General features: G+C 57.7%; 115 protein-coding genes and 4 tRNA genes. 38 read left to right on the plus strand and 81 right to left on the minus strand.

Annotation, left to right across the window (positions count from 1 at the left end; genetic code table 11):
• Window positions 1-353: 353 nt before the first annotated feature.
• The 6 genes from AC0IYH_RS23265 (at window position 354) to AC0IYH_RS23290 (ending at window position 5,042) form a co-directional block, all read left to right on the plus strand.
• Complete coding sequence (locus tag AC0IYH_RS23265) at window positions 354-1,010, plus strand: DedA family protein (protein ID WP_116629416.1); 657 nt, start codon at window positions 354-356, stop codon at window positions 1,008-1,010.
• A gap of 7 nt (window positions 1,011-1,017) precedes the next feature.
• Window positions 1,018-1,833: a M90 family metallopeptidase gene (locus tag AC0IYH_RS23270; protein ID WP_471836432.1), complete on the plus strand. Its 816-nt coding sequence runs from the start codon at window positions 1,018-1,020 to the stop codon at window positions 1,831-1,833.
• A gap of 109 nt (window positions 1,834-1,942) precedes the next feature.
• A complete protein-coding gene (gene ppa / locus AC0IYH_RS23275) occupies window positions 1,943-2,470 on the plus strand; it encodes an inorganic diphosphatase (RefSeq protein ID WP_003176323.1) in 528 nt (175 codons plus the stop codon).
• Between the two features lie 214 nt (window positions 2,471-2,684).
• Window positions 2,685-3,458 (plus strand): LexA family transcriptional regulator, encoded by a 774-nt coding sequence (locus tag AC0IYH_RS23280; RefSeq protein ID WP_471836435.1) that lies wholly within the window; start codon window positions 2,685-2,687, stop codon window positions 3,456-3,458.
• 1 nt (window position 3,459) lies between these two features.
• Window positions 3,460-3,618 (plus strand): hypothetical protein, encoded by a 159-nt coding sequence (locus AC0IYH_RS23285; RefSeq protein ID WP_163821422.1) that lies wholly within the window; start codon window positions 3,460-3,462, stop codon window positions 3,616-3,618.
• 209 nt (window positions 3,619-3,827) lie between these two features.
• Window positions 3,828-5,042 (plus strand): tyrosine-type recombinase/integrase, encoded by a 1,215-nt coding sequence (locus AC0IYH_RS23290; protein ID WP_083334450.1) that lies wholly within the window; start codon window positions 3,828-3,830, stop codon window positions 5,040-5,042.
• 52 nt (window positions 5,043-5,094) lie between these two features.
• Here AC0IYH_RS23290 and AC0IYH_RS23295 read toward each other — a convergent pair whose 3' ends face one another.
• From AC0IYH_RS23295 to AC0IYH_RS23305, 3 genes are all read right to left on the minus strand, one after another.
• Entirely contained in the window at window positions 5,095-5,769 is a 675-nt protein-coding gene (locus tag AC0IYH_RS23295) for a hypothetical protein (RefSeq protein WP_471836437.1), read from the minus strand.
• Between the two features lie 111 nt (window positions 5,770-5,880).
• Complete coding sequence (locus tag AC0IYH_RS23300; protein WP_471836439.1) at window positions 5,881-7,329, minus strand: YfjI family protein; 1,449 nt, start codon at window positions 7,327-7,329, stop codon at window positions 5,881-5,883.
• Window positions 7,329-7,712 (minus strand): helix-turn-helix transcriptional regulator, encoded by a 384-nt coding sequence (locus AC0IYH_RS23305; protein ID WP_471836441.1) that lies wholly within the window; start codon window positions 7,710-7,712, stop codon window positions 7,329-7,331. The genes AC0IYH_RS23300 and AC0IYH_RS23305 overlap by 1 nt, the downstream gene beginning before the upstream one ends.
• Window positions 7,713-7,961: 249 nt before the next feature.
• On the opposite strand from AC0IYH_RS23305, the gene AC0IYH_RS23310 reads away from it, so the two are divergent.
• The 3 genes from AC0IYH_RS23310 to radC all read left to right on the plus strand — a co-directional run bounded on the left by AC0IYH_RS23310 (window position 7,962) and on the right by radC (window position 10,094).
• Window positions 7,962-8,291 (plus strand): hypothetical protein, encoded by a 330-nt coding sequence (locus AC0IYH_RS23310; protein ID WP_471836442.1) that lies wholly within the window; start codon window positions 7,962-7,964, stop codon window positions 8,289-8,291.
• A 78-nt stretch (window positions 8,292-8,369) separates the two neighbouring features.
• Window positions 8,370-9,362 (plus strand): DUF932 domain-containing protein, encoded by a 993-nt coding sequence (locus AC0IYH_RS23315; protein WP_471836444.1) that lies wholly within the window; start codon window positions 8,370-8,372, stop codon window positions 9,360-9,362.
• A gap of 234 nt (window positions 9,363-9,596) precedes the next feature.
• Window positions 9,597-10,094 (plus strand): RadC family protein, encoded by a 498-nt coding sequence (radC, locus tag AC0IYH_RS23320; RefSeq protein ID WP_471836445.1) that lies wholly within the window; start codon window positions 9,597-9,599, stop codon window positions 10,092-10,094.
• Between the two features lie 147 nt (window positions 10,095-10,241).
• On the opposite strand, the gene AC0IYH_RS23325 is transcribed toward radC, so the two are convergent.
• Window positions 10,242-10,898 (minus strand): inovirus Gp2 family protein, encoded by a 657-nt coding sequence (locus AC0IYH_RS23325; RefSeq protein ID WP_471836446.1) that lies wholly within the window; start codon window positions 10,896-10,898, stop codon window positions 10,242-10,244.
• A 615-nt stretch (window positions 10,899-11,513) separates the two neighbouring features.
• On the opposite strand from AC0IYH_RS23325, the gene AC0IYH_RS23330 reads away from it, so the two are divergent.
• Entirely contained in the window at window positions 11,514-12,314 is an 801-nt protein-coding gene (locus tag AC0IYH_RS23330) for a hypothetical protein (RefSeq protein WP_471836448.1), read from the plus strand.
• Between the two features lie 446 nt (window positions 12,315-12,760).
• Here AC0IYH_RS23330 and AC0IYH_RS23335 read toward each other — a convergent pair whose 3' ends face one another.
• Complete coding sequence (locus AC0IYH_RS23335) at window positions 12,761-13,228, minus strand: very short patch repair endonuclease (RefSeq protein WP_471836450.1); 468 nt, start codon at window positions 13,226-13,228, stop codon at window positions 12,761-12,763.
• Between the two features lie 301 nt (window positions 13,229-13,529).
• Between AC0IYH_RS23335 and dcm the strand changes: the two genes are divergently transcribed.
• The 5 genes from dcm to AC0IYH_RS23360 all read left to right on the plus strand — a co-directional run bounded on the left by dcm (window position 13,530) and on the right by AC0IYH_RS23360 (window position 19,386).
• Window positions 13,530-14,960 carry a DNA (cytosine-5-)-methyltransferase gene (dcm, locus tag AC0IYH_RS23340; RefSeq protein ID WP_471836451.1) on the plus strand — a complete coding sequence of 477 codons (1,431 nt, stop codon included), beginning with the start codon at window positions 13,530-13,532 and terminating at the stop codon, window positions 14,958-14,960.
• Between the two features lie 682 nt (window positions 14,961-15,642).
• The gene (locus tag AC0IYH_RS23345) at window positions 15,643-15,864 is read left to right on the plus strand and encodes a hypothetical protein (protein WP_083334269.1); all 222 of its coding nucleotides are present in this window, start codon (window positions 15,643-15,645) and stop codon (window positions 15,862-15,864) included.
• A gap of 39 nt (window positions 15,865-15,903) precedes the next feature.
• Window positions 15,904-17,805 (plus strand): hypothetical protein, encoded by a 1,902-nt coding sequence (locus AC0IYH_RS23350; RefSeq protein ID WP_471836453.1) that lies wholly within the window; start codon window positions 15,904-15,906, stop codon window positions 17,803-17,805.
• A complete protein-coding gene (locus tag AC0IYH_RS23355) occupies window positions 17,802-18,629 on the plus strand; it encodes a hypothetical protein (protein ID WP_339502989.1) in 828 nt (275 codons plus the stop codon). The genes AC0IYH_RS23350 and AC0IYH_RS23355 overlap by 4 nt, the downstream gene beginning before the upstream one ends.
• Before the next feature lie 4 nt (window positions 18,630-18,633).
• Entirely contained in the window at window positions 18,634-19,386 is a 753-nt protein-coding gene (locus AC0IYH_RS23360) for a DUF6339 family protein (protein ID WP_471836455.1), read from the plus strand.
• 770 nt (window positions 19,387-20,156) lie between these two features.
• Here AC0IYH_RS23360 and AC0IYH_RS23365 read toward each other — a convergent pair.
• The 4 genes from AC0IYH_RS23365 to AC0IYH_RS23380 form a co-directional block, all read right to left on the minus strand.
• Window positions 20,157-21,239 carry a hypothetical protein gene (locus AC0IYH_RS23365; RefSeq protein WP_471836457.1) on the minus strand — a complete coding sequence of 361 codons (1,083 nt, stop codon included), beginning with the start codon at window positions 21,237-21,239 and terminating at the stop codon, window positions 20,157-20,159.
• A 3-nt stretch (window positions 21,240-21,242) separates the two neighbouring features.
• Window positions 21,243-22,445, minus strand: a complete 1,203-nt coding sequence (locus AC0IYH_RS23370; protein WP_471836459.1) for a type II restriction endonuclease — start codon at window positions 22,443-22,445, stop codon at window positions 21,243-21,245.
• 10 nt (window positions 22,446-22,455) lie between these two features.
• Window positions 22,456-23,595 (minus strand): HNH endonuclease, encoded by a 1,140-nt coding sequence (locus tag AC0IYH_RS23375; protein WP_471836461.1) that lies wholly within the window; start codon window positions 23,593-23,595, stop codon window positions 22,456-22,458.
• A gap of 190 nt (window positions 23,596-23,785) precedes the next feature.
• Entirely contained in the window at window positions 23,786-24,013 is a 228-nt protein-coding gene (locus AC0IYH_RS23380; RefSeq protein ID WP_471836462.1) for a DUF6124 family protein, read from the minus strand.
• Window positions 24,014-24,461: 448 nt separating this feature from the next.
• Between AC0IYH_RS23380 and ycaC the strand changes: the two genes are divergently transcribed.
• Window positions 24,462-25,094, plus strand: coding sequence for an isochorismate family cysteine hydrolase YcaC (gene ycaC / locus AC0IYH_RS23385; protein ID WP_116629420.1), 633 nt, complete (start codon window positions 24,462-24,464; stop codon window positions 25,092-25,094).
• 121 nt (window positions 25,095-25,215) lie between these two features.
• On the opposite strand, the gene AC0IYH_RS23390 is transcribed toward ycaC, so the two are convergent.
• Window positions 25,216-26,535 (minus strand): GAF domain-containing hybrid sensor histidine kinase/response regulator, encoded by a 1,320-nt coding sequence (locus AC0IYH_RS23390; RefSeq protein ID WP_116629421.1) that lies wholly within the window; start codon window positions 26,533-26,535, stop codon window positions 25,216-25,218.
• Window positions 26,536-26,714: 179 nt separating this feature from the next.
• The gene (locus AC0IYH_RS23395) at window positions 26,715-27,797 is read right to left on the minus strand and encodes a PDDEXK nuclease domain-containing protein (RefSeq protein ID WP_471836464.1); all 1,083 of its coding nucleotides are present in this window, start codon (window positions 27,795-27,797) and stop codon (window positions 26,715-26,717) included.
• Between the two features lie 188 nt (window positions 27,798-27,985).
• On the opposite strand from AC0IYH_RS23395, the gene AC0IYH_RS23400 reads away from it, so the two are divergent.
• The 7 genes from AC0IYH_RS23400 (at window position 27,986) to AC0IYH_RS23430 (ending at window position 35,428) form a co-directional block, all read left to right on the plus strand.
• A complete protein-coding gene (locus tag AC0IYH_RS23400) occupies window positions 27,986-28,630 on the plus strand; it encodes an NAD(P)H-dependent oxidoreductase (protein WP_471836465.1) in 645 nt (214 codons plus the stop codon).
• Window positions 28,569-28,949: a MerR family transcriptional regulator gene (locus AC0IYH_RS23405; protein WP_471836466.1), complete on the plus strand. Its 381-nt coding sequence runs from the start codon at window positions 28,569-28,571 to the stop codon at window positions 28,947-28,949. Before AC0IYH_RS23400 ends, AC0IYH_RS23405 begins: the two co-directional genes overlap by 62 nt.
• Window positions 28,950-29,039: 90 nt before the next feature.
• Window positions 29,040-30,179, plus strand: a complete 1,140-nt coding sequence (locus AC0IYH_RS23410; RefSeq protein ID WP_471836467.1) for a Fic family protein — start codon at window positions 29,040-29,042, stop codon at window positions 30,177-30,179.
• A gap of 75 nt (window positions 30,180-30,254) precedes the next feature.
• Complete coding sequence (locus AC0IYH_RS23415) at window positions 30,255-30,497, plus strand: exodeoxyribonuclease VII small subunit (protein WP_003176346.1); 243 nt, start codon at window positions 30,255-30,257, stop codon at window positions 30,495-30,497.
• Window positions 30,494-31,381 (plus strand): (2E,6E)-farnesyl diphosphate synthase, encoded by an 888-nt coding sequence (ispA, locus tag AC0IYH_RS23420; protein WP_116629426.1) that lies wholly within the window; start codon window positions 30,494-30,496, stop codon window positions 31,379-31,381. The genes AC0IYH_RS23415 and ispA overlap by 4 nt, the downstream gene beginning before the upstream one ends.
• A 110-nt stretch (window positions 31,382-31,491) precedes the next feature.
• Window positions 31,492-33,390: a 1-deoxy-D-xylulose-5-phosphate synthase gene (dxs, locus tag AC0IYH_RS23425; protein WP_471836469.1), complete on the plus strand. Its 1,899-nt coding sequence runs from the start codon at window positions 31,492-31,494 to the stop codon at window positions 33,388-33,390.
• A gap of 142 nt (window positions 33,391-33,532) precedes the next feature.
• A complete protein-coding gene (locus tag AC0IYH_RS23430; RefSeq protein WP_471836470.1) occupies window positions 33,533-35,428 on the plus strand; it encodes a TonB-dependent receptor domain-containing protein in 1,896 nt (631 codons plus the stop codon).
• 7 nt (window positions 35,429-35,435) lie between these two features.
• Here AC0IYH_RS23430 and AC0IYH_RS23435 read toward each other — a convergent pair whose 3' ends face one another.
• From AC0IYH_RS23435 to nrdR, 12 genes are all read right to left on the minus strand, one after another.
• Window positions 35,436-35,789, minus strand: a complete 354-nt coding sequence (locus AC0IYH_RS23435; protein ID WP_116629470.1) for a transcriptional regulator — start codon at window positions 35,787-35,789, stop codon at window positions 35,436-35,438.
• Window positions 35,790-35,915: 126 nt separating this feature from the next.
• A complete protein-coding gene (locus tag AC0IYH_RS23440; protein WP_471836471.1) occupies window positions 35,916-36,716 on the minus strand; it encodes a cobalamin-binding protein in 801 nt (266 codons plus the stop codon).
• Complete coding sequence (locus tag AC0IYH_RS23445; protein ID WP_471836472.1) at window positions 36,713-37,132, minus strand: MFS transporter; 420 nt, start codon at window positions 37,130-37,132, stop codon at window positions 36,713-36,715. The genes AC0IYH_RS23440 and AC0IYH_RS23445 overlap by 4 nt, the downstream gene beginning before the upstream one ends.
• Entirely contained in the window at window positions 37,129-37,746 is a 618-nt protein-coding gene (gene ribA, locus AC0IYH_RS23450; protein WP_016978544.1) for a GTP cyclohydrolase II, read from the minus strand. Before ribA ends, AC0IYH_RS23445 begins: the two co-directional genes overlap by 4 nt.
• Window positions 37,747-37,875: 129 nt before the next feature.
• A complete protein-coding gene (locus AC0IYH_RS23455) occupies window positions 37,876-38,592 on the minus strand; it encodes a substrate-binding periplasmic protein (RefSeq protein ID WP_471836473.1) in 717 nt (238 codons plus the stop codon).
• A 64-nt stretch (window positions 38,593-38,656) separates the two neighbouring features.
• The gene (gene thiL, locus AC0IYH_RS23460) at window positions 38,657-39,622 is read right to left on the minus strand and encodes a thiamine-phosphate kinase (protein ID WP_471836474.1); all 966 of its coding nucleotides are present in this window, start codon (window positions 39,620-39,622) and stop codon (window positions 38,657-38,659) included.
• Window positions 39,623-39,640: 18 nt separating this feature from the next.
• Entirely contained in the window at window positions 39,641-40,141 is a 501-nt protein-coding gene (gene nusB, locus AC0IYH_RS23465) for a transcription antitermination factor NusB (protein WP_101273191.1), read from the minus strand.
• The gene (gene ribH / locus AC0IYH_RS23470; protein WP_003176356.1) at window positions 40,138-40,614 is read right to left on the minus strand and encodes a 6,7-dimethyl-8-ribityllumazine synthase; all 477 of its coding nucleotides are present in this window, start codon (window positions 40,612-40,614) and stop codon (window positions 40,138-40,140) included. Before ribH ends, nusB begins: the two co-directional genes overlap by 4 nt.
• Before the next feature lie 88 nt (window positions 40,615-40,702).
• Window positions 40,703-41,794: a bifunctional 3,4-dihydroxy-2-butanone-4-phosphate synthase/GTP cyclohydrolase II gene (gene ribBA / locus AC0IYH_RS23475; RefSeq protein ID WP_471836476.1), complete on the minus strand. Its 1,092-nt coding sequence runs from the start codon at window positions 41,792-41,794 to the stop codon at window positions 40,703-40,705.
• Window positions 41,795-41,809: 15 nt separating this feature from the next.
• Window positions 41,810-42,472, minus strand: a complete 663-nt coding sequence (locus AC0IYH_RS23480; RefSeq protein ID WP_116629434.1) for a riboflavin synthase — start codon at window positions 42,470-42,472, stop codon at window positions 41,810-41,812.
• Between the two features lie 46 nt (window positions 42,473-42,518).
• Complete coding sequence (ribD, locus tag AC0IYH_RS23485; RefSeq protein ID WP_471836477.1) at window positions 42,519-43,646, minus strand: bifunctional diaminohydroxyphosphoribosylaminopyrimidine deaminase/5-amino-6-(5-phosphoribosylamino)uracil reductase RibD; 1,128 nt, start codon at window positions 43,644-43,646, stop codon at window positions 42,519-42,521.
• On the minus strand, window positions 43,643-44,113 hold the full coding sequence (nrdR, locus tag AC0IYH_RS23490) for a transcriptional regulator NrdR (protein WP_015886108.1): 471 nt from the start codon (window positions 44,111-44,113) through the stop codon (window positions 43,643-43,645). Before nrdR ends, ribD begins: the two co-directional genes overlap by 4 nt.
• 140 nt (window positions 44,114-44,253) lie before the next feature.
• Between nrdR and AC0IYH_RS23495 the strand changes: the two genes are divergently transcribed.
• From AC0IYH_RS23495 to trxA, 3 genes are all read left to right on the plus strand, one after another.
• Window positions 44,254-44,709, plus strand: coding sequence for a YbaY family lipoprotein (locus tag AC0IYH_RS23495; RefSeq protein WP_116629436.1), 456 nt, complete (start codon window positions 44,254-44,256; stop codon window positions 44,707-44,709).
• The gene (locus tag AC0IYH_RS23500) at window positions 44,706-45,362 is read left to right on the plus strand and encodes a class I SAM-dependent methyltransferase (RefSeq protein WP_471836479.1); all 657 of its coding nucleotides are present in this window, start codon (window positions 44,706-44,708) and stop codon (window positions 45,360-45,362) included. Before AC0IYH_RS23495 ends, AC0IYH_RS23500 begins: the two co-directional genes overlap by 4 nt.
• Window positions 45,363-45,497: 135 nt before the next feature.
• Entirely contained in the window at window positions 45,498-46,370 is an 873-nt protein-coding gene (gene trxA, locus AC0IYH_RS23505; RefSeq protein WP_116629438.1) for a thioredoxin, read from the plus strand.
• Here the strand turns inward: trxA and AC0IYH_RS23510 are convergent.
• Window positions 46,367-46,714 carry a hypothetical protein gene (locus tag AC0IYH_RS23510; protein WP_116629439.1) on the minus strand — a complete coding sequence of 116 codons (348 nt, stop codon included), beginning with the start codon at window positions 46,712-46,714 and terminating at the stop codon, window positions 46,367-46,369. The genes trxA and AC0IYH_RS23510 overlap by 4 nt on opposite strands.
• A 134-nt stretch (window positions 46,715-46,848) precedes the next feature.
• Here AC0IYH_RS23510 and AC0IYH_RS23515 point away from each other — a divergent pair, with 134 nt between their 5' ends.
• The 5 genes from AC0IYH_RS23515 (at window position 46,849) to AC0IYH_RS23535 (ending at window position 50,888) form a co-directional block, all read left to right on the plus strand.
• Window positions 46,849-47,451 (plus strand): DUF2796 domain-containing protein, encoded by a 603-nt coding sequence (locus AC0IYH_RS23515; protein ID WP_122773492.1) that lies wholly within the window; start codon window positions 46,849-46,851, stop codon window positions 47,449-47,451.
• Between the two features lie 6 nt (window positions 47,452-47,457).
• The gene (locus AC0IYH_RS23520; RefSeq protein ID WP_116629441.1) at window positions 47,458-48,168 is read left to right on the plus strand and encodes an ABC transporter ATP-binding protein; all 711 of its coding nucleotides are present in this window, start codon (window positions 47,458-47,460) and stop codon (window positions 48,166-48,168) included.
• A 1-nt stretch (window position 48,169) separates the two neighbouring features.
• On the plus strand, window positions 48,170-49,435 hold the full coding sequence (locus AC0IYH_RS23525) for an ABC transporter permease (protein ID WP_122538752.1): 1,266 nt from the start codon (window positions 48,170-48,172) through the stop codon (window positions 49,433-49,435).
• An 11-nt stretch (window positions 49,436-49,446) separates the two neighbouring features.
• Complete coding sequence (locus AC0IYH_RS23530) at window positions 49,447-49,968, plus strand: DUF3299 domain-containing protein (protein WP_471836481.1); 522 nt, start codon at window positions 49,447-49,449, stop codon at window positions 49,966-49,968.
• Window positions 49,969-50,189: 221 nt separating this feature from the next.
• A complete protein-coding gene (locus AC0IYH_RS23535; RefSeq protein ID WP_116629444.1) occupies window positions 50,190-50,888 on the plus strand; it encodes an OmpW family outer membrane protein in 699 nt (232 codons plus the stop codon).
• A 155-nt stretch (window positions 50,889-51,043) separates the two neighbouring features.
• Here the strand turns inward: AC0IYH_RS23535 and AC0IYH_RS23540 are convergent, their stop codons facing one another.
• Window positions 51,044-51,928 (minus strand): sugar nucleotide-binding protein, encoded by an 885-nt coding sequence (locus AC0IYH_RS23540; protein WP_116629445.1) that lies wholly within the window; start codon window positions 51,926-51,928, stop codon window positions 51,044-51,046.
• Between the two features lie 167 nt (window positions 51,929-52,095).
• On the opposite strand from AC0IYH_RS23540, the gene AC0IYH_RS23545 reads away from it, so the two are divergent.
• A complete protein-coding gene (locus tag AC0IYH_RS23545) occupies window positions 52,096-56,343 on the plus strand; it encodes an Lhr family helicase (RefSeq protein ID WP_471836483.1) in 4,248 nt (1,415 codons plus the stop codon).
• 47 nt (window positions 56,344-56,390) lie between these two features.
• Here AC0IYH_RS23545 and AC0IYH_RS23550 read toward each other — a convergent pair whose 3' ends face one another.
• Complete coding sequence (locus tag AC0IYH_RS23550; protein WP_116629447.1) at window positions 56,391-58,466, minus strand: mechanosensitive ion channel domain-containing protein; 2,076 nt, start codon at window positions 58,464-58,466, stop codon at window positions 56,391-56,393.
• Window positions 58,467-58,643: 177 nt separating this feature from the next.
• Between AC0IYH_RS23550 and AC0IYH_RS23555 the strand changes: the two genes are divergently transcribed.
• From AC0IYH_RS23555 to AC0IYH_RS23570, 4 genes are all read left to right on the plus strand, one after another.
• Window positions 58,644-59,846, plus strand: coding sequence for an MFS transporter (locus AC0IYH_RS23555; RefSeq protein ID WP_471836485.1), 1,203 nt, complete (start codon window positions 58,644-58,646; stop codon window positions 59,844-59,846).
• A 212-nt stretch (window positions 59,847-60,058) separates the two neighbouring features.
• Window positions 60,059-60,838: an endonuclease/exonuclease/phosphatase family protein gene (locus AC0IYH_RS23560; RefSeq protein ID WP_122773496.1), complete on the plus strand. Its 780-nt coding sequence runs from the start codon at window positions 60,059-60,061 to the stop codon at window positions 60,836-60,838.
• A complete protein-coding gene (gene clsB / locus AC0IYH_RS23565; protein WP_471836486.1) occupies window positions 60,835-62,097 on the plus strand; it encodes a cardiolipin synthase ClsB in 1,263 nt (420 codons plus the stop codon). The genes AC0IYH_RS23560 and clsB overlap by 4 nt, the downstream gene beginning before the upstream one ends.
• Complete coding sequence (locus AC0IYH_RS23570) at window positions 62,087-63,031, plus strand: lysylphosphatidylglycerol synthase domain-containing protein (protein WP_471836488.1); 945 nt, start codon at window positions 62,087-62,089, stop codon at window positions 63,029-63,031. Before clsB ends, AC0IYH_RS23570 begins: the two co-directional genes overlap by 11 nt.
• Before the next feature lie 3 nt (window positions 63,032-63,034).
• Here AC0IYH_RS23570 and AC0IYH_RS23575 read toward each other — a convergent pair whose 3' ends face one another.
• The 3 genes from AC0IYH_RS23575 to AC0IYH_RS23585 all read right to left on the minus strand — a co-directional run bounded on the left by AC0IYH_RS23575 (window position 63,035) and on the right by AC0IYH_RS23585 (window position 66,020).
• Window positions 63,035-63,790 (minus strand): alpha/beta hydrolase family protein, encoded by a 756-nt coding sequence (locus AC0IYH_RS23575; RefSeq protein WP_471836489.1) that lies wholly within the window; start codon window positions 63,788-63,790, stop codon window positions 63,035-63,037.
• Window positions 63,780-64,889: a DUF3182 family protein gene (locus AC0IYH_RS23580; protein WP_471836491.1), complete on the minus strand. Its 1,110-nt coding sequence runs from the start codon at window positions 64,887-64,889 to the stop codon at window positions 63,780-63,782. The genes AC0IYH_RS23575 and AC0IYH_RS23580 overlap by 11 nt, the downstream gene beginning before the upstream one ends.
• Before the next feature lie 171 nt (window positions 64,890-65,060).
• Complete coding sequence (locus tag AC0IYH_RS23585) at window positions 65,061-66,020, minus strand: GlxA family transcriptional regulator (protein ID WP_116629454.1); 960 nt, start codon at window positions 66,018-66,020, stop codon at window positions 65,061-65,063.
• Window positions 66,021-66,116: 96 nt separating this feature from the next.
• On the opposite strand from AC0IYH_RS23585, the gene AC0IYH_RS23590 reads away from it, so the two are divergent.
• Window positions 66,117-66,680, plus strand: a complete 564-nt coding sequence (locus AC0IYH_RS23590; protein WP_471836492.1) for a cysteine hydrolase family protein — start codon at window positions 66,117-66,119, stop codon at window positions 66,678-66,680.
• Window positions 66,681-66,696: 16 nt separating this feature from the next.
• Here AC0IYH_RS23590 and tam read toward each other — a convergent pair whose 3' ends face one another.
• The 3 genes from tam to AC0IYH_RS23605 all read right to left on the minus strand — a co-directional run bounded on the left by tam (window position 66,697) and on the right by AC0IYH_RS23605 (window position 69,559).
• Entirely contained in the window at window positions 66,697-67,458 is a 762-nt protein-coding gene (gene tam / locus AC0IYH_RS23595; RefSeq protein WP_471836494.1) for a trans-aconitate 2-methyltransferase, read from the minus strand.
• Between the two features lie 169 nt (window positions 67,459-67,627).
• Entirely contained in the window at window positions 67,628-68,155 is a 528-nt protein-coding gene (locus AC0IYH_RS23600) for a single-stranded DNA-binding protein (RefSeq protein ID WP_016969466.1), read from the minus strand.
• Window positions 68,156-68,164: 9 nt separating this feature from the next.
• Complete coding sequence (locus AC0IYH_RS23605) at window positions 68,165-69,559, minus strand: MFS transporter (RefSeq protein WP_101273223.1); 1,395 nt, start codon at window positions 69,557-69,559, stop codon at window positions 68,165-68,167.
• A 178-nt stretch (window positions 69,560-69,737) separates the two neighbouring features.
• On the opposite strand from AC0IYH_RS23605, the gene uvrA reads away from it, so the two are divergent.
• The gene (gene uvrA / locus AC0IYH_RS23610; RefSeq protein ID WP_471836496.1) at window positions 69,738-72,572 is read left to right on the plus strand and encodes an excinuclease ABC subunit UvrA; all 2,835 of its coding nucleotides are present in this window, start codon (window positions 69,738-69,740) and stop codon (window positions 72,570-72,572) included.
• Between the two features lie 67 nt (window positions 72,573-72,639).
• Here uvrA and bfr read toward each other — a convergent pair whose 3' ends face one another.
• From bfr to birA, 49 genes are all read right to left on the minus strand, one after another.
• Window positions 72,640-73,104 carry a bacterioferritin gene (gene bfr, locus AC0IYH_RS23615; protein ID WP_033900044.1) on the minus strand — a complete coding sequence of 155 codons (465 nt, stop codon included), beginning with the start codon at window positions 73,102-73,104 and terminating at the stop codon, window positions 72,640-72,642.
• Window positions 73,105-73,253: 149 nt separating this feature from the next.
• The gene (locus tag AC0IYH_RS23620) at window positions 73,254-74,708 is read right to left on the minus strand and encodes a catalase (protein ID WP_471836498.1); all 1,455 of its coding nucleotides are present in this window, start codon (window positions 74,706-74,708) and stop codon (window positions 73,254-73,256) included.
• A 237-nt stretch (window positions 74,709-74,945) separates the two neighbouring features.
• Window positions 74,946-75,332 (minus strand): 50S ribosomal protein L17, encoded by a 387-nt coding sequence (gene rplQ, locus AC0IYH_RS23625; RefSeq protein WP_017135967.1) that lies wholly within the window; start codon window positions 75,330-75,332, stop codon window positions 74,946-74,948.
• A gap of 41 nt (window positions 75,333-75,373) precedes the next feature.
• Window positions 75,374-76,375: a DNA-directed RNA polymerase subunit alpha gene (locus tag AC0IYH_RS23630; RefSeq protein ID WP_003176403.1), complete on the minus strand. Its 1,002-nt coding sequence runs from the start codon at window positions 76,373-76,375 to the stop codon at window positions 75,374-75,376.
• Between the two features lie 22 nt (window positions 76,376-76,397).
• Window positions 76,398-77,018 carry a 30S ribosomal protein S4 gene (gene rpsD / locus AC0IYH_RS23635; RefSeq protein ID WP_003176404.1) on the minus strand — a complete coding sequence of 207 codons (621 nt, stop codon included), beginning with the start codon at window positions 77,016-77,018 and terminating at the stop codon, window positions 76,398-76,400.
• An 18-nt stretch (window positions 77,019-77,036) separates the two neighbouring features.
• Entirely contained in the window at window positions 77,037-77,426 is a 390-nt protein-coding gene (gene rpsK, locus AC0IYH_RS23640; RefSeq protein ID WP_002555466.1) for a 30S ribosomal protein S11, read from the minus strand.
• A 30-nt stretch (window positions 77,427-77,456) separates the two neighbouring features.
• Window positions 77,457-77,813 carry a 30S ribosomal protein S13 gene (gene rpsM, locus AC0IYH_RS23645; RefSeq protein ID WP_003194635.1) on the minus strand — a complete coding sequence of 119 codons (357 nt, stop codon included), beginning with the start codon at window positions 77,811-77,813 and terminating at the stop codon, window positions 77,457-77,459.
• 129 nt (window positions 77,814-77,942) lie between these two features.
• Window positions 77,943-78,059: a 50S ribosomal protein L36 gene (gene rpmJ / locus AC0IYH_RS23650; protein ID WP_002555468.1), complete on the minus strand. Its 117-nt coding sequence runs from the start codon at window positions 78,057-78,059 to the stop codon at window positions 77,943-77,945.
• Window positions 78,060-78,087: 28 nt separating this feature from the next.
• Window positions 78,088-79,416, minus strand: a complete 1,329-nt coding sequence (secY, locus tag AC0IYH_RS23655) for a preprotein translocase subunit SecY (protein WP_003194637.1) — start codon at window positions 79,414-79,416, stop codon at window positions 78,088-78,090.
• Window positions 79,417-79,854 carry a 50S ribosomal protein L15 gene (gene rplO / locus AC0IYH_RS23660; RefSeq protein WP_003176407.1) on the minus strand — a complete coding sequence of 146 codons (438 nt, stop codon included), beginning with the start codon at window positions 79,852-79,854 and terminating at the stop codon, window positions 79,417-79,419.
• Window positions 79,855-79,857: 3 nt separating this feature from the next.
• Window positions 79,858-80,034: a 50S ribosomal protein L30 gene (gene rpmD, locus AC0IYH_RS23665; RefSeq protein ID WP_003176408.1), complete on the minus strand. Its 177-nt coding sequence runs from the start codon at window positions 80,032-80,034 to the stop codon at window positions 79,858-79,860.
• A 2-nt stretch (window positions 80,035-80,036) separates the two neighbouring features.
• Window positions 80,037-80,537 (minus strand): 30S ribosomal protein S5, encoded by a 501-nt coding sequence (rpsE, locus tag AC0IYH_RS23670; RefSeq protein ID WP_003176409.1) that lies wholly within the window; start codon window positions 80,535-80,537, stop codon window positions 80,037-80,039.
• 3 nt (window positions 80,538-80,540) lie between these two features.
• Window positions 80,541-80,891: a 50S ribosomal protein L18 gene (rplR, locus tag AC0IYH_RS23675; protein WP_003186037.1), complete on the minus strand. Its 351-nt coding sequence runs from the start codon at window positions 80,889-80,891 to the stop codon at window positions 80,541-80,543.
• A 10-nt stretch (window positions 80,892-80,901) separates the two neighbouring features.
• Window positions 80,902-81,435 carry a 50S ribosomal protein L6 gene (rplF, locus tag AC0IYH_RS23680; protein ID WP_003176412.1) on the minus strand — a complete coding sequence of 178 codons (534 nt, stop codon included), beginning with the start codon at window positions 81,433-81,435 and terminating at the stop codon, window positions 80,902-80,904.
• 12 nt (window positions 81,436-81,447) lie between these two features.
• Window positions 81,448-81,840: a 30S ribosomal protein S8 gene (rpsH, locus tag AC0IYH_RS23685; protein ID WP_010566853.1), complete on the minus strand. Its 393-nt coding sequence runs from the start codon at window positions 81,838-81,840 to the stop codon at window positions 81,448-81,450.
• A 208-nt stretch (window positions 81,841-82,048) separates the two neighbouring features.
• Window positions 82,049-82,354, minus strand: a complete 306-nt coding sequence (rpsN, locus tag AC0IYH_RS23690) for a 30S ribosomal protein S14 (protein ID WP_003176414.1) — start codon at window positions 82,352-82,354, stop codon at window positions 82,049-82,051.
• 13 nt (window positions 82,355-82,367) lie between these two features.
• The gene (gene rplE / locus AC0IYH_RS23695) at window positions 82,368-82,907 is read right to left on the minus strand and encodes a 50S ribosomal protein L5 (protein WP_003194642.1); all 540 of its coding nucleotides are present in this window, start codon (window positions 82,905-82,907) and stop codon (window positions 82,368-82,370) included.
• A 22-nt stretch (window positions 82,908-82,929) separates the two neighbouring features.
• On the minus strand, window positions 82,930-83,244 hold the full coding sequence (rplX, locus tag AC0IYH_RS23700) for a 50S ribosomal protein L24 (RefSeq protein ID WP_003176416.1): 315 nt from the start codon (window positions 83,242-83,244) through the stop codon (window positions 82,930-82,932).
• An 11-nt stretch (window positions 83,245-83,255) separates the two neighbouring features.
• On the minus strand, window positions 83,256-83,624 hold the full coding sequence (gene rplN, locus AC0IYH_RS23705; RefSeq protein ID WP_002555479.1) for a 50S ribosomal protein L14: 369 nt from the start codon (window positions 83,622-83,624) through the stop codon (window positions 83,256-83,258).
• Between the two features lie 23 nt (window positions 83,625-83,647).
• The gene (rpsQ, locus tag AC0IYH_RS23710) at window positions 83,648-83,914 is read right to left on the minus strand and encodes a 30S ribosomal protein S17 (RefSeq protein WP_003176419.1); all 267 of its coding nucleotides are present in this window, start codon (window positions 83,912-83,914) and stop codon (window positions 83,648-83,650) included.
• Between the two features lie 2 nt (window positions 83,915-83,916).
• On the minus strand, window positions 83,917-84,108 hold the full coding sequence (gene rpmC, locus AC0IYH_RS23715; RefSeq protein ID WP_002555481.1) for a 50S ribosomal protein L29: 192 nt from the start codon (window positions 84,106-84,108) through the stop codon (window positions 83,917-83,919).
• Window positions 84,108-84,521, minus strand: coding sequence for a 50S ribosomal protein L16 (gene rplP / locus AC0IYH_RS23720; protein WP_003232424.1), 414 nt, complete (start codon window positions 84,519-84,521; stop codon window positions 84,108-84,110). Before rplP ends, rpmC begins: the two co-directional genes overlap by 1 nt.
• Before the next feature lie 12 nt (window positions 84,522-84,533).
• The gene (gene rpsC, locus AC0IYH_RS23725) at window positions 84,534-85,220 is read right to left on the minus strand and encodes a 30S ribosomal protein S3 (protein WP_003176422.1); all 687 of its coding nucleotides are present in this window, start codon (window positions 85,218-85,220) and stop codon (window positions 84,534-84,536) included.
• 13 nt (window positions 85,221-85,233) lie between these two features.
• Complete coding sequence (gene rplV / locus AC0IYH_RS23730) at window positions 85,234-85,566, minus strand: 50S ribosomal protein L22 (RefSeq protein ID WP_003103908.1); 333 nt, start codon at window positions 85,564-85,566, stop codon at window positions 85,234-85,236.
• An 11-nt stretch (window positions 85,567-85,577) separates the two neighbouring features.
• Entirely contained in the window at window positions 85,578-85,853 is a 276-nt protein-coding gene (gene rpsS / locus AC0IYH_RS23735) for a 30S ribosomal protein S19 (RefSeq protein ID WP_003232420.1), read from the minus strand.
• A 16-nt stretch (window positions 85,854-85,869) separates the two neighbouring features.
• Entirely contained in the window at window positions 85,870-86,694 is an 825-nt protein-coding gene (gene rplB / locus AC0IYH_RS23740) for a 50S ribosomal protein L2 (protein WP_003176423.1), read from the minus strand.
• Window positions 86,695-86,708: 14 nt separating this feature from the next.
• Window positions 86,709-87,008, minus strand: a complete 300-nt coding sequence (rplW, locus tag AC0IYH_RS23745; protein WP_002555488.1) for a 50S ribosomal protein L23 — start codon at window positions 87,006-87,008, stop codon at window positions 86,709-86,711.
• The gene (rplD, locus tag AC0IYH_RS23750; protein WP_003176424.1) at window positions 87,005-87,607 is read right to left on the minus strand and encodes a 50S ribosomal protein L4; all 603 of its coding nucleotides are present in this window, start codon (window positions 87,605-87,607) and stop codon (window positions 87,005-87,007) included. Before rplD ends, rplW begins: the two co-directional genes overlap by 4 nt.
• A 12-nt stretch (window positions 87,608-87,619) precedes the next feature.
• On the minus strand, window positions 87,620-88,255 hold the full coding sequence (gene rplC / locus AC0IYH_RS23755; RefSeq protein ID WP_003194649.1) for a 50S ribosomal protein L3: 636 nt from the start codon (window positions 88,253-88,255) through the stop codon (window positions 87,620-87,622).
• An 81-nt stretch (window positions 88,256-88,336) separates the two neighbouring features.
• Entirely contained in the window at window positions 88,337-88,648 is a 312-nt protein-coding gene (gene rpsJ / locus AC0IYH_RS23760; protein ID WP_003186070.1) for a 30S ribosomal protein S10, read from the minus strand.
• A gap of 159 nt (window positions 88,649-88,807) precedes the next feature.
• The gene (gene tuf / locus AC0IYH_RS23765; protein WP_003176426.1) at window positions 88,808-90,001 is read right to left on the minus strand and encodes an elongation factor Tu; all 1,194 of its coding nucleotides are present in this window, start codon (window positions 89,999-90,001) and stop codon (window positions 88,808-88,810) included.
• A 30-nt stretch (window positions 90,002-90,031) separates the two neighbouring features.
• Entirely contained in the window at window positions 90,032-92,137 is a 2,106-nt protein-coding gene (gene fusA / locus AC0IYH_RS23770) for an elongation factor G (protein ID WP_116629460.1), read from the minus strand.
• Window positions 92,138-92,167: 30 nt separating this feature from the next.
• Entirely contained in the window at window positions 92,168-92,638 is a 471-nt protein-coding gene (gene rpsG / locus AC0IYH_RS23775) for a 30S ribosomal protein S7 (protein WP_002555493.1), read from the minus strand.
• Between the two features lie 118 nt (window positions 92,639-92,756).
• Complete coding sequence (rpsL, locus tag AC0IYH_RS23780) at window positions 92,757-93,128, minus strand: 30S ribosomal protein S12 (RefSeq protein ID WP_002555494.1); 372 nt, start codon at window positions 93,126-93,128, stop codon at window positions 92,757-92,759.
• 216 nt (window positions 93,129-93,344) lie between these two features.
• Window positions 93,345-97,544, minus strand: coding sequence for a DNA-directed RNA polymerase subunit beta' (gene rpoC / locus AC0IYH_RS23785; protein ID WP_116629461.1), 4,200 nt, complete (start codon window positions 97,542-97,544; stop codon window positions 93,345-93,347).
• Window positions 97,545-97,608: 64 nt separating this feature from the next.
• Window positions 97,609-101,682: a DNA-directed RNA polymerase subunit beta gene (gene rpoB / locus AC0IYH_RS23790; RefSeq protein WP_116629462.1), complete on the minus strand. Its 4,074-nt coding sequence runs from the start codon at window positions 101,680-101,682 to the stop codon at window positions 97,609-97,611.
• A 219-nt stretch (window positions 101,683-101,901) separates the two neighbouring features.
• On the minus strand, window positions 101,902-102,267 hold the full coding sequence (gene rplL, locus AC0IYH_RS23795) for a 50S ribosomal protein L7/L12 (RefSeq protein WP_116629463.1): 366 nt from the start codon (window positions 102,265-102,267) through the stop codon (window positions 101,902-101,904).
• A gap of 78 nt (window positions 102,268-102,345) precedes the next feature.
• Complete coding sequence (rplJ, locus tag AC0IYH_RS23800) at window positions 102,346-102,846, minus strand: 50S ribosomal protein L10 (protein ID WP_116629464.1); 501 nt, start codon at window positions 102,844-102,846, stop codon at window positions 102,346-102,348.
• Between the two features lie 200 nt (window positions 102,847-103,046).
• Window positions 103,047-103,742, minus strand: coding sequence for a 50S ribosomal protein L1 (rplA, locus tag AC0IYH_RS23805; protein ID WP_033900028.1), 696 nt, complete (start codon window positions 103,740-103,742; stop codon window positions 103,047-103,049).
• Entirely contained in the window at window positions 103,742-104,173 is a 432-nt protein-coding gene (gene rplK, locus AC0IYH_RS23810; RefSeq protein WP_003176435.1) for a 50S ribosomal protein L11, read from the minus strand. The genes rplA and rplK overlap by 1 nt, the downstream gene beginning before the upstream one ends.
• Before the next feature lie 117 nt (window positions 104,174-104,290).
• Window positions 104,291-104,824 (minus strand): transcription termination/antitermination protein NusG, encoded by a 534-nt coding sequence (gene nusG, locus AC0IYH_RS23815; RefSeq protein ID WP_003176436.1) that lies wholly within the window; start codon window positions 104,822-104,824, stop codon window positions 104,291-104,293.
• A 9-nt stretch (window positions 104,825-104,833) separates the two neighbouring features.
• Entirely contained in the window at window positions 104,834-105,202 is a 369-nt protein-coding gene (secE, locus tag AC0IYH_RS23820; protein WP_003194658.1) for a preprotein translocase subunit SecE, read from the minus strand.
• Window positions 105,203-105,247: 45 nt separating this feature from the next.
• Window positions 105,248-105,323 (minus strand) — tRNA-Trp (locus AC0IYH_RS23825).
• Between the two features lie 161 nt (window positions 105,324-105,484).
• Window positions 105,485-105,560 (minus strand) — tRNA-Thr (locus AC0IYH_RS23830).
• A 26-nt stretch (window positions 105,561-105,586) separates the two neighbouring features.
• Window positions 105,587-105,660: transfer RNA gene (locus AC0IYH_RS23835), tRNA-Gly, on the minus strand.
• 24 nt (window positions 105,661-105,684) lie between these two features.
• A tRNA-Tyr gene (locus tag AC0IYH_RS23840) sits at window positions 105,685-105,769 on the minus strand.
• Window positions 105,770-105,912: 143 nt separating this feature from the next.
• The gene (locus AC0IYH_RS23845; protein WP_116629465.1) at window positions 105,913-106,359 is read right to left on the minus strand and encodes a hypothetical protein; all 447 of its coding nucleotides are present in this window, start codon (window positions 106,357-106,359) and stop codon (window positions 105,913-105,915) included.
• A 7-nt stretch (window positions 106,360-106,366) separates the two neighbouring features.
• Window positions 106,367-107,116 carry a pantothenate kinase gene (locus AC0IYH_RS23850; protein WP_116629466.1) on the minus strand — a complete coding sequence of 250 codons (750 nt, stop codon included), beginning with the start codon at window positions 107,114-107,116 and terminating at the stop codon, window positions 106,367-106,369.
• Window positions 107,106-108,065 (minus strand): bifunctional biotin--[acetyl-CoA-carboxylase] ligase/biotin operon repressor BirA, encoded by a 960-nt coding sequence (gene birA, locus AC0IYH_RS23855; protein ID WP_122773502.1) that lies wholly within the window; start codon window positions 108,063-108,065, stop codon window positions 107,106-107,108. The genes AC0IYH_RS23850 and birA overlap by 11 nt, the downstream gene beginning before the upstream one ends.
• Between the last annotated feature and the right edge of the window lie 213 nt (window positions 108,066-108,278).

Here is a 108,278-nt window from a genome sequence, read left to right on the forward strand (position 1 = left end):
TGTACCTGTGTGATTATCCCCTGGGAAGGCTTGGACGAGGTATGACCCGCGTCCAGGCCTCAAATGTGTAAACGATGCCCCCGGTTTCAGATGTAAACGATGTCTACGGTTCTACACCCCGATGGCGGTGTGTCAGTCAGACAATTTCTAACTGACACGCCGCTATCAGGGGCAAGCCCTCCCACATTTGGCTTTGCGACATCCTTCGCTACAAAACCCACAGGCTTTTCACCTCTCAATCCGTATAATGCGGACCTTTCAGGGTTGTAAGAAAAGCGGCATACACTTGTAGCCTTATTACCCGAGCTTCCGCACAGGCCTGCTGAGTCGGGCCATTCACACAGGTGCCATCCATGGATTTCAACCCGCTCGACCTTATCCTGCATCTCGACGTTTACCTCGACATGCTGGTAACCAATTACGGTCCGTGGATCTACGCCATTCTGTTTCTGGTCATCTTTTGCGAAACCGGCCTGGTGGTCATGCCTTTCCTGCCGGGTGATTCGTTGCTGTTCATTGCCGGCGCGGTAGCGGCAGGCGGCGGCATGGACCCGGTGTTGCTGGGCGGCCTGTTGATGCTCGCGGCAATACTCGGCGACAGCACCAATTACGTGATCGGGCGAACGGTGGGCGAACGCTTGTTCAACAACCCCAACTCGAAAATCTTCCGCCGCGACTACCTGCAAAAAACCCACGATTTCTACGACAAGCACGGCGGCAAAACCGTGACCCTGGCGCGCTTCCTGCCGATCCTGCGCACCTTCGCACCGTTCGTCGCCGGTATCGCGAAGATGCCCTACCCGCGGTTCTTCGGGTTCAGCGTGCTGGGCACCATCTTGTGGGTCGGCGGCCTGGTAACCCTGGGCTACTTCTTCGGCAATGTGCCCTTTATCAAGAAAAACCTGTCGCTGCTGGTGGTGTTCATCATCCTGCTGTCGCTGGTGCCGATGATCATTGGTGTGTTCCGCAGCCGCTTTGGCCGCAGCGCCTCCGAAGCCAAGTCGCAGTAACCTCAGGATGTGGTCCCTCAGCGCCTGGCGTCGCCGGCGCCTGCTGGCCAGGCACCCGATTGCCGACGACACCTGGCAACGGGTGCGCCACCACCTGACCTTCCTCGACGGCATCAGCGCCGAGCAAGACCAGTGGCTGCGCGAAGCCTGCGTGGTATTCCTCGCCGAAAAACACCTCACCGCCCTTTCCGGCGTCGAACTGCATCAGGAACAACGCCTGTTGCTCGCCGCCCAGGCGCAGCTGCCGTTGATGAACCTCGGCGACCTCGACTGGTACCAGGGTTTCCACGAAATCGTGCTGTACCCCGACGACTTCGTCAGCCCCCAGCGGCATCGCGACAGCAGCGGCATCGAACACGAATGGGACGGCGAACACAGCGGCGAAGCCTGGCAACAGGGCCCGGTGATCCTCGCCTGGCCCGGCGTGCTGGGCAGCGGGCAATGGGAGGGCTACAACCTGGTCATCCACGAACTGGCGCACAAACTCGACATGCTCAACGGCGACGCCAATGGCCTGCCCCCCTTGCACAACGACATGCGCGTGCAAGAGTGGGCCAGCGTGATGCAAGCCGCCTACGACGACCTGAATCGCCAGTTGGACGCCAACCCGGAACTCGACACCGAAATCGACCCCTATGCGGCGGAAAACCCGGCAGAGTTTTTTGCCGTCACCAGCGAATATTTTTTCAGCGCCCCGGATTTACTGGTCAGCAGTTATCCACAGGTGTACGCCCAACTCAGTCGCTTCTACCGCCAGGATCCCCTGGCCCGCTTGCATCAACTGCAAGCGCACGACCCGCGTTATCAGCCACAAGGCGAATGACCGTACGACGTCTGGCGCATGGCATCGGCGGCGGAATATGCCTATAATCGCCGCCACTTTTAGGCCAATCCGGCCAAGTTTCTTGGCCAATTAACGGGGGCAACGCCCAATGAGCTACAGCAAGATTCCGGCTGGCAAAGACCTGCCGAACGACATCTACGTCGCCATCGAGATTCCGGCCAACCACGCGCCGATCAAATACGAAATCGACAAAGACAGCGACTGCCTGTTCGTTGACCGTTTCATGGCCACCCCGATGTTCTACCCGGCCAACTACGGTTTTATCCCTAATACCCTGGCTGACGACGGTGACCCCCTCGACGTGCTGGTTGTTACCCCTTACCCGGTGACTCCAGGCTCGGTAATCCGCGCGCGCCCAGTCGGCATCCTGAACATGACCGACGACGGCGGCGGCGATGCCAAAGTTATCGCGGTACCCCACGACAAACTGTCCCAACTGTACGTGGACGTGAAGGAATACACCGACCTGCCGCCACTGCTGCTGGAACAGATCAAGCACTTCTTCGAGAACTACAAAGACCTCGAAAAAGGCAAGTGGGTGAAGATCGACGGTTGGGGCAACGCAGACGCCGCCCGCGCCGAGATCATGAAGTCGGTTGCCGCCTACAAGGGCTGATAACCGCTACTCATTGCCCCGGCAATAAAAAAAGCCCCGATCATTCGGGGCTTTTTTTGTGGGAAAAATTAAACGACAAGTTCATCAATTTATAAACTCTGTTTATTTGGTTTTAAAATACGAAGTATCGGGCTACAACTAAGCAAATACCTACACACCCAACTCAACGCATGGTTTATTTGATCTGTTTTTCCGGCCAGTAAACTCCTCGTTTATGAATACATCAGGTGATCGCTTAAAAGCACTCTTACGGGAAGTTCATCTTTCCGCCTCCGACTTCGCCAAGAACCGTGGTGTCACGCCTCAACACGTGAACAACTGGTTCAAGCGCGGTGTACCCATGGGCCGACTCAACGAGATCGCAGAACTGCTGTGCATCTCCAGCCGTTGGCTGCGCACCGGCGAAGGCCCAAAACACCCACCGGCCAACTTCCTGCTGGAAGGCCCGGAAACACGAAAAGGACTTCCAACGCTACGCGAAGCAACCGGCAAATACCTCACAGGCCCCGCCTGCACCCCGGAAAAACTCGACGTGGAGATCCCTCTCCACGCTTCATTCACCTCCAGCGAACGCATCCGCGTCTCCGTGCACGCCCTCGAAATTCTCAACGTAAACCCCGACCGCGCACTGGGCGCCTACATGGTCGACAACAGCATGACCGACATCATCCAGCAAGGCGCCACCCTCGCCGTTGACCAAGGCCGCACCCAAATCACCGACGGCGAGATCTACGCCGTCGAACACGACGGCATGCTGCGCATCAAGTACCTCTACAACCGCCCGGGCGGCGGCTTGCGCATGCGCAGCCACAACGCAGGCGAACACCCGGACGAATACCTCACGCACGAACAGCGGTTCGAACAAAACTTCGAAATCGTGGGCTGGGTATTCTGGTGGTCCACCCTGAACAACCGCCGGCCGGTCCCGCTGGACGAACACCTGCTGGGCTGGGAAGGCTCTAAATCGGATCCGGAGGTGGGCATTTGAAATGAATGTGGGTATCATGCGCCGCACATTTGGCAGGGGTAGCTTTGCGCTATCCACCCTGCTCGGCGATGCGGAGGAGTTCCCGCTGATGCCCCTACTATTCAGCCAGACGGTACGTTGGCTGAGCGATTTGAAGGCTGGTGAGGTTTACCAAAAATAAGCTGAACCAGTCCCCGAGAAGCCGGCCACAAGCCGGCTTTTTAATTGTCCAAAATAATCCTCTCCCATCCGACAACCCTGCCGATAGCCTATCTATCACGGGCGTTTCAGACGCATCTCTGTCCGATGGTGTTCAACGCCATCTGACCTCATCCGACGATGAGGTGGGGGGACAAGTGGGGGGACAAAAGGGACGACAGGGGAAATCCAATGGGTAAACTGAATCCGAAACAAGTCGAAAACCTGATCGAACCTGGAACCTATGAAGATGGTGAAGGGCTTCGCTTGGTCGTCAAACCTACCGGGCGCAAGTCCTGGCTACTACGCTTTCAACTGGCAGGCCGTCGCAGAGAGATGGGCTTGGGCTCATTCCCTGAAGTGAGTCTCAAGAAAGCCAGGCTTGAAGCCAGCGCTAAGCGCAGTCAATTAAGCGATGGTGTAGATCCTCTAGCCGCTCGCGACATCGAGCGCGCAGCTCAACGCGAAGCCCAACGAGCAAGCGAGGCAAAACAGCTGAAGTTCGAGACGCTCGCGAAAGAGTACTGCGAGGCCCACGGAGGCACCTGGTCAGAGAAGTGGCGTAAAGGCTGGCTACGGAAGCTGGAGCTGTATGCGTTTGCCCATATTGGCAAACTGTCTGCCGAGGAAGTTGGAACGCCCCAAGTACTCAAGGTGCTGCAACCCATCTGGGCCACCAAGACCAGAACCGCCGACGAGGTACGTGGGCAAATTGAGCAGGTTCTGGACGCCGCCAAGGCACGGAATTTACGAGAGGGTGAAAACCCTGCTCGCTGGCGTGGCCACCTAGACAATCTGTTGAGTCGCGCGGAAAAGAAGAAGGCACGAAAACGCGAGCACTTTGAAGCGCTGCGGTGGCAGGACGTGCCAGTTCTGATGAACAAACTCAGAGCAAACAGCACACCAGCGTCACTGGCGGCTCAATTACTTATCCTGACCAGTGCACGAGCCCATATGGTGAGGTTTGCACGGTGGGATGAGTTTGATTTGGAAGCTGCTATTTGGTCGCTGCCAGATGAGCGCATGAAGATGCGAGTAGCTTTCGTAATCCCACTTGCCAATAAAGTCATAACGCTGGTGCAGAGCATTCCACGAAATGAGGGAAGTCCTTATCTATTCCCAGGCCAGGGCAAGAGCGGAGTAATGCACGCAAATGCCATACGAACGCTCCTGCATGGCATGGGGTACGAACACGTCACACGACACGGCTTTCGATCCTCGTTTCGAGACTGGGCCGGTGAATGCACTCACTACCCACGAGAGGTCTGCGAGATGGCACTGGCGCATGATGAGCGTGACCAGACTGAGGGAGCCTACTCTCGCTCCGATTTCTTAGAAAAACGCCGATCTCTGATGGTTGATTGGGCTAGGTTTGCTAGTCCGACGATCATTCGACCTCCTAATTAGAAGGCTGTTGTCATGCCTATAAAAAATGCATAATTAAAAGAGTTAGTGATAATCACTTGCTTTTTGCCAGCTTTGAAAGGTAGGCCTCTTTAGGCCCACCTTTAGCTTTTAGTGCAGACCTGATGAAGTTTTCTCCACTCCCAACAACCTTCCCAAACCTCTTTGAAATAATGAAGCCATCAAGCTTTTCGTAAAGCTTCTCAATTGTATCGACCTGAGTCTTCCAACCCTCGCTAGGAGCGTCATTGAGCAGAAGACCAACCAAATGCTCGGATACAATTTCCCTGATACGCCTGGTTTTTTGGCCACCGCTAGATGGCCCTTTTATGAAAATTTCAGCCTGCCTAGTAAAGTCCTGATACCCATCAAAAAAACCTAGCTGATAAGACGCATAAGTAAGCAGGGTCAAGCCTTTATTTTCATCTTCCAATCTTAACGATTCCATTGCAGCGAGATAATATATGCTAGCAAAGAAAAAACTAATCATAAGATCATCTGCACGATCAACAGCTTTGTCGACACTCCAGTAGCACGAGGCTATTTCATCTAGACTTATGTCCTGAGCACCAATATATTTCTCAACACGCTTCCTGAATCCAGAGTAAAATTCATCCGGCCAGAACTCTTTAAATATCCCCTGCAAGGCCCTGCCCACCTTTATCGAAATACGCCCTACATCTAGAGTGGAAATTTCTTTCGGAAGCAATGGCAGGGAAAGCAAACTCACGTAACACCCCAATAGCTAAGTCTTGGTAAATTTCACCCCAAATGCTACCACACAATTGATGCAGAACACTAAAACTTAGAAACGCCGAAGATAACGTGACAACCTCAAAAACTACCAAGTACGAGCGCGAGGGCCGCTTAATTCAATATGCCGAGCTCTACCACTTCTAGAAAAATCAATTTTACCCTGATCGCGCAGTACGGATAACGCTCTATCTAACCGCTCCTTTTCTCTTAGCTTGTTCGGACCACGCTGCAGAACATCATTTTTATAAACATAACCCAAGCCCTTACTTCGATAGCGATCAAACCAGATATTTAATTGAACGGCATCAATTTCTTCCTGTTTTGGTATCGCAAAGATACGCTTAAATTCATCCGAACACCAAAGGCAAAGCTCAACTGCAAACTCCAGCGTTTGCAATGATACATCCCCATCAAAACCCTCAAACAAATGGAACAGCGCAGCCACCCTGGAAATATTGTCGGCCAGTTTTGAGGCGTGATCACCAAATCCTTCGAACCTCCCACCCTTATTAATCGCTGATTCGATAGCGTTAAAAATATCTAACCAACGCTCACTCGCCTCAGGAGAAAACTGGACAGTCTGACGCTGATGGTTAACAGTACTGTCTAACAAAGCCGCATTCTGCCTGACGATTACTTTTAGGCGATCGGAAAAGGCACTGCAATGCTCCCAGGACGTTGTTCCATTCCTAATAAGCCTGGAGCCTTGGGTTGACATTGGGTAGCAGACTAAATAACGAGCCCAAAGCCCCGACCCTCGAGACTTTTCACCTAGACGTTTTATATAATCTCTAAACGCACTTTCCTGCGCCATTATGGACACCGTTAAGCGCGCCCCATTAAGCTCGTAGCTTTCTGTAGTTCTACGATCAACAGTAATTGAATCGCCACTCCATATAGAATTTTGCTTTGGCAGATCATTCAGCGCGCGCCCATTTAAAACCCCACCACCTTCACTGGAAATCAACCCGGCCGTCGGTAAATTTTGATGAAGCCCCAGAAACAATGCTTCAGGCGTAGAGTCATCATACAAAATCTTAAACTGCTTAGGCTTATCTGGTCTGCTGTCACCATGTTCATACAAAAGCAGCTCACTTTCTTGCGCGCACTTCCCGCTAAGCATAAGTTTTCCTATCGACCTAAGAATAGCTTTGTTTTTTGCCTCCCATATTTTGCATTTAGTTCCCCATTCATTAATCTTCGACTGATACGCCACCCCATATTCTTCTTGCACCTCTCTAACCGGAGCTAGAAATATGTTTTCAGCCGTTGATTTTCGCTCGCCGGAGTTTGCAATAGTCAAAAGCATTAACGAAACTGGAACGTATTGACCATTTGGCTTTCGAACATCAAAGAGCCCTTGTATTGATACGGAAATAGCCGTCAATGCACTGAACAAAATCAGAGGCAATGGAGCCTGAATATTATTTTGAGTCTCATCAATTGCTGCGCCAAGGAGTGGCAAAGGTGTGCATCTTGGAAAAGGACTACCGCACGCTGGCAAGCCTCTTTTGAGGCCATAGTAGGACGTCATTAGCAATCCCCCCCGACAACCACTAATGCTGCACTGGCGCCACTTTGACAAACGCTACTCTTAATTTCGGTGCGCATGCGCCCTCCCCAGCCAGCGGCAATCCTAGAGTCAATCCAGCCGCAGAGGTCAGACTCGATCCAGCCGACAGCCCCACATCTGCCGCTCCCACTCGAGAGCTTGATTGGATGTGGGAAAGAGGGATCATGCCTCGGTGAATTCAGATTCAACCAATCGTAGACAGTTGAGCGACTGACCCCCACCCGCTCTAAAACCAGTTTCAAACGCAGCACTCTGATAGCTGGTTTCCCACCTTCCTCCAAGCCAAATACGTTACTGGCTTTATTGTCAGTGATGCTCATCTCTCCACCCTCCAGCTCATTCATCGAAAGATTGCGATGCTAGGGCCTTTGAGCAGCAATGGCGCGCCACCTGCTTACCACCGAAAAATAATACAAGCGCTCGACTTCACAAAATAGAAACAAGTATTTTTTTTCGAGCCAAACTCACCAAAATTACCGGCGTAAGCTGCTATTTCCGCTATTAGTAGCGGGAATAGCAGTTGTCAGAGCTGTCGATTAAAAAATTTTTAGTCATACATCACTGCAATGACATCCACCGATGGAGCTCAAACCATGTCATTGCAGTGCCCTCGCTGCCACTCCCCCCAAATCGCATCCCTAAAAACAGCCTTGAAGATCACTGCCGCCGTTTGCGCGGTCGGCGGTGTCGCACGCGGAGTAAGCGCCGCGCTTGCTGGCGGCCAGGCCGGCGCCTCTGTCGGCGCTATTGGCGGCCCAATCGGTATCACCTTCGGATCAGTCTCAGGAGCCATTCTCAGCGGACTCGCTGGGGGTGTAGGTGGCTGCGCCCTCGGGGCTCAGCTCGGAGAAAAACTCGATCGCCACGTGTTCGCTAATAACCTCTGCCTCGTCTGCAATCATCGCTTCAACCTACCTGCCTAATCCTCTTTCAACATTCTTCGGCCAATGCTGCGCGATGCGCAGCATTTATGCCGGCAAGCCCCTCAAGGAATCACTCCTATGGCTCATCTCGTCGAACAAATGGCTTACGTTGGCGCTATCCCTTGGCATGGTCTGGGGAACCGCCTGACACAAAACCAACCGCTCGAAGTCTGGCAGCAGGAAGCCGGCATGAACTGGCAGATCCAGGAAAGCCCCGTTCACTTCAAGGCCGATATCATCGGCAACCTTGGCACGATCCACTCCTTTCCAGAGCAGAAGGTCCTGTATCGCTCAGACACCAAGGCCCCCTTGTCGGTGGTTTCCAACCGCTACCAGATCGTGCAGCCTCGTGAGGTGCTGGAGTTCTACAGAGATCTGACTGAGGTCTCCGGTTATGAGTTGGAAACAGCTGGGATACTCAAAGGTGGCCGCAAGTTCTGGGCTCTGGCCAGGACCGGACAGACAACCATGCTGAAGGGGAACGATCAGGTGAATGGCTATCTTCTGTTAGCCACCTCCTGTGACGGCACGCTGGCCACGACGGCAACCCCGACCACCGTGCGTGTAGTTTGCAACAACACACTGACCATCTCCCTGAACGGCGCTACCCGCGCAATCAAGGTGCCGCACAACACGCGCTTTGATCCGCAGGCCGTGAAGAAACAACTGGGCATCGCCGTCTCCCAGTGGGATGAGTTTGTGTACCGCATGCGCGCACTGGCGGAACGCAAGGTCCAGTGGCATGAGGTCATGGGCTTCTTTATGAATGTGCTTTGCGACGTCAACCCGAACAGCCCGTTGCCCGAAGCCCTGCCGAATGAGCGAGCACTGCGTAAGGTGCAAAGCCTGTATGAAGGCCAAGGTCGTGGAGCGACGTTTGAATCAGCCCAAGGAACTGCGTGGGGTTTGCTCAACGCCGTGACCGAGTATGTCGATCACGAGCGCCGTGCACGCAGTACTGAATACCGTATGGACTCCGCGTGGTTTGGGGCCGGCGGCGCCCTCAAAGAGCGCGCACTGAACGCAGCGCTGCAACTCGCCGCTAGCCTTACTCATCTACTCAACTATTAAAGCGCCTGATCAGCTTCTGCTAGCCGGGCGTTTTTATGTCGCACTGGAAAACATCATGAGCACGCAAACTCTGTAACAACCCTGCTGCAAATCCCATCCTGTCTTACGCCTGACTGGAACCAACCCTCACCCGCCCAAAAACTGGAATAGCAAGCCAGGCGACACAATGCCAAGCCCACCGTTCAGTAACCGTGCTTCTCAATACGTCCTCCGCATTCGTACAGGAGTATCCGCATGAAATATCATAAACTCATACCTGGTGAAACGATCGGTACCTATGTCATGGGATCATCAGTCACTGAGGCTGACATCCTGCAGATGGCGCAACAGCTTGCGATGAGTCGCCTGTCTAAAGGCCAGGCACTGACTGAGCCTCGGCACGTATTCAGCCACCTTCAAACACTGCTGCAGTACCATGAGTACGAAGTCTTTGCCTTGCTGTTGCTCGATACTAAGCACCGGGTTATCTGTTTCCGAGAGCTGTTTAGGGGCACTCTAGACAGCTCCAGCATATATCCAAGGGAAGTAATGAAAATCGCCTTGGAGCACAATGCTGCCGCCCTGATCCTGGTGCACAACTACCCCTCTGGGAACCCCGAACCAAGTCAAGCCGATCGTACGCTGACCACCACCCTGAGGAATGCCCTAAACATGGTTGGTACCCGGATATTGGATCATGTCGTCGTGGGCATTGAAGGATGCGTGTCGTTTGCCGAACGGGGTTACCTGTAACCTATAAAGGCTGGTTTATTTACTCCGACCGACAGACTCACCCTGGTCAACGTCGAAGCGGCCATTGACCTGGAAAGCTCTCACTTCATTCGCATTTATATTTGTCATACCTCCTTACCCAACGACTGATCAACAGCAATTCGTTACTCACCTCCAACTGCATCCAAATCCATGCTGACCATCCCCGTATACTTTAGTAGCGGCCTTGCAGAGATAGCTCGCCCTGAAGAAAAGCTCTTGCAGCTCCCGCTCATCATCTCTGTCCAATTGGTAGGTAGGGTTATCTGGTATATGTACCAACCCATTACACTCATCGAGCGTTAACCGCAGAGCACTAGCCCAGGCTTCTACAAGGCGATTAAAGATGTTCTCCCTGCCTAGCTCAAATTTACCGAGTGCAGTGAACGCATCGCGGTTAAGCAGGATGAGAACGTGGTAATGAGGCTTACCCAAGCACCCTATCTCTCTCGCCCAAACATACCGCACCTTAGAATCATGGATATACTTTCCTGACAAGCCAGCCTTTAATCGATTGTGCTTGATCTTCGCTTTAAAGGACGCAAGGAAGCGTTCTATCGCCTCGTTCGTATATAGATAGTCAGGCAGTTCTATAGCAGCGGGAAAGCGCAGGTCAAATCTGAAGGCGAAAACACGCGAGTAATCATCGAGTGCTCGACAAACAACCTCATCAAGACGCCTTAGGTAATTCCGTACGAAAGGACCTTTATTCACCTGAATAGGAAGCCCACGGTAATGATCTTCACGACAGAGCGTAAGATTAGAGTTTTCTGGATGACGCGTCATGACCGACACTCCGGCAAGTTAAATACATATCGAAGTTAGCCCCAGTAATTAATTACAACAGCAACCAAATTGATTTCTCTTACCGAAGCAAATCAAGCCATACACAACCACTTGATAATAACCAAGCAGCCAGACTCTCTCATCAATAAATCCCCTACCAATTTCCGCAGTGGATCTAGGCATTACAAGAGTCACAGACCCAGCACTACCTGTAAATATAGCAATATATATAAACATACTACCAATACCGAAAGCTTACCCTGCCGCACCACCGTCATCCTACAACCAAAACCACCCTGTACACCGACAAATTACAACCAACCTCAACTCTGGAGAAATAAAACCGCACCCAAAAATGTTCAACCATGCTTCCTAAGATTTATTCCTTACCAATTAAAGCAAAACGTGAGCAGCCAACAACCAACCGAAATATCTAAACACGATTACGACCAGTGCAAGGGACTACGACCAATGTACTCAATATATAACCCAGACAAGGCCCGCGTGCGCGCGCCTCTTATGCGCTTGAAAAAAACCTTGCCATACAGGAACAATGTTCCCAATATGACGCTATGCCAAACGAAGCGGCACCCAACAGTGACGGAGCAGGACGACATGACTATCAAAAAGCAAGCCAAGCCTACTGAAGCACTTCAGAGCTTCGAGGTTTTCTATAACGGCGAGCTGTTTCAAACCGTCGAGTTTTCCAGCCTTCGCAAGTGCAACAACTGGGCCCAAAAGAATCTAGAGACACCGTTCCTTTATGTGATCAAAACGCCTAACTGCAACCGTGAGAGCTGCATCGAGCTGTCCAAGCGCTACTTCTCGACCAAACACCGCGTGTACCCGGATCTATTTGAGCGCCCTGATTGGGACGTCGTGACCGAGGCAGAACTGCAACAGCTTGCTGAGAGTCGCATTGTGCGGGAAACCCGCGAGCGGACAGGGGTACCGCTTTCTGTCCAAGTCGGTGGCGGTAGATACGACGTCACCATCGTTCACTTTGACAAGCCAATGCGTGACCGCGTTGAGATCATTAAGGGTGACCTGAGCCGCGAAGAAGCTTACGAATTCATTCGCAACTACGGCACCGATACCGTCACCAACGTAGTGACACCGACCGAAGAGGAAGTGAGGCCAGTGACCAAAATGAGTCAAGCCGAGCGCCAGCAGTTGATCCTGACCACGTTGCTGGACACCATCAAGCCAGAAAACACTGGCTGGCGAGAAATCGTCAAGGCCATTGAAGCACTGCACGTGGTCAAGCCAGACGGCTGGCTGGAAGTGCGCGACGTGCTTCAATACGCCTTGGATCAAGGCCGCATCGCTCGCCCTAAGTTCGATCCGCATGCCGATGACGAGTATTACTTTGCAATTTCCCCCACCTACCCTACCAACACGGAGGCGGATGAATAAGCACCGGTTGACGTGCTCGTAGAGAAAAAGAACCGGTGACGAATGTTGGTGTGTATCCGGGATACGGAACTGAAGACATGTACCCTCGAAAGCCAGACGCCTCATTGCACGACCCATCCCCGGCCTACTTGCGTGGCCTTCTGGAGACGGCAGGAATCACTCAAGAAGCAGCAGCGACTGCACTCGGTATCACTGACCGGGTTATGCGCTACTACTTGAGCAGCCAAGAGTCGGCCACCTACCGACCAGCACCCTATGCAATCCAGTACGCGCTTGAGCAACTGGCGGTATACGCTGCAAAGAAGCGAAGCGTTAAACGCGCCTGAGTTTCTGGATGGGACGGCGGTCACCGCATACCCGCGCCAGAACGACCTAGACGCAACCCTGCGCGAACTCTTGAAATATGTCCTCGGGTCGCCCTCCCGACTTTCAAAAAAACGTCCAAATCAGCATATGTCACTCGATCCGGCCTTCCCGAGACCTTGCTTCGGTGAATGGACGGCGTCGAGAAGACGCAGCTTCTGATCCAGCATAAGCAGTGTCCCAGGATCCTTTTTCAACTGACACTCCCAGATGATCAGGACATTCCAGCCAGCAGTTTTAAGTGCCTCGATGTTGGCAAGATCTCTCTCCACGTTCTTTTGAAACTTTTCGCTCCAGAACTCGGGGCGCGTCTTCGGACTTGTAGCCAAGGCGCAACCTGGATGGCGATGCCAGAAACAACCATGGACGAAGATGCAGACCTTCAAACGAGTGAGCACAAGATCGGGTTTACCCGGAAGATCCTTCCGATGTAGCCGGTAGCGATAACCCCGAGCATGCAGGAATCGCCTGACGACCATCTCCGGCACGGTATTCTTGCCGCGAATAGCAGACATCATCTTAGAACGAGTGTCCGGGTCAACTATGTCCATATCGGCTCCCAATCAAAAGGGAAAATTGCTGCAATCACCTTTGGGCTACGGCCCGCTCTGACGGTCTACCAGATCGTCGACTTTCAGGCGCTTATGTGCCCAGCAACTTCACTCCAGTCAAGCTCAGGATGTGAGCGTCGAAGTCGACCTTGCTGAAACCCTTCAACTGTATTTATATACAGCAATCAACGGAATTTTTTATACTGTGACCATCAGGGTTCGACCAAAAACGCTTCACATTCGTTCCCTACGGGATAGAATAGTGATATCTCGTCACAGATTTGACCCAGAAGAGCATTCAATGAATTTTCTTGATAGTGAGCAACCTTCCACCTATGCCGACGTCACTGCCATTGCAGACCGGTCTGGAAACCACGCAGGCAGTGATTTAGCGCTATTGCACCAGCTCCTCGAGATTTATGACCAGGGCTTCCTCGCAGAAATACTAAATGAAGCCAGCCCCGGTCATTGGTGCCGTGAAACCATCAACCGCTGGTACAAAGGTAAGGCATCTCCAAAGCTTTCATATGTTGATCACAAGCGGTTGAGCGCGCTCCTTCCTCGCAAAGCCGAAGGCAAGCGAACATTTACCTTCATCGATCTTTTTGCCGGGATCGGCGGGATCCGAAAGGGGTTCGAAGCGATTGGGGGGGAATGCCTCTTTACCTCCGAATGGAACAAGTATGCGGTCCGAACCTACAAGGCTAACCATTACTGCGATCCGGTTCGCCATCGTTTTAACCTAGACATCAGGTCCGTGACCCTCTCGGACAAATCTGAAATCAGCGAAGATGAGGCATACCGCAATATAGATCGCGAAATCCCGGATCATGATGTACTACTTGCCGGTTTTCCTTGCCAGCCATTCTCCCTAGCAGGCGTATCGAAGAAGAACTCTCTAGGTCGCAAGCACGGGTTCGAGTGCGAAACCCAAGGCACCCTGTTTTTCGACGTCGCTCGAATCATCGCAGCCAAGCGCCCTGCTGCGTTTTTGCTTGAGAACGTGAAAAATCTCAAAAGCCACGACAAGGGCAATACCTTCCGTATCATCTGCGAAACGTTGGATGAGCTCGGTTACGAGGTGGCTGATGTGAACGCACCCAAGGGCGCGGACCCAAAAGTGATTGATGCGGCGAAGTTTTTGCCGCAACACCGTGAGCGGATCGTTTTGGTCGGCTTCAGACGGGATCTGAATGTCCATCAAGGATTTACACTGAAGGACATCGTTAAATACCAGCCCGCGCAAAAGCCCTCGTTCGGGGACCTTCTTGATAAGGACGTCGACAGCAAGTACATCCTTACGCCAAAACTTTGGGAGTACCTGTACAGGTACGCCCAAAAACACAAGGAGAAAGGCAATGGTTTCGGTTTCGGATTGACTGGTCCAAACAGCGTAGCGCGTACGCTATCTGCTCGCTACCACAAGGATGGCTCCGAGATTCTGGTTGATCGTGGATTTTCAGAAAAGTTGGAATTCCATGACGTACTCAACCATCGGCCACGTCGCCTGACTCCTCACGAATGCGCCCGGCTTATGGGTTTCGACAAACCTGGTGAAAGCACATTTGTCATTCCCGTGTCCGACACGCAGGCGTACCGTCAGTTCGGCAACTCTGTTGCGGTTCCAGTCTTCGAAGCGGTGGCACGGATGATGGAGGACCGAATACTGGCAGCCAAGGAGAAAGTCCAGGATATTGAGAGGCCGCAGCTGGAAATAGCCCTCACAAGCTGACAGTGACAAGCCAAGAATCCTCATTTTTCGAAGACCTGAAGTCAAGGAACAGCTTCAATACAGTCGTTTCTTTGGCTCATTCCAATTCCGACTCAAGTACCCCGCCCTAAGCTCTCGTCTTCGCGATGACCCCATCCAGGGTCATCAGCTTTTCGCGTGCCTGAGAAGGGTATTTTTTGTGCAACGGCTCAGGCACCACCAGTGTGACTTACTAATTCGACATCTCAGCGAACCGCTGAGCCCCCCCCTGAAGCGTGAACAGATGAACTTGCTCCGCCCTGTTGGCTTCGATCAGAACTTTGCATCAGCCGTCTCCTTGCAGGTTGTATCAATGTTGGGTAATTGCACAGACTTGCCCCCCCATTTGCACTCGACCTGACCTATCATTTCCATCGGATTTGACCACCACACTGCGTGGCCATGACCGGCAGAGAAACGACCCATTGCCGCTTAGATCTGTTGCTGGAAAGTGTCTACGAAAAGAGGGGCAATTCAGGCTCGTGCTCACCCTCGCCCTCACCCTCACCCTCACCCTCACCCTCTTTTGCCCTCATGCATCCTCGACGCCAATGGTGGCACCTTGCCTATGCAAAAAATCTTGACTATCCTAAAAACATTTCCTAAATATTTCAGAAATATCTCTTAGATATTTGCGATTTTTCTTGGAATTTCTGAGGAACATATGGAAGAAAAACGCGAAAAATTTGTGCGGCTTGCCGAGCAGCGCGTAAACCGTGCGCTCAACGATATCCGACTGATTGGAAACCTTTCCAATCGTAGTGCCTACAGCTTCACCGATGACGACGTGAAGAAAATATTCAGGGCGTTACAGAAGGAGCTGGACCAGGCAAAGTCCCGCTTCAGCGATGCAGAGAACGCATCAGGTGGTGACTTCAAGCTGTAAGTCACCTCGCACCTCACAATCCTTCGGGGTATCCCAAAAATGACCGCTCCAGAACTTGAATTCCTTAAGAACGAAGCCGGTGAGGAAGAGGGTCTTTCCGATGCTGGCATCGAAACCTTCCGCGACGATCCATACGCAAGCTGCGCGAGGGAAGCAGGCCAAAACTCCCGAGATGCAGGCCTTAATAATGGTGCGCCAGTCCGCATGACGTTCGACCTGATCCTGGGAGATCGCGAAGACCTCCCCTTCTATGAATCGCTTGCGGGAGCGTTGGATTGTTGCCGCAGCCAGGCACACGCGGAGAAGGAGAAGGAATTCTTCAAAAACGCATGTGCAGTAATTTCCAAAGCGACATTGCCGATTCTGAGAATCTCGGACTTCAATACCAAGGGGCTGATAGGTCCTCCGGAGAAGAGCGGAACTGTGTTTCATTCATTGCTGAAGTCATCTGGCGTCAGCAAGAAGGACAGCGAAACCTCGGGTGGATCTTACGGAATCGGGAAGAACGCAAATTTTGCAGTTTCTGATTTGCAGACAGTGATGTATTCGACAGTCTATGCCGGGGAGTCGGGTGAACAGGCTTTCGCCGCTCAAGGTAAGGTGAAGTTGGTATCTCATGAGGATGAGAGCGGAGTACATCGTCGGTCAACGGGATACTGGGGCTTCCCGGATGGCTTCCGTGCAATTACTACCGAGTCAGTGGTTCCCGAATGGATGAGGCGTTCGGAAATCGGAACCTCAATATTCTGTGTCGGATTTCGCCAGTCAGAAGGCTGGGCGGAGCGAATGACATACTCGCTCGTGTCCAATTTTTTTGTGGCCATTCAGAACGAAGATATGGAATTCGAGGTGGATTCGGGAAGAATCAAAATCAACAGTAATACCCTTGAGGGGTTATTGTCCCGTCAGGACATTGAGGACACCGCTGAGAAGTCGGGCCATTCTTCTGAACTGGAGTTTGCGTGCCAGTTGCACCGATGCTTAGTTTCCGAGGCAGCGGCAGAAGAAATAATTGATATCCCCGGTCTGGGAAAGATAAAAGTCCGCATTCTGGCTGAGGTCGGCATGCCGCGACGAGTTGGATTCGTGCGAAACGGCATGCTTATCACCGACAACCTGAAAAACTTTGGCCATTCTTTTACGAGGTTCAATGGCGCAGACTTCATCGCGTTGGTACAGCCCTGTGATGATGCAGCTGGCAAAGTCCTGAAAAGGCTGGAGAACCCTGCGCACAATGCTTTTTCTGCCGAGCGTATATCCGACCCGACAGGGCGTCGTGTCGCTGAAAAAGCAATGCGAAGCTTGGGTAATAAATTGCGCGAGATGATTAAGGCATTTACTAGTGCACCGGCGGAGGACTCACTGGCGCTGGACGAGTTGGGGAAATATTTCGCCTACAGGGGTAAATCTGATTCGGCACCTGATCCAACGAGCGAGAGTGATCCAGAAACGTACACATATTCTGCAGCGCGTGTACCGGTAAGAAAGACAGGGGGCTCCGGTAGAAATGGCAATGAGGGTGGACAGACCGGAGGGCACAAGGGCCGGAGTAGCGCCAAACCCGGTGGTGGGAGTAGTAATCAGCCAGGGACCAGAGGGGCCGGAGATGCGGGAGCCTCGGATAAACGAACCTCTGTCGATTTGTCGGATGTAAGGAACCGCATAATCCTGGATAGCCTGGGTACAGCCAAAGCGAGAACTTTGTACTTTAGTTCTCCTGTCACGGGACTCATCGAACTGGCCTTGCAAGCAACCGGTGTAAATACCCCGGAGAGCTTGTACCCCGTAAAGGCAGGTGGGGCATCCATCAAGAACGACAAGATCTTGCTCGATGTAAAGGAGGGGGAGCGAAACTCGCTCTTAGTCGAGTTTGATGAGCCCTATGATGGCCCGATTGAGGTGAACGCTAACAAAGTAGGTAGCGGGGAGGTGGCGGAATGAGGGTCTCTGAGAATACAAGATTTCCGCACCCGGTGCTTGGGCTTGATACCGGCGACTTTGTCGTTGGAGAGTTTAATGTAGAAATAGAAGTCAAAGAGAATCGTTCCACTGGGGCCGTGACCTTGGAGCATGCAATAACTCTTACTGAGCCGGGAATTATTGCTTTGGTTGAGAGTAATCAGGCGTCGGTTGGGTGCATTATTAAGTGTGTCGACACTTTCTTCAGTGATCTCCGGCAAATGGCCTGGTCAATCGGGAGAACAGATTTCCCCCCGGGGCTACTATTGAACCGAGTTTCGCTTCGTCCGATTGTTTGGTTGAAGACGGATCTAAGAGAGTGGGATCCGGGAACCATTCATCATGAGTTCGAACCTCCTGTATCTCTCAATAATGGTGACATTATTGCTGTTGGCGAGGAGCTGATAATCAGTGTTGGACAGGCGAAGCTTGCGCCTATTGAGAGCATCTTCGATCTTGTCAAGTCGGAAAATATTCCTGAGGGAATGTTCGAGGTTGATACTACGGGCCACCGTATTGCTCTGTTGGTCAATGAAGAAATGTTCCAGACTCTAGCGCAGCTGAGGCTGAAGACAGACGGTCCGGAAATTTTGATGAGCTCAATCTATATGCCAGCGATAATGGAGGTTCTTGACGCTCTCCGAAATGGCGATCAAAGTTACGAGTATTTGCGTTGGTACCAACCATTTCTTGCGAAGTGTGATTTAAAGGGTGTTCGCATAGAGCCTAATATGTCAATCCTTAAGGCCGCACAGATTCTTTTAGAACGTCCAGTGGCTCGCCTTAGTAAGCTGGTGGGAGAGTAGTGAAATGACTAGTACACCTCTTAAATATTTATCACAAGTGGTGGTCGATGAGCTAAGGGAGAATATCTCGATAAATCGAGATAGGTACTCCAGTGGGGATTTTTTGGATCTTAGTCGAGAGAATGGATGGGAAGTCGAAAGCGACAAAGTCAAAATTAACTTGGATATGCTGGCGGACCTAGATGGCACAGATAGGACGGCTGAGGCAGATATCAGAAGCTCCTTGATTGTTTACAGATCTATGCCAGATATGACGCCTGCACTAGCAAGGGAAGAGCGAGTGTGGGTAAGGCTTACCCACGTTGAGTGCTTGCAATATAGCCGTGCACGCTGGGTAAAAAAGGCGGAAGGTGAAAGTTTGGACAAGGTTGTCCTGGACCATTTTTTTGCTGAAGGACGTACCGGTATTCGTGATGATAATGCTATTTCCAGATTATGGTGGAATATGCACGTTGCGACGATTGCAGATCCAGATGACCCGGAGGGTGCACTTCGCCTGATACTCAAAACTGCCGATATTCGTCAGGCCATCGTCGAGCGCCCAAATACTGCGTCGCGGCAACCACTTGCTCGCGCAATAGTTCGTGCGATGCGGCTTAATGAATGGATCACTTCATCTGAAGCTGCATTTCGCGCATTTATGAAGGAAATGAATAGGGATGCCGGTGGAGTTTTGTTTGAGGCTATTCCTGACTCCGATGCAGATAGTGCTCTTAGTACGTACGCCGCAAAGGCTAGGCAGCACCTGGAAGGTTAAAGATGCTCGGCTTCGAGCTATAAATCTTATCTTTAAGAAAGAGGAACTAAAATAGGCCTACCCCCTCTTTCTTATGCACCTTTTTTATTAAATCAAGTCTTGTGCGGCTAAATTCTTTTCTATGTCTTGAGCAGGCCCTGGTTTCGTAGACACCAAATCTAAAAAATCAGGCCTGCGTAAACGTCCGCTTCTGGCCCAGAGTGTGTAAAAACGTCGACCAAAAATTGAAGAGCGCGCTCCTGCGTCGATTCTGAAAAAGTGTGCCAGGTCTACAGACTAAGAATTCACGTAGAGACGCGATTTTTAGATCGTTTTTTGATCAGTCGAGCCGTCACGGGAGTTTTTACACGCTCTGGGCCGTTCTCTGCCGAACATGCTCACAAAACGTGCTGGTCAAATCCGATGCAATCGGTGTTCAGAACGAATGCAAATGACTGGTCAGGTCGAATGCGAACGGGTGGTCGAGTGGATTGTAATTTCGCAATTAATGTCCAGCATGTGCATGCCCCGGCTCACCTAAGACAACACGACACAGCATGGCAACAGACATTAAAGGAGCCAATCCGAAAAATGATATAATGATGAGCTGCTGGAAAAATATAGCGAAAGTAGCCCCCCCTTATTCGATAGCGTATACCAAACAAACTTGCAACATGCACAATGGACTGTTTGAGGTAATGCGACAAGCATGCCAAAACTCTCCATGCGATTCAAACGCAAGTTCGGATTATGGATCCCCGTCAGTAAATACCGTCTTCACAGGTACAATATTATTTTTCTATTTTTAGGGCCCTGAGCTGATCATCCTCACAACGCTCATTCAACTTACCCTGTAGCAAGAGACAAATACGCTTCGCTATTTCCTCGCGCTTGGCGAGAAAGGACAGTGTAGTGAAATCCGTTACGGGCATGGGCTTGTAGTTTGGCTTTTTCTTACCATCGACGCTGGTATGAGCAGGCGAGGTTTCAGATGGGCGGGCCAAAATTCTATAAATTTCTCTTTTGCCGATTGTCATCCCCAGCACCAAGGCTTGGTCACGGACATCATAGTTCGATACTAGGTAGGATGAACCTATATTCATATCCCAATATGGCTTTACCACAATAGCGTGAAATCCCTTGATGCCGATTTTTGCAAGATCTCTGAGCATGCATGCCTCACCGACATTAAGCCCAAACTGCAGGGGACCAGGCTCTCCGTATGGGAATTTATGTTTTACTTCCAGAGCCCAGATCTGCCCCCCCAGAATAATGACCCGGTCAATATTCCAGACGCTTTTGAACCATGGTTGAATCCCCCAGTTCACCAGTAAGCGCGGCAATGCGACACGATCTTTTAGATATTTACCATGACTCTCCTTCAGATACCCCCAGAAGGCTCCGAGCTGACGATCTCTATTGCGTACATTTTCAGTAACCTCATAGCGCTCACCATGCTCATGCCCCAGTTCCCGAACAAGTTTTTCAAGTGGGAACCACTCTATTGGCCGTCCCGGCTGGAATATCCTAGCCTTGAAACTAGCTGATAAATCACACCATTCAAGCAAATAAACATTGAAACCTTTTGACAGTGCACGGAGGTACCTTCCCAGCCCCTCTCCCTTTGTACGCGCCCAAACAAAAGCATGCGCATTACCAAAATTTTTCGGATCTCTTGTTATGAACGTTTCTACATCAAGTAGTATTGCTGACTCCCCCTCAACCACCTTGGGAATATACTCAATAATCTGGTCAAAAAGACTTTCAACCACCATGCCTTCGGCAATACTGTGCTTATCGTGAGCCAGGATGTCATATGCTGTTTGGGGACTATCTAAATCAAGGTCAGCGACAAGCCCAAGTGGTGTTTGCATGGTTCAGTTTCCAATGATCTGTCTTGTTTGGTTGATGTACTGATCGAGGCTTTGCAACCACTGCTGCTGGGTCGTGTTGTAGCTGCCAAATAGGCTGCTGGGAATTACAAGCTGGAGATTGTGAGCCTGCATTTCATTCGTCTGGTGCGCACTGATACCAGGCTCTAGGGTAAACAGGTGCTTGACCCTAATTCGCCCTGCCTCGGTCAGCACCTGACGCCAACGGTCCTTGCAGGTTGATTTGGAGGCGAGCATCACCAGTCTGTTATCTGGGTATGACAAATCGAGGTAGGCCTGTTGTCCGGGAAACAGAAAGTCTGCAGTAGCTCGATTTTCAGTCTGAACCTGCCTGCCAAACGGCATTTGATGCACAGTAAAAATAGCCGCTAGGTGGTGCTCGAGAGCATACCCTACACGAGATTTTCTTCGGTTCTGAACACTGAGGGAAATCCTGATGAAGTGCTCGACACTCTCAAAGCCGCTATTCAGCTGAATCTGAACAAGGTAGCGTTCCAGTGTGCGAAATAGCATTTCCTCATGTTCCATCCAAGCCATCAGAACAGCATCGGCCGAGCCAAAACTGTTCACATTCTGGGGGCAGGTTTCTCGGGCAAACTGGCTGAAAACTGCAGTGGTAGGAAAACTGGGGCCAAATCGCTGAAGCAGTACTTCAAGCCAGTTTTCATCACCACCAACAGGCTCAAGCCCAAGTTCCTCAAGAATCATCGCTTCGATGATGCTGACCTGCCGCGCCCCCTGCACTTCCTGGGTCTGGAAGCGATCACTAGATACATGACCGATGTCAAACAGCCAGCGTAGTTGCCTCTCGCTTGTCGAACCACATGGCGTGACGAGGATCATTACCGTGTTGTCAGGCCTGACTGCGATCACGCAGAAGTCCGTCTCAGTCATCCTAAGCGTAACGGGATTGTCCGGGTAGTAAAGACGGTACTCAGGGCCTCGATGTGGCTGACGACGCCGGGCATCGTACCAAGTCAACTGCCCGGTGGCGCGGAGCGGTTCTTCTGCTCCATCACTGAAATAGAGGAACACACCACGCAGAAATACAGAGATTTGGCCGGGCTCACCCAGAATTCTTGCGAAGGCATTTGATCCAATTTCGTGCTGGTTGGAGTTTCGCGTTGCATCAACGCGAGACAAGTATTTGGTAGCGATGCCAGTGAAGTGCTGACGGAGTGACTCCATGAGTATTTCCTTATTCTTTATATACCAGCGCCGCCATGTGCCACCTAAACGCGGCTGGATCTACTCGCAGAGCAATATCGGCAGCCTGCTGTATTTTCTTGCCATGAAGAATTGCCAGTGACTTGTTTTCAGATATGGCCGCAACTGAAGGTGGGACGAAAACTCTGAGGTCATCGCCTACTCCGAAAAGGCCCGAATCGAATGCCCAGTGGTGATTTCGGCAGAGCGCGATGCCATTGCGAACGTCATCAGCCCCCCACTCGGATCGTGGAACCACGTGTGCGGCCTCCACTCCATAGAGACCAGTTGGAGCCAGAAGCCCCGCCCTGCAAATTGCGCAGCGATTGCCGTACTGGGTCAGAACACTTTTTCTGAACGCCAGAGAGCGGGCAACTTTCTTGACTACAGATACGTTGATCTCCGGGTCGCCGTCGAAAAGCGAGAAAGCCGATGTTTGCCTTTCCTTCTCATGCTCAACAGCTTTTTCCAGCTCAAGGGTGAAGGATTCAGGAACCTTCAGAATGTCGAGTACACCCCAGCGACGTTTTCCCGTGAGCTTTAGTGCAGCCGCATGTTGAGGTGTTTTTTGAGGCAGCAGCTCAAGCCGGTAAACATCACAGGAATCTGACTTTCTCTGAAGCAGCAGAATATCCCCTGCACGCGCAGAACCCAGCAGAGGCTTCAGTGCAGAAGTTATTCTGTGCTCCCTTTTAAATCCCCTCCAAGACTGAACCTGGTAACTGGTTCCAACCTCACCAAGGCTGACACCAGCGGCATACAGGTAAGCCGTCAGCGGAATAGCTATGGACGGTTTTTCCTTGCATGGCTGGCCCTGGATTATTGGGAGGTACTGCTGAATAGGTATGGGCACAACCAATCCGGATTGATGCCCACTAGCCTGTCCAGTGTCGTTCATTGCAAGTACTTTAAAAAATGGATGATCCCATCCGGATGACTTACTGGGCATCAATCGGTGCCCGCTCAGCTTCTCTGATGCGACAGCAGAATGATCTGCCTCGAGGAGGGAGATGCGAATAAACGCTTTCCATGCGTGGCAATCCTGCTTACTGTTGAAGTGCGCAGGATAGCCATTGTGTGACTCTGTCGACAACCGGAAGGTAGCCTGACTTTCTGGCCACCCAAAGCTCATCCTCTAATAGCCCGTTCCTTACGAAAGGCCAGCGTGGGGGGATAAGTGGGGGGACGCCAACTAGAAAAAACAAAATATCGTTTAAAAACAATAATATATATAATACAAAAAGCCGCCCACAAGCCGGCTTTTTAATGCCTGCAAGAATGTCAGTGGGCGGCCTATCGGCCTGCCCACCGATCAAATCGTGTTATGCAGCCTTCTGGCACTCCACCGCCCGATCCGCCACCAGCTTCGCCATTTCCACCAGATGCATCACCGCCCTCTGCGGCGCACCCAATGGCTCATCGAGCATTTGCGACGTCGCCACTGCGCATTGCAGCAGCTCAGCCACACGCACCCAGGCGTCTTCAAAGCTCAGTTCTTCATTGACGGTGAATGGGCTGGGGGCACGCGAATCCGAAACAAACTTATCCATAGCAAAACTCCAATCGATAATTTGGAGCTGCCATTTCCCGCGACTAAACGAAAGGCGGCAGCTGTACGCAGGTTAGTCGACCGGTCGATTGGGAACCCGGCGCACCCGAAGGTGCCCTGCGCACAGCCACCATAAGATGCAGGCGAAGGAGTGCCTGACTCATGAATTGCTTATGCGCCAATCGAATCCGGGCGACTAAACCCGATCACTGAATAAGCAGTGACGATCCGCAGCCTAGTCGCGGGATTTTGCTGGCGCAAGCGGCTGGGATTCTCTAGGAAACGTCCTGCAAATGAAAGCGACCGGTACTGCTGGCCAGTCAAGCATTGTCGCGTTTGAGTTGACGGTATTACACGTATCAGCCGATTTATCCCTTTCAGTCCACCCATTAATCTGTGCCCATGTTGAACGCAACGCCAAACCCACTTAAACAAAAAAGGATTCAACCATGAGCACTCCAACCTACAACCGCTTGAACAAAGACGACGCCATCGTGCTGCTGGTCGACCACCAGACCGGCCTGATCTCCCTGGTGCAGGACTTCTCGCCCAACGAGTTCAAGAACAACGTGCTGGCCCTGGCCGACCTGGCCAAGTTCTTCAACTTGCCGACCATCCTCACCACCAGTTTCGAGCAAGGCCCCAACGGCCCGATCGTGCCGGAGTTGAAAGAGATGTTCCCGGACGCGCCGTACATCGCCCGCCCTGGCCAGATTAACGCCTGGGACAACGAAGACTTCGTCAAGGCGATCAAGGCTACCGGCCGCAAGCAAATCATCATCGCCGGTGTGGTCACGGATGTGTGCGTAGCGTTCCCGACACTGTCGGCGCTGGCAGAAGGGTTTGATGTGTTTGTGGTCACCGATGCGTCGGGCACTTTCAACACCACGGTGCAGCAGGCGGCGTGGAACCGCATGACGCAGGCCGGCGCGCAGCTGATGAACTGGTTCTCGGTAGCGTGCGAGTTGCAGGGTGACTGGCGCAACGATATCGAAGGCCTGGGCAACCTGTTGTCCCAGCGCATTCCCAACTACCGCAACTTGATGAATGGTTACTCGGCGCTGTCGGCGCGTAAGGACTGAATCACCTGCCGCTAACCCCAAGCCTGCCCTGAAAAGCAGGCTTTCGGCGTGTCAGCCGTTAGCCGTTAGCCGTTAGCCGTTAGCCGTTAGCCGTTAGCCGTTAGCCGTTAGCCGTTAGCCGTTAGCCGTTAGCCAGGTTGGGGTCGATACGGCCAAGGGCGCGCAGATAGAGGTTCATGGTGGTGCCGGCGCCCGGGGCGGTTTGTACTTTGACCGTGCCGCCTGCACGTTGGGCGAATTCCAGCACCTGGGACAACCCAAGGCCTGTGCCTTTGCCCGCGCATTTGGTGGTGAAGAACGGCTCGAAGACCTTGGCGGCCAACGCCTCGGGCATTCCCGGGCCGTTGTCGGTGATGCTCAGCAGCAGGTAATTGCCAGCGGCCAGCGCTTCGTCCTGCTCGACGCTGACCAGCCGCGAGCTGATGTGCACACGGCCACTGCCGCCCAGCGCATCACGGGCGTTGGCCAGCAGGTTGATGACCGCAGCGCTCAGCTGCGCCTCTTCGCACAACACGCCGGTACCGGCGGCCGCCAGGTCGAGGGAGAGTTCGACGCCGCCCGCGACGGTGCGTAGCAGCACGTCGCGCATGCTGTCGAGGCGCTCGTTGACGTCGATGCACATCAAGTTGGGGCTGTCGTGGCGCACGCTGGCCAGCAGGTGGTTAACCAGCAACCGGCCTTGATCCACCGCCTGCAGGCCCGCATCGCTGAAACGCTCGACGTCCTCGGGCCGACGCGCGCGCAATCGCACCATTTGCAAACTGGCACTCAAGGCTTGCAGCAGGTTGTTGAAGTCGTGGGCGATGCTGGCCGCAACCATCCCAAGCGACGAAACGCGCTTGGCATGATGCATGAATTGTTCGGCCTGGCGCCCCAGCGCCTGGGCTTGGGCGAGTTCGTTTTCCAGGCGGCGGGCGCGCAACTCGCGTTGTTCGCTGAGCAGGCGTAATTGCAGCAACGCGGCGGTCTGCCGGGCCAGCGCCAGCAGGGCATTGTGTTGCGCCACCGACAGCGTGCGGGCCCGAGTGTCGATGACGCAGACCGTGCCCAATGCAAACCCACGATCATCGCGAATCGGCGCACCCGCGTAAAAGCGGATGTACGGTGGCCCCAGCACCAGCGCGCTGTGCTCGAAACGCGAGTCCAGAGTGGCGTCCTCAACCACCAGCACCTCATCGGGTGACAGGATGGCGTGTGCGCAAAATGCCAGGTCGCGGTGCGTCTCACGTACGTCCAGACCGATGCAGGCCTTGAACCACTGGCGGTCTTTGTCCACCAGCGACACCAGCGCAATCGGCACGTCGCACAGGCTGGTTGCCAGCAACACAATGTCATCGAAACCCGGTTCTGGGGTGCTGTCCAGAATGCCCAGGTGTTCCAGGGACCGGAGGCGCTCTTGCTCATTGGCGGGGAGCGGGGCAGGAACATGAGGCATCTGCATACGTCGCGGTCTGATCCAGGGAAAATGATGATGCGTGGGGAACAGCAGCGCAGCAAGGTAAATGAAGAAAACCTTAATACCGTGCGTCTTTTAGGCAACACCAAGGACTGATTGTGGTTTTTTTGACGTTTCGGCGCTGATCGGTGCGTATGAGGCAGTGGGTTAGAAGCACTAGGCCATTATTCGTTCCCAGCCTCGGTGACTGACGTCTTCCTTTGCACGCAAGCATGATCACCGGCCAGCTCACGCTCGATCTGTTCAATGCTGGGCAAGCTGGTTTGCAGCTCCGCCGGCAACGACTCCACCAGTTGATATTCCGCCACACCGATGGGCCGGTTGTTATCGCGTAGCGCGTACTCGGCCACCACTTCATTTTTGCTCTTGCACAACAACAGGCCAATGGTCGGGCCGTCCTGTGGGTGTTTGAGCTGGGCATCCACGGCCGCCAGGTAGAAACTCAATTTACCCAGATGCTCGGGCTTGAACTTGCCGGCCTTGAGTTCAATCACCACGTAGCAACGCAGCTTCACGTGATAGAACAACAGGTCGACGAAGAACTCGTCCCCGCCTACGTCCAGCAGCACCTGCTGGCCGACGAAAGCGAAGCCCGCGCCCAACTCCAATAAGAAGTCGGTGACGTGCTTGATCAAGGCGTTTTCGATATCGCGCTCTTGCGCATCCAGGCCCAGGCTGAGGAAGTCAAAGCGGTAAGGGTCTTTGAGGGATTCGCGTGCCAGGTCGGATTGCGGCTTGGGCAGATGGCTTTCAAAATTGCTCACTGCCTTGCCACTGCGCTCCAACAGGCGGTTTTCGATTTGCATCACCAGCGTGTTGCGCGACCAGCTGTGCTCGATTGCCTGGGCGACGTACCAGCGGCGGGTTTCAGGGCCCGGAAGCTTATCCAGCAGCACCACATTATGACCCCAGGGTAATTGTGCAGCAGCCTGTTGCACAAATTCCAAATTCGGCCACGCCTCGGCAAAAGCACGCATGTACTTAAGGTTACGCGGCGAAAAACCCTTCATCAGGGGAAACGCCCCACGCAAATCCTGAGCAAGGCGTTCAATCACCTTGCTCCCCCAGCCCTGCTCAGCCTGTCGGGTGAGTATATCGTGGCCAATCTGCCAATAAAGCAGCACCAATTCGCGGTTCACCGCCAACGTCGCGCGCTGTTGCGCCGTGTGAATACGGCCTTTCAGGTCACTCAGCCAGTCGCTGTAACCTGCGGGGGGTTTGGTCAAGCCTATAGAGGTTTCGCTCATGCCTGTTTACTCGTAAGTTTTCAGCAGGCTAGACAGGGACCCAGGCTGTCACAAGGCGTCAAACGCGCTACAGGAAGGGCCTCGCACACCTTACAGAAACGTCCTGCTGGCGAGTTGCAACCTATCCCCTTGACTCTCCCCTATACAGCACCCCCTACCCTGAAAGCCCCCTTTTCAGGCCCCGACCCATGACCCAACGCATCCTCGTCATCCTCGGCCACCCGTCCGCCTCCAGCTTCTGTTCGGCCCTTGCCGACGCCTACACCCACGCCGCCAAAACCGCAGGTCATGAGGTGCGTTTCCTAAGATTGGGAGACCTCAATTTCGATCCAACCCTCCACCATGGCTACACCCAGGTGCAACCCCTGGAGCCCGACCTGTTCAGCGCTCAATCCGACATCCTGTGGGCCAGCCATCTGACATTCGTGTTCCCGATCTGGTGGGGCGGCATCCCGGCGTTGATGAAGGGCTTTATCGACCGCATTTTCCTACCCGGCTTTGCCTTTAAATACCGTGCAGGCAAGGCATTCCCCGACAAGCTGCTACACGGCCGAACCGCACACTTGTTGGTGACCCTGGACACGCCGCCGTGGTATTACCGCTGGTTCTACCGTATGCCGGGCGTGCATCAGATGCGCAAGACCACCTTGGCGTTTTGTGGCATCAAGCCGACCAAGACATTACTGCTCGGCCCCGTACTCAAGTCAACGGCAGCACAGCGGGCCAAGTGGCTGAAACAAGCCGGCGCACTATTGGGAAAAGGGAGTTTTCATGTACATCGGCAAAGCCGCGCAATTGTCGGGCACGACCATCAAGGCAATTCGTCACTATGAAGCCATTGGGCTGATGCCAGCGCCGCAGCGCCAGGGCCAGTACCGGGTCTATTCCGAGCAGAGCGTCGAGCGGCTGACGTTTATCAAATGCGCGCAGCAGTTGGGGTTCAAGCTCAAGGAACTGCAGGAGATCCTTAGAGACCATCACGGCGATGAATTACCTTGGAATCGAGCAGATGAGGCGATCGCCAACAAAAAACACCAGTTGGCGGGGCAGATCACCGCATTGCAAAAAATGCAGGCAGGCCTGCTTGAGTTCGAAACCCAGTTGAAAGACGCCCAAGGGCAATGCTCTCAATCCGCGGCTACGCCCTCATGAGTGGACGATGAGCCGAAAAGACGGCACAATCGGCTCACCATGTGAGCCGAATAACCCCTTTATTCGGCTCACGCACTCAGGCATACGTCGATGGATCATCCGAATTGGGTCTGGCAGCACGCAGACTGGCCGCACTTTCACTGGCAACCCGGGCAACTCGCGGCACTGCTGCGCGAGTGCGGGCACGCCCAAGGCAAGCTGCTGGGCATGCTCGGCTCCGTCAGCCACGCGGCCAGCGCGCAGAATGAGTTGGACGCGCTGCTGCAAAACATCCTGACCTCCTCCGCCATCGAGGGTGAGCAATTGAATGTCGGCTCGGTGCGCTCGTCGCTGGCAAGGCGGATGGGCCTGGAGGCGATTCAGGACGGGCAGGTAACCCGTCGCAGCGAAGGCCTCGCCGAGCTGATGATGGATGCCACCGAGCAATTCGCCCAGCCTTTCACCCTCGCGCGTCTGTTGAATTGGCACCACTGGCTGTTCCCGACCGCAGATGCAAGCCTGGCTGCCCGCGCACTCAACGTCGGTGCATTGAGAGGCGATGAGCCAATGCAGGTCGTGTCGGGCAGGCTTGATCAGCCGACCGTCCACTTCGAAGCTCCGCCGCGCCTGGGCCTGGAGCAGGCGCTGGATGATTTCCTGGAGTGGTTCGAAGCCAGCCGCAATCAGCCCGAATTGGACCCGTTGGTGCGTGCCGGCGTGGCGCACTTCTGGTTTGTCACGCTGCACCCATTCGACGACGGCAACGGCCGCCTGACCCGCGCCATCACGGATTTGGCCCTGGCCCAGGGTGAACACCAGGCCGTTCGCTTTTACGCCATGTCGGCCAGCATCCTCGAGGACCGCGCCGGCTATTACCACGCCCTGGAATCCAGCCAGAAGGCCACGCTGGATATCACTGCGTGGCTGGAATGGTTCCTCAACACCTTGTTGCAAAGCTTTCAGCAGGCGATGACGCGAGTCGACCGAGTGCTGCACAAAACCCGCTTCTGGCAACTGCACCAAGGGGCCTCTTTGTCTGCCGAGCAGGTCAAGGTGCTCAACCGCCTGCTCGACGGCGGCGAAAGGGGTTTTGAACACGGGATCAGCGCCGCGCAATACCAGGCGGTGGCGAAGGTGTCCAAGGCGACCGCGACGCGCCACCTGGCCGATCTGCTGGAAAAAAATTGCCTGGTGCGCCTGCCCGGAGGCGGCCGTAGCACGCGCTATCAGGTCAATACCGCGGGCGAGTGACAGCCCCGCTCATTTGCCCAGAATCCGCATGTCTGCTAGTGTCGCGCCGGTTTACCGTCTACCGGAATAGCCGCCATGGCCCGCAAAAAAGTTGCACTCGATTTCGAACAATCCCTCGCCGACCTGCAAACCCTGGTCGAGCGTCTGGAGAACGGCGAGTTGTCGCTGGAAGACTCGCTGACGGCGTTTGAGCAAGGCATCGGCCTGACCCGCGACTGCCAGAGCGCCTTGGCGCAGGCGGAGCAGAAGGTGCAAGTGCTGCTGGAACGTGACGGGGAGTTGGCCGAAGAACCTTTCGATGCGGAACAGCCGGAATGATCGACGCGTATCAGGCCAGTAGCCAAGCCCGGGTGAATGCGGCGCTCGAGCCCTTGTTTGTTGCGCCAAGCCCGGAAATGACGCGCCTGTATGACGCCATGCGCTACAGCGTGATGAACGGCGGCAAACGCGTGCGCCCACTGCTGGCCTACGCCGCCTGCGAAGCGCTCGGCGCGCCGGCCGAGCAGGCCAATGGCGCGGCGTGCGCGGTGGAGCTGATCCACGCCTACTCCCTGGTGCATGACGATTTGCCGGCGATGGACGACGACGATCTGCGTCGCGGCCAACCCACCACCCACAAAGCCTTTGATGAAGCCTATGCGATCCTGGCCGGCGATGGCCTGCAGAGCCTGGCGTTCAGCGCCTTGCTGGACCCGGCCCTGAGCAGCGTCAACGCCGACATCCGCCTGCGCATGGTGACTGCCTTGGCTCACGCCGCAGGCCCGGCCGGCATGGTCGGCGGGCAAGCCATCGACATGGGTTCGGTAAGCCTCAAGCTGGATCAAAAAGCCCTCGAACATATGCATCGCCACAAGACCGGCGCGCTGATCGAAGCCGCCGTGCACCTCGGCGCGCTGGCCAGCGGCCGTGCCGAAGCTGCGCAATTGGCGGCGCTGCAGACCTATTCCCGGGCCATCGGCCTGGCGTTCCAGGTGCAGGACGACATTCTCGACGTAGAAAGTGACACCGCCACCCTGGGCAAGCGCCAAGGCGCCGATATCGCACGGGACAAGCCGACTTATCCTGCGCTGCTCGGGCTTGATGCGGCCAAGGCCTACGCCCTGGAACTGCGCGACCAGGCCCTGGACGCCCTGCGACCTTTCGACGCGGCGGCCGAGCCACTGCGTGACCTGGCGCGGTATATCGTCGAACGCCGCCACTGATATCGGCGGCCATTGCAGCCGCATATCGGCCAAGTTCGGCGCTCTGCGTGGGCAGTTTGCGATGCTTGAGGTAAACTGCCGCCTCTTCTATACCTATAACGATTCGCCTGATGCCCACGACGTTTCAAGAGATTCCCCGCAAGCGCCCATCTACGCCCCTGCTCGACCGTGCTGCCACGCCGGACGGCCTGCGTCGTCTGGGTGAAGCCGAGCTGGAAACCCTGGCCGATGAGTTGCGCCTGGAATTGCTCTACACGGTCGGCCAGACCGGTGGGCATTTCGGTGCCGGCCTGGGCGTCATCGAGCTGACCATCGCCTTGCATTACGTATTCGACACCCCGGACGACCGGCTGGTGTGGGACGTGGGCCATCAGGCGTACCCGCATAAAATCCTCACCGGCCGTCGCGAGCGCATGGGCACCCTGCGCCAGAAGGACGGCCTGGCCGCCTTCCCGCGTCGCGCCGAGAGCGAGTACGACACCTTTGGCGTCGGCCACTCCAGCACCTCCATCAGTGCAGCGCTGGGCATGGCCATTGCCGCCCGCCTGCAAGGCAGCGACCGCAAGGCGATTGCCGTGATCGGTGACGGCGCGCTGACCGCCGGCATGGCCTTCGAAGCGCTGAACCATGCGCCGGAAGTGGACGCCAACATGTTGGTGATCCTCAACGACAACGACATGTCGATCTCGCGCAATGTCGGGGGTTTGTCCAATTACCTGGCCAAAATCCTTTCCAGCCGCACCTACGCCAGCATGCGCGAAGGCAGCAAGAAAGTGCTCTCGCGCCTGCCCGGCGCGTGGGAAATTGCCCGCCGTACCGAGGAATATGCCAAGGGCATGCTGGTCCCCGGCACCCTGTTCGAGGAATTGGGCTGGAACTACATCGGCCCCATCGACGGCCACGACCTGCCGACCCTGATCGCCACCTTGCGCAACATGCGTGACCTCAAGGGCCCGCAGTTCCTGCATATCGTCACCAAGAAAGGCAAAGGCTTCGCCCCGGCGGAAGTCGACCCGATCGGTTACCACGCGATCACCAAGCTCGAACCTGTGGATGCTCCGGCTGCTGCGCCGAAAAAGGCCAGCGGGCCCAAGTATTCCGGTGTGTTTGGCGAATGGCTGTGCGACATGGCCGCCGCCGACTCGCGCCTGGTGGGCATTACCCCGGCGATGAAGGAAGGCTCCGACCTGGTGGCGTTCAGCGAGCGTTTCCCGCTGCGTTACTTCGACGTGGCGATTGCCGAGCAACACGCCGTAACCTTTGCCGCCGGCATGGCCTGTGAAGGCGCCAAGCCGGTGGTTGCGATCTACTCCACCTTCCTGCAGCGCGGCTACGACCAGTTGGTGCATGACGTCGCAGTGCAGAATCTCGACGTACTGTTCGCCATCGACCGCGCCGGCCTGGTGGGCGAAGACGGCCCGACTCACGCCGGCAGCTTCGACCTGTCCTACCTGCGCTGCATCCCCGGCATGCTGGTGATGACGCCGAGCGACGAAAACGAACTGCGCAAAATGCTCAGCACCGGCCACCTGTACAACGGCCCGGCCGCCGTGCGCTACCCACGTGGCAATGGCCCGAATGCAGTGATCGACAAAGACCTGGAGCCGATTGAGATCGGCAAAGGCATCGTGCGCCGCCAAGGCAGCAACGTCGCCTTCCTGGTATTCGGCGTGCAACTGGCCGAAGCGCTCAAAGTGGCCGAGAAGATCGACGCCACCGTGGTCGACATGCGTTTCGTCAAACCTCTGGATGAAGCCCTGGTGCGCGAGATTGCCGGCAGCCATGAGCTGCTGGTGACCGTCGAAGAAAACGCCATCATGGGCGGCGCCGGTGCGGCGGTGAGCGAGTTCCTGGCGCGGGAGAATATCCTCAAGTCAGTGCTGCACCTGGGCTTGCCGGATGTGTACGTGGAACATGCCAAGCCGGCGCAGATGCTGGCGGAATGCGGGCTGGATGAGGCTGGCATCGAGGCATCGGTTCGCGCGCGCATGGCGCTGCTCTCCCTGTAGAAACAGGGATCAAAAATGTGGGAGGGGGCTTGCCCCCGATTGCAGTGTGTCAGTCTCAGTATCTGTAACTGACCCACCGCTATCGGGGGCAAGCCCCCTCCCACATTTGATTTATGCCACCTTCAAACGCCATGGACAGCCCATGAAACGCCTGTATCTCGCCTTGCTGTTGCTCCCCGCCGACGACCTGCTCGCCGACACCTTCGAGCGCGATAACGCCCTCAAGCTCCCCGACGTCGTCATCTCCGCCAACCGCCAGGTCCAGGCCCGCAATGACAGCAGCGCCGCCAACACCGTGTTCACCCGTGACGACATCGACCGCCTGCAGCCCACCAGCCTCACCGACCTGCTGAGCCGCGTGCCCGGCGTGCAAATTGCACCCACTGGTGGTCGTGGCAGCTTGCCGGGCGTGTATATTCGCGGCACCAAGTCCGCACAAAGCCTGGTGCTGGTGGATGGCCAGCGCATCGCCAATACCACCTCCGGCGACAGTGGCCTGCAGTACCTGAACGTCGACCAGATTGAACGCGTGGAAGTGCTGCGCGGCTCACGCTCGGTGATCTACGGCAGCGATGCGATTGGCGGGGTGGTCCAGGTATTTACCCGGCGCAACGCCGAGCAGGGCCTGCAGCCGCGCCTGAAACTGGGGTTTGGCAGCAACCAGACCTGGGAGCGTAGCCTCGGCCTCTCCGGGGGGAATGAGCACACGCGCTTCAATCTGGGCGCAAGCCTGGATGAAACGGCGGGTATCAATTCAACCCATCAGTCATTCCCCAGCGATGGTGACCATGATGCCTATCGCAATCAGTCCCTCAGTTTGAACCTGAGCCATGCCTTCAACGATGCGCTGGAGGTAGGTTTCAACCTGCTGGATAACCGTGGCAAGTCGGAATACGACAACAGCTTTGGCCGCTATGTCGCCACCACCGGGCAAACGGTGGGGCAAAAACCTTACACCGACTACACCGTGAGCAGCGCCGCCAGCTATGTCGACGCCACGCTCAATGAACACTGGCAATCGCGCCTGGAGCTGGGCCACAGCGAGAACCGCGACACCAAGCGCGATACCCTCAGCGATGATTTCAGCGTGTTCAACACCTACCGCGATTCGGTCAACTGGCAGAACGACCTGACGCTGGACGAGCGCAACAGCCTGATCCTCGGCGGCGACTGGTACGAAGACCGCTTCCACGGCTCCACCACCTTCACCGAAAACAGCCGCTGGAACCGCGCGGCGTTTGTGCAGCATCGTTTCCACGGCGACGGGTTCTCCACCGAACTGGGCCTGCGCCGTGATCAGAACCAGCAGTTCGGCGGGCAGAACAGCTGGAGTGGCACCTTGACCTTGCCGGTCAACGCCGACAATGACGTGCTGGTGAGCTACAGCGAAGGCTTTCGCGCGCCCACCTTCAACGACCTGTATTACCCCGACACGCAGTACAGCAACCCCAACCTGCAGCCCGAAACCTCCAAGAGTTATGAGCTGCAATGGCGCAGCCAACTCAGCGACAGCACACGCCTGGAAGCTTCGCTGTACCGCACGGATTTAAGCGACGCGATCATCCTCGACAGCACCAGCAAGCCGCAAAACGTTGCGTCGGCGCGCATCAACGGTTTTGAGGCAGCGCTCAAGCAGGAGCTGTTCGGCTGGCAGGGCAACCTGGGCGTGTCGATCATCGACCCGCGCGACCGCGATACCGGCCACACCCTGGCCCGCCGTGCGCGCCGCACGGTGAACCTGGATCTGGACCGGCAATTCGACAAGCTGGGGCTGGGTGCCAGCTGGCAGGCGATCAGCAGCAGCTATGACGACGAAGACAACCTCAATCGCCTGGGCGGTTACGCGCTGCTCGGGTTGCGCAGCAGCTGGGTGGTCAATCATGAGGTGAGTGTTTCGCTTAAGGTCGACAACCTGCTGGACCGCCAATATGCCCGGGCCCGCTATAGCTATAACGCCGCAGACTTTTCCAACAACCAGGACTACCGCGAAGAGGGTCGGGCCTGGATGCTGGGGCTGACGTGGACGCCGCAGTTGTAGCGGCCTGTTACTTCTGTCGCGGCTGCCGGTTGGGGTTTACATTCCCCGCCTTGATTGCCTGGGCGCACGTCGCGAACCCATACGCGTTGACCGCACCGGCGTCGGTAAAGCCGACATACATATCCTGGCGCTTACCCTTGTTTTCAAGCTCATAGTCAAAGCACTGTGAACCGCCAGTACCCACGGACGTAGTGCGCTTGGGTTGCTGGATCGCAAGCAGGTCCTGCTTGGTGGCCCCGAGCTGTTCGGCCTTGGTGTAAACGGGATTGTCGGCAAAATTCATCAAGGTCGAGACACCTTCCAGCATGCTGCAACCGCTCAGCAAAATGGCAGTGGAAATACCGATGATCAAACGGCGCATGGCCAGCTCCTCCAGGTGATAGATCGCCATGCAGCAGGCATGACGGGCACCAGAGTAACGCCCTGCCGCCAGCCTTCCCCCGCAGACGATTCTTAATAACCGGTAGGAAAATACATCTGGTTCACCCTAGCGTTGCGGCGCAATCAACGCGCAGAGTTTCGCCACCGCCTCGACCATCTGCCCACTGGGCCGCTCCAGGCCTTTGTCGGGCACGACCAGCAATTGCCCTTGCGCCACGGCAGCGATTTGCGGCCAGGCCTTCCAGGCGTCGAGCTGGGCCTGGTCGCCCGCCAGGATCATCTCGGGGTCACGCTGCAACACTGACTCGATGCCCACCTGCGGCGCAGGCAGCTTCAGGTCGTCAAACACATTGCGCGCACCGCACACACCCAACGCGTCGCTGATGATCTGCCCGCCGCCCACGGTGTACAGCGGCTGGTTCCACACTTGGTAAAAGACCCGCAATGGCTCGGTGCGCTGATAGCGCTGGCGTAGTTCGGCGAGGCGCTGGCGCAACTGCGCGGCCAGCTGCCGGCCCGCGTCTTCGCGGCCCAATTGCTGCGCAATGGCTTGGACCTGAGTGGTCAGTTGTTCAATGCTATGGGGTTCGGCGACATACACCGGGATATTCAGACGCTGCAATTGCTGACGCTGGGCCGGGCCGACGCTGCCGGGCCACAGCAGGATCAGGTCGGGCTTGAGGCTGACCAGCCGTTCCATGTCGAGCTGGCCGTAATGCCCCACCGACGCGACATCGGCCAACGCCGTCGGCCGCTCGCCGCCATCGAGCACGCCCACCAGCAGGTCGGCCGCGCCCAGTTCAACCACGATTTCAGACAGCGAAGGCGCCAGGCTCACCACACGTTCGACCGCCGAGGCCTGGGCACTCAGCGCCAGCAACAGAAGCGCCAGCCAGCGAGCCATCATCCCAGCTGGCGGGGAATGCGATAGAGGTAAAACAGCACCATCGTCGACAGCGCCAGCAGAAACAACGGCACCGCTTCCAGGCCAACGAACACCGCCAGCGCACCGATCCAGGCTGGTCCGGCGGCCACCAGCAACGCCGTGCGCCGACGAGCCGCGAGGGTGATCCAGGCAGCCGGTTCTTCGGGGGTATCAAGGGCTTTGGAGGTGGCGATCAGCGCGTGTTTATAGCCGTTGAAATAGCGCAGGCTCAGAAACATCGAGGCCACGCCAGCGATAAAGAACGGCATGGCCAACACGGGCAGCAGGGACTCGGCCTGGCCAAACACCAGGTTGATGACGAACAAAGGCAGCAGCGCCAGGGCCAGGTACTGCCACCAGTTGAAAGACAGTCGCCGTTTCACCTGGCCACGAGTCACGCGCGGTCGACCTCGCCCTGATGCTCGTTGCCCATCATGTGGTCGAGCTTGCTGGCCTTGGTGGCCAGGTAGAGTTTGTTGTGCGGGTTGTGCCCGGTGTGCAGCGGCACACGCTCGGCGACGGTGATGCCCATCTCGGTCAAGGCTTTGACCTTGCGCGGGTTGTTTGTCATCAGGCGCAGGGATTTCACGCCCAGATGCTCCAGCATCGGCAGGCAGATCGCGTAGTCACGCTGGTCGGCGGCAAAGCCCAGGCGCTCGTTGGCTTCGACGGTATCGGCGCCGCCGTCTTGCAGCTCGTAGGCGCGGATCTTGTTCATCAGGCCAATGCCACGGCCTTCCTGACGCAAGTACAGCAGCACGCCACGGCCTTCGCGTGCGATGGCGCGCATGGCGGCTTCCAGTTGTGAACCGCAGTCGCAACGCTGGCTGAACAGTGCGTCGCCGGTCAGGCACTCGGAGTGCACACGCCCCAGCACCGGCGCGCCATCAGCGATATCACCCAGGCTCAGCACAACGTGCTCGCGCCCGGTGGCTTCTTCGAGAAAACCGTTCATGGTGAACGTGGCAAAAGGGGTAGGCAGCTTGGAAGCAGCGACGAAAACGACGGGCACCGTGTGCTCCTGATCTCAGGTTTTACAAAGGCGGCTATTGTAACAGTACGTTCCTACAGACGCTTAAGCTGAATTATCGCTGATAAAGATCAATCGGTTCGATTGGCCTTCGTCCTGGTTCTATGCAACTCAGAACGGATAAGCCTGGTGCCAGCGCTCGAAAATCGGCCTGAGCTCGCCGCTTGCTATCAAGGCGGCCATACGCTGGTCGAACACGCCCGCCAACGCTCTGCCTCGCTCGTTGTCGGTAAACCCGATATAGAGCGGTAATTCGACGATGGGGCTGAGCTTGAATTGCGTGGGATCTTTCGCCTGGCTGAGTACGAATTTGGACTCAGTAAGAGAGTCGATGTAAAAGTCCGCCCTGGCATGCTCGAGCATCGGCAGGATGCCATCCCGGCGCTCGATCTGGTTGAAGCGTTGTACGTTGGGCAAATAGGCCTCGAACTTGTAGCCACGCACCCAAGCCAGGCGGTAATTGGCCAGCGTCGCCATAGTCGGCGTCGGGGCAGTAGCCAGCCCCAGCGCATAGATATGGTCGGAATCGTAGCGCCATTTTGGGTACACCACGCCTTTGACTTCATCACGATAGGAACCGACCCAGCCATCCACCTCGCCGCGCTGGGCCAAGCCGACCGAGCGGGTATAAGGCACGCTGCGGGTTTGCAGCTTGATCCCGGCCGGCTCGAACACCTGTCGCAGCACGTCCCAGGCCAGGCCGCTGCCGTCGGCGTTGGTGTAGTCGTCCCAGGCTTCGCTGGCCAGCAGGACCTTGCCGGGCACCTGTGCCTGCGCAAGGGCCGTAAAGGCACAGAGCAGTATCAGCAGCCAACGGCGCACATCCATAGTGGTGACCTCCTACAGGTCTTGCGTCCATTTGACTGCATAGAGGTTAGCGCAGCTCACCGATTCAGGGCGTCTCGCGAAAATGCTGATAGCCGCGCACGGCCGGGGTGATGTCCTGCCCATGGGTGTCGAGCAGCGTTACGCCCTGCCCTGCCTCGACCCGGCCGATCACATGGACCGGCCAGCCGCCGGCCAGCAAGGGTGCCAACTCGACGGGCGGTAGGGTAAACGCCAGCACATAGTCGTCGCCGCCGCTCAAAGCCGCCACCCTCGCCGCGTCATCGCCGACAAACGCCAGCAGCGCCAGAGACAACGGCAACCGCTGGCGCTCGATCAACAGGCTGACAGCCGATGCCTTGGCGATATGCCCGCAATCGGCCAACAGCCCGTCGGAGATATCCATCGCGGACGTGGCCTTGCCGCGCAGCGCCAGCCCGAGGGCCAACTGCGGTTGCGGCGACCAGTAGTGCGCCAGCAACGGGTCGGCAATGGCCGCGTCGGCGCTGCGCTGGCCCAATACCAGCGGCAAGGCGCCGGCGGCATTGCCCAGTTCCCCGCCAACGCACAGCAAGTCGCCTGGCTGCGCGCCGCTGCGGGTCAACGCCTGCCCGGCCGGCAGCCGACCAAACACGGTCAGGGTCAGGCTCAGCGGGCCCCGCGTGGTATCGCCACCCACCAGGCCGACGCCGCAGCTTTGCGCCATGGCGTTCAAACCCTGGGCATAGCGTTGCAGCCAATCGGCATCGACGGTCGGCGTAGTGAGCGCGAGGGTAAACGCGAGGGGGTGGGCGCCCATGGCAGCCAGGTCGCTCACCGCCACGGCCAGCGAGCGCTGGCCGAGCAGAAAGGGGTCGCAGGGGTCGGCAAAATGCACCCCGGCCACCAAGGTATCGGTGGAGATTGCCAGTTGCTCCCCAGGCGGGAGCGCCAGCAAGGCGCAGTCGTCGCCGATCCCCAGGGCAATGCCTTCGCCGCCTTGCGCACAGGGCGCGGCGGCGAAGTATTTGTGGATCAGCTCAAACTCGCCCATGGGGAACCCAAGCGCAACTTAGCGCTTGTGTTCCTTCACTTCGGCTTCACGCAGGCGCGGGGCCAGCTTGTCGAGCACGCCGTTGACAAACTTGTGGCCGTCGGTCGAACCGTAGACTTTCGCCAGCTCGATACCTTCGTTGATGACCACGCGGTACGGCACGTCGACGCGCTTGAGCAGCTCCCAGGTGGACAGGCGCAATACGGCCAGTTCAACCGGGTCCAGCTCTTCAAGGGTCAGGTCCAGGCACGGCGACAGGGCTGCATCGATCTCGGTCAGGTTGGCCGGAACCCCGTGCAGGATGTCGTGGAAGTAGCTCTGGTCGGCAAAGGTGAAGTCGTTATCGACGCGGAACTGCGCTTCGATCTCGTTCAGCGACGTGCCGGCCATGTGGCGCTGGTACAACGCCTGGGTCGCGAGCTGGCGGGCAGCACGGCGCTTTTCGCTTTTCGACGGCTTGCCGGCATCGGCTGGACGCTCATCGCGTGGGTTGAAACGATCGCTCTCGTCGGAAATCACTTGGCCTCCAACTGCGACAGCAGGCTAACCATTTCCAGGGCGGACAAGGCAGCTTCAGCGCCCTTGTTACCGGCCTTGGTGCCGGAACGCTCGATGGCTTGCTCGATGGAATCCACGGTCAGTACGCCGAAGGCAACTGGCACGCCGAACTCCATGGACACCTGGGCCAGGCCCTTGGTGCATTCGCCGGCCACGTATTCGAAGTGCGGAGTACCGCCACGAATCACCGCGCCCAGGGCGATGATCGCCGCGTATTCACCCTGCTGTGCAACTTTTTGCGCAACCAGTGGAATTTCGAAGGCGCCAGGGGCGCGGATGATCGTGATGTCGCTCTCGCTCACACCGTGGCGAACCAGGGCGTCCACGGCACCGCTTACCAGGCTTTCAACCACGAAGCTGTTGAAGCGGCCAACCACCAGGGCATAGCGGCCTTTGGGGGCGATGAAGGTACCTTCGATGGTCTTCAGGGTCATTCGACAAATCTCTTAAAGAGCCGGGACGCGAAAAGTGCGTCCCTCAGTGATGATTTAACCGCGAACAAGGGGCAAAAAACGCCGGGCTTTATTCGGAGGGCACGTATTCTACAACTTCCAGGTCGAATCCGGATATCGCATTAAATTTCATCGGTGCGCTCATCAGGCGCATTTTGCGCACGCCGAGGTCGCGCAGGATCTGCGAACCGGCACCGACGATGCTGTAGGTGGTCGGCGTCTTGACCTGGGTGTGCTCGGCGGTTTCGCGAATATGCGCGAGCAATACGTCGCCATCCACCGGGTTGCCCAACAGCAACACCACGCCGCTGCCTGCCTCGGAAACCGCGGACATGGCGGCGCGCAGGCTCCAGCGGCCCGGCTGCTTGACCATCAGCAGGTCGCGCAACGGGTCCATGTTGTGCACGCGCACCAGGGTCGGTTCGTCGGCGCAAATGGTGCCCAGGGTCAGGGCCATGTGCACGTCGCCTTCGACTGAATCACGGTAGGTCACCAAATTGAATTGGCCCAGTTCGCTGTCCAGTGGCTGCTCGGCAATCCGCTGAACGGTACGTTCGTGGATCATGCGGTAGTGAATCAGGTCGGCAATGGTGCCGATCTTGATGTCGTGTTCGGCGGCAAAGGCTTCGAGTTCGGCGCGACGGGCCATGGTGCCGTCGTCGTTCATCACTTCGCAGATCACCCCGCTCGGCTCGAAACCGGCCATGCGCGCGAGGTCGCAGGCGGCTTCGGTGTGGCCGGCGCGCGCGAGGGTGCCGCCCGGTTGGGCCATCAACGGGAAGATGTGGCCCGGGCTGACGATATCTTCAGCCTTGGCGTCTTTGGCGGCCGCCGCTTGCACGGTGCGCGCGCGGTCAGCAGCAGAAATACCGGTGGTGACGCCGGTGGTCGCTTCAATCGACACGGTGAACTTGGTGCCGAAACCCGACCCATTGCGCGGCGCCATCAACGGCAGCTTGAGCAGTTCGCAACGCTCGCGGCTCATGGGCATGCAGATCAGCCCACGGGCGTGCTTGGCCATGAAGTTGATGTGCTCGGGCTTGCAGGCCTCGGCGGCCATGATGATGTCGCCTTCGTTCTCGCGGTCTTCGTCATCCATCAGGATGACCATCTTGCCTTGGCGGATGTCTTCAACCAGTTCTTCGATGTTATTGAGCGCCACGCGGCACCCCCTTGGTCAGGATTTCAGGTAGCCGTTAGCGGCCAGAAAACTTTCGGTGATGTTGCTACCGGTTGGCTCTGCGGCCTTATCGCCCAACAACAGGCGCTCCAGGTAACGGGCAAGCAAGTCGACTTCCAGGTTCACCCGGCGACCTGGCTGGTACGAGGCCATGATGGTTTCGCTGAGGGTGTGGGGAATGATGGTCAGTTCGAATTCGGCGCCATTCACGGCGTTCACGGTCAGGCTGGTGCCGTCGACGGTGATCGAGCCTTTGTGGGCGATGTACTTGGCCAGCTCTTTCGGCGCGCGGATGCGGAATTCCACGGCACGCGCGTTTTCGCTGCGGGCAACCACTTCGCCGACGCCGTCGACGTGGCCGCTGACCAGGTGGCCACCCAGGCGCGTGGTGGGGGTCAGGGCTTTTTCCAGGTTGACCGGGCTGCCGGCCTTGAGGTCGTTCATCGCGGTGCAGTCGAGGGTTTCGCGGCTGACGTCGGCGGCAAAGCCGTTGCCCGGCAACTCGATGACGGTCAGGCACACGCCGCTGACGGCGATGCTGTCGCCCAGCTTGACGTCGCCCAAGTCGAGCTTGCCGGTTTCAACCAGCAGGCGCACGTCGCCACCCTTTGGGGTCATGGCGCGGATGCTGCCGATGGATTCGATAATGCCGGTGAACATGGCCTTCTCCAAAAATACGGGGGCCGCGCTGAGCGCAGGCGGGAAATTATACGCTCGCTGCTGGCACAGGGATGGCAGTGACTCGCCAGTCGTCGCCTACAGCGCGCATTTCAGTGATCTTGAGTTGGGGGGCGTCGGACAGTTTCTCAAGCGGCCAGTCGAGCAAAGGCCGCGCGGCGGAGCCGAGGAACTTGCCGGCGACGAATATCACGTATTCGTCTACCAACCCCTGCTGGGCAAACGCGCCGGCCAGGCTCGGGCCGGCTTCCACCAGCACTTCGTTGACGCCACGGGCGGCCAGCGCCACCAGCGCCGAGCGCAGGTCGACCTGGCCTTCGACGCCCGGCACCACCAGGCACTCGGGGCCACGCGGGAACTGGTTTTCCGCAGTCACGCAGGTGATGACCAGCGCGGGACCGGCCTTGAAAAACGGCGCGTTGAGCGGCACCCGCAGGCGCCCGTCAATCAGCACGCGCAACGGCGGGCGCGACATGGCCAGGGCGGTGGTTTCTGCATCCAGGCCCAACTCGGCGGCACGCACGGTGAGACGCGCGCCATCGGCCAGTACTGTGTCGGCACCGGTCAGCACCACGCTGGCCTCGGCGCGCAGGCGCTGCACGGCGGCGCGGGCGGCGGGGCCGGTGATCCATTGGCTTTCGCCGCTGGCCATCGCGGTACGGCCGTCCAGGCTCATCGCCAGCTTGACCCGCACAAACGGCAGGCCATGTTCCATACGCTTGAGGAAGCCTCTATTGAGAGTCCTGGCTTCACTTTCCAACACACCGCTGCGCACGTCGATCCCGGCCTGGGCCAGGCGCTGCATGCCGCGCCCGGCGACGTCCGGGTTAGGGTCCTGCATCGCCGCGACCACCCGAGCCAACCCGGCACTCACCAGCGCATCGGCGCACGGCGGGGTATGACCATAGTGGCTGCAAGGTTCGAGGGTCACATAGGCGGTGGCGCCGCGCGCTTTGTCACCGGCAGCGCGCAGGGCATGGACTTCGGCATGCGGTTCGCCGGTGCGCACATGCCAGCCTTCGCCGACAATCTGCCCATCGCGGACAATCACGCAGCCAACACGCGGGTTGGGATGGGTGGTGTACACGCCCTTGCGCGCCAGTTCGAGGGCGCGGGCCATGTAATGGGCGTCGAGGACGGCTTGCTCTGGATTCATTCTTTGGCAGGCTCACGGGCCAGGCGGTCGATCTCTTCGCGGAACTCATTGAGGTCCTGGAAGCGTCGATACACCGAGGCGAAACGGATATAGGCGACTTCGTCGAGCTTTTGCAGCTCGCCCATCACCAGCTCTCCAACCACCAGGCTCTTGACCTCGCGCTCGCCGGTCGCACGTAGCTTGTGCTTGATATGCACCAGCGCCGCTTCCAGCCGCTCGACACTCACCGGGCGTTTTTCCAGGGCGCGCTGCATACCGGCGCGCAGTTTTTCTTCGTCGAAAGGCTGGCGGCTGCCGTCGGACTTGATCAGACGGGGCAATACCAGTTCGGCGGTTTCGAAGGTGGTGAAACGTTCACCGCAGCCAGAGGCCAGGCATTCGCGCCGGCGACGCACTTGATCGCCCTCGGCGACCAGACGCGAGTCAATGACCTTGGTGTCGTTGGCACCGCAGAAGGGACAGTGCATGGTTGGCAGGCAACAAAAAATGGGAGGGCCATGGTAGCGCATCCCCGTGGCAAGACAAGCCATAGCCTTTACGGTATATAGGCTGACTATTATGTTTCGTATTTTTCAAGCCACGGATTTTGTCCTTTCTGGAGCCGTACATGCAGTTACGACCACTGGTTTTGCTCACGTTGTTCAGTTTTCTGGTCGCCTGCAGCAGCGAAGCCCCCAAGCCCGCAGCCCCACAACCGGTGCCTGCGCAAGAGAAAAAAGTCCCGGGCATAGAAGATATGGGCCCCCTGCCCGCCTTCCAGCGGGAAATCAGCGGCAGCCTTACCAACGTGCCGGCCGGCGCCGAAGTCGAGATGGCGTTGCTGGTGATCGATGATCGCTCGCGTCCACAACAACTGCTGGCCAGCAGTGTGCTGACCGGCAACGGCCAGCCCCTGGCCTTCCGCTTGCGCTACAACCCGGAGGCCTTCCCGGCCGGTGCGCGGGTTGAATTGCGCGGTCGTGCCAGCCAGTCGGGCCAGTTGATCCTGCACCTGCCCGCCGTGCGCATCACCCAGCCGATCACCCAGACCACCGGCCCCCTGCAACTCGTCAAGGCGCCATGACCCCACCGCTGGCCCTGCAAGCGGCGCTGAGCGAGCTGATCGGCGACGCGCAATTGGTGCCCTGCCCGTTGCCGGGCACCGCGCTGTCGTTGTGGCTGCTGGACGCGGACAACATGGACCGCGCCTTCAGCCCCGAAGAAACCCGGCGCATCCTGCACGAACCGCCGTACTGGAGCTTCTGCTGGGCCAGCGGCCTCGCCTTGGCACGCTACCTGGCGGCGAACCCCGAGTGGGTCGCGGGCAAACGCGTGCTGGATTTCGGCGCGGGTTCCGGTGTGGCCGGAATCGCGGCCTTCAAGGCTGGCGCTCTGGAAGTGGTGGCCTGCGACCTGGACCCATTGGCGCTGGCATCCTGTCGAGCAAATGCCGAACTGAACAATGTCGAACTGAATTACTCCGCCGACTTCTTCGCCGAAGCCGACCGCTTCGACCTGATCCTGGTCGCCGACGTCCTCTACGACCGCGCCAACCTGCCGCTGCTGGACCACTTCCTCAGCCGTGGCCGCGAAGCATTGGTGGCGGATTCGCGCGTGCGCGACTTTCAGCACCCGGCTTATCAGCGCTTGGAAATACTCGATGCATTGACGTTGCCCGACCTGGCCGAGCCGTGGGAGTTTCGCAAGGTGAGCCTGTACCATTCGCGGCGCTCATGAGGCCATCGCGGGCAAGCCCCCTCCCACAGTTGAGCCCATTCCCCTGTGGGAGTGGGCTTGCCCGCGATAGCGCACTTTCAGCCAAACCCGCCAGCCCTTATAGTTGCCCCATTCCCGCTTTATTCGAGACGCACAATGAGCAATCCCTCGCCGTACATCTTCGATGTCACCACTGCCAATTTTGACCAGGCGGTGATCCAGAACTCCTTCGAAAAACCCGTGCTGGTGGATTTCTGGGCCGAGTGGTGCGCGCCGTGCAAGGCGTTGATGCCGATGCTGGCGCAGATTACCGAGAGTTATCAGGGCGAGCTGTTGCTGGCCAAGGTCGATTGCGAGGCCGAGCAGGACATCGTTGCGCGCTTTGGCATTCAAAGCTTGCCGACGGTGGTGCTGTTCAAGGATGGCCAGCCGGTGGACGGGTTTGCCGGGGCGCAGCCGGAGTCGGCGGTGCGCAAGCTGCTGGAGCCGCATGTGCAGATGCCACCGCCGGCGGCCGCCAACCCGCTGGAACAGGCCCAGGCGCTGTTTGCCGAAGGCCGTATCAGCGATGCCGAAGCCGTGCTGGTGACCTTGCTGGGCGAGGACAACACCAACGCCGCCGCGCTGATTCTGTACGCACGTTGCCTGGCCGAGCGCGGTGAGCTGGGTGAAGCCCAGGCCGTGCTGGACGCGGTGAAAAGCGACGACCACAAGGCCGCCCTCGCCGGGGCCAAGGCGCAGATCACCTTCCTGCGCCAGGCCGCCGACTTGCCCGACGCCGCCGACTTGAAAAGCCGCCTGGCGCAAAACCCGCAGGACGATGAAGCCGCCTATCAGTTGAGCATCCAGCAACTGGCGCGCCAGCAGTACGACGCGGCGCTGGAAGGTTTGCTCAAGTTGTTTATCCGCAACCGCAGCTACAGCGAAGGCCTGCCGCACAAGACCCTGCTGCAGGTGTTCGAACTGCTGGGCAATGACCACCCGCTGGTCACCGTATACCGCCGCAAGCTGTTCGCCGCGCTGTACTAATCGCCGACCCAGCTGTACAGCGGCGTATCCCCGCCGCTGCTCACCTTGACCTTGGCACTATGGCGCAGGCGCACCAGCAGGCGCTTGCCCGCCGAGGCGTCTCCCGCCAGGCCTTCCAACTGGTCGAGCAATTCCAGGCCATTGAGTTGCCCGGCGTTGCGCAACAGGTCCTGGGCGTTCTGCCACAAGTCATCATTGTGCTTGACCGGCGCCGCCGGCGCGGCCGCAGCGGTGGCCACAGGCGTTGCCTGCAACTGCACACCCAGGCGCGCCCAATCGTCGTCATCCAGTTCCAGGGTCAAGTCCACCGGCCAGTCGCCGACGGTTCCACGAATTCGCAACATCGTCCGTACTCCTGCACTTTTTCTGACAGGCATGCTCCCATGCGGCTTGCGCAACGCCAAGCGGGCGGTCAAACTCTCGGCACTATTGTTATAAGATCACATAACAAAACTTTCATGTCCTGGAGCCTTCTCTCATGCGCCGTCTGCTGCTTGCTTTGCCGTTTGCCCTGTTGCCACTCGCCATTGCTCACGCTGCGGATGAGCACGATCACGATCATGAGCACGGCAGCCTCGGCGCCCACGAACACGGGGTCGGCCGCCTCAATGCCGTATTGGACGGCCAGGCCCTGGAGCTGGAACTCGACAGCCCGGCGATGAACCTGGTGGGCTTCGAACACCTGGCCACCAGCGCCGCCGACAAGGCCAAGGTCGCCGCCGTGCGCAAACAGCTGGAAAACCCCACCGCCCTGTTCAACCTGCCCAAAGGCGCCGGTTGCGTCGTGAGCAGCCAGGAACTCAACAGCCCCTTGTTCGGCGACAAACCGGAAGCCGACCATGACGACGACGATCATGACGACGACGCCAAAGCCGGCGCCCACGAGCATCATCACGACCACAGCGAAATCCACGCCCACTACCAGTTCACCTGCGCCACGCCGACAGCCCTGAGCAACCTGGACCTGAGCCAGGTGTTCAAGACCTTCCCCGCCACCCAGAAAATTCAGGTACAACTGATCGGCCCGAGCGGCCAGCAAGGTGTTGAAGCGACGGCCACCGCAGCCACCCTGAAGTTCTGAGTTCACATGACCCACGCATTGATCGAACTGTCCGACCTGGGCTTTAACTGGCCCGGTCACCCACAGTTGCTGGACATCCCCGCGTTTCGCCTGGAACGCGGGGAAACCCTGTTTCTCAAGGGCCCGAGCGGCAGTGGCAAAACCACCTTGCTCGGCCTGCTCGGCGGTGTGCAGAAACCCAGCCGAGGCAGCATCCGCCTGCTCGGCCAGGAACTCACCGAGCTGTCGGCGGGCGCCCGCGATCGCTTTCGTGTCGATCACACCGGCTATATCTTCCAGCAGTTCAACCTGCTGCCGTTTCTGTCGGTGCGCGAAAACGTCGAGTTGCCTTGTCACTTCTCCAAACTACGCGCGCAAAGGGCAAAGCAACGCCACGGCAGTGTCGACCAGGCCGCCGCGACCTTACTTGCGCACTTGGGCTTGAAGGACAAGGACTTGCTCGAGCGCCGCGCCGACTCGCTGTCCATCGGCCAGCAGCAACGGGTGGCCGCCGCCCGCGCGCTGATCGGACAACCGGAGCTGGTGATCGCCGACGAACCGACCTCGGCCCTGGACTACGACGCTCGCGAAGCCTTCCTGCAGCTGCTGTTCGCCGAATGCCGCGAGGCCGGGGCCAGCCTGTTGTTTGTCAGCCATGACCAGAGCCTGGCGCCGCTGTTCGACCGCAACCTGTCGCTGGCCGAACTCAATCGCGCCGCCACGCCCGCAGAGGTTTGAGATGTATCTGTTCCGTCTAGCCATGGCCAGCCTGGCTAACCGCCGCTTTACCGCGATCCTCACCGCGTTCGCCATCGCGCTGTCCGTCTGCCTGTTGCTCGCGGTGGAGCGCGTGCGCGTCGAGGCGCGCAATAGTTTCGCCAGCACCATCAGCGGCACCGACCTGATCGTCGGCGCGCGCTCGGGCTCGGTGAACCTGCTGCTGTACTCGGTGTTCCGCATCGGCAACGCCACCAACAACATTCGCTGGGACAGCTACGAGCATTTTGCCGCCAGCCCCCAGGTGAAATGGGCGATCCCGATTTCCCTCGGCGACTCCCACCGCGGCTACCGCGTGATGGGCACCAACGAATCCTACTTCGAGCACTACCAGTACGGCCGCAAGCAAAACCTCGAACTCGCCAGCGGCCGCGCTTTCGCCACCGACCCATTCGAAGTGGTGCTCGGCGCCGAAGTCGCCGACGCGCTGCATTACAAGCTCGGCGACAAACTGGTGCTGGCCCATGGTGTGGCGGTGGTCAGCCTGGTCAAACATGATGACAAACCCTTCACCGTGGTCGGCATACTCAAGCGCACCGGCACGCCGGTGGATCGCACGCTGCATATCAGCCTCGGCGGCATGGAAGCGATTCACATCGACTGGCACAACGGCGTGCCGGCCCAGGGCAAGGGCCGCATCAGCGCCGACCAGGCACGCAACATGGACCTCACCCCGCAGGCCATCACCGCGTTCATGCTCGGCCTGAACAACAAGATTTCCACCTTTGCCCTGCAGCGCGAGATCAATGAATTCCGTGGCGAGCCGATGCTGGCGATCCTGCCCGGCGTGGCCCTGCAAGAGCTGTGGAGCATGATGGGCACCGCCGAAAAAGCCCTGTTCGTGATCTCGCTGTTTGTGGTGCTCACCGGTTTGATCGGCATGCTCACGGCGATCCTCACCAGCCTCAACGAACGCCGCCGCGAAATGGCGATCCTGCGTTCGGTAGGCGCCCGCCCGTGGCATATCGCGACGTTGCTGATCTTCGAAGCATTCGCCCTGGCCTTGTCCGGCGTGATCGCAGGCGTCGGCTTGCTGTATGTGTGCATCGCCGCCTCGCGCGGGTACTTGCAGGCCAATTACGGCCTGGACCTGCCGATGGCGTGGCCGAGCGAATATGAATGGACGCTGCTCGCCGGTATCCTCGCAGCGGCGCTGTTGATGGGCAGCGTGCCCGCGTGGCGCGCCTATCGACAATCCCTGGCCGATGGCCTGTCCATACGTTTATGAGGAAGGCTTTGATGCGTCGCGCTCTGTTTGCGTTGTTGCTGCTGGTGGCGGTGCCCACCTGGGCGCAGGACCAGCCCAAGGATCTGTCCTGGCAGGAGATGATCCCGCCGGACGCCCCGCCGGAAATCCCCAATATGAAACCGCTGCACGACCTCTCGAACATGGCCGATGCGTTGTCGGTGGAAGCGGCGCCGGCGGCCAAGCAGGACCTGCCCAACGCGCCGGTGGTGCAGAGCCTGGATGGCCAGCATATTCGTTTGCCGGGCTATATCGTGCCGCTGGAAGTCAGCGAGGAAGGCCGCACCACCGAGTTTCTGCTGGTGCCGTATTTCGGCGCGTGCATCCACGTGCCGCCACCGCCGTCGAACCAGATCGTGCATGTGAAAAGCGAAATCGGCGTGAAGCTCGACGAGCTGTACCAGCCGTACTGGATCGAGGGCGCGATGCAGGTCAAACCGTCGAGCAGCGAACTGGCCGACGCCGGTTACCAGATGGATGCCGAGAAGATTTATATCTACGAACTGCCGGAGTAACCCGCCTCCAAACACACTGAAGATCCAAATGTGGGAGGGGGCTTGCTCCCGATAGCGGCGGATCAGTCGCTGAATGGGTTGACTGATCTACCGCATCGGGAGCAAGCCCCCTCCCACAGTTTTACTCAGTGGTTGCCCTTTCATTGAGCTGAGTCAAAAGATCGCGCGGAACGATCTTTACCATTGGACGTACAACTTTTAAACGTCCTTTTGGAGCTCCCATGAACAAGTCTCTGCTCGGCGCGTCCCTCTTCGCGCTCGCCCTCGCTGCCCCTGTCGTACACGCTCACGAAGCGGGCGACATTCTGGTTCGTGCCGGTGCAATCACCGTGAACCCGAAAGCCGACAGCGGCCACGTCAAGGTTGACCAGGGCCCATTGGCCGGCACCAACCTGGGCGGCAAGGCGACCATGAGCAGCGACACCCAACTGGGCTTGAACTTCGCCTACATGCTCACCAACCACGTCGGTATCGAACTGCTGGCCGCCACGCCGTTCGAGCACGACGTGAAGATCAAGGGCACCGCCCTCGGCGCCGCCAACGGCAAGCTCGGTACCCTCAAGCACCTGCCGCCGACCTTGAGCGTCGTGTACTACCCGCTGGATAACAAGTCTGCGTTCCAACCCTATGTGGGCGCCGGCATCAACTACACCTGGATCTACGACGAACACGTCGGCAGCCGCGCCCAAGGCGCCGGCTTCAGCAACTTCAAGGCCGAGAACTCTTGGGGCTGGGCGGCGCAGATCGGCGCTGACTACATGATCAACGACAAGTGGATGATCAACGCCCAGGCGCGTTACATCGACATCAGCACCAAGGCGACGGTGGAAAACAACGCCGTGGCGCCGGGCACTCGCGCCAAGGTCAATGTGGACGTGGACCCGATGGTGTACATGGTGGGTATCGGCTACAAATTCTAAGCAACATTTCACAAACACCACAAAACCCAATGTGGCAGAGAACCAAATGTGGGAGGGGGTTTGCCCCCGATAGCGGTGGATCAGCCAATGAATCTGTTGACTGACACTCTGCTATCGGGGGCAAGCCCCCTCCCACATTTTGATTTGTGTTGAATTTAGCTATGCCGGTAGAACCGATCCAGCAACGCCGGCAACCCCGCCCGCCACGCCCGTGGCTTGATGCCGAAGGTGTGAAGGATTTTCTTGCAGGCCAGCACCGCATGCTGCGGCTCATCCGCCGCGTCCGGCCGGGCCGCGTGGGCCTGGGCGGTGGGCGATTCAATCGCCAGCGGGTGGAAGTTGCGCGCTTCGGTGAGGATCGCCTGGCCCAGCGCCAGCGGCGTGGTCGCCTCATGCCCGGCGTAGTGGTAAGTGCCCCACAGCGGCGCGGCGCAATCGAGTTGCTTGAGCACCGAAATGATCACCCGCGCGGCATCGTCCACCGGCGTCGGGTTACCGCGACGGTCATCGGCCATCAGCAGTTCATCGGGTTTCTCGGCCCGGGCCAGGAAGCGCCCGAGGGTGCCGTCGACGCTGTCATCCAGCAGCCAGCCAAAGCGCAGCAGCACGTGTTGCGGGCAGGTGGCGCGCACGCTCTGCTCAATGCGCCAAAGCGCCTGGCCACGCAGGCCCAAGGGCACCGGCTCGTCCTTTTCGCTGTAGGCGGTGGCGCGGGAGCCATCGAACACGCGGTAGCTGGAAGGCTGCAGCAAGGTGATGCTGTGGTGCTGGCACAACTCGGCCAGGCGTTCGATCGCGAACTCCTGGGCGGCCAAGCGGGTTTCGCTGACGGCTTCGGCCTGGAACCAGTCGAAGTAGTAAGCGAGGTTGATCAACGCATCGGGACGGGTGTCGTCGAGCAATTGCGTAAGGCTCGCGGCATCCCAGCCGTCTTGGGGCGGTTTGGGTGCGAGGAAACCGATGTCTTCCTCTGCACCGAGGCGAATCAGCGCCTGCCCGAGGGCATTCCCGCCGCCCAGTAACATAAGGCGCATTCGCATAGAGTGTGCAGGCCCGGTCTGTTTGGAACGATGGCTATGGTCGGCAGGCCCGTGAGGCATGCCGCCGGCATTTGCCGGAATCGTTGCATTTTGCGGGTTTGTAGCGCAACCGTCACGGATAAAGTACGTGTTTGCAACTTGTTGAACCACGGGCTATCAATCACTAGATGAATCTTCCCGAATCAACCGACACAGCCTTGAGCGGTTTCCACCCCGCGGTCAGCGCCTGGTTTGGCGCCACGTTCCCCTCGGTGACCCGCGCCCAGGCCCAGGCATGGCCGCTGATTCGCCAGCGCCACTCGACCCTGATCGCCGCGCCCACCGGCTCGGGCAAGACGCTCACGGCGTTCCTCGCAGTGCTGGACGACCTCGTCCACCAAGGCCTTGCCCACGGCGGCCAACTGCCGGATGAGACGCTGGTGGTTTATGTGTCGCCGCTCAAGGCGCTGTCCAACGACATTCAGATCAACCTGCAAACCCCGCTGGCCGGTATCACCCAACACTTGCAGGGCATGGGCTTGCCGCCGCTGGTGATCCGCACCGCCGTGCGCACCGGCGACACCCCGCAAAAAGACCGCGCGCAGATGCGCAAGCGCGCGCCGCATATTTTGGTGACCACCCCGGAATCCCTCTATGTGCTGCTGGGCTCGGACTCTGGCCGGCAGATGCTCGCCAGCACGCGCACGGTGATTGTCGATGAGATCCACGCCATCGCCGCCGGCAAACGCGGCAGCCACCTGGCGCTGAGCCTGGAGCGTCTGCAAGGGCTGTGCGCCGCGCCGCTGACGCGCATCGGCCTGTCGGCCACGCAAAAGCCTATCGAGGCGGTGTCGCGTTTTCTGGTGGGCACCGGCCGTGAGTGCGCCATCGTCGATATCGGCCACGCCCGCCCCCGCGACCTGGGCATTGAAGTACCGCCGGTGCCGCTCTCGGCGGTGATGGCCAACGATGTGTGGGAGCTGGTCTACGACCGCCTCGCCGAATTGGCCCGTGAGCACCGCACCACGCTGGTGTTCGTCAACACCCGGCGGCTGGCCGAGCGCCTGGCCAGGCATTTGAGCGAACGCCTGGGCAAGGCCGCCGTGGCCGCCCACCATGGCAGCCTGGCCAAAGAGATGCGCCTGGATGCCGAGCAACGCCTCAAGGCCGGTGAGCTGCAAGTGCTGATCGCCACCGCGTCGCTGGAGCTGGGGATTGATATTGGCGATGTCGACCTGGTGTGCCAGATCGGCTCGCCGGGGTCCATCAACGGTTTTCTGCAACGGGTCGGCCGCTCCGGCCACCAGGTCGGCGGCACGCCCAAGGGCCGCCTGTTCGCCACCACCCGCGACGATCTGATCGAGTGCGCCGCCCTGCTCGACTGCGTGCGCCGGGGCGAGCTGGATACCTTGCACATTCCCGTCGCCCCGCTGGATGTGCTGGCCCAACAGATCATCGCCGAAGTCAGCGCCCGTGAATGGCCCGAGCAAGCCCTGCTGGCGCTTATCCACCGCGCCGCGCCCTACGCCGAGCTGGATGAGCGCCACTACCAGGCGCTGTTGCAGATGCTCGCCGAGGGCTACAACGGTCGCCAGGGCCCGCGCGGCGCCTACCTGCACCGCGACGCCCTGACCCGCACCCTGCGCGGCCGCCGTGGCGCCAGGCTGACCGCCGTGACCAGCGGTGGCACCATCCCCGACAACGCCGACTACAGCGTGCTGCTGGAGCCCCAGAGCCTGAACATCGGCAGCGTGAATGAAGACTTTGCGGTGGAAAGCATCGCCGGGGATATCTTCCAGCTCGGCAATACTTCCTACCGCATCCTGCGGGTCGAAGCCGGCAAGGTGCGGGTCGAGGACGCCCACGGCCAGCCGCCGACCATCCCCTTCTGGCTCGGCGAAGCGCCGGGGCGCAGCAACGAATTGTCCTCGGCGGTGGCGCGTTTGCAGGGCCAGCTGGACGCGTTGCTCGGCGCCACGCCCGGCGCGCTGCAGCCGGCCCTGGACTGGCTGACCGGCACCCTCGGCCTGAACCGCGCCAGCGCCGAGCAGATCCTCGATTACCTGGCCCGTGCGCGCCTGGCCCTGAGTGCGCTGCCGTCCCAGGACACGTTGATCATGGAACGGTTTTTCGATGAGTCCGGCGGCACGCAGCTGATCATCCACACCCCGTTCGGCAGTCGCGTCAACCGCGCCTGGGGCCTGGCCCTGCGCAAGCGCTTTTGCCGCACCTTCAACTTCGAACTGCAGGCGGCGGCCAGCGAAAATGCCATCGTGCTGTCGCTGTCCACCAGCCACAGCTTTGAGCTGGATGAGGTATGGCGTTATCTGAACAGCCACAGCGCCGAACACCTGCTGATCCAGGCCGTGCTGGATGCGCCGCTGTTCGGCGTGCGCTGGCGCTGGAACGCCGGCGTGGCCCTGGCGCTGCCGCGCTATACCGGCGGGCGCAAGGTGGCGCCGCAGATCCAGCGCATGAAAAGCGAAGACCTGATCGCCAGCGTGTTTCCCGACCAGATCGCCTGCCTGGAAAACCTTGCAGGCGAGCGCGAAGTGCCCGAACACCCGCTGGTGGAACAGACCCTCGACGACTGCCTGCACGAAGCCATGGACAGCGACGCCTGGCTCGCGCTGCTGCGGCGCATGGAGCGTGGCGAGGTGCGCCTGATCAGCCGCGACCTGCCGGCACCCTCACCCATGGCCGCCGAGATTCTCAGCGCGCGGCCCTACACCTTTCTCGACGATGCGCCACTGGAAGAACGCCGCACCCAAGCCGTACTCAACCGCCGCTGGAGCGACCCGCACAGCACCGACGACCTCGGCGCGCTGGACGCCGATGCCATCGCCGGCGTGCGCGAAGAAGCCTGGCCGGCGCCCCATGGCGTGGATGAAATGCACGAGGCGTTGATGAGCCTGGCGTGCATCGCCCCTCACGAAGTCACGCCGCAATGGGCCGAGTGGTTGCAGGCGTTGGCCAGCGCCGGGCGCGCCTATCAACTGCACAACGGGCTGTGGGTGGCGGTGGAACGCCTGAGTTGCCTGCAGACGATTTACCCCGGGGATTTGCCGCTGCTGCCGGGTTTCGATGAGCCGTGGACCTTCGAGGACGCGGTGGTGGAAGTGCTGCGCGCGCGCCTCGGCGGTTTCGGCCCGCTGACCCTGATCGAGATCGCCGCGCCCTTGGGTCTGGCGGCGGCCGACGTCACCCAGGCCCTCGCCCGACTGGAGCAGGAAGGCTATGTGCTGCGCGGTCGCTTCAGCCCCGGAGCCAGCGATGAGCAATGGTGCGAGCGGCATTTGCTGGCGCGCATTCATCGCTACACGGTCAAGCGCCTGCGCCGCGAGATCGAACCGGTGGCGTTGCAGGACTTCATGCGTTTTCTGTTCGACTGGCAGCATCTGTCCGAGAGCACCCGTGGCCAAGGCAGCGCCGTGTTGGCGCAGATCGTCGGGCAGTTCGAAGGCTATGCCGGCGCTGCATCCGCCTGGGACAGTGACTTGCTCAGTGCGCGGATCAAGGATTACAGCGCCACCTGGCTCGATGAGCTGTGCCGCAGCGGCAAACTGGTCTGGATGCGTTTGAGTAACAAGGCCGGCGCCCTTGCCCTGCGCAGCACGCCGGTGGTGCTGCTGCCCCGCGCGCAAGTGCCGTTATGGAGCGGGCTGACCGAGGCTACCGACAGCACGGCGTTGTCGCCCAAGGCGCAAAAAGTCCACCTGGCCCTGCGCGAACACGGCGCGCTGTTTTTTGATGAGCTGGTGCACGAGGCCCATCTGCTGCGCAGCGAACTGGAAAGCGCCTTGCAGGAATTGGTGGGTGCGGGCCTGGTGAATGCCGACAGCTTCGCCGGCCTGCGCGCCCTGACCACCCCCGCCAGCAAACGCCAGGCGCGTAGCAGCCGGCGCGGGCGTGGGGCGTTTATCGGCGGCATGGACGATGCCGGGCGCTGGGCGTTGATTCGGCGCCCCTCTACCGCCGCCGGTCCACACTCGGCGGAGACGCTTGAGCACGTGGCGATGACCTTGTTGCGCCGCTATGGCGTGGTGTTCTGGCGGGTGCTGGAGCGCGAGGCGGATTGGCTACCGAGCTGGCGCGAGTTGCTGCGCACCTTTCATCGCCTGGAGGCGCGCGGCGAGATTCGCGGCGGGCGGTTTGTCAGCGGGTTGGCGGGGGAGCAGTTTGCCTTGCCGGAGGCGATCCCGTTGCTGCGCGAGGTACGGCGCAGGCCCCATGACGGCAGTTTGATCGCGGTGTGTGGGGCCGATCCGGTGAATCTGGTGGGAACATTGCTGCCGGGCGACAAGGTGCCCGCCGTGAGTGGCAACCGCATTGTGTATCGGGATGGGCTGCCGGCGGCGGTGAGGGTGGGTGGCAAGCAGCGGGTGTTGGTGGAGGTTGACCAGCAGGTGGTTCAGGAGAAGTTGATCAGGCATTGAGGGCCTCATCGGGGGCTTGCCCCCGATGGCGGCCGCCCAGCCACCACCTACCCCGAGGTACGCGGCTGCTCCGTAATCGCCACCGGCTCCCCGCGCTGGGGCAACAAAACCTGCTGTGGATAAGTCTGCGCGAAATGCACCTCATCGCAGTTATCCACAAGCTTCTTCAAGCGCTGGTTGAACGCACGACTCACCGCATACTGCCCACCCGACACCGTCCGGAACTGCGCCGTCAGCACCACGCCGTTGAGGTCCATCTTGTCGACGCCAAACACCTCCAGCGGCCCCTGCAGGTTGTACTTGAGGAATACGTCGTCGCGGATCGACTGCCCGGCCTCGCGGATCAGCTCCACGGCCTTGTCCACGTCGGTGTCGTAGGTGAACTGCACCGAGAAGAACGCATAGGCAAATTGCCGCGACTGGTTGGTAACCGCCTTGATCTGCCCGAACGGCACCGAGTGCACAAAGCCCTTGCCGTCGCGCAGGCGCAGGGTGCGGATGGTCAGGCCTTCGACCGTGCCGGCGTGGCCGGAGTCGAGCACCACCCAGTCGCCGATCGACAGCGTGTCTTCAATGATGATGAACAGGCCGGTGATCACATCCTGCACCAGTTGCTGGGAGCCGAAACCGATGGCCAGGCCGACCACACCGGCACCCGCCAGCAGTGGTGCCACGTTGATGCCGAGGTTGGCCATGGTGGTGATCGCGCAGATCACCACCAGGATGATTTTCACCGCATTGCGCACCAGCGGCAGGATGGTTTTCACCCGCGTGCTGGGCTGGCGGTTCGAGCGTTTATTCACTGGCGGTTTCAGCGCTTCCTGGATAGCCGTGTCGAGCACCACCCAGAACAGCCAGGTCATCAGCAGGATCAGGCCGATGCTGCTGAGCGAGTCGCTGATCGCGCGGCCCACCGAGTTGCGCTGGGCGAACTCGAACAGCGACACGCCCCAGATCCGCCCAAGAATCTCGATAAACGCGATCGCCATGACGATGCGCAGGATCGCGTGCAACAGGCTGAGAAAGCGCTCCTTGTAGGCGCTGCTGCGCTGGATCGCCACCTGGCTGCGCGACTTGAACAGGTGCTGGAGCACGGTGCTGAGAAACACCGTGCCAATCAACAGAATGGTGGTGAACAGCGCGCAGCGCAGGGCCTTCTGGTTATCGTCGCCGGCGCCGATCAGGTTGATCGCCGACACCAGCACCATCAACAGGATCGGCCAGTACCACAGCCCGGAAAACACCCGCAGCGATTGCTGCAACGCCGGGTGTTTGAGGCGCTGGGCCAACGGCCGATTACGAATCAGATGGGCCACCGGGCGGCGCAGGCGCACCACCAACACGCCGAAGATCACCGCTGCGAACAGGCCGGTGAACACCGCGATGCTGCTGGTGATATTGCCGCCGAGTTGCCGGGCGATCTGCGGGCTGGTCAGCGCGTCACTGAGGGCGGCGAGGAAGCCGATCAGGAACAGCGGTTTGGGGCAGTAATCGCGAATAATCTGCACCGCCGGGCGCTTGTGGCCGACGTTGAACATGACGATGACGCACAACAGCATCGAGGTGGAAAAAATGCCGCTGCTAGTGGCGTAGGCAAAACACAGCGCCAGCGCGCGGCCAATTGAAGTGGGTAAAAAGTGGCTGACCGACAAGGTCAGCGGCAGGCAGATCAGCGCGGGGATCGTGTAGGGCACCACATAGCCGAGTACAGCAAGCAGGCGCTCACGCCGTTCAAAGAAGCTGCGCCGGCCCAGGCGCTGCACGATAAAGCGCCCGAGCAGGGTCAGCAGCGTAAAGGCGCCAACCCACACCCCGGACAGCAACAGGAAATCCCCCGCCACGCTCCAAGGTGATCGCTGCGCGGTCTGGTTGACCAGCCGCCCCACTTCATCCGCGGCGCGGTCGGCACGCAGGCGCCATTCATCAATCAGGTTCTGGTTAAGGTCCAGCTTCTGCTGCACATCATCGATGCTGGAACTGATCGCCCCGAGCAGCCCCCCTTCGACCAGCAACTCCGGCTTGGCCGGCGCCTCAGGTTCGGGCGCGGTGGCCGCGGCATGCAATGCGCCGCTGCCAAACAACAGCAGCGCGCCAAGCAGTAATGCAGTCTTTAGATTCGGCAAAACTCCGGGCTCCTTACAGAAGGGTCTGTTAGGAACTGACGGGTTTGAATCCTGATCGTTCCCCTGCTTCGGCATCTTTGCCTTGTGAGCAAATATCAAATGCCAATCCCCATCTTATTCCGCACAAGCCAAAACCGGACACTGCGCTCCTGATTGAAACCCACCGGAGTTGCAGCCATGCCCATTGCCTTGCTCGCGCTGACCCTCAGCGCATTTGCCATCGGGACGACCGAGTTCGTCATCGTTGGTCTGTTACCCACCATCGGCGCCGACCTTGGCGTCGACCTGCCGTCCGCCGGCCTGCTGGTGAGCCTCTACGCCCTGGGCGTGGCCATCGGCGCTCCGGTGCTCACCGCCCTGACCGGCAAGGTGCCGCGCAAGCTGCTGCTGTTGTCGCTGATGGTGCTGTTCACCCTCGGCAACTTGTTGGCCTGGAAGGCGCCGAGTTATGAATCCCTGGTGCTGGCACGGATCGTCACCGGCCTGGCCCACGGCGTGTTTTTCTCGATTGGCTCGACCATCGCCACCAGCCTGGTGCCCAAGGAGAAAGCCGCCAGCGCGATTGCGATCATGTTTACCGGGCTGACCGTGGCGCTGGTGACCGGTGTGCCGCTGGGCACGTTTATCGGTCAGCACTTCGGCTGGCGTGAAACCTTCCTGGCTGTGTCGGCCCTGGGGGTGATCGCGTTTATCGGCAGCCTGATCTATGTGCCGAAAAGCATCGCCCACAGCAAACCCGCGTCGTTGCTGCAGCAGTTGCAAGTGCTCAAGCAACCCCGGCTGTTACTGGTGTACGCGATGACGGCGGTGGGCTACGGCGGTTCGTTTATCGCGTTTACCTTCCTGGCGCCGATCCTTCAGGACATCTCCGGCTTCAGCGCCGGCACCGTCAGCCTGGTGCTGCTGGTGTACGGCATCTCGGTGGCCGCCGGGAATATCTGGGGCGGCAAGCTGGCGGATAAACGCGGGCCGATCAGCGCGCTGAAAATCATCTTCGCACTGCTGGCTGCGGTGTTGTTTGTGCTGACTTTCACCGCCGGCAACCCGTGGCTGGCACTGGCCACCGTGCTGGTGTGGGGCGCGGTCGCCTTCGGCAACGTGCCGGGCCTGCAGGTGTATGTGGTGCGCCAGGCCGAGCATCACACGCCAAACGCGGTGGACGTGGCCTCGGGCCTGAATATCGCGGCGTTTAACCTGGGGATCGCCGGCGGTGCGTGGGCGGGTGGTTTGATCGTGGCGCATATGGGGCTGATCCACACCGCGTGGATTGGCGGCCTGGTGGTGTTGGTCGCGCTGGCGCTGACGGCGTGGAGCGGGCGGCTGGATCGGTTGGGGCCGGTGTACGCCGAGCCCTCGACCCGGGCAGTGACCGGCCACTGATCCAAAGGCAATAGAGGATCAAATGTGGCAGGGGGCTTGCCCCCGATGGCGGTGGGTCAGTCAATCACCTATTGGCTGATACTCCCTCATCGGGGGCAAGCCCCCTCCCACATTTGGTCCTACGCCGTTTGTAGGAAGGTGGAAACTTTCAGGCAAAAAACGCAGTCAGCCATAAACGGGGGCCAGGCCCCCACTCTTTCACAGGAGCAATCATGGCTGCGATCCCCGACTGGGTGCCCATCACCCCCAGCGTCGCCATCACTCGCTTCACGGTGCTGACGGTCAATATCCACAAGGGCTTCACCGCCCTGAATCGACGTTTCATCCTGCCCGAGCTGCGTGAGGCAGTGCGCAGCGTGGGCGCCGATATGGTGTTTCTGCAGGAAATCCACGGCACCCACGAACGCCACCCGCAGCGCTACAGCGACTGGCCGAACATGCCGCAATACGAGTTCCTCGCCGACAGTATCTGGCCGCAGTTCGCCTACGGGCGCAACGCGGTCTACCCCCATGGCGACCACGGCAATGCGCTGCTGTCGAAATTCCAGATCGTGCGCTACGACAACCTCGACATCTCCCAGAGCGGCCATGAAAACCGTGGCCTGCTGCATTGTGTGCTGCGCCTGCCCGGCAACGGTAAGGAGGTGCATGCGATCTGCATCCACCTGGGCCTGCGTGAGGTGCATCGCCAGCAGCAATTGCGCCTGCTGGAGCAGCGCATCCGCGAGATCCCGGCCGATGCGCCGCTGGTGGTGGCCGGTGATTTCAACGACTGGCGCCAAAAGGCCGACCTCAGCCAAAGCGGCCTCACCGAAGTGTTCGTGCACAGCCAAGGCAAGCCGCCACGCACCTTCCCGGCGCGCCTTCCATTGCTACCGCTGGACCGTATCTACGTGCGCAACCTGAAGATCCATAACCCGCGGGTGCTCACCACCCGCCCCTGGTCCCATCTGTCTGATCATGTGCCGCTGTCGGTAGAGGTTGAGATATGAACGTTGCCGTAGAGCACATCGCCACCGACCAGCCACCGGACGAAGCCAAGGCCCGCGACCTCGATTACGGCTGGCAGCGCGACAACCAGGTGGAGCTGCTGGAGAACGGCGAGGCTTACTTCCCCAAGGTGTTCGAGGCCTTGCGCGGTGCGCGGCGCGAGATTCTGCTGGAGACCTTTATTCTCTTCGAGGACAAAGTCGGCACTGAGCTGCACAGCATTTTGATCGAGGCGGCGCAACGTGGGGTCAAGGTGGTGGTGAGCCTCGACGGCTTTGGCTGCGGCGAGCTGAGCCCGGGCTTTCTCGGCGAGTTGGCCGACGCGGGGGTGGCGGTGCAGATGTTCGACCCGGCGTCCAAGACCCTGGGCATTCGCACCAACTGGTTTCGCCGCCTGCACCGCAAGATCGTGGTGGTGGACGCGACCGTGGGGTTTATCGGCGGGATCAACTTTTCCGCCGACCACCTGGGGGATTTCGGCCCCGAAGCCAAGCAGGATTACGCGGTGCAGGTGACCGGCCCGGCGGTGGCCGACTTGCATCATTTTGCCCTCGCGCAAAGCGGCCGTCAGGTGCGCACGCGGCGCGGTTGGCGGCGGCGCCAGCAACGGCCGTCGTTGTGGACGGGCGAGCCAGGCGATGGCCTGGTGCGTCTGATTTACCGCGACAATATCCAGCACCGCGACGATATCGAAGAGGCGTATATCCACGCGCTAAGCCAAGCCAAGCAACGGGTGGTGATCGCCAACGCGTATTTCTTCCCGGGCTACCGCCTGCTGCGTGAAATCCGCAATGCCGCGCGGCGTGGCGTGCAGGTGCAACTGATCATGCAGGGCCAGCCCGACGTGCTGTTGGCCAAGCTGGCCGCGCGCATGCTCTACGACTATTTGCTCAAGGACGGCGTGGTGATTCACGAGTATTGCCAGCGCCCGCTGCACGGCAAAGTCGCGCTGGTGGATGACGAATGGAGCACCGTGGGCTCGAGCAACCTCGACCCGCTGAGCCTGTCGCTGAACCTCGAAGCCAATGTGCTGATTCGCGACCGGGCATTCAATCAGCAGCTGTATGAACGCCTGGAAGTGCTGGCCAAAAACCATTGCCAGACCATGCCGGAAAATCGCAAGCCGCGCCTGTGGTTATGGCGCTTGACCGTGGGTTTTCTGGTGTTCCATGTGATGCGTCACTTCCCCGCGCTGACCGGCTGGCTGCCGGCGCACAAGCCGCGTTTGCAGCCGGTCGAGGGCCAGGTCCATGGGCGCTGAACGTTTCAAGCGCTGGAAGAAACCGCTGACCATCGCGTTTTTCCTGTTGCTGATTGTGCTGTTCACCCTGCTCGCCCGACGCATCGACTGGAGCGAAGTGTTCCAGACCCTAGGCGACTTCAAAGTACGCACATTGATCATTGCCAGCGGGCTGACGCTGTGCAGCTTTATCGTCTACGCCTGCTTCGACCTGATCGGCCGCACCTACATTCGCCAGCCGCTGGGGTGGAAGCAGATCTTGCCGGTAGGAATCATCAGCTATGCGTTCAACCTTAACCTGAGCGCCTGGGTCGGCGGCATTGCCATGCGTTACCGGCTGTATTCGCGGTTGGGAGTGAGCACCAGCAATATTGCCAAGATCCTCGGCTTGAGCCTGGCCACCAATTGGTTTGGCTATATGGCATTGGCCGGAGTGGTGTTCAGCAGCGGGCTGGTGACCATGCCGCCGGGCTGGAAAGTCAGCAGCACGGCGTTGCAGGGTATTGGCGCGCTGCTGGTGTTGGCGAGCCTCGGTTATCTGGCGGCGTGCCAGTTTTCCAAGAAGCGCGCATGGTCGATTCGCGGAATCGAAATCAACCTGCCCTCCTTGCGCATGGCCTGCCTGCAACTGGCGCTGGGCGCGCTGAACTGGTCGCTGATGGCGGCGGTGATTTTCACCTTGCTGCCGGCCAAGCTGGACTATCCGCTGGTGCTGGGCGTGCTGCTGATCAGCGCGATTGCCGGCGTGGTTACCCACATCCCCGCCGGGCTCGGCGTGCTGGAAGCGGTGTTTATTGCGCTGCTGCAACACGAAGCCTCACGCGGCAGTTTGCTGGCCGGCTTGATTGCGTACCGTGCGATTTACTTTATTTGCCCGCTGCTGATTGCGCTGGTGATGTACCTGGGCGTGGAAGCCAAGGCCAAGGCGTTGCGGGTGAAAAAAACACCCGCTTAAACCCTAGCGGGCCTGGATGATGCTCAACCGCTCGCCCACCACCATCTCGGTGATCCAGTCCACCAGGATCGAGGTGTAGGCCTGCTGGAACACCGGGTCACTCAAGGAGTGGTCGGCGCCATCGATGATGCGGTGGGTCAGGGAATGAGTCTGCTGGCACGCCGCGCGGTAACTCATGATAGTGGCGTGGGGCACGTGGTCGTCGGTTTCCGACTCGACGATCAGCACATCCCCGGTGAATTTCGCGCAGGCATGCAGGGCGCGATTGGTTTCGGCGTGCACCAGGGTGCTGCGGTAATCCATCAAATCCATCTTGTCCAGATCGCGCTTGGGCTTGAGCCATTCCTGGTCGCGGTACAACGCCGGCACACGTAGCGCCAGCCAACGTACCGGGCGTAAGGAGGTGAGTATCGCCGCGAGGTAACCGCCATAACTGGTGCCCACCACCGCCACTGCGGAAGTGTCGATGGCCGGGTGGGAAAGCAGCCGGTCATAGGCTGCCAGCAGGTCGCGCAGGTTGTCTTCGCGGGTCACTCGCGACAATGGAATACCGGTGCCAGCATGCCCGCGCAGGTCGAAGGTCAGGCACACGCAGCCAAGGCCGGCGATGCCTTTGGCGCGTTCCAGGTCACGCTCCTGGCTGCCGCCCCAACCGTGCACAAACAGCACGCCGGGGACTTTGGATTTGGGGCTCAGGAACGTCCCGCTCATCTGTTCGTCGTCGATATCGATCGCAATGCTTTCGCTTCTAGCCGTCATAAGATTTAACCGTCACGTACTTGAGAAGAAAGTCGCTGTTTTCGGCCGGGCCGCGATACACCTCGATGGCATCCGCCGGCAGCGCCTGGTCCACGTAGGTTTCCACCGAGGACACGTGAATGGCCTTCAGGCCTGGGTTGTTGATGAAGCTCTGCAGCGCCGCGACTTCCGCGCTGCTGGCCCCGCCCATGCGCCAGGATTGTTCGAGCACACCACTGCGGCGCTGGCCATCGCTGGCCAGGCCTTGGGCGATGTCGTAGTTGCGCCGCGAAGCATAGAAGCCAGGGTAGGCCTCATCGGCGGCAGCGTCGAATACCTGGGCCTGCTCGATGGCTTGGCGTACGTCGTCGGGCAGCTCGAGTTTGAGCAAGTCCTCGTAATAGCCGGGCACCACCAGCAGGTCGGAGCCGCCGTACACTTCTTCGCCATGCCCGTCCTGAGTCAGGTATTGCTCGCCGCAGTAGCTGAACACGTGATCGCCGATAAAGCTCTGGCCCACGCTATGGGTGACCACGTCGCGCAGATCCTGCTCCAGCACGACGCCATCACTGAACAGTTTAGCTGCGTCGGGTCGCGCAAGCAGCGCGTCGAACTCATCCAGGCTGTGGATAACTTCCTGGCCACGCCCGGCGCAGGCGTGCACCGGTTTCAGGCGGATCGGCCCGCTGTGCAGCAGGCGAGTGGCGGCTTCAAGGGCATCCTCTATGGCGAATACGCTGAGGCCGTCCAGCACCACCTCGCGCACGCGCTCACAGAACTTCGGCGACCAGCCTTCCGGCACCGCGGCCTCAGGGCCCAAAACGCCGTGGCTGATCGCCTTGGTGCAAATGAAGTCGTGATCGACATAACCGCCCCACAGGTCCTCCGGGCCTTTGATATTCAGCGCGCGGGCCTGGGCCGGGCCGACCAGGGTTTGCGTCGGCAACAGGTACAAGTCTCGACCGGCATGCTTGTGAGGCTCATAGCTGCCGCCGAATTTGAGCCCCAATATCTGCGCCAGCCAGCGCGCCAGGGCCAGGTTGGTGCCCACCTCATGCTGCGGCGCGCCCTCTCGCGTGGAGTGGGCGACCACCTGTCTTTTGCGTGGAGCTGGGGTCATGCGTCCCCCTTGGCGATCCCGCCATGTGTGTAACAGGAAGGTTGCAGGGATCAGGCCAAGGCGCATTCAAGGGGGATGGTTTTGAAATCAATCAGTTGCGGAAAAACCGATGGCAGTTGGCCTGTTTGATTCTGCACGACGCCGCTTGATCGGCACGGCGTTCTGCACGATTCACACCCCGAAACGGCTACGGTAATCGCTGGGGGCCAGCCCGGTGATTTTCTTGAAAGTGGCGCGAAAGGCGCTCGGGTCCTGATACCCCACGGTCCAGGCAATATGATCGATGGTGCCGTTGGTGAACTCCAGCATCTGCCGGGCCTTGCCCACCCGCAGGTGCTGGCAGTATTCGGTGGGTTTGAGCCCGGTGGCGCTGCGAAAGCGCCGCAGGAATGTGCGTTCCTCCAGGCCCGCCTCTTGCGCCATTGCCGCCACGGACACATCCACCGCGCCACTCGCCTGCAGCCAATGCTGAACCTTGAGGATGGCTGCGTCGCCATGCCCGAGGATCGGCGCAAAGTTGCTGCCGCACTGGCTGGCGCTGTCGCTGTGTTCGATCACCAAAAAGCGCGCGGTGTCGGCGGCGATGCTCGGCCCCATCAGGCGGTCGACCAGGCGTAGGCCCAATTCGGACCAGGCCATGAGGCCGGCGGTGGTGATCAAATCGCCATCGTCGACAATCGGCTTGTCCGCCTCCATGCGCACGGCCGGGAAACGAGCAGCAAAGGACTTGGCAGACGACCAATGAGTGGTGGCGCTGCGCCCGTCCAGCAAGCCGCTGCGCGCCAGCATGATCGAGCCGATGCACACGCCGCCGAGCACGGTGCCGGCCGCGTGTTGCTGGCGAAGCCACTCCAGCAGCGCGGGCGGCGCTTGGGCTTCGCTGAATTCACCAATGGACGGAGGCACCAGCACGGCCATCAAGGGTTGGTCGGGGCCGGGCTGGCTGTCGAAGACCTTGGTGGGTGTGCCGTCGCCATTGACCTGCCAGTGGCTGACCCGCAGCAGCGGCAATTGCGCAGATTGATGCTCGGCAGCGATCCGGTTGGCCACGCCAAACAGGTCGGTCAAGCCATGCACCGCCGCCAGTTGCGCGCCCTGGTAGATCAACACGCCCAGCTCAACCATCGCCATTGTCAGTTTTCCCCCTGTTATTGTCGGTGCAGCCAATGCCAGGCGTCGGCGCCAGCTAAGATACTGAGCCCATCAACCCATCACGAGGCACTACCCATGGCCAAGCAAGCGCTCATCCTAATCGATATCCAGAACGACTACTTCCCCCAGGGCAAGTGGCCGCTTGACGGCGTGGAAGCGGCGGCGGACAAAGCGGCGCAGGTGCTGCAAGCGTTTCGTGCGGCAGGAGACGCGGTGATTCATGTGCGCCATGAATTCACCGCCGAGGACGCGCCGTTTTTCACCCCCGGTTCCGAAGGTGCGCACTTGCACCCCAAGGTGCTGAACCAGGGCGATGAGCCTGTGGTTCTCAAACATTTTGTGAATTCGTTTCGCGAAACCAACCTGCGCACGTTGCTCGAACAACGCAGCATCACCGAGGTGGTGGTGGTCGGCAGCATGAGCCACATGTGCGTCGACGCCGTGGTGCGCGCCGCAGCGGACTTGGGCTACAAAGTTACGGTGATTCATGACGCCTGCGCTACCCGTGACCTGGACTTCAATGGCCAGGTGATTCCCGCAGCGCAGGTGCATGCCGCGTATATGGCGTCGCTGGCGTTTGGGTATGCGGGTGTGGTGTCGGCGGAAGAATACTTGCAGGCACAAGCGGCGGCCGCGTGACCGCCGCGTGTGTGGTTTAGCGAGTGGCGATGATGAACAGGCGCGGGAATGGCAGCAACACGCTGCCATCGGCCAGGGCTGGGTAAGCCTGGGTAATCCGCGCCTGATACTCGCGTAGGAAGGCGGCTTTTTCGTCGTCGCTCAATGGCGCAAGAAACGGCCGCAATGCCGACGCCTTGAACCATTCAACCACCGCCGCATGATCGGCCAGCGGGTGCAGGTAGGTGGTGCGCCACACGTCCACAGTGCTGCAGTGTTTGCTCAGCAACTCGTAGTAGTAGCTCGCGGCGTGGCGTTCATTGTGTTTAACCGAACCGATTTTTGCAGCCCATGGACCCTCGGCCGCCCCTTCGCGCGCCAGCCGGTGGGCAGGCTCGTCGAGGTTATCCGGGGTCTGCACCGCCAGCGTGCCGCCGGGCGTCAGTTGCTTGACCAGATGCGGATAGAGCGTGGCGTGGTCCGGCAGCCATTGCAGGGAGGCGTTGGCCAGGATCACATCAAATGTTTGCCCAGGATTCCAGGCGCCGATATCCGCCAGCTCGAAGTTGAGCGCCGGCAAGCGTTGGCGCGCATCGATCAGCATATCGTCGGAGCTGTCCATGCCGGTGATGTGGGCGTGCGGGAAACGCTCGGCCAACACCTGCGTGGAGTTGCCGGGGCCGCAGCCGAGGTCTACGGCGGTGCGCACATCGGTATTGGGAATGGCCGCCACCAGGTCGCGGACGGGGCGGGTACGCTGCTGTTCGAACAGGGTGTACTGCTTGGCTGACCAGGTCATCGCGGCTTTCCTTCCTTTCAGAGGCTTGATTTAGAGGCTGGCCCCAGCCTAAATCTTGTTAGCCAACAGAACAAATGCCCGTAGGCGTCTACAGACGCTGACCACCGGCAATAAAAAACCCCCGAGGCGTTGGCCATCGGGGGTTTTGCTCGTTCCGGGAGGTTAGCCCTTAGAACGGGATATCGTCATCAAAGCTGTCGAAATCCGGAGCCGGTTGCGGAGCGGCCTGCTGTGGAGCCGGCGCCTGACGCGACTGTTGCGGTGCCGACTGTTGCGGGCGCGGAGCCTGCTGGCGTGGGGCTGGAGCGGACTGCTGGTAGTTGTTGCCCCCGCCTTGTTGGTCGCCCTGCTGTGGACGGCCGCCCAGCAGTTGCATGGTGCCTTGCATGTCGACCACGATTTCGGTGGTGTAACGCTTGATGCCGTCTTTTTCCCACTCGCGGGTTTGCAGTTTGCCTTCGATGTAGACCTGCGAACCTTTACGCAGGTATTCACCAGCGATTTCTGCCACCTTGCCGAACATCGACACACGGTGCCATTCGGTTTTCTCGACCTTCTGGCCGGTCTGCTTGTCGGTCCACTGTTCGCTGGTCGCCAGACTCAGGTTGGTCACGGCGTTACCGTTAGGCAAGTAGCGAACTTCGGGATCCTGGCCGCATGTACCGACCAATATGACTTTGTTAACCCCACGGGCCATAACGTTCTCCTAGGCTGGGCGCGCTGTCGGCACTGGGTTGACCAGTTGCTCGAGCGTCGCGCGATCCAATAATTCGGTGTCTAATTTGATGTAGATGGCGGCTTCTTCTGCAATAACCACGGCATCTGTAACCCCGGTAACGGCCTTGAGGCGCTCAACCAGGCCGGCTTCGCGGATCGCTTCTGGCGATAACGGCAAACGCAGGCTCGTCACATAGGGAGGTTCGCGCATGGTAACAGCAAAGGCCAGCCAAAGTGCAGCCAGCCCGGCGCATCCGAGGAACACAACCGACAAACCGCCATGCTGGAACATCCAGCCACCCATGATGCCGCCCAGTGCAGAGCCCAGGAACTGGCTGGTGGAATACACCCCCATCGCCGTGCCCTTGCCACCGGCCGGTGAAACTTTACTGATCAGCGAAGGCAACGAGGCCTCCAGCAGGTTGAACGCGGTGAAGAACACCACCGTGCCGATTACCAGCGCCCGCAGACTGTCGCCGAACTGCCAGAAGAATAGCTCAGTGAGCATCAGCGTCGCGACGGCGCCGAGCAGAACTCGTTTCATTTTGCGTTTTTTCTCGCCGTAGATGATGAACGGGATCATGGCGAAAAACGAAACCAGCAGCGCGGTCAGGTAGACCCACCAGTGCTGTTCCTTGGGCAGGCCGGCTTTTTCGACCAGTGCTAGGGGCAGCGCGACGAAGCTGCACATCAGCATGGCGTGCAACACGAAGATACCTAAATCCAGGCGCAGCAGGTCCGGATGCTTGAGCGTTGGTAACAAGGCTTTGCGTGCGACACCCGATTCGCGGTGCTGCAACGTACCGGTGGAGCGCGGCACCATAAAGGCCACGATCACAATACCGAACAACGCCATGCCACCGGTGGCCAGGAACAAACCGTGCAGGCCAAACGCGCGGGTCAGCAGCGGGCCAACCACCATGGCCACCGCGAACGACAGGCCGATGGTCATGCCAATCATGGCCATGGCCTTGGTGCGGTGTTGCTCGCGGGTCAGGTCAGACAATAGCGCCATGACCGCCGCCGAAATCGCGCCCGCGCCTTGCAGGATGCGCCCGGCGATCACGCCCCAGATCGAGTCGGACTGGGCCGCCAGCACACTGCCGAGGGCGAACACGATCAACCCCAGGTAAATCACCGGGCGTCGGCCGATGCGGTCGGAAATGATCCCGAACGGAATCTGAAAAATCGCCTGGGTCAGGCCGTAGGCGCCAATCGCCAGGCCGATCAATGCGGGGGTCGCGCCTGCCAGATCCATCCCATAGGTCGCCAGCACCGGCAACACCATGAACATGCCCAGCATACGAAAGGCGAACACCAGCGCCAGACCGCTTGCCGCTCGGGTCTCGCCGCTACTCATGCGTTCGCTGTGGGGATCGTGCATGGAAAAACCTCGTGTGAACCGGCGGCGATTCTACCAGTCCCATCGATTGAGAGGGTATATGCGGCGCTTTGCCGCGCAGCTTTCATGTAAGGCTGCACCTGGCACTCTGGCAGTGTATATTCATCCAGTCTTTAGCCGTATACTCCGGCATTATTTACGCCCGCCGTGCGAGGCCATCTTGGACAAGATCCTGATTCGTGGGGCTAGAACCCACAACCTGAAGAACATCGACCTGACCCTGCCCCGGGACAAGCTGATCGTCATCACCGGTTTGTCCGGCTCGGGCAAATCGTCCCTGGCGTTCGACACGCTGTACGCCGAAGGCCAGCGTCGTTACGTGGAATCGCTGTCGGCCTATGCGCGGCAGTTCCTGTCGATGATGGAAAAACCCGACGTCGACACCATTGAAGGCCTGTCGCCGGCGATTTCCATCGAGCAGAAGTCGACCTCCCACAACCCACGCTCCACCGTGGGCACCATTACCGAAATCTACGACTACCTGCGCCTGCTGTATGCGCGCGTGGGTATTCCGCGTTGCCCGGACCACGACATTCCACTGGAAGCCCAGACCGTCAGCCAGATGGTCGACCTGGTGCTGGCCCAGCCGGAAGGCGCCAAGCTGATGTTGCTGGCCCCGGTGATTCGTGAGCGCAAGGGCGAACACCTTTCCGTCTTCGAAGAGCTGCGCGCCCAGGGTTTCGTGCGCGCACGCATCAACGGCAAGCTGTATGAGCTGGACGAAGCGCCGAAGCTCGACAAGCAGAAGAAGCATTCGATTGATGTGGTGGTCGACCGCTTCAAAGTACGCGCCGACTTGCAGCAGCGTTTGGCGGAATCGTTCGAGACCGCGCTGAAGCTGGCCGATGGTATCGCCCTGGTCGCACCGATGGATGACGAACCGGGCGAAGAAATCATTTTCTCCGCACGCTTTGCCTGCCCGATCTGCGGCCACGCCATCAGCGAGCTGGAACCCAAGCTGTTTTCCTTCAACAACCCTGCCGGCGCCTGCCCGACCTGTGACGGCCTGGGCGTGAAGCAATTCTTCGACATCAAGCGCCTGGTCAATGGCGACCTGACGCTGGCAGAGGGGGCGATACGCGGTTGGGACAGGCGTAACGTCTACTACTTCCAGATGCTCGGGTCGTTGGCGTCACACTACAAATTCAGCCTGGAAGTGCCATTCAACGAACTCCCGGCCGAACAGCAGAAAGTCATCCTGCACGGCAGCGGGTCACAGAACGTCGACTTCAAATACCTGAACGACCGTGGCGATATCGTTAAGCGCTCGCACCCGTTCGAAGGCATCGTGCCGAACCTGGAGCGCCGCTACCGCGAAACCGAATCGGCGAGCGTACGCGAAGAGCTGGCTAAATTCCTCAGCACCCAACCGTGCCCGGATTGCCGCGGCACTCGCCTGCGTCGCGAGGCGCGGCATGTGTGGGTCGGTGAGAAAACATTGCCGGCGGTCACCAACCTGCCGATCGGCGATGCTTGTGAATACTTCGGTGTACTCAAGCTGACCGGCCGCCGTGGGGAAATTGCCGACAAGATTCTCAAGGAAATCCGTGAGCGCCTGCAGTTCCTGGTCAATGTCGGCCTCGACTACCTGTCGCTGGATCGCAGCGCGGATACCTTGTCCGGTGGTGAGGCTCAGCGTATTCGCCTGGCCAGCCAGATTGGTGCCGGCCTGGTGGGCGTGTTGTACATTCTCGACGAACCGTCGATTGGCTTGCACCAGCGCGATAACGATCGCCTGCTGGGCACGCTGAAACACCTGCGCGATATCGGCAACACGGTGATTGTGGTCGAGCACGATGAAGACGCGATTCGACTGGCGGATTATGTCGTCGATATCGGCCCTGGGGCTGGGGTGCATGGCGGGCATATTGTCGCCGAGGGCACGCCGGCCGAAGTGATGGCTCACCCGGACTCGCTGACCGGCAAGTACCTGTCCGGTCGCGTGAAAATCGAAGTGCCAGCCAAGCGCACGCCGCGTAACAAAAAAATGGCGTTGCACCTTAAGGGCGCGCGCGGTAACAACCTGCGCAATGTCGACCTGGAGATTCCGCTGGGCCTGCTGACCTGCGTGACCGGGGTTTCCGGCTCAGGCAAATCGACGCTGATCAACAACACGCTGTTCCCGTTGAGCGCGACCGCCTTGAACGGCGCGACTACCCTGGAACCGGCGGCTCACGACAGCATCAAGGGCCTGGAGCACTTGGACAAGGTGGTCGATATCGACCAGAGCCCGATTGGCCGCACACCGCGCTCCAACCCGGCGACCTATACCGGGTTGTTCACACCAATTCGTGAGCTGTTCGCCGGCGTGCCGGAGTCCCGCTCGCGCGGCTACGGGCCGGGGCGGTTCTCGTTCAACGTCAAGGGCGGCCGCTGCGAAGCCTGCCAGGGCGATGGCCTGATCAAAGTGGAGATGCACTTCCTGCCGGACATTTACGTGCCGTGCGATGTGTGCAAGAGCAAGCGTTACAACCGCGAGACCCTGGAGATCAAGTACAAGGGCAAGAGCATCCACGAGACCCTGGAGATGACCATCGAGGAAGCTCGAGTGTTCTTCGACGCAGTTCCGGCACTCGCGCGCAAGCTGCAGACGCTGATGGACGTGGGCCTGTCGTATATCAAGCTGGGGCAGTCGGCGACCACGCTGTCCGGTGGTGAGGCACAGCGGGTCAAGTTGTCCCGTGAGCTGTCCAAGCGCGATACGGGCAAGACCCTGTATATCCTCGATGAGCCGACCACCGGCCTGCACTTCGCGGATATCCAGCAGTTGCTGGATGTGTTGCACCGCTTGCGTGACCACGGCAACACCGTAGTGGTGATCGAGCACAACCTGGATGTGATCAAGACCGCCGACTGGCTGGTTGACCTGGGGCCGGAAGGCGGCTCCAAGGGTGGCCAGATCATTGCGGTGGGCACGCCGGAGCAGGTTTCCGAGATGCCTCAGTCCCACACCGGTTATTACTTGAAACCGTTGCTGGAACGCGATCGGGCCTGATTTATCGGGCCCAATAAAAAGCCCCTGTCACCTCATCGGTGACAGGGGCTTTTTTGTGGCCGGGGAATCAGAACTGCGATTGCAGGTAGTTTTCCAGGCCAATCAGCTTGATCAGGCCCAACTGCTTTTCCAGCCAGTAGGTGTGATCTTCTTCAGTGTCGTTCAACTGCACACGCAGGATTTCACGGGTCACAAAGTCGCTGTGCTGCTCGCACAGCTCAATGCCCTTGCAGAGCGCGGCACGGACCTTGTACTCGAGGCGAAGATCGGCTGCGAGCATGTCAGGCACCGTGGTGCCCACATCCAGGTCGTCGGGACGCATACGTGGCGTGCCTTCGAGCATCAGGATACGGCGCATCAGCGCGTCGGCGTGCTGTGCCTCTTCTTCCATTTCGTGGTTGATACGTTCGTAAAGCTCGGTAAAGCCCCAGTCTTCGTACATGCGCGAATGGATGAAATATTGGTCACGAGCTGCCAGTTCGCCCGTCAGCAACGTGTTGAGGTAATCGATTACGTCGGGGTGACCTTGCATCGCCCTACATCTCCCTGCTTGAAAGTCTGTAGTTTGAACCATGATGACTCGGAGGTCACGAGACCAACGGCAGAAAAGTGAAGATTTCCTGAGAAAAGTAGCTGAAATAACGCAAAAACCGCCCAAATGAGGGCGGTTCTGCTTATCGTTTAGAGTTGGTTAAGCGATACACCCAGTGCCTTTGCGATTGCGTCTCCATAAGCCGGGTCGGCCTTGTAGAAGTGCTGCAATTGGCGCTGAACCACATCACTGGAAACACCAGCCATTGCACCGGCAATGTTATTGGTGAGCAGCGCTTTCTGCTCATCGTTCATCAAGCGGAACAGCGCACCGGCGTGGCTGTAGTAATCGGTGTCTTCGCGGTGGTCGTAACGATCCGCCGCACCGCTCAAGGCCAGGGCAGGCTCAGCGTATTGAGGCGCTTGCTTCGGCGCATCGCTGTAGCTGTTCGGCTCGTAGTTGGGCGCCGCGCCACCATTGCTGCCGAATGCCATCGAACCATCACGCTGGTAGCTGTTGACCGGGTTGCGTGGCGCGTTCACCGGCAATTGCTGATGGTTGGTGCCAACACGGTAGCGGTGCGCATCGGCATAAGCGAACACACGGCCTTGCAGCATACGGTCCGGGGAAAGGCCAACACCTGGAACCATGTTGCTTGGGCCGAAAGCCGCCTGCTCCACTTCAGCGAAATAGTTCTGCGGGTTGCGGTTCAGTTCCAGCTCGCCGACCTCGATCAACGGGAATTCTTTTTGCGACCAGGTTTTGGTCACATCAAACGGGTTCTCGTAGTGAGCGTTGGCCTGGGCCTCGGTCATGATCTGGATGCACACACGCCATTTCGGGAAATCACCGCGCTCGATCGCACCAAACAGGTCGCGCTGGGCGTAATCAGGATCGGTACCGGCCAGGCGTGCAGCCTCGGCTGGTGCCAGGTTCTTGATGCCTTGCTTGGTCTTGTAGTGCCACTTAACCCAGTGACGCTCGCCATTGGCGTTAATCAGGCTGTAGGTGTGGCTGCCGAAGCCGTGCATGTGACGGTAGCCATCGGGAATGCCGCGGTCCGAAAACAGGATGGTGACCTGGTGCAGCGCCTCTGGAGAGTGCGACCAGAAGTCCCACATCATCTGCGCACTTTTCAGATTGCTTTGCGGCAGGCGTTTTTGGGTGTGGATAAAGTCGGGAAACTTCAACGGATCGCGGATAAAGAACACGGGAGTGTTGTTACCGACGATGTCCCAGTTACCTTCTTCGGTGTAGAACTTCAGGGCGAAACCGCGTGGGTCGCGCTCGGTGTCCGCTGAGCCACGCTCACCGCCCACCGTGGAGAACCGCAGGAAGGTTGGGGTTTGCTTACCGATCGATTCGAAGAGCTTGGCACTGGTGTACTTGGTAATGTCCTGAGTGACGGTGAACGTACCGAACGCACCCGACCCCTTGGCGTGCACACGACGCTCAGGGATGTTTTCACGGTTGAAGTGAGCAAGCTTCTCGATCAGGTGAAAATCGTCGAGGAGCAGCGGGCCACGTGGGCCGGCGGAACGGGAATTCTGGTTATCCGCAACGGGAGCACCGCTGGCGGTGGTAAGGATTTTATTCTGGCTCATGCGCAATTTCCTCAGGTCGGGCTTGGAACTGCCGGCTAATCGGCTTGGGGGGATTATTGACCATCAACATGACACCTACAAATTCATTAAATTGTAGGCATCAATAGAAAATAACTACCAACAACCCCAACGCCCATAGTGCCGAGCGCCACCTGTGGAAGCTTGTACAAATCGCGCTTTTATTACGCGCACAAAAAACCGGGCACTAGGCCCGGTTCTTCGTTACAGCTTGTCGTCTTACTCGGCGCTTACAGCTTCGCCGGCAGTAGCACGATCAACCAACTCGACGTACGCCATAGGCGCGTTGTCGCCAGTGCGGAAGCCGCACTTGAGGATGCGCAGGTAGCCACCCTCACGGGTAGCGTAACGCTTGCCCAGGTCGTTGAAGAGCTTACCAACGATAGCTTTCGAACGAGTACGGTCGAAAACCAAACGGCGGTTAGCCAGGCTGTCTGTCTTGGCCAAAGTGATCAGCGGCTCAGCAACGCGACGCAGTTCTTTAGCTTTCGGCAGTGTAGTTTTGATCAGCTCGTGCTCGAACAGCGACACCGCCATGTTTTGAAACATGGCCTTGCGGTGCGAGCTGGTACGGCTCAGGTGACGACCACTTTTACGATGACGCATGGTTCATTCCTTACCAAACTCACGTTCGGTGATTACGACGATCAGGCAGTCGCCTTGTCGTCCTTCTTAAGACTTGCAGGCGGCCAGTTGTCGAGGCGCATGCCGAGGGACAGACCGCGGGAGGCCAGAACGTCCTTGATTTCAGTCAAGGATTTCTTGCCCAGGTTCGGAGTCTTCAACAGTTCTACTTCGGTACGCTGAATCAGGTCGCCGATGTAGTAAATGTTTTCCGCCTTAAGGCAGTTAGCCGAACGTACAGTCAGTTCCAGATCGTCAACCGGGCGAAGCAGGATCGGATCGATCTCGTCTTCCTGCTCGATTACCACTGGTTCGCTGTCACCTTTGAGGTCGACGAACGCAGCCAACTGCTGTTGCAGAATGGTTGCAGCGCGGCGGATAGCCTCTTCAGGATCCAGAGTACCGTTGGTTTCCAGATCAATAACCAGCTTGTCCAGGTTAGTACGCTGCTCGACACGGGCGTTTTCCACCACGTATGCGATACGGCGAACCGGGCTGAACGAAGAGTCAAGCTGCAAGCGACCAATGCTGCGGCTTTCGTCTTCATCGCTCTGACGCGAGTCGGCTGGTTCATAACCACGACCACGAGCTACGGTGAGCTTCATGTTCAGGGCGCCGTTAGACGCCAGGTTAGCGATTACGTGATCGGGATTAACGATCTCGACATCATGATCCAGCTGAATATCGGCAGCGGTAACCACCCCCGAACCCTTCTTCGACAAGGTCAGCGTAACTTCGTCACGACCGTGCAGCTTGATGGCCAGACCTTTAAGGTTCAACAGGATTTCAATTACGTCTTCCTGTACACCTTCGATGGCGCTGTACTCGTGGAGCACACCGTCAATCTCGGCCTCGACTACTGCGCAGCCGGGCATTGAGGACAACAGGATGCGTCGCAGCGCGTTGCCCAGGGTGTGGCCAAAACCACGCTCGAGAGGCTCGAGAGTGATCTTGGCGCGGGTTGGACTGACAACCTGCACATCAATGTGGCGGGGTGTCAGGAACTCATTTACCGAAATCTGCATGGATGCACCTATTTTCTAGCCCTTACTTGGAGTAGAGCTCGACAATCAGGCTTTCGTTGATGTCGGCGGACAGATCACTGCGAGCAGGAACGTTCTTGAAAACGCCCGACTTCTTCTCAGTGTCTACTTCTACCCATTCTACGCGGCCACGTTGGGCACACAGATCGAGAGCTTGGACAATGCGAAGTTGGTTTTTTGCTTTCTCGCGAACTGCGACCACGTCACCAGCACGAACCTGGTAGGACGGAACGTTTACGGTCTGACCGTTAACGCTGATCGATTTGTGCGATACCAGCTGACGGGATTCGGCACGAGTAGAACCAAAGCCCATACGGTATACAACGTTGTCCAGACGGCATTCGAGCAGTTGCAGCAGGTTTTCACCGGTTGCACCTTTCTTGCCAGCAGCTTCTTTGTAGTAGCCGCTGAACTGACGCTCGAGAACGCCGTAGATACGACGGACCTTCTGCTTTTCACGCAGCTGGGTGCCGTAATCGGACTGGCGACCGCGGCGTTGGCCGTGGATACCAGGTGCTGCTTCAATGTTGCACTTCGATTCGATCGCGCGCACGCCGCTCTTCAGGAAGAGATCGGTGCCTTCGCGACGAGCGAGTTTGCATTTTGGACCAATGTAACGAGCCATTCTTTACAATCTCCTGGATTACACGCGGCGCTTCTTCGGCGGACGGCACCCGTTGTGCGGGATTGGCGTCACGTCGGTGATGCTGGCGATCTTATAGCCACAGCCGTTCAAAGCACGGACAGCAGACTCACGACCTGGACCTGGACCCTTGACGTTAACGTCGAGGTTTTTCAGGCCGTATTCCAGCGCAGCTTGACCAGCACGTTCAGCCGCTACTTGAGCAGCAAACGGGGTGGACTTGCGGGAACCGCGGAAACCCGAACCACCGGAGGTAGCCCAAGAAAGCGCGTTACCTTGACGGTCGGTGATGGTCACGATTGTGTTGTTAAAAGATGCATGGATGTGGGCGATGCCATCAACCACTGTCTTTTTAACTTTTTTACGAGGACGAGCAGCAGGTTTTGCCATGATAATTTTCCTGTCGATTCGCTGGGGCGATTACTTGCGGATCGGCTTACGCGGACCTTTACGGGTACGCGCGTTAGTCTTGGTACGCTGACCGCGTACTGGAAGACCACGACGATGACGCAGACCGCGATAGCAACCGAGGTCCATCAAACGCTTGATTTTCATGTTGATTTCGCGACGCAGATCACCTTCAGTGGTGAACTTCGCGACTTCGCCACGCAGCTGTTCAATCTGCTCGTCGCTCAGATCCTTGATCTTAGCGGCTGGGTTTACCCCAGCAACTGCGCAAATTTTCTGCGCAGTAGTGCGACCAACACCATAGATGTAGGTCAGCGAGATAACAGTGTGCTTGTTATCTGGAATGTTAACGCCTGCAATACGGGCCATTCAGTGGGACTCCAATTGACAGCTACCTACGCCCCGGAAGCCAAGAAATAGGGCGCGAGATAATATCGCTGTAATAACAAATAATCAACCCGGCAGCGCACTAGCTGCCGGGCTTCAAGCGGATCACACTCAGCCTTGGCGCTGTTTGTGACGCGGTTCCGCGCTGCAAATTACTCGAACAACACCTTCGCGGCGAATAATCTTGCAGTTACGGCACAGCTTTTTCACCGATGCACGAACTTTCATCACCAACTCCTCGAACCTTATGGGGTACTCAGCGCAACATGCCGCTGCCGTAGCCCTTCAGGTTGGCTTTCTTCATCAGGGATTCGTACTGGTGCGAAACGAGGTGCGATTGTACTTGGGACATGAAGTCCATCACAACCACGACCACGATCAGCAACGAGGTCCCGCCAAGGTAGAACGGAACGTTTGCTGCAACCACCAGGAACTGGGGCAACAAGCACACGGCCGTCATATATAGAGCACCGAACAGGGTCAAACGAGTCAGAACGCCATCAATGTAGCGTGCAGACTGCTCACCTGGACGGATGCCCGGAATAAAGGCACCGGACTTCTTCAGGTTTTCCGCTACGTCTTTCGGATTGAACATCAACGCCGTATAGAAGAAGCAGAAGAAAATAATCCCTGCACTAAACAGCAGAATATTCAACGGCTGACCAGGAGCGATCGACTGAGAGAGGTCCTGCAGCCAGCCCATATTTTCAGACTGACCAAACCAGGTACCCAACGAAGCCGGAAACAGCAAAATGCTGCTCGCGAAAATTGCCGGAATAACACCGGCCATATTCACTTTCAGCGGCAAGTGGCTGGTCTGCGCAGCAAAAACCTTACGGCCCTGCTGACGCTTGGCGTAGTGAACAGCAATACGACGCTGGCCACGCTCAATGAACACCACAAAACCGATAATCGCTACTGCCAGCAAACCGATGGCAACCAGGGCAAAGATATTGATATCACCCTGACGTGCAGACTCGAAAGACTGCCCAATTGCTCTCGGAAGACCGGCGACGATACCTGCGAAAATCAACATCGAGATACCGTTACCAACACCACGTTCAGTAATCTGCTCACCCAGCCACATCATGAACATCGCACCAGCCACAAAAGTGGATACCGCGACGAAATGGAAGCCAAAGTCACCAGTGAACGCAACGCCCTGCCCTGCCAGGCCAACGGACATGCCGATAGCTTGAACCAGGGCGAGGACGACAGTGCCGTAGCGGGTGTACTGGCTAATCTTGCGACGGCCAGCTTCACCTTCCTTCTTCAACTGCTCCAGCTGCGGGCTGACGGCGGTCATCAGTTGCATGATGATCGATGCCGAAATGTACGGCATGATCCCCAGTGCAAAGATGCTCATCCGTTCCAGCGCGCCGCCGGAAAACATGTTGAACAAGCTAAGAATGGTCCCCTCATTCTGTCGAAACAGGTCTGCGAGTCGGTCCGGGTTGATACCTGGAACCGGGATGTGTGCGCCTATTCGGTAGACGATAATCGCCAGGAACAGAAAACGCAGACGAGCCCAAAGTTCAGACATACCGCCTTTGCCGAGCGCTGAGAGAGCACCTTGCTTAGCCATTTATTCCTCGAACTTGCCGCCAGCTGCTTCGATAGCCGAACGCGCACCTTTGGTGGCGCCGATTCCCTTGCCGATAGTGACAGCGCGAGTCACTTCACCGGACAGCATGATTTTCACACGCTGTACGTTGACGTTGATCACGTTGGCATCTTTCAGGGTCTGCACAGTAACGATGTCGCCTTCCACTTTGGCCAGCTCGGACAGACGCACTTCTGCGCGATCCATGGCTTTCAGGGAAACGAAACCGAACTTAGGCAGGCGACGATGCAGCGGCTGTTGACCGCCTTCAAAGCCTGGAGCGATGGTGCCACCGGAGCGGGAGGTTTGACCTTTGTGGCCACGGCCACCAGTCTTACCCAAACCGCTACCGATACCACGGCCCGGACGATGCTTTTCGCGACGGGAACCCGGCGCTGGACTCAGATCATTGAGTTTCATCGATTAACCCTCTACACGCAGCATGTAGTAAGCCTTGTTGATCATCCCGCGATTCTCGGGAGTATCCTGGACTTCTACAGTGTGACCGATGCGACGCAGACCCAAACCTTTAACACACAGTTTGTGGTTAGGGATGCGGCCGGTCATGCTTTTGATCAGCGTTACTTTAACGGTAGCCATGATCAGAAGATCTCCTTGACAGTCAGACCACGCTTCGCAGCGATGGACTCAGGAGATTGCATGGCTTTCAGACCCTTGAAAGTGGCGTGAACCACGTTTACCGGGTTAGTCGAGCCGTAGCACTTGGCCAGAACGTTCTGAACGCCAGCAACTTCGAGGACAGCACGCATAGCGCCGCCAGCGATGATACCGGTACCTTCAGAAGCAGGCTGCATGTACACCTTCGAAGCGCCGTGAGCGGACTTCATAGCGTACTGCAGAGTGGTGCCGTTCAGATCAACTTGGATCATGTTGCGACGAGCAGCTTCCATTGCCTTCTGGATCGCAGCAGGCACTTCACGCGACTTGCCACGGCCGAAGCCAACACGGCCTTTACCATCACCAACCACGGTCAACGCGGTGAAGGTGAAGATACGGCCGCCTTTAACGGTTTTGGCTACGCGGTTAACTTGAACCAGCTTCTCAATGTAGCCTTCGTCGCGCTTTTGGTCGTTATTTGACATAACTTAGAACTCCAGCCCAGCTTCACGAGCAGCATCAGCCAGCGCTTTCACGCGACCGTGGTACTTGAAGCCAGAGCGGTCGAAAGCCACTTGCGAGACGCCAGCGGCCTTAGCACGCGTAGCGACCAGCTGGCCAACCTTAGTGGCCGCGTCGATGTTGCCAGTGGCACCATCACGCAGTTCTTTATCCAAAGTCGAGGCGCTTGCCAGGACTTTGTTGCCGTCGGCCGAGATGACCTGGGCGTAGATGTGCTGCGACGAGCGGAACACGCAGAGACGCACGACTTCGAGTTCGTGCATTTTCAGGCGTGCTTTGCGAGCGCGACGCAGTCGAGTAACTTTTTTGTCGGTCATTTGCTATGCCCTACTTCTTCTTGGCTTCTTTACGACGGACGACTTCGTCCGCGTAGCGCACACCTTTGCCTTTGTACGGCTCTGGTGGACGGAAGTCGCGGATCTCAGCAGCCACTTGACCTACCAGTTGCTTATCGATGCCCTTGATCAGGATATCGGTCTGGCTAGGAGTCTCAGCGGTGATGCCTTCCGGCAATTCGTAATCCACTGGGTGCGAGAAGCCAAGGGCAAGGTTCAAAACCGTGCCTTTTGCTTGCGCTTTGTAACCAACACCGACCAGCTGGAGCTTACGCTCGAAGCCTTGGCTTACGCCTTGGACCATGTTGTTTACCAACGCACGCGTGGTACCGGCCATTGCGCGAGTTTGTTGATCGCCATTGCGAGCAGCGAAACGCAGCTCACCAGCCTCTTCAACGATCTCAACGGACGAATGGATGTTCAGTTCAAGAGTACCCTTGGCACCCTTCACCGAAAGCTGTTGGCCTGCGAATTTTACTTCGACACCGGCTGGCAGCTTAACGGGGTTCTTAGCGACGCGAGACATGCTTATCCCCCCTTAGAACACAGTGCAAAGAACTTCGCCGCCGACACCGGCAGCGCGCGCAGCACGATCCGTCATCACACCTTTGTTGGTGGAGACGATAGACACGCCCAGACCGCCACGAACTTTCGGCAGATCTTCAGCGGACTTGTACTGACGCAGGCCTGGACGGCTAACGCGCTTCACTTCCTCGATGACCGAACGGCCTTCGAAGTACTTCAGCTCGATGGACAGCAGTGGTTTGGTTTCGCTGCTGATCTGATAACCCGCAATGTAGCCTTCGTCTTTCAGGACTTTGGCAACAGCTACCTTCAACTTGGAAGATGGCATGCTTACGACGGACTTTTCAGCCATCTGGGCATTACGGATACGAGTTAGCATGTCCGCTAACGGGTCCTGCATACTCATGGGCTAGACGCTCCTAATACAAAAAAATTAGCCTTGCGGCTACATATGTCGCCGAGAATCTCCGAGCATAAAAAACACGGGCTCAGGCGAGCCGCGTATTTTAGACATACTCCGGAAATGAAACAAGCCCCAAAAGGGGCTTGTTCCAGATTCAAGGTCACCGGCGGTCAGTATCTTGCGATTCCGACCGCCTGGACGTTGAAAGTACTTACCAGCTGGCTTTAACCAGACCTGGTACGTCACCACGCATTGCCGCTTCACGCAGTTTGTTACGGCCGAGGCCGAACTTGCGGTAAACGCCGTGTGGACGACCGGTCAGGCGGCAGCGGTTACGCATGCGCGAAGCGCTTGCGTCACGTGGCTGCTTCTGCAGAGCTACTGTAGCTTCCCAACGCGCTTCTGGACTTGCGTTCAGATCAACGATGATTGCTTTCAGTGCTGCACGCTTCTTGGCGTACTTGGCAACCGTGAGCTGACGCTTCAGCTCGCGGTTTTTCATGCTCATCTTGGCCATGGTCCTACTCCAATCAGTTGCGGAACGGGAATTTGAACGCACGCAGCAGAGCGCGGCCTTCATCATCGTTCTTGGCAGTGGTGGTCAGGGTGATGTCCAGACCGCGGAGAGCATCGATCTTGTCGTAGTCGATTTCCGGGAAGATGATCTGCTCTTTCACGCCCATGCTGTAGTTACCACGACCATCGAAGGACTTGGCATTCAGGCCGCGGAAGTCGCGAACCCGAGGCAGGGAGATCGACAGCAGACGATCCAGGAATTCGTACATACGCTCACGGCGCAGAGTCACTTTGACGCCGATCGGCCAACCTTCACGGACTTTAAAGCCAGCGATGGATTTCCGAGCGTAAGTCACAACGACTTTTTGACCGGTGATCTTTTCCAGGTCAGCAACAGCGTGCTCGATGACTTTTTTGTCGCCGATCGCTTCGCCCAGACCCATGTTCAGGGTGATTTTGGTAACGCGCGGAACTTCCATCACGTTCCCAAGCTTAAGTTCTTCCTTAAGCTTAGGGGCGATTTCCTTCCGGTAAATCTCTTGTAGTCGTGCCATGGTCTAATCTACCTAGCAGTGTTCAAGCATCAACCGCTTTTTGGGTCGACTTGAAGACACGAATTTTCTTACCGTCTTCTACTTTGAAACCAACGCGGTCAGCCTTGTTGGTTTCGCCGTTGAAGATGGCGACGTTAGAAGCGTCCAGCGGAGCTTCTTTCTCGACGATACCGCCCTGCACGCCCGACATCGGGTTAGGCTTGGTATGACGCTTAACCAGGTTCAGACCACCGATAACCAAACGGTTATTAGCGAGAACCTTAAGCACCTTACCGCGCTTACCTTTGTCTTTGCCGGCGATCACGATGATCTCGTCGTCACGACGAATCTTTTGCATGTCGGATCTCCTTACAGCACTTCTGGGGCGAGCGAGACGATCTTCATGAACTTCTCAGTACGAAGTTCACGGGTCACTGGCCCAAAGATACGGGTGCCGATCGGCTCTTGCTTGTTGTTCAGAAGAACAGCAGCGTTGCCATCAAAGCGGATAATGGAGCCATCTGCACGGCGAACGCCGTGACGAGTGCGGACTACAACAGCAGTCATCACTTGGCCTTTTTTCACTTTACCGCGAGGAATTGCTTCCTTCACGGTAACTTTGATGATGTCACCGATACCAGCGTAACGACGATGGGAGCCACCCAGCACCTTGATGCACATAACACGGCGAGCGCCGCTGTTATCGGCCACATCGAGCATGGATTGAGTCTGAATCATATAATTTCTCCGACCCCTAGTCCTTAGACTTCCACAGCGCGTTCGAGAACATCAACCAATGCCCAAGACTTGGTCTTGGCCAGCGGACGAGTTTCACGAATAGTGACTTTGTCGCCGATGTGGCACTGGTTGGTTTCGTCGTGCGCGTGCAGCTTAGTCGAACGCTTAACATATTTACCGTAGATCGGGTGCTTAACGCGACGCTCGATCAGTACGGTGATGGTTTTGTCCATCTTGTCGCTGACAACACGGCCAGTCAGCGTACGGACAGTCTTTTCGGCTTCAGCCATGATCACTTACCTGCCTGCTGGTTGAGCACAGTCTTCACGCGAGCGATGTCACGCTTAACTTGCGAGAGCAGATGAGACTGCCCCAACTGGCCAGTTGCTTTCTGCATACGCAGATTGAACTGGTCGCGCAGCAGGCCGAGCAGTTGCTCGTTCAGCTGCTGTGCGGATTTTTCACGAAGTTCATTCGCTTTCATCACATCACCGTCCGTTTAACAAAGGCGGTGGCGAGCGGCAGCTTTGCAGCAGCCAGGGCAAAAGCCTCACGCGCCAGCTCTTCAGTTACACCCTCGATTTCATACAGGACTTTGCCTGGCTGAATCTGGGCTACCCAGTATTCCACGTTACCCTTACCTTTACCCATACGAACCTCGAGAGGCTTTTTGGAGATCGGCTTGTCCGGGAATACACGGATCCAGATCTTGCCGCCACGTTTAACGTGACGGGTCAGTGCACGACGCGCTGACTCGATCTGACGAGCGGTGAGACGACCACGAGCTACAGACTTCAGCGCGAACTCGCCGAAGCTGACTTTGCTACCGCGCTGAGCCAGACCACGGTTGTGGCCTGTCATCTGCTTGCGGAACTTCGTACGCTTTGGTTGCAACATTTGGCGTACCCCTTACTTAGCAGCTTTTTTACGAGGCGCTGGTGCTTGTGGTTTCAGTTCTTCTTGGCGACCACCAATTACTTCGCCTTTGAAGATCCAAACCTTTACACCGATCACACCGTAAGTGGTGTGAGCTTCGTAGTTGGCATAGTCGATGTCGGCACGCAGGGTGTGCAGTGGCACACGACCTTCGCGATACCATTCAGTACGTGCGATTTCAGCACCGCCGAGACGACCGCTCACTTGGATTTTGATGCCTTTGGCACCAATGCGCATGGCGTTCTGTACGGCGCGCTTCATAGCGCGACGGAACATTACGCGACGCTCCAGCTGCTGAGCTACGCTCTGCGCAACCAGCATACCGTCGAGCTCCGGCTTACGGATCTCTTCGATATTGATGTGCACAGGCACACCCATTTGCTTGGTCAGGTCCTGACGCAGTTTCTCAACATCTTCACCTTTCTTCCCGATAACGATACCTGGACGAGCGGTGTGGATGGTGATACGTGCAGTTTGTGCCGGACGATGGATATCGATACGGCTTACGGACGCGCTTTTTAGTTTGTCTTGGAGATACTCACGCACCTTCAGATCAGCGAACAAATAGTCCGCATAAGTCCGACCGTCTGCGTACCAGACGGAGGTGTGCTCCTTGACGATTCCCAGGCGAATGCCAATGGGATGTACTTTCTGACCCATCTCTTCGACTCCGTTACTTGTCAGCAACCTTGACAGTGATATGGCAAGACCGCTTGACGATGCGATCAGCACGGCCTTTGGCACGTGGCATGATGCGCTTCAGCGAACGCCCTTCGTTGACGAAAACGGTGCTGACCTTCAGGTCATCAACGTCTGCGCCTTCGTTATGCTCGGCGTTGGCTACGGCCGACTCCAGCACTTTCTTCATGATCTCGGCGGCTTTCTTACTGCTGAAAGCCAACAGGTTGAGCGCTTCGCCCACCTTCTTCCCGCGGATCTGGTCGGCGACCAAGCGGGCTTTCTGGGCGGAGATTCGAGCGCCCGACAACTTAGCGGCTACTTCCATTTCCTAACCCCTTAACGCTTGGCTTTCTTGTCTGCCACGTGCCCACGATAAGTGCGGGTACCGGCAAACTCGCCTAGTTTGTGGCCGACCATGTCTTCGTTCACGAGAACTGGGACGTGCAAGCGACCGTTGTGTACAGCGATGGTCAGACCGACCATTTGTGGCAGGATCATCGAACGACGCGACCAGGTCTTAACTGGTTTGCGATCGTTCTTTTCCGCCGCCACTTCGATCTTCTTCAGTAGGTGAAGATCAATAAAAGGACCTTTTTTCAGAGAACGTGGCACTGTCGTATCCCTCTATTTACTTGCGACGACGGACGATCATTTTGTCGGTACGCTTATTACCACGAGTCTTCGCGCCCTTAGTCGGGAAGCCCCATGGCGATACCGGATGACGACCACCAGAGGTACGACCTTCACCACCACCGTGTGGGTGGTCAACCGGGTTCATGGCAACACCACGAACGGTTGGGCGAACGCCACGCCAGCGTTTGGCACCAGCTTTACCCAGCGAACGCAGGCTGTGCTCGGAGTTCGAGACTTCACCCAGGGTCGCGCGGCATTCAGCCAGCACTTTACGCATCTCACCAGAACGCAGACGCAGGGTCACGTAGACACCTTCACGAGCGATCAGCTGAGCCGAAGCACCAGCGGAACGAGCGATTTGCGCGCCTTTACCTGGCTTCAATTCGATGCCGTGTACGGTGCTACCAACTGGAATGTTGCGCAGTTGCAGAGCGTTGCCCGGCTTGATCGGTGCCAGAGCACCTGCGATCAGCTGGTCACCAGCACTCACGCCTTTAGGGGCGATGATGTAGCGACGCTCGCCATCTGCGTACAGCAGCAGAGCGATGTGAGCAGTACGGTTTGGATCGTATTCGATACGCTCGACAGTGGCAGAGATGCCATCTTTGTCGTTGCGACGGAAGTCGACCAGACGATAATGCTGCTTATGGCCACCACCGATGTGACGAGTGGTAATACGACCATTGTTGTTACGACCACCAGTCTTCGATTTTTTCTCGAGCAGCGGTGCGTGAGGAGCGCCTTTATGCAGCTCCTGGTTGACCACCTTGACCACAAAACGGCGGCCAGGGGAAGTCGGTTTGCATTTAACGATTGCCATGATGCACCCCTTCCTTACTCAGCACTGCTGCTGAAATCGAGATCTTGGCCTGGCTGAAGGGAGATAACTGCCTTCTTCCAGTCATTACGCTTGCCCAGACCGCGAGCAGTGCGCTTGCTCTTACCCAGAACATTCAGGGTAGTAACACGCTCTACTTTCACGCTGAACAGGCTTTCGACGGCCTTCTTGATTTCCAGCTTGGTTGCGTCAGTTGCAACCTTGAAAACGAACTGGCCTTTCTTGTCAGCCAGAACCGTAGCCTTTTCGGAAACGTGCGGGCCAAGCAGAACTTTAAATACGCGTTCCTGGTTCATCCCAGCAGCTCCTCGAATTTCTTCACGGCCGACACGGTGATCAACACCTTGTCGTATGCGATCAGACTAACTGGATCGGAACCTTGCACGTCACGTACATCAACGTGTGGCAGGTTGCGAGCAGCCAGGTACAGGTTCTGATCAACAGCTTCCGACACGATCAAAACGTCGGTCAGGCTCATGTTGTTCAGTTTGCCCAGCAGATCTTTGGTTTTTGGACTTTCAACAGCGAAGTCTTGAACCACGACCAGACGGTCGGTACGCACGAGTTCAGCAAGGATGGAGCGCAGTGCTGCGCGGTACATCTTCTTGTTGAGCTTCTGCGAGTGATCCTGTGGACGAGCTGCGAAAGTGGTACCGCCGCCGCGCCAGATTGGGCTACGGATAGTACCGGCACGAGCACGGCCAGTACCTTTCTGACGCCAAGGGCGCTTACCGCCACCACGAACGTCGGAACGGGTCTTTTGCTGCTTGCTACCTTGACGGCCGCCGGCCATGTAGGCCACGACTGCTTGGTGAACCAGCGTCTCGTTGAACTCGCCGCCAAACGTCAGTTCGGAAACTTCGATCGCTTGAGCGTCATTTACATTTAATTGCATGTCAGCTTCCCCTTAACCGCGAGCCTTGGCCGCTGGACGTACAACCAGGTTGCCGCCAGTAGCGCCAGGAACAGCACCCTTGACCAACAACAGATTGCGTTCAGCGTCGACGCGCACTACTTCGAGGGACTGCACGGTCACGCGCTCAGCGCCCATATGACCGGACATTTTTTTGCCCTTGAATACACGACCAGGAGTCTGGCACTGGCCAATAGAGCCCGGGACGCGGTGGGAAACGGAGTTACCGTGAGTGTTGTCTTGGCCACGGAAATTCCAACGCTTGATCGTACCCTGGAAGCCTTTACCCTTGGACTGACCGGTTACATCAACCAGTTGACCAGCGGCGAAGATTTCAGCGTTGATCAGATCGCCAGCCTGGTAGTCGCCGTCTTCAAGACGGAACTCCATAACAGTGCGACCAGCTGCAACGTTTGCTTTAGCGAAGTGACCTGCTTGAGCAGCAGTCACGCGCGAAGCACGACGCTCGCCGACAGTGACTTGCACTGCACGATAGCCATCGGTCTCTTCAGTTTTGAACTGGGTGACGCGATTCGGTTCGATCTCAATGACCGTGACCGGAATGGAGACACCTTCTTCGGTGAAAATACGGGTCATACCGCATTTACGACCGACTACACCAATAGTCATGTTGTAAACCTCATGAGTGTACGGGGCTTTCACCCGCTATGGCCGCCCATTTCAGAGCGTTACACGACTAAGACCCAAGTCTTAGCCGAGGCTGATCTGTACTTCCACACCGGCCGCCAGATCAAGCTTCATAAGTGCATCAACGGTTTTATCCGTTGGCTGGACGATGTCCAGTACGCGCTTATGAGTGCGGATCTCGTACTGGTCACGCGCGTCTTTGTTGACGTGCGGGGAGACCAGAACGGTGAACCGCTCTTTACGGGTAGGCAGTGGAATTGGACCACGCACTTGAGCACCAGTACGTTTCGCGGTTTCCACGATTTCCTGGGTGGATTGGTCGATCAGGCGATGGTCAAAAGCCTTCAACCTGATACGGATTTGCTGATTTTGCATTGGATTTCAGACTCCGGCTGCTATTCCCAGCGAGCGCAATACGCCCGTTAAAAGGAGGCGCAATTCTATAGACGGCCCTGATAGGTGTCAACCCAATAAAAAAGGCCCCCGCTGAGCGGGGGCCTTTTCAAAACATCAGAGCTATCTCAGAAGAGATAATTACTCGATGATTTTAGCTACAACGCCAGCACCAACGGTACGGCCGCCTTCACGGATTGCGAAACGCAGACCGTCTTCCATAGCGATGGTTTTGATCAGGGTGACAACCATTTTGATGTTGTCGCCTGGCATTACCATTTCTACGCCTTCCGGCAGTTCGCAGTTACCAGTTACGTCGGTAGTACGGAAGTAGAACTGTGGACGGTAGCCTTTGAAGAACGGAGTGTGACGACCGCCTTCTTCTTTGCTCAGCACGTACACTTCAGCTTCGAACTTGGTGTGCGGCTTAACCGAACCTGGCTTAACCAGAACCTGGCCACGCTCAACGTCGTCACGCTTGGTACCACGCAGCAGAACGCCGCAGTTCTCGCCAGCACGACCTTCGTCGAGCAGCTTACGGAACATCTCAACACCGGTGCAGGTGGTGACGGTAGTGTCACGCAGACCAACGATTTCCAGTGGATCTTGAACCTTGACGATACCGCGCTCGATACGACCAGTTACAACAGTACCGCGACCGGAGATCGAGAATACGTCTTCGATTGGCATCAGGAACGGCTTGTCGATAACACGGACTGGATCTGGGATGTAGCTGTCCAGAGTCTCAACCAGTTTACGAACGGACGTGGTGCCCATTTCGTTGTCGTCTTTGCCTTCCAGAGCCATACGAGCAGAACCGATGATGATCGGAGTGTCGTCGCCTGGGAAGTCGTAAGTGCTCAGCAGATCGCGCACTTCCATCTCAACCAGTTCCAGCAGCTCAGCGTCGTCTACCAGGTCAGCCTTGTTCAGGTAAACCACGATGTACGGAACGCCAACCTGGCGGGACAGCAGGATGTGCTCACGGGTTTGTGGCATCGGACCATCAGCGGCCGAGCAAACCAGGATCGCGCCGTCCATCTGGGCAGCACCGGTGATCATGTTCTTCACATAGTCAGCGTGACCTGGGCAGTCAACGTGAGCGTAGTGACGGATCAGCGAGTTGTATTCAACGTGCGCGGTGTTGATGGTGATACCACGAGCTTTTTCTTCTGGAGCGCTGTCGATTTTATCGAAATCAACGATTGCGGAACCGAAAACTTCGGAGCAAACGCGAGTCAGAGCTGCGGTCAGAGTGGTTTTACCGTGGTCAACGTGACCGATAGTGCCAACGTTGACGTGCGGTAGGGAACGATCAAATTTTTCTTTAGCCACGACAATTAACTCCTTGCCTAAAGGACTGAATCAGCCTTGTTTTTTGGATACAGTTTCAGCGATGTGCGCCGGAGCTGTGTTGTATTTTTTGAATTCCATAGAGTAGCTTGCGCGACCCTGGGACATGGAGCGAACGTCGGTCGCATAACCGAACATCTCACCCAACGGAACCTCGGCGCGAATCACTTTGCCGGAAACCGTGTCTTCCATACCCAAGATCATGCCGCGACGACGGTTAAGGTCGCCCATGACATCACCCATATAGTCTTCAGGTGTAACAACTTCTACCGCCATGATTGGCTCAAGCAACTCACCACCGCCCTTCTGGGCCAGTTGCTTGGTAGCCATGGAAGCAGCCACCTTAAACGCCATCTCGTTGGAGTCGACGTCGTGGTAAGAACCGTCAAAAACGGTAGCTTTCAGGCCGATCAGCGGATAGCCGGCAACAACACCGTTCTTCATCTGCTCTTCGATGCCCTTCTGGATAGCAGGGATGTATTCCTTAGGAACAACACCACCCACTACTTCGTTCACGAATTGCAGACCTTCCTGACCTTCGTCAGCAGGAGCAAAACGGATCCAGCAGTGACCGAACTGACCACGACCGCCGGACTGACGAACGAACTTGCCTTCGATTTCACAGTTCTTCGTGATGCGCTCACGATAGGAAACCTGAGGCTTACCGATGTTGGCTTCGACGTTGAACTCACGGCGCATCCGGTCAACCAGGATGTCCAGGTGCAGCTCGCCCATGCCGGAGATGATCGTTTGACCAGTCTCTTCATCAGTTTTGACGCGGAAAGATGGATCTTCCTGAGCAAGCTTGCCCAGAGCGATACCCATTTTTTCCTGGTCATCCTTGGTCTTAGGCTCTACGGCAACCGAAATAACCGGCTCCGGGAAGTCCATGCGAACCAGGATGATTGGCTTAGCAGCGTCGCACAAGGTTTCACCAGTGGTGACATCCTTCATGCCGATCAGGGCCGCGATGTCACCAGCGCGTACTTCCTTGATCTCTTCACGGGCGTTTGCGTGCATTTGCACCATACGACCCACGCGCTCTTTCTTGCCTTTAACCGAGTTGATCACGCCGTCGCCGGATGCCAACACGCCCGAGTAAACGCGGACGAAGGTCAAAGTACCCACGAATGGGTCGGTAGCGATCTTGAACGCCAGGGCCGAGAACGGCTCGCTGTCGTCTGCATGACGCTCCATTTCTTCTTCCTCGTTATCAGGGTTGGTACCCTTGATAGCGGGAATGTCGGTTGGAGCAGGCAGGTAGTCGATCACAGCATCGAGAACCAGGGGAACGCCCTTGTTCTTGAACGAGGAACCGCAAACAGCCAAGACGATCTCACCAGCGATAGTACGCTGACGCAGAGCGGCCTTGATTTCCGCGTTGGTGAGTTCTTCACCTTCGAGGTACTTGTTCATCAGCTCTTCGTTGGCTTCGGCCGCAGCTTCAACCATGTTGTTGCGCCACTCGTCAGCCAGTTCCTGCAGTTCAGCAGGGATAGGCTTACGAACAGGAACCATACCTTTGTCAGAATCGTTCCAGTAAACAGCTTCCATGGCCAGCAGATCGATCTGCCCCTGGAAGTTGTCTTCGGAACCGATAGCCAACTGGATTGGCACGGGGGTGTGACCCAGGCGCTGCTTGATCTGACCGATCACGCGCAGGAAGTTGGCGCCAGCACGGTCCATCTTGTTTACGTAAACAAGACGTGGAACGCCGTATTTGTTGGCTTGACGCCATACGGTTTCCGACTGAGGCTCAACACCCGAGGTACCGCAGAACACAACGACAGCGCCGTCGAGTACACGCAGGGAACGTTCAACTTCAATGGTGAAGTCTACGTGACCCGGAGTATCGATTACGTTGAAGCGGTGCTCATCCTTGTACTGCTTCTCGGAACCTTTCCAGAAGGCGGTAATAGCAGCAGAAGTAATGGTAATACCACGCTCCTGCTCCTGAACCATCCAGTCTGTGGTCGCGGCGCCGTCATGCACCTCGCCCATCTTGTGACTTTTGCCGGTGTAAAACAGTACGCGCTCGGTGGTGGTGGTTTTACCAGCATCCACGTGAGCAACGATACCGATGTTACGGTAGCGGCTAATCGGAGTAGTACGAGCCATAAAGCCCTCGCAAAATTAGTGAAGCTAGAATTAGAAGCGGTAGTGCGAGAAAGCTTTGTTAGCTTCAGCCATACGGTGCACGTCTTCACGCTTCTTAACAGCAGCACCTTTACCTTCAGCGGCGTCCAACAGTTCGCCGGCCAAACGCAGAGCCATAGACTTCTCGCCGCGCTTACGGGCGAAGTCTACCAACCAGCGCATTGCCAGAGCGTTACGACGGGACGGACGAACTTCAACCGGAACCTGGTAAGTAGCACCGCCTACACGGCGCGACTTCACTTCGACCAGCGGAGCGATGGCGTCGAGAGCTTTCTCGAAGATTTCCAGGGGGTCGCTGTTCTTGCGTTCTTTAACCTTTTCCAGCGCGCCATAAACGATACGCTCGGCAACGGCTTTCTTGCCGCTTTCCATCACGTGGTTCATGAACTTGGCCAGGATTTGGCTTCCGTATTTTGGATCGTCAAGCACTTCGCGCTTGGCTGCTACGCGTCTTCTTGGCATGGATAAGCCCTCAAACGGTCTTCAGGTTCGTTCGGAATCGGTGCCCTTGCGGGACGCCTCCGACCTTACTCTTATCGACTCAGAAAATAAGATGATTCAGTTTTACAAAAAGCCGCTACTACTTAGGCTTCTTGGTACCGTACTTCGAACGACCCTGGTTACGACCTTTAACGCCGGAAGTATCCAAGGAGCCGCGTACGGTGTGGTAACGAACACCTGGCAAGTCTTTTACACGACCGCCGCGGATCAGTACCACGCTGTGCTCTTGCAGGTTGTGACCTTCACCACCGATGTACGAGGAAACCTCGAAACCGTTGGTCAGGCGCACACGGCATACTTTACGCAGTGCCGAGTTAGGTTTTTTCGGCGTGGTGGTATACACACGGGTGCATACGCCACGACGTTGCGGGCAGTTCTGCAGCGCAGGCACGTCGGATTTCTCGACGATACGCTTACGCGGCTGACGTACCAGCTGGTTGATAGTTGCCATCTACTAGCTCCACTGTTGTCTTGCGACGCTATTGTCTTGCAAGAAAAGCAAAATGGCAGGAACGAATTCCCGCCAAATTTAGGGGTACAAGAGTCTAAAGAGGATCTTGTCCCCAGTCAAGGCAAGGCCCCGACCTCCCCTCTCGTCGAACCGCGACAAAACTGCCTCGATCCGACGAATGGGGCTGCCAGGGCCCGGTCTTATCTATCGCTGAACTCAGTTACCGCTTGAGTTCAGTGCTTCGGTCAGTGCAGCTTCCACTTCACTGGCGCTTACGCGCAGCGGCTTGTCAGCATCACGGCGACGCTTACGCTCGCTATGGTAAGCCAAACCGGTACCTGCCGGGATCAGACGACCCACGACCACGTTTTCTTTCAGGCCGCGCAGGTAATCGCGCTTGCCGGTTACCGCTGCTTCGGTCAGTACGCGAGTGGTCTCCTGGAAGGAGGCCGCCGAGATGAACGACTCAGTGGACAACGACGCCTTGGTGATACCCAGCAACACACGAGTGAATTTGGAAACGAATTTCTCGTCGCCAGCCAGACGCTCGTTCTCTACCAGTACGTGAGTCAGCTCCATCTGGTCGCCCTTGATGAAACTGGAATCGCCGGATTCAGCGATTTCAACTTTACGCAGCATCTGACGCAGGATGGTCTCGATGTGCTTATCGTTGATCTTCACGCCTTGCAGGCGGTAAACGTCCTGGATCTCGTTAACGATGTACTTGGCCAGCGCACTCACACCCAGCAGACGCAGGATGTCGTGTGGATCGCTCGGGCCGTCGGAGATAACTTCGCCGCGGTTTACCTGTTCGCCTTCGAAGACGTTCAGGTGACGCCACTTCGGAATCAGCTCTTCGTACGGATCGGTACCGTCGTTCGGGGTAATGACCAGACGGCGCTTGCCCTTGGTCTCTTTACCGAACGCGATGGTGCCGCTGACTTCAGCCAGAATCGATGCTTCTTTCGGACGACGAGCTTCGAACAAGTCGGCAACACGCGGCAGACCACCGGTGATGTCTCGAGTCTTCGAAGTTTCTTGCGGGATACGCGCGATAACATCACCGATCGCGATCTTCGCACCATCCGCCACACCGACCAGGGCGTTGGCTGGCAGGAAGTACTGAGCGATTACGTCAGTACCTGGCAGCAACAGGTCCTTGCCGTTGTCATCGACCATCTTCACGGCAGGACGGATGTCTTTACCGGCAGCTGGACGATCTTTGGCGTCGAGTACTTCAATGTTGGTCATACCGGTCAATTCGTCAGTCTGACGCTTGATCGTGATGCCTTCTTCCATGCCCACGTAGGTCACGGTACCTTTCATTTCGGTAACGATTGGGTGAGTGTGCGGATCCCACTTGGCCACGATTGCGCCAGCGTCGACCTTGTCACCTTCTTTAACCGAAATCACGGCACCGTACGGCAGCTTGTAACGCTCGCGCTCACGACCGAAGTCATCAGCGATAGCCAGCTCACCGGAACGGGACACAGCAACCAGGTGGCCATCCACTCGCTCAACGTGTTTCAGGTTGTGCAGACGGACAGTACCGCCATTCTTCACCTGAACGCTGTCGGCTGCGGAGGTCCGGCTTGCCGCACCACCGATGTGGAACGTACGCATGGTCAGCTGGGTACCCGGCTCACCGATGGACTGGGCAGCGATAACGCCGACCGCTTCACCGATGTTCACCTGGTGACCACGAGCCAAGTCACGGCCGTAGCACTTGGCGCAAATGCCGTAGCGGGTTTCGCAGCTGATCGGCGAGCGAACAATCACTTCGTCGATGCTGTTGAGTTCGATGAACTCGACCCACTTCTCGTCTACCAGGGTGCCGGCAGGAACGATGATTTCCTCGGTACCCGGCTTGAATACGTCACGGGCAATAACACGGCCCAATACGCGCTCACCCAGCGGCTCTACGACGTCACCGCCTTCAATGTGCGGAGTCATCAGCAGGCCGTGCTCGGTGCCGCAATCGATCTCGGTTACAACCAGATCTTGTGCAACGTCTACCAGACGACGAGTCAGGTAACCGGAGTTAGCGGTTTTCAACGCGGTATCCGCAAGACCCTTACGAGCACCGTGAGTGGAGATGAAGTACTGAAGTACGCTCAAACCTTCACGGAAGTTCGCAGTGATCGGCGTTTCGATGATGGAGCCGTCCGGCTTGGCCATCAGGCCACGCATACCGGCGAGCTGACGGATCTGCGCAGCAGAACCCCGTGCGCCCGAGTCGGCCATCATGTACATCGAGTTGAAGGATTCCTGGTCAACTTCGTCGCCGTGACGGTCAATGACTTTCTCTTTCGAGAGGTTAGCCATCATCGCCTTGGAAACTTCGTCGTTGGCCTTGGACCAAAGGTCGATCACTTTGTTGTACTTCTCGCCCTGTGTTACCAGGCCCGAGGCGTACTGGCTTTCGATCTCTTTCACTTCGTCAGTGGCAGCACTGATGATGCGGGCTTTTTCATCCGGGATAACGAAGTCGTTAACACCGATGGAAACGCCGGAAATGGTCGAATAAGCAAAACCGGTGTACATCAACTGGTCAGCGAAGATCACGGTCTCTTTCAAACCAACCACGCGGTAGCACTGGTTGATCAGCTTGGAGATCGCCTTTTTCTTCATCGGCAAGTTGACGACGTCGTACGACAGACCTTTTGGCACAACTTGATACAGCAGCGCACGGCCGACAGTGGTGTCGACGATACGGGTGCCGCTCACGCTGCCGCCGTCACGGTCGTTGACGGTTTCGTTGATCCGCACTTTGACCTTGGCGTGCAGTGCGGCTTCGCCGGCACGGAACACACGGTCAACTTCTTGCAGGTCAGCGAATACGCGGCCTTCGCCCTTGGCGTTGATCGCTTCACGGGTCATGTAGTACAGACCCAATACAACGTCCTGCGACGGAACGATGATTGGCTCACCGTTGGCTGGCGACAGAATGTTGTTGGTCGACATCATCAACGCACGCGCTTCCAACTGGGCTTCCAGTGTCAGCGGTACGTGCACGGCCATTTGGTCGCCGTCGAAGTCGGCGTTGTACGCAGCACAGACCAGAGGGTGCAGCTGGATAGCCTTACCTTCGATCAATACCGGTTCAAACGCCTGGATACCCAGACGGTGAAGGGTCGGTGCACGGTTGAGGAGAACCGGGTGTTCGCGAATCACTTCAGCGAGAACGTCCCAAACCTCTGGCAGTTCGCGCTCGACCATTTTCTTGGCCGCTTTGATGGTGGTCGCGAGACCGCGCATTTCAAGCTTGCCGAAGATGAACGGCTTGAACAGCTCAAGTGCCATCTTCTTGGGCAGACCGCACTGGTGCAGACGCAGGGTCGGGCCTACGGTAATTACCGAACGACCGGAGTAGTCAACACGCTTACCAAGCAAGTTCTGACGGAAACGACCTTGCTTACCCTTGATCATGTCAGCCAAGGATTTCAGAGGACGCTTGTTGGAACCGGTGATAGCGCGACCACGACGACCGTTGTCGAGCAAGGCGTCGACAGCTTCCTGCAACATACGCTTTTCGTTGCGCACGATGATGTCCGGAGCGGACAGATCAAGCAGACGCTTCAAGCGGTTGTTACGGTTGATCACGCGGCGGTACAGGTCGTTGAGGTCGGACGTCGCGAAACGACCACCATCCAACGGTACCAGCGGACGCAAGTCTGGCGGCAGAACCGGCAGAACGGTCAGCACCATCCACTCTGGCAAGTTGCCGGAACCCTGGAAGGCTTCCATCAACTTCAGACGCTTGGACAGTTTCTTGATCTTGGTTTCGGAGTTGGTTTGCGGAATTTCTTCGCGCAGACGGCCAATCTCGTGTTCCAGGTCGATAGCGTGCAGCAGTTCACGGACAGCTTCAGCACCCATGCGGGCGTCGAAGTCATCACCGAACTCTTCCAGCGCTTCGAAGTACTGCTCGTCGTTCAGCAGCTGACCTTTTTCAAGGGTGGTCATGCCTGGATCGATAACGACATAGCTCTCGAAGTAGAGAACGCGTTCGATATCACGCAGGGTCATGTCCATCAGCAAGCCGATACGGGACGGCAGCGATTTCAGGAACCAGATGTGGGCAACCGGCGAAGCCAGTTCGATGTGCGCCATGCGCTCACGACGAACCTTGGCCAGTGCAACTTCAACGCCGCACTTCTCGCAGATCACACCACGGTGCTTCAAGCGCTTGTACTTACCGCACAGGCACTCGTAATCCTTTACCGGGCCAAAGATCTTGGCGCAGAACAGGCCGTCACGCTCAGGTTTGAACGTACGGTAGTTGATGGTTTCCGGCTTTTTAACTTCACCGAACGACCACGAACGGATCATCTCAGGCGATGCCAACCCAATACGGATGGCGTCGAACTCTTCGACTTGACCCTGGTTTTTCAGCAAATTCAGTAGGTCTTTCAAGGCCTTTCCTCCTGGCGGAGCAGAGAGCGGGCTAAACAGCCCCGCTCTCGATTCGCGTCACGTGTTATTCGGTTTCCAGATCGATATCGATGCCGAGGGAACGAATTTCTTTGATCAACACGTTGAAAGACTCGGGCATGCCCGGCTCCATACGGTGATCGCCGTCCACGATGTTTTTGTACATCTTGGTACGACCGTTCACATCGTCCGACTTCACTGTGAGCATTTCTTGCAGAGTGTAAGCAGCACCGTATGCTTCCAGTGCCCAGACCTCCATCTCCCCGAAACGCTGACCACCGAACTGAGCCTTACCACCCAGCGGCTGCTGGGTAACCAGGCTGTACGAACCGGTAGAACGAGCGTGCATCTTGTCGTCTACCAAGTGGTTCAGCTTCAGCATGTACATGTAGCCAACAGTAACCGGGCGCTCAAACTTGTTGCCGGTACGGCCGTCGAACAGCTGCATCTGGCCGCTTTCTGGCAGGTCTGCCAGTTTCAGCATGGCCTTGATTTCGCTTTCCTTGGCACCGTCGAACACCGGGGTAGCCATTGGAACGCCGCCGCGCAGGTTCTTCGCCAGATCCAGGATTTCCTGGTCGGAGAAGGTGTCCAGCTCTTCGTTGCGACCGCCGATCTCGTTGTAGATCTCGTGCAGGAACTTACGCAGGTCTGCGACCTTGCGCTGCTCTTCGATCATACGGTTGATCTTCTCGCCCAGACCTTTGGCCGCGAGGCCCAGGTGGGTTTCGAGGATCTGACCAACGTTCATACGCGAAGGTACGCCCAACGGGTTGAGGACGACGTCGACCGGGGTGCCATTGGCATCGTGCGGCATGTCTTCAACCGGCATGATCACGGAGACCACACCCTTGTTACCGTGACGACCGGCCATCTTGTCGCCCGGCTGGATGCGGCGACGGATTGCCAGGTAAACCTTGACGATTTTCAGCACGCCTGGAGCCAGGTCATCGCCCTGCTGCAGTTTGCGCTTCTTGTCTTCGAACTTGTCGTCCAGCAGACGGCGGCGATCAACGATGTAGGCCTGAGCCTTCTCGAGTTGCTCGTTCAGAGCGTCTTCAGCCATGCGCAGTTTGAACCACTGGCCGTGCTCAAGACCGTCGAGGATTTCGTCGGTGATGTCCTGACCTTTCTTCAGGCCTGCGCCGCCTTCGGCCTTGTGGCCTACCAGAGCGGAACGCAGACGTTCGAAGGTCGCGCCTTCAACGATACGGAACTCTTCGTTCAGGTCCTTGCGGATCTCGTCGAGCTGGGTCTTCTCGATGGACAGTGCACGAGCATCACGCTCAACGCCGTCACGGGTGAAGACCTGTACGTCGATGACAGTACCTTTGGTACCGGTAGGTACACGCAGGGAGGTGTCTTTAACGTCGCTGGCTTTTTCACCGAAGATGGCACGCAACAGCTTCTCTTCCGGAGTCAGTTGGGTCTCGCCTTTCGGAGTGACCTTACCGACCAGAATATCGCCTGCGCCAACTTCAGCACCTACGTAAACGATACCGGCTTCGTCCAGCTTGTTCAGTGCAGCTTCACCCACATTCGGGATGTCTGCAGTGATTTCCTCTGGCCCAAGCTTGGTATCACGTGCCACACAGGTCAGTTCCTGGATGTGGATCGTGGTGAAACGGTCTTCTTGGACAACACGCTCGGACAGGCAGATGGAGTCTTCGAAGTTGAAGCCGTTCCATGCCATGAACGCGATGCGCATGTTCTGACCCAGCGCCAGCTCACCCATGTCGGTGGACGGGCCGTCGGCCATGATGTCGCTACGCTGAACGCGATCACCCTTGCTCACCAGCGGACGCTGGTTGATGCAGGTGTTCTGGTTCGAGCGGGTGTATTTGGTCAGGTTGTAGATGTCGACACCGGCTTCGCCAGTTTCAACTTCGTCATCGGCAACACGAACCACGATACGGCTGGCATCAACGGAGTCGATCACGCCGCCACGACGAGCCACGACGCAAACGCCGGAGTCACGAGCTACGTTACGTTCCATGCCGGTACCTACCAGCGGCTTGTCAGCGCGCAGGGTTGGTACAGCTTGACGCTGCATGTTGGAACCCATCAACGCACGGTTGGCGTCATCGTGCTCCAGGAACGGGATCAGCGACGCTGCAACCGAAACTACCTGCTTCGGCGAAACGTCCATCAAGGTGACGTCTTCCGGCGCCTTGACGGTGAACTCGTTCAGGTGACGAACAGCTACCAGCTCGTCGATCAGGACTTTCTTGTCGTTCATCGTGGCCGAAGCCTGAGCGATCACGTGATCAGCTTCTTCGATGGCGGACAGGAATACGATCTCGTCGGTGACCAGAGCGTCTTTCACCACACGGTACGGGCTCTCGAGGAAGCCGTACTGGTTGGTGCGCGCATAAGCGGCCAGGGAGTTGATCAGACCGATGTTCGGACCTTCCGGCGTTTCGATCGGGCAAACACGACCGTAGTGCGTCGGGTGTACGTCACGAACTTCGAAGCCTGCACGCTCACGGGTCAGACCGCCCGGGCCCAGTGCGGAAACACGGCGCTTGTGGGTGATCTCGGAGAGCGGGTTGTTCTGGTCCATGAACTGCGAAAGCTGGCTGGAACCGAAGAACTCTTTCACCGCCGCAGCCACAGGCTTGGCGTTGATCAGGTCTTGCGGCATCAGGCCTTCGCTTTCAGCCATCGACAGACGCTCTTTGACCGCACGCTCAACACGTACCAGGCCAACGCGGAACTGGTTCTCGGCCATTTCGCCTACGCAGCGAACACGACGGTTACCCAGGTGGTCGATGTCATCGACGATGCCTTTACCGTTACGGATGTCGACCAGGGTCTTCAGTACCGCGACGATGTCTTCCTTGCACAGCACGCCCGAACCTTCGATCTCGGTACGACCGATACGACGGTTGAACTTCATCCGGCCGACCGCAGACAGGTCATAGCGCTCAGGGCTGAAGAACAGGTTGTTGAACAGGGTTTCAGCAGCGTCTTTGGTTGGCGGCTCGCCTGGACGCATCATGCGATAGATCTCGACCAGTGCTTCCAATTGGTTGCTGGTGGAGTCGATCTTCAGCGTGTCGGAGACGAACGGACCGCAGTCGATGTCGTTGGTGTACAGGGTCTCGAGGCGAACAACCTGGGCCTTGGCAATTTTTGCCAGGATCTCGGTGTTCAGCTCGGTGTTGCACTCAGCCAGGATCTCGCCTGTAGCTGGGTGAACGATGGCCTTGGCAGTGGTACGACCCAGGACGTAGTCCAGGGGTACGTCCAACGATTTGATACCGGCTTTTTCGATCTGGTTGATGTGGCGCGCAGTAATACGACGGCCAGCTTCAACAATGACCTTGCCTTTCTCGTCCTGGATGTCCAGGACAGCAATTTCACCACGCAGACGCGAAGCGATCAGCTCCAGGCTGAGGGTTTCATCCTTCAGGCTGAATACGTTGGTGGTGTAGAAAGCGTCCAGCACTTGCTCAGTGGTATAACCGAGCGCGCGCAGCAGTACCGAGGCCGGCAGCTTGCGACGACGGTCGATACGCACGAACACGCAGTCCTTCGGATCGAACTCGAAGTCCAACCACGAACCGCGGTACGGAATGATCCGCGCGGAGTACAGGAGCTTGCCGGAGCTGTGCGTCTTGCCGCGGTCGTGATCGAAGAACACGCCCGGGGAACGGTGCAGCTGGGAAACGATAACACGCTCGGTACCGTTGATAACGAAGGTACCGTTTTCAGTCATCAGTGGGATTTCGCCCATGTAGACTTCTTGCTCTTTGATGTCCTTGATCGCTTTGTTCGACGATTCTTTGTCGAAAATGATCAGACGGACTTTTACCCGCAAAGGTACGGCGTACGTAACACCGCGCAACACGCATTCTTTGACATCAAATGCCGGTTCGCCCAGGCGATAACCGACGTACTCCAGCGCAGCATTGCCGGAGTAGCTGATGATCGGGAAAACGGATTTGAAGGCCGCATGCAGGCCCACGTCGCGGAACTGATCTTTGGTCGCTCCCGCCTGCAAGAATTCACGATACGAATCCAGCTGGATAGCCAGAAGGTACGGGACATCCATGACGTCCGGCAACTTGCTAAAGTCCTTGCGGATACGTTTTTTCTCAGTATATGAGTAAGCCATCAGCGTTCCCCAGCTTGGTCACCTGCTTGTTTGGCCCCTCCGACGGGAGCAGCCAGAAAATCTTGCAAACCCCATGGTTTGCACCACCGCATCGGGTGGCTACAGCGCGTTCATGGCGGCGACCTAGTCGGCAGCCAAGAACGGAAAAAGGCCGGTGGCAAGTGCCACCAGCCATCAGCCTTCAGCTTAACGCTTGGGCTGGAGACGCAAGGTCGATGCTTACTTCAGCTCGACTTTAGCGCCTGCTTCTTCCAGTGCTGCTTTGGCTTTGTCAGCTGCGTCTTTGGCAACAGCTTCCAGAACCATGGCAGGAGCGCCGTCAACTACAGCCTTGGCTTCTTTCAGGCCCAGACCGGTCAGTTCACGTACTGCCTTGATCACGTTTACTTTCTTCTCGCCAGCTTCCAGCAGCATGACGTTGAATTCGGTTTGCTCTTCAGCAACAACTGCAGCAGCAGCTGGGCCAGCAGAAGCAGCGGCAGCGGAAACGCCGAATTTTTCTTCGAAAGCTTTGATCAGCTCAACAACCTGCAGAACCGACATTTCAGCTACGGCGTTGAGGATATCGTCTTGGGAGATAGACATTGCTGTATTTCCTGAATTGGGGGACGGCCTACGCGGCCATCGAAATAAACAAAAAAACGCGAGAGAACTTGCTCAGCCTTAGGCTGCGGCAGCTTCTTTTTGCTCGCGAACTGCGGCCAGAGTACGAGCCAACTTGCTGGTAGCGCCTTGAATCACGCTCATCAGCTGAGAAATAGCTTCGTTACGGGTCGGCAGTGTTGCCAGTACGTCGATTTGGTTAGCTGCGAGGAACTTGCCCTCGAACGCAGCTGCCTTGATCTCGAACTTATCCTGACTCTTGGCGAATTCCTTGAACAAACGGGCAGCAGCGCCCGGGTGTTCCTTGGAGAACGCGATCAGAGTCGGGCCGGTGAACACGTCGTTGAGAACACTGTATTCAGTGTCAGCAACAGCGCGCTTGAGCAGGGTGTTACGTACAACACGTACGTATACGCCAGCTTCACGAGCCTCTTTACGGAGTCCGGTCATAGCGCTTACTGTCACACCACGGGCATCAGCCACGACAGCGGACAGAGCAGCTTTGGCAGCCTCGTTGACTTCAGCGACGATGGCCTTCTTGTCTTCGAGATTAATTGCCACGGGTTAAACTCCTGCTTGTTACCGTTTCATCTGGCCGGAGCCGGATGTCGTTTTGGTGTCTGATTCGGTAAGGAACCGGGAGCACCATCTGCGTAGGCTTGTGGTTTAAGACTTGCGTCGCCTACGGTCTTGGATAGCCCCCGCAAAGCAGGGACCCCAATTTTTTCCAATTGGCGCAATCGCTTGCACCAATTTGTGTCTTATACGTCCAGCGAGCCTTGGTCGATGACCAGACCTGGGCCCATAGTGGTGCTCAGGGTAACGCGCTTGACGTAGATACCTTTCGAGGAAGCTGGCTTGATACGCTTCAGATCAGCGATCAGGGCTTCAACGTTTTCCTTCAGCTTGACGGCATCGAAGCCGACTTTGCCAACGGAGGTGTGAATGATGCCGTTTTTGTCGGTGCGATAACGAACCTGACCAGCCTTGGCGTTTTTAACCGCGGTAGCTACGTCTGGAGTTACGGTGCCGACTTTAGGGTTAGGCATCAGACCACGTGGACCCAGGATCTGACCCAACTGACCTACAACGCGCATTGCATCCGGGGAAGCAATAACTACGTCATAGTTCAGGTCGCCGCCTTTCATTTCGGCAGCCAGGTCGTCCATGCCAACGCGATCAGCACCAGCGGCCAGAGCAGCTTCAGCTGCCGGGCCCTGGGTGAAGACAGCAACACGTACAGTCTTGCCAGTACCGTGTGGCAGCACAGTAGCGCTACGAACGACCTGGTCGGATTTACGTGGGTCAACACCCAGGTTTACAGCAACGTCAACGGACTCGCTGAACTTGACAGTCGACAGCTCGGCCAGCAGGGCAGCAGCGTCTACAAAGTTGTAGGCCTTGCCTGCTTCGATTTTGCCGGCGATAGCCTTTTGGCGCTTGGTCAGCTTAGCCATTACACACCCTCCACGTTAAGGCCCATGCTACGAGCAGAACCGGCGATGGTACGCACGGCTGCATCCATATCAGCTGCAGTCAGATCCGCGTTTTTGGTTTTCGCGATTTCTTCCAGCTGAGCACGAGTTACGGTGCCAACCTTAACGGTGTTAGGACGAGCGGAACCGCTAGTCAGACCAGCAGCTTTCTTCAACAGAACCGAAGCCGGGGTCGACTTGGTTTCGAAGGTGAAGCTACGGTCGCTGTATACAGTGATGATCACTGGAGTCGGCAGACCTGGCTCAAGACCCTGAGTACGGGCGTTGAAGGCCTTGCAGAATTCCATGATGTTCACGCCGTGCTGACCCAGAGCTGGGCCGACGGGTGGGCTAGGGTTGGCCTGAGCGGCCTTCACTTGCAGCTTGATGTAAGCGGTAATCTTCTTGGCCATGAGGCACTCCAATTACGGGTTCAAACGCCTCGAAAGGCTCCCCGGTTACTTGCGCGTTTATCCCAGTGACGACAAAACCCCACAGCCTAAGGCTGCGGGGTTGGGATGCTTGCTCAGCTAGACCTTCTCGACCTGGCTGAACTCCAACTCTACCGGGGTAGAGCGACCGAAAATGAGCACTGCCACCTGGATCCGGCTCTTTTCGTAGTTAACTTCTTCGACGGTGCCGTTGAAATCAGCAAACGGACCATCTGTGACACGAACAACCTCACCCGGCTCGAACAACGTCTTCGGCTTAGGCTTGTCGCTACCGTCAGCAACACGACGCAGGATCGCTTCTGCCTCTTTGTCAGTGATCGGAGCAGGCTTATCAGCGGTACCGCCAATGAAACCCATGACACGAGGAGTGTCCTTGACCAAGTGCCAAGTACCTTCGTTCATGTCCATCTGTACCAGCACGTAGCCAGGGAAGAACTTGCGTTCACTCTTGCGCTTCTGACCATTCCGCATTTCAACCACCTCTTCAGTGGGAACCAGAATTTCGCCGAAGCCATCTTCCATGCCTGCCAGCTTTACGCGCTCCAGCAAAGAGCGCATAACATGCTTCTCGTAACCCGAGTAAGCATGCACAACGTACCAACGCTTAGCCACGGGACACCCTTAGCCAACAATCAAGGAAACAAGCCAGCCGAGCAGGGAATCAAGCCCCCACAACAGCAACGCCATAACCAGTACAACAGCCACAACAATCAACGTGGTCTGCGTGGTTTCTTGGCGAGTCGGCCAAACGACTTTACGGATTTCGGTGCGAGCTTCCTTTACCAGGACTGCGAAAGACTTGCCTTTGGCAGTCTGCAGGCCTACAAAGGCAGCTACAGCAGCAAGGGCGAGCAAAGCGAGTACGCGGTACAGGATCGGCGAAGCAGAGTAGTACTGATTGCCAACAACGCCTACGACCACCAATGCGACTACAGCGAGCCACTTGACGAGATCGAAACGAGAGCTTTGAGCTTCAGCCTTAGGAGTCATCTATGAAGATCCTGTGAAAAGAAAGCCAGACACACCACGTGAATCTGGCAGGTCAGGAGGGAATCGAACCCCCAACCTACGGTTTTGGAGACCGTTGCTCTGCCAATTGAGCTACTGACCTAAAACAAAATCAGGCCGACCATTATGCAGGCCTGAAAAAGACTTTACAACAACCAACCCCGCTAGACTTGAAATCATCCAGCAACAACACCGGAAACACCACTATCAAGCCGAGGTAGCTGTTAAAACAAAGGCAGATATTTTCATATCTGCCTTGTTATATGGAGCTCTTGAGCGGATTTGAACCGCTGACCTCACCCTTACCAAGGGTGTGCTCTACCAACTGAGCTACAAGAGCGAAACACATTGCACAACCTGCAAACTTGGAGCGGGTAGCGGGAATCGAACCCGCATCATCAGCTTGGAAGGCTGAGGTTCTACCACTAAACTATACCCGCGGAGCTTGCAGCTCACGCTAAAAATGGTGGAGGGGGAAGGATTCGAACCTTCGAAGTCGTAGACGTCAGATTTACAGTCTGATCCCTTTGGCCGCTCGGGAACCCCTCCTAAGCGAGCCGGCATTCTACATCACGCCGGCCTTCTGTCAAGCATTTTCTCATTTAAAAATATGAGGTTAGCTGCGTTGACCTTCGCTTCACGCTGTAGACCGTAAAGGTCTTCACTGCGAAGCGGGCGCCATTCTATGCAAACTATTCGACAGTTGCAACGCCTTCGCACAACATTATTTTATGTTTTAACTCATTGAATTCCTTAGCAAGGTTTTCAAACGGCAGATCATCAGCCAACCGCCGGCTTTCAGGGGCAACCCGGAGCCAGTAACCCGAGGCATCCGGCGCGCTCAGCAACTGCAGCTTGACCTTGATATCCAGGCTCACGAGACGCTGCTCGACGGACTGCGCCTGGCGCTGATCCGAAAAACCACCGATGTACAAGCACGTATTCGACGAGTCAGGCGCCCTTGCTCGATCCCTGCGGACCACAGCATCCGCGGACTCACTGAGCAATCGAATATCCTGCTGCGAGCCTTTATAGAGGCTCAGGGGCGTAACGTCCTTGGCGCGCAATGGCGCTTCTTGCTGATGCCATACGTAGTAGAAGGCGTTGAGGACGAGTAAAAGCAAAAACAGCCAACGCATAATCACCTCACGATAAAGGACACGCCATCGCCAACCCAACAAAAATCAGGTCAGGCACGAGTCGAGCCTGCGGCACCGCGTCTGACACCAGGGCTGCATCCCCACCGGTCAGGAACACAGTGAAGTCATCCCCCCAGTAGGCGCGAGCCAATTCAAGCTGCGTCAGCACAAACCCCCTAAGCATCAATGTACAGCCACGCTCGACGGCCTCTACGGTGGTACGACCAGGGGAAAGGCGCTCAAGAGCCCTTTCCGCAGCAACATCGTCGTAGCGTATCCGCCGCGTGTGCGTTCGCAGCTGGTTACGCATGAGGGGCATCCCTGGGCAGATGAAGCCGCCCAAGTGCTCGCCATCGGCGGCAATAAAATCTGCAGTTGCTGCCGTACCAAAATCGAGCACCAGACATGCGCCCGATGCCAACTTGAATCCACCCAACATCGCTAACCAACGATCAAGGCCAAGACGCTCGAAATCTTCGTAGCCATTGCGCACCCCAGCCATCTCTCGGGCGGAAGCAGCACAGGAAACAACAACACCAAAGGCCTCAACGAGAGCGGCGACCAACTTGTCTGTTTCCTCCAAGGCGCGAACACTCACCAACCTACAGCGTGTCAGCAATATGCCTGGTAGCGCTGTCAGACTTTCAATCAATGCGATGTCCGAACCGGCAACCCCCTCCGCAGAGGCGCTCGCCCTATCCGAGTCAAGTATTCGCCACTTGATAAAGCTATTCCCACAGTCGAGCTCAAGAATCATCACGCAACCTCAGGCTTAACTCACCACCACTGTATATTTTCTCAACACCATCAACACTTAAACGCAACGCACCTTGAGAGTCGACTCCCAGCACAATTCCATCGACCTGGTTGACACCCGCAATGAGGGAGACAGCCCTTCCCTGCCATGCGTGGTTTTGCTCCCACTCCTCTTGAAGCGCCGTAAAGCCCTCCGCCCGATGACGATCCAGATAGTCCTGCAGCTGAAGGCCCAATCGCGCAACCAGCGAATTACGATCTGCAGGAGAGCCCTTCTCGAGCTGCACCGAAGTCCACTGCTGATCAACCTCCTCAGCTTTCTGCATGTTTACGTTGATACCTATTCCGAGGACAACGTGACAGATATCCGCCGGATCCCCCACCAACTCCAGCAAGATCCCGGCTATTTTCTTCTGCCCTACCAATACATCATTTGGCCATTTCAAGGTCGCGCCCTGCACCCCAGACTCACGTAAGGACTGCATGACCGCCAGGCCAACCACCAGACTGAGCCCCTCTAGTTGCCGAAGGCCTCCTTCGATACGCAACACAAGGCTGTAATACACGTTCTGAGCGAATGGGCTGACCCACTTTCGGCCCCGCCTGCCCCGTCCTGCCGTCTGCTGTTCCGCAAGCACCAGGAACGGCGCCACATGCCCAGCATCAACAAGGCGCAAGGCCTCTGCATTGGTGGAGTCGATGGAATCGGATATATGGACAGGCCACGAAAGGGACGGCGCATTCAGCGCAATGTCCGTAGCGCTCAAGAACACCAGCGGCGAAGCCAACTGATAACCCTTGCCCCGAACTTTATGGATGGGCAGATTCAACTCAGCTTCGAGGTGCTGCAGTTGCTTCCAGACAGCACTGCGACTAACCCCCAGGGCAGCACCCAGCGCTTCTCCGGAATGAAATCGGCCATCCTTCAAAAGCTTTAACAACGTCAGCATGCAAGTATCGCCTCACAATGAGGCACGCATGATAGCCATGCGCAAGGTCATTGCATAGAAAGGCGGGACTTTAGCATTGAAGGCCGCCGTAATGAGCCTCTTCGCCCTTTTCGACCGCCCAAAACAAAACCCCATTTGCTTTCGCAAATGGGGTTTCGGAATTTAATCTTGACGATGACCTACTCTCACATGGGGAAACCCCACACTACCATC

It is taken from the genome of Pseudomonas sp. AC463 (genome assembly GCF_979253585.1).

Coding starts and splice junctions, on each gene's coding strand:
- AC0IYH_RS23265 (WP_116629416.1), top strand. CDS start 354: ATGGATTTCAACCCGCTCGACCTTATCCTGCATCTCGACGTTTACCTC.
- AC0IYH_RS23270 (WP_471836432.1), top strand. CDS start 1,018: ATGTGGTCCCTCAGCGCCTGGCGTCGCCGGCGCCTGCTGGCCAGGCAC.
- ppa (WP_003176323.1), top strand. CDS start 1,943: ATGAGCTACAGCAAGATTCCGGCTGGCAAAGACCTGCCGAACGACATC.
- AC0IYH_RS23280 (WP_471836435.1), top strand. CDS start 2,685: ATGAATACATCAGGTGATCGCTTAAAAGCACTCTTACGGGAAGTTCAT.
- AC0IYH_RS23285 (WP_163821422.1), top strand. CDS start 3,460: ATGAATGTGGGTATCATGCGCCGCACATTTGGCAGGGGTAGCTTTGCG.
- AC0IYH_RS23290 (WP_083334450.1), top strand. CDS start 3,828: ATGGGTAAACTGAATCCGAAACAAGTCGAAAACCTGATCGAACCTGGA.
- AC0IYH_RS23300 (WP_471836439.1), bottom strand. CDS start 7,329: ATGACGTCCTACTATGGCCTCAAAAGAGGCTTGCCAGCGTGCGGTAGT.
- AC0IYH_RS23305 (WP_471836441.1), bottom strand. CDS start 7,712: ATGAATGAGCTGGAGGGTGGAGAGATGAGCATCACTGACAATAAAGCC.
- AC0IYH_RS23310 (WP_471836442.1), top strand. CDS start 7,962: ATGTCATTGCAGTGCCCTCGCTGCCACTCCCCCCAAATCGCATCCCTA.
- AC0IYH_RS23315 (WP_471836444.1), top strand. CDS start 8,370: ATGGCTCATCTCGTCGAACAAATGGCTTACGTTGGCGCTATCCCTTGG.
- radC (WP_471836445.1), top strand. CDS start 9,597: ATGAAATATCATAAACTCATACCTGGTGAAACGATCGGTACCTATGTC.
- AC0IYH_RS23325 (WP_471836446.1), bottom strand. CDS start 10,898: ATGACGCGTCATCCAGAAAACTCTAATCTTACGCTCTGTCGTGAAGAT.
- AC0IYH_RS23330 (WP_471836448.1), top strand. CDS start 11,514: ATGACTATCAAAAAGCAAGCCAAGCCTACTGAAGCACTTCAGAGCTTC.
- AC0IYH_RS23335 (WP_471836450.1), bottom strand. CDS start 13,228: ATGGACATAGTTGACCCGGACACTCGTTCTAAGATGATGTCTGCTATT.
- dcm (WP_471836451.1), top strand. CDS start 13,530: ATGAATTTTCTTGATAGTGAGCAACCTTCCACCTATGCCGACGTCACT.
- AC0IYH_RS23345 (WP_083334269.1), top strand. CDS start 15,643: ATGGAAGAAAAACGCGAAAAATTTGTGCGGCTTGCCGAGCAGCGCGTA.
- AC0IYH_RS23350 (WP_471836453.1), top strand. CDS start 15,904: ATGACCGCTCCAGAACTTGAATTCCTTAAGAACGAAGCCGGTGAGGAA.
- AC0IYH_RS23355 (WP_339502989.1), top strand. CDS start 17,802: ATGAGGGTCTCTGAGAATACAAGATTTCCGCACCCGGTGCTTGGGCTT.
- AC0IYH_RS23360 (WP_471836455.1), top strand. CDS start 18,634: ATGACTAGTACACCTCTTAAATATTTATCACAAGTGGTGGTCGATGAG.
- AC0IYH_RS23365 (WP_471836457.1), bottom strand. CDS start 21,239: ATGCAAACACCACTTGGGCTTGTCGCTGACCTTGATTTAGATAGTCCC.
- AC0IYH_RS23370 (WP_471836459.1), bottom strand. CDS start 22,445: ATGGAGTCACTCCGTCAGCACTTCACTGGCATCGCTACCAAATACTTG.
- AC0IYH_RS23375 (WP_471836461.1), bottom strand. CDS start 23,595: ATGAGCTTTGGGTGGCCAGAAAGTCAGGCTACCTTCCGGTTGTCGACA.
- AC0IYH_RS23380 (WP_471836462.1), bottom strand. CDS start 24,013: ATGGATAAGTTTGTTTCGGATTCGCGTGCCCCCAGCCCATTCACCGTC.
- ycaC (WP_116629420.1), top strand. CDS start 24,462: ATGAGCACTCCAACCTACAACCGCTTGAACAAAGACGACGCCATCGTG.
- AC0IYH_RS23390 (WP_116629421.1), bottom strand. CDS start 26,535: ATGCAGATGCCTCATGTTCCTGCCCCGCTCCCCGCCAATGAGCAAGAG.
- AC0IYH_RS23395 (WP_471836464.1), bottom strand. CDS start 27,797: ATGAGCGAAACCTCTATAGGCTTGACCAAACCCCCCGCAGGTTACAGC.
- AC0IYH_RS23400 (WP_471836465.1), top strand. CDS start 27,986: ATGACCCAACGCATCCTCGTCATCCTCGGCCACCCGTCCGCCTCCAGC.
- AC0IYH_RS23405 (WP_471836466.1), top strand. CDS start 28,569: ATGTACATCGGCAAAGCCGCGCAATTGTCGGGCACGACCATCAAGGCA.
- AC0IYH_RS23410 (WP_471836467.1), top strand. CDS start 29,040: ATGGATCATCCGAATTGGGTCTGGCAGCACGCAGACTGGCCGCACTTT.
- AC0IYH_RS23415 (WP_003176346.1), top strand. CDS start 30,255: ATGGCCCGCAAAAAAGTTGCACTCGATTTCGAACAATCCCTCGCCGAC.
- ispA (WP_116629426.1), top strand. CDS start 30,494: ATGATCGACGCGTATCAGGCCAGTAGCCAAGCCCGGGTGAATGCGGCG.
- dxs (WP_471836469.1), top strand. CDS start 31,492: ATGCCCACGACGTTTCAAGAGATTCCCCGCAAGCGCCCATCTACGCCC.
- AC0IYH_RS23430 (WP_471836470.1), top strand. CDS start 33,533: ATGAAACGCCTGTATCTCGCCTTGCTGTTGCTCCCCGCCGACGACCTG.
- AC0IYH_RS23435 (WP_116629470.1), bottom strand. CDS start 35,789: ATGCGCCGTTTGATCATCGGTATTTCCACTGCCATTTTGCTGAGCGGT.
- AC0IYH_RS23440 (WP_471836471.1), bottom strand. CDS start 36,716: ATGATGGCTCGCTGGCTGGCGCTTCTGTTGCTGGCGCTGAGTGCCCAG.
- AC0IYH_RS23455 (WP_471836473.1), bottom strand. CDS start 38,592: ATGGATGTGCGCCGTTGGCTGCTGATACTGCTCTGTGCCTTTACGGCC.
- thiL (WP_471836474.1), bottom strand. CDS start 39,622: ATGGGCGAGTTTGAGCTGATCCACAAATACTTCGCCGCCGCGCCCTGT.
- ribH (WP_003176356.1), bottom strand. CDS start 40,614: ATGACCCTGAAGACCATCGAAGGTACCTTCATCGCCCCCAAAGGCCGC.
- AC0IYH_RS23480 (WP_116629434.1), bottom strand. CDS start 42,472: ATGTTCACCGGCATTATCGAATCCATCGGCAGCATCCGCGCCATGACC.
- ribD (WP_471836477.1), bottom strand. CDS start 43,646: ATGAATCCAGAGCAAGCCGTCCTCGACGCCCATTACATGGCCCGCGCC.
- nrdR (WP_015886108.1), bottom strand. CDS start 44,113: ATGCACTGTCCCTTCTGCGGTGCCAACGACACCAAGGTCATTGACTCG.
- AC0IYH_RS23495 (WP_116629436.1), top strand. CDS start 44,254: ATGCAGTTACGACCACTGGTTTTGCTCACGTTGTTCAGTTTTCTGGTC.
- AC0IYH_RS23500 (WP_471836479.1), top strand. CDS start 44,706: ATGACCCCACCGCTGGCCCTGCAAGCGGCGCTGAGCGAGCTGATCGGC.
- trxA (WP_116629438.1), top strand. CDS start 45,498: ATGAGCAATCCCTCGCCGTACATCTTCGATGTCACCACTGCCAATTTT.
- AC0IYH_RS23510 (WP_116629439.1), bottom strand. CDS start 46,714: ATGTTGCGAATTCGTGGAACCGTCGGCGACTGGCCGGTGGACTTGACC.
- AC0IYH_RS23515 (WP_122773492.1), top strand. CDS start 46,849: ATGCGCCGTCTGCTGCTTGCTTTGCCGTTTGCCCTGTTGCCACTCGCC.
- AC0IYH_RS23520 (WP_116629441.1), top strand. CDS start 47,458: ATGACCCACGCATTGATCGAACTGTCCGACCTGGGCTTTAACTGGCCC.
- AC0IYH_RS23525 (WP_122538752.1), top strand. CDS start 48,170: ATGTATCTGTTCCGTCTAGCCATGGCCAGCCTGGCTAACCGCCGCTTT.
- AC0IYH_RS23530 (WP_471836481.1), top strand. CDS start 49,447: ATGCGTCGCGCTCTGTTTGCGTTGTTGCTGCTGGTGGCGGTGCCCACC.
- AC0IYH_RS23535 (WP_116629444.1), top strand. CDS start 50,190: ATGAACAAGTCTCTGCTCGGCGCGTCCCTCTTCGCGCTCGCCCTCGCT.
- AC0IYH_RS23540 (WP_116629445.1), bottom strand. CDS start 51,928: ATGCGAATGCGCCTTATGTTACTGGGCGGCGGGAATGCCCTCGGGCAG.
- AC0IYH_RS23545 (WP_471836483.1), top strand. CDS start 52,096: ATGAATCTTCCCGAATCAACCGACACAGCCTTGAGCGGTTTCCACCCC.
- AC0IYH_RS23555 (WP_471836485.1), top strand. CDS start 58,644: ATGCCCATTGCCTTGCTCGCGCTGACCCTCAGCGCATTTGCCATCGGG.
- AC0IYH_RS23560 (WP_122773496.1), top strand. CDS start 60,059: ATGGCTGCGATCCCCGACTGGGTGCCCATCACCCCCAGCGTCGCCATC.
- clsB (WP_471836486.1), top strand. CDS start 60,835: ATGAACGTTGCCGTAGAGCACATCGCCACCGACCAGCCACCGGACGAA.
- AC0IYH_RS23570 (WP_471836488.1), top strand. CDS start 62,087: ATGGGCGCTGAACGTTTCAAGCGCTGGAAGAAACCGCTGACCATCGCG.
- AC0IYH_RS23575 (WP_471836489.1), bottom strand. CDS start 63,790: ATGACGGCTAGAAGCGAAAGCATTGCGATCGATATCGACGACGAACAG.
- AC0IYH_RS23580 (WP_471836491.1), bottom strand. CDS start 64,889: ATGACCCCAGCTCCACGCAAAAGACAGGTGGTCGCCCACTCCACGCGA.
- AC0IYH_RS23585 (WP_116629454.1), bottom strand. CDS start 66,020: ATGGCGATGGTTGAGCTGGGCGTGTTGATCTACCAGGGCGCGCAACTG.
- AC0IYH_RS23590 (WP_471836492.1), top strand. CDS start 66,117: ATGGCCAAGCAAGCGCTCATCCTAATCGATATCCAGAACGACTACTTC.
- tam (WP_471836494.1), bottom strand. CDS start 67,458: ATGACCTGGTCAGCCAAGCAGTACACCCTGTTCGAACAGCAGCGTACC.
- AC0IYH_RS23600 (WP_016969466.1), bottom strand. CDS start 68,155: ATGGCCCGTGGGGTTAACAAAGTCATATTGGTCGGTACATGCGGCCAG.
- AC0IYH_RS23605 (WP_101273223.1), bottom strand. CDS start 69,559: ATGCACGATCCCCACAGCGAACGCATGAGTAGCGGCGAGACCCGAGCG.
- bfr (WP_033900044.1), bottom strand. CDS start 73,104: ATGCAAGGTCACCCCGACGTAATCGATTACCTCAACACGTTGCTGACG.
- AC0IYH_RS23620 (WP_471836498.1), bottom strand. CDS start 74,708: ATGAGCCAGAATAAAATCCTTACCACCGCCAGCGGTGCTCCCGTTGCG.
- rplQ (WP_017135967.1), bottom strand. CDS start 75,332: ATGCGTCATCGTAAAAGTGGTCGTCACCTGAGCCGTACCAGCTCGCAC.
- AC0IYH_RS23630 (WP_003176403.1), bottom strand. CDS start 76,375: ATGCAGATTTCGGTAAATGAGTTCCTGACACCCCGCCACATTGATGTG.
- rpsD (WP_003176404.1), bottom strand. CDS start 77,018: ATGGCTCGTTACATTGGTCCAAAATGCAAACTCGCTCGTCGCGAAGGC.
- rpsK (WP_002555466.1), bottom strand. CDS start 77,426: ATGGCAAAACCTGCTGCTCGTCCTCGTAAAAAAGTTAAAAAGACAGTG.
- rpsM (WP_003194635.1), bottom strand. CDS start 77,813: ATGGCCCGTATTGCAGGCGTTAACATTCCAGATAACAAGCACACTGTT.
- rpmJ (WP_002555468.1), bottom strand. CDS start 78,059: ATGAAAGTTCGTGCATCGGTGAAAAAGCTGTGCCGTAACTGCAAGATT.
- secY (WP_003194637.1), bottom strand. CDS start 79,416: ATGGCTAAGCAAGGTGCTCTCTCAGCGCTCGGCAAAGGCGGTATGTCT.
- rplO (WP_003176407.1), bottom strand. CDS start 79,854: ATGAAACTCAATGATCTGAGTCCAGCGCCGGGTTCCCGTCGCGAAAAG.
- rpmD (WP_003176408.1), bottom strand. CDS start 80,034: ATGGCTACCGTTAAAGTAACGCTGATCAAAAGCATGACCGGCCGCATC.
- rpsE (WP_003176409.1), bottom strand. CDS start 80,537: ATGTCAAATAACGACCAAAAGCGCGACGAAGGCTACATTGAGAAGCTG.
- rplR (WP_003186037.1), bottom strand. CDS start 80,891: ATGACCGACAAAAAAGTTACTCGACTGCGTCGCGCTCGCAAAGCACGC.
- rplF (WP_003176412.1), bottom strand. CDS start 81,435: ATGTCTCGCGTCGCTAAGAACCCCGTTAAGCTGCCAGCCGGTGTCGAA.
- rpsH (WP_010566853.1), bottom strand. CDS start 81,840: ATGAGTATGCAGGACCCGTTAGCGGACATGCTAACTCGTATCCGTAAT.
- rpsN (WP_003176414.1), bottom strand. CDS start 82,354: ATGGCCAAGATGAGCATGAAAAACCGCGAGCTGAAGCGTCAGCTCACG.
- rplE (WP_003194642.1), bottom strand. CDS start 82,907: ATGGCACGACTACAAGAGATTTACCGGAAGGAAATCGCCCCTAAGCTT.
- rplX (WP_003176416.1), bottom strand. CDS start 83,244: ATGCAAAAGATTCGTCGTGACGACGAGATCATCGTGATCGCCGGCAAA.
- rplN (WP_002555479.1), bottom strand. CDS start 83,624: ATGATTCAGACTCAATCCATGCTCGATGTGGCCGATAACAGCGGCGCT.
- rpsQ (WP_003176419.1), bottom strand. CDS start 83,914: ATGGCTGAAGCCGAAAAGACTGTCCGTACGCTGACTGGCCGTGTTGTC.
- rpmC (WP_002555481.1), bottom strand. CDS start 84,108: ATGAAAGCGAATGAACTTCGTGAAAAATCCGCACAGCAGCTGAACGAG.
- rplP (WP_003232424.1), bottom strand. CDS start 84,521: ATGTTGCAACCAAAGCGTACGAAGTTCCGCAAGCAGATGACAGGCCAC.
- rpsC (WP_003176422.1), bottom strand. CDS start 85,220: ATGGGTCAGAAAGTACATCCCATTGGCATTCGCCTGGGAATCGTCAAG.
- rplV (WP_003103908.1), bottom strand. CDS start 85,566: ATGGAAGTAGCCGCTAAGTTGTCGGGCGCTCGAATCTCCGCCCAGAAA.
- rplB (WP_003176423.1), bottom strand. CDS start 86,694: ATGGCAATCGTTAAATGCAAACCGACTTCCCCTGGCCGCCGTTTTGTG.
- rplW (WP_002555488.1), bottom strand. CDS start 87,008: ATGAACCAGGAACGCGTATTTAAAGTTCTGCTTGGCCCGCACGTTTCC.
- rplD (WP_003176424.1), bottom strand. CDS start 87,607: ATGCAATTAAATGTAAATGACGCTCAAGCGATCGAAGTTTCCGAACTG.
- rplC (WP_003194649.1), bottom strand. CDS start 88,255: ATGACTATTGGTGTAGTCGGTCGTAAATGCGGTATGACCCGTATTTTC.
- rpsJ (WP_003186070.1), bottom strand. CDS start 88,648: ATGCAAAATCAGCAAATCCGTATCAGGTTGAAGGCTTTTGACCATCGC.
- fusA (WP_116629460.1), bottom strand. CDS start 92,137: ATGGCTCGTACTACTCCGATTAGCCGCTACCGTAACATCGGTATCGTT.
- rpsG (WP_002555493.1), bottom strand. CDS start 92,638: ATGCCAAGAAGACGCGTAGCAGCCAAGCGCGAAGTGCTTGACGATCCA.
- rpsL (WP_002555494.1), bottom strand. CDS start 93,128: ATGGCAACTATCAACCAGCTGGTACGTCAGCCGCGTAAGCGTATCGTC.
- rpoB (WP_116629462.1), bottom strand. CDS start 101,682: ATGGCTTACTCATATACTGAGAAAAAACGTATCCGCAAGGACTTTAGC.
- rplL (WP_116629463.1), bottom strand. CDS start 102,267: ATGTCTATCTCCCAAGACGATATCCTCAACGCCGTAGCTGAAATGTCG.
- rplA (WP_033900028.1), bottom strand. CDS start 103,742: ATGGCTAAGCTGACCAAGCGCCAAAAGGCTATCGCCGGCAAAATCGAA.
- rplK (WP_003176435.1), bottom strand. CDS start 104,173: ATGGCCAAGAAGATTACCGCTTACATCAAGCTGCAAGTGAAGGCCGCT.
- secE (WP_003194658.1), bottom strand. CDS start 105,202: ATGACTCCTAAGGCTGAAGCTCAAAGCTCTCGTTTCGATCTCGTCAAG.
- AC0IYH_RS23845 (WP_116629465.1), bottom strand. CDS start 106,359: ATGCGTTGGCTGTTTTTGCTTTTACTCGTCCTCAACGCCTTCTACTAC.
- AC0IYH_RS23850 (WP_116629466.1), bottom strand. CDS start 107,116: ATGATTCTTGAGCTCGACTGTGGGAATAGCTTTATCAAGTGGCGAATA.
- birA (WP_122773502.1), bottom strand. CDS start 108,065: ATGCTGACGTTGTTAAAGCTTTTGAAGGATGGCCGATTTCATTCCGGA.